This window comes from Sinobaca qinghaiensis, assembly GCF_003610495.1.
GTDB lineage: Bacteria > Bacillota > Bacilli > Bacillales > Marinococcaceae > Sinobaca > Sinobaca qinghaiensis.
Genome location: NZ_RAPK01000006.1, coordinates 681,122 through 765,852 on the forward strand (window position 1 = coordinate 681,122; position 84,731 = coordinate 765,852).

Sequence of the window (84,731 nt, forward strand, 5' to 3'; positions counted from 1 at the left end):
GCAGAAGGTAAAATGAATATTTATGCTACAGACGGAGAAGGCACCAGGCTCTTTACGCTCGTGGACGGCCAGGCCGATGCGTTTAAGCAGATGGCGGTAACGACGAATCCGGATCAGCAGCACGATCCAATTGACTCACTTTCCTTTACGTGGGCAAATGCCCAGGCCGGCACCGAGCCGGAAAACGCGGGGGATCCTGGAGCGGTAGCGGTGCTGAACAGCGACGGCAAGCTCAAGGCACTCGTAGAAACATACGGATATGTGGATCCAGCAACAAATGAAGCAAAAGGCACCTACCCGGACATGATGAATAACCTGGACATAATGGCAGAAACCTTTATGACCGCGTTTAACGACGTGCATGAGGCAGGCTGGAATCTGCAGGATATTGAAAACAAAACAAAAGGCGATGATGTCGCATTTTTTACGATTCAGCAGGATCGTGCCGAACTGGGAGCCGCACGCTCCATCAGTCTCAGCTCCGAGATTAAAGGCAATCTGGACCTTATTGCAGCGGCTTCTCCAGCAGCAAATGCGGATGGAGCGATCGCCTACAGCGGGGACGGCTCCAACGCCCGGGAACTGGCAGCGTTAAAGAACGTTAAGCTCGGTTTCGGCGAGGGGCCGAACACGACGATTCAAAGCTTTTATCAGGGAGTAATCGGGGAGATGGCGGTCAAAATTTCCGAAGCCGGCCAGAAAGCAAATACCTCCGACTCCCTGCGTTCGAGCGCAGACAACCGCCGCATGCAGGTGAGCAGCGTGTCGCTTGATGAAGAAATGGTCAGCATGATTCAGTTTCAGCACGCCTACAATGCGGCTGCGAGAAATATTACATCCGTGGATGAAATGCTCGACCGGATCATCAATAACATGGGACTTGTCGGCAGATAACCGCAGAAAAGAGGGACGCGTATGAGAGTTACACAAGGGATGCTGGCCCAGCAGTCGCTGCGCCACGTTACTCAGAACTATAAAAACTTAAGCGAAATGCAGAACCAGCTTTCAACCGGCAAAAAAATCTCGCGTCCGTCCCAGGATCCGGTCGTCGCCGTAAACGGCATGCGCTACCGGGCCCAGGTGGCAGAGGTGGAGCAGTTCCAGCGCAACGTCCAGGAAGCCCATACATGGATGGATGCTGGAGACACGGCCTTAGGTGAAGCCACGCAGGTGCTGCAGCGGCTGAAGGAACTAACGACTCAGGCAGCAAACGATACGTATGAAGCCAGTGAGCGTGGTAATATTGCTAAAGAAGTCAAGCAGCTGAAAGAACATATGGCTACGATGGCGAACACGTCCATCAACGGTAAATACATTTTTAACGGCACGGACACAAACAATGCTCCGGTCGATTCCGCCAGACTTGGTATAGCAGCGGATAATATGTTTGCAATGGAAGCAGAAGAACTGGAATCGCTCAGCGTTAATATAGACGGAGCCGTTTACAGTAATGCAGCCCGCCTGGATGACGATACGATTCAGTTTACGAATGACGCTGACGAAATCGTTACCTTCACCCGAAACGAAGATGAAATAGAACTGAACGTAAACGGTACCGCTGCAGAACCAGACGCAGCTTTTGTGTATGACGAGACAGCGATATCTGTGAATCAGGGTCGGGTGAATATTGAGCTGCTTCATGATACAATGATGCCAGTGAACATTTCACCGGACAGCGTTTTTAACCAGGAGTTGTTTGCCGATCTGGAACAGCTCGAGCGGACGCTGAGCAATCCGGATGCCGGATCTTCTGACATAGAGGGCTTTTTATCGAAAATAGATATTCATATGAATAACACAGTGAACGAGCGGGCGGAGCTTGGAGCGCGCACGAACCGGATTGAAATGATGGAGAACCGACTGGGAAACCAGGAGCTGATCGCCGAGAAAGTCATGAGCAAAAACGAAGACGTGGATCTGGAAAAGACGATTATTGAACTGATGCTGCTCGAGAACGTGCATCAGGCCTCCCTTTCCGCAGGTGCAAGAATTATTCAGCCATCGCTAATGGATTTTCTTCGTTAAAAAGAAAAGCGGGTTGGGAACAGGACCTGCTTTTCTTTTTTTATTTTATAAAGGGGGAATAAAAAAATGAACATACATACGAAATACAACGGCACAGTAACGATTTCACCCAAGGATAAATTTATTTTCGAGCACGGTCTCCCGGGCTTTGAGGAAGAAAAAGAATTTGCACTGCTTCCATTTGACGAATCAGGACTTTTATATGTGTTACAATCAATTACAAGAGCCCAGGTGGCACTGGTTATTACCGATCCATTTCCATTTTTTAAGGACTATGAGATTATGCTGAACGATTCGCAGACGTCGGAGCTGAAAGCGGAAAGCCAGAAAGATATAGCTGTATTTGCGGTATTGACCGTTCAGGAGCCGTTTCACGAAACGACCGCCAACCTGCAGGCGCCCGTTGTGCTGAACCCGGCTAAACAGAAAGGCAGGCAGATTATTCTGCCGGACGCGTTGTACCGTACGAAGCACAAGCTGTTTCCCAACGCCCCGCAGACGATTTCTGCCGAGAGTGGAGGACGGTAAATGCTTATATTGACGAGAAAAAAAGACCAGACAATCAAAATCGGCGACGACATTGAAATTACCATCACCGCTGTGGAAGGGGAACAGGTAAAGGTAGGTATAAGTGCCCCTAAACATGTCGAAATTCATCGAAAAGAAGTATACGAAATGATTCAAAAAGAAAACAATCAGGCATCTAATGTGGACGTATCAATGCTTTCACAAATTTCCGAATTAATGAAAAAAAACAAAAAATAAGCCAAACCTCCTTTTTTTGTAGCAAAAGTCTCATTAATTTATCAAATTACTAAAAATTTCTTGATGCCTAAAAGTATATTACGCTATAATATATGTCAAAAGAACCATGACAAATAATGCTTTTGACGTTCTACCTAAGCGAACACAAGGCCTTTTGGTTCGTTGTAAGAAAAGGTGTTACAAGATAAAATTTGAAAGAATGGTCATCAGCAGTACACATAGGGGATAAAGAAGAGAAAACCGCTTGCATAAACGGCTACATACAGTTATAGAGAGAATAGGGCAGCAAGGGGCAGCTTGGTGGAAGTGTAATCATTTACCTGCAAGAAAAAATCACACTTTCAGAGATAGTTCAGGAGGAATACATAATGCCAAAAATGCTTAGACGTAAAGGTCCAGTCCACCGCCGGCCGGTATTGTTTATTGATACCTCCGGTGAAGCCATGGTAAGACGTGCGGTGGCTTATATGGGGAAAACAGTCGAAGCGGAAACGCCGGAGTCTCTTTCTCTCTTAACACAGGAAGGAATCGCTAGAGACACGGTCTACTGTGCCGAATGCGAAAACACAGATCTGCTGGAGCTTATGGAAAAGGTGGCCGAAATGGGGCTGCCGGTCCGGCTCGGTGTCAACGTGTCATCCGTGGATTCGCACCTGCTTGAATATTTAATGAGTAGGGACGTATCCATTATGATGGCCGCAGACCGTCCGATGAAGGAATGGTGCGACCAGTTTGAAAAAGCGGAAGCCTTTCAGACGTATATGGATCCATACTTTCAGCCGTACTTTATGGAGCGCTACCGCAGTCTCCACCGCCAGCAGGAACAGCCGAAGGAGCAGCAGATGCAGCTCGAAAGCGATAAAGCCAGAGCGGTCCTCTCGGATGCGGAAATCCGCATTCTCGAGAAGATCATCGAAGGCAAAAGCAACCGCCGCATCGCGGAAGAATGCTACCTGGCAGTGGCGACTGTTAACAACCATGTGAGCCATTTAACGAAAAAAATGAAAGCGAACGACCGCACGCATACGATTAAGCGGGCGATCGAGGAAGGCTGGATCAGCATCACCCAGTCTCCTGATTCCAAACGTTACTAAAAACCACATAACGAAACCCCCGGAGCAACGCCATGCGTCCGGGGGTTTTTCGTTTCATCTAAGTACGGTTCGGTTTCAGCCGATATCGGTAAAATGAGACATGCAGTGGCTCGTACGAAGCAGCTGCTGCTGAATCGAATATGCGCTGACTTCCGTCGGCATCGTAGAATGGTCACGGAATTCAATCAAGCCTTCCGTTTTTGCGCTGCGAACGTGGAAATAGAACAGCCAGACGTTATCGGGAGAACGTTGGGAATGAATTGGAAAAGCAAAAATACGGCGTTTTTCGTCTATCGGAATAGGTTTGCGTCGAATAAAACCGGTAAGGTGCTTGACCGCGTCTCCCCGTCCTTTTAAAGAAGAGCCGTTCTCCAGGCAGGCATGGCTGATAATCGCAGCCGGCGTCTGCTTAACAAAATACACAGCGCCGCCCTCCTCCCGGACGACAGCCTTCGCTTCCCCCTCGAAGCAAGGCTCAATCGCCTGGGTGCTGGTCGTAATTTGATACATTTGTAGAATGTTCTCTAATGTTTTCTCCAAGTTTCTTTTATCCCCTTTTAAAGTATTGCGGCCGCAAAGCCCGCTACTCCGCGGTCACAAGACTAAATTACCACAATAAGGATAGGTCGTCCACCGATTTTAGGAGGATATACCTAATCGGCATAAAATTTCTTAAAAAAGTGTTAAACATATAAAAACCTCTGCCGATATAAACAGTGTAAGCAGGAAAGACAGACCGGTCAGCGATCGTAGCCGGTGTCTGAATGCCTTACATAAACGCTCCACAAGGACGTGGAGTAAAAAAACAATATGGAGGTTTTATATTATGATTATCAACACAAACGTAAGTGCAATGAACGCTCACCGTCAACTGGGAGCAAACCAGGCAAACATGCAGAACTCAATGGAAAAATTGTCTTCCGGTTCAAGAATTAACAAAGCCGGCGATGACGCAGCAGGTCTTGCAATTTCCGAAAAAATGCGTGCACAGGTTAAAGGCTTAGATCAGGCAAGCCGTAACGCTCAGGACGGTATCTCGATGATTCAAACAGCTGAAGGTGCTCTTAATGAAACGCATGATATTCTGCAGCGTATGAGAGAACTGGCAGTGCAGGCTTCTAACGATACAAACGTTGATCAGGATCGAGATGCTTTACAAAATGAGTTTAAGGAATTAGGAAATGAAATTGAAAGAATTAAGGATAACACTCAATTTAACAAGCAAAATCTCTTAGATGGTACTGCAGGAGCAAGTGGAACTGTTAGTATCCAAGTTGGAGCTAACGCTGCAGAAATCACTGAACTTGATTTTACTACATCTGGAGTTAACTTATCTGGAACGGTTGCTGCTATTCAATCAGGAGATATTTCTACATTTAGTGGAGCTCAAGCAGCAATTACAGAAGTTGAAGACCAAATCAAAACAGTTTCTGAGGGACGTTCTTATCTTGGGGCTATGCAGAATCGTTTAGATTACACTATTACAAACCTTGATAATGCTTCAGAAAATCTTTCGGCGGCAGAATCTCGTGTTAGAGACGTAGACATGGCAAAAGAAATGATGGAAATGACTAAAAATAACATTCTTTCCCAGGCTTCTCAATCGATGCTTGCTCAGGCAAATCAGCAGCCGCAATCAGTACTACAGTTGCTTGGATAATAGTTTTAAAAAAGAAGACTTCGATGAAGTCTTCTTTTTTATTTCATATTAATAATAGTTAATGTTCCTTTATAATTGCATAGGTTAAACCGATATTAATTATAAAGGTATGAATAAAGGGAGGTACATTATGAAATTTGTGATTCAAAGAAAAGTTTATGAGTTTAACAATAAAAGTGAAGCATTACAGTCTATGACAGATTTAGTTAATAACGAATTAAAAAATAAAGATTATTATTTTAGTCATTTTAATGTCGATAATACGTCTGTCTTTGATAGTTATGAACAGTACTTTGAAGAAAATTTTCAATCGGTTGAAAGAGTTGAAGCTGTTTTTAAAACTGCTTCTGAATTTGTCATTGAATCATTACATTCAATGGAAAGCTATTTAGAACGGTTATTACCAGAAATTAAAATTTTTGTGGGTGAACTTTACAGTAGTGAAGCAGATATTGGATCAAATAAGACTCTTCAGTTATTAGAAGGCATTCAATGGATACATAGGGTCATAAAAAATACAGATCAATTAGAAGTGCGTCCTAAAGATTGGAATAACTTACTGATTTCAGTTACAAGTTTAGAAATGGTTGTGAAAGACATGGAAGAAGTATTTGAGAATCAAGATACGATTGTTTTTGCCGATTTACTGCAATATGAAATCGAACCATTATTAATTGATATTAAAAAACAAGCAGCAACAATTATCAATGAAGCTGGAGCTAGAAATGGTACAAATTGAAAATATCAATTATCTTAGAAAGAATTTCCCGGAAGTCAGAAAAGTTACTAAAGAACACTATAAAAATAATGATGTAAATGTGATAAATTCTAAAAAAGATCTTCCGACTTTAACTATAAAGAACGATGGACGCATACTTTATTTGCACAGTAAATACGATCCTATTCAAGAAGCTGTAAAACTTGTTAAGCAGTATTCTGAAGAATTAAATGAAAAGAAAAATGTATTTTTTTACGGAATAGGGTTAGGATATCATATCGAGGCGATTAGAAAGCAATATCCACATATTTCTATAACATTGTATGAACCAAACGTTGATGTTTTCCAATGTCTTATGGAAACTAAATTAATTAAAAATTTAGCTGATGAAGCTATAAAAGATTTATTTGTGGAAACTTCTGAAGAAAATAGAAATCAATTCCTTCGTAATTTTGCAATGGAAGTAAATGACGATGTTCTTTTGATTACTCTACCAAGTTATGAGCGGATATTTAAGGATGAAAACAAGAAATTTATGGAAATATTTACTCATGAGCTCAAAAATAAAAGAATGAACCTACGAACAAGCTTTGCTTATGAACAGCGTTGGACTATAAATAGTTTGATGAATTTAAAAGAAACAATGCATACACCAAATATTTTACATATTGAAAACAAACATATATTTCAAGGAAAACCGGCTATTATTGTTGCAGCAGGTCCATCTTTGAATGAAGAGTTAGAGCATCTTAAGCACATTAAAATGAATGGACTTGCCTATATTTTTTCTGTAGGTTCTGCTATTAATACATTAGTGGATTATGGTATTTACCCTGATGCTGCATGTACGTATGATCCTCAATCCCACAATTATAAAGTTTTTGAGAAAACTGTCACCAAACAGGCGGATTGGGAAATCCCTATGATATACGGCACGAGCGTTGGTTTTGAAACAATTCAAAAATACAGGGGATCTAAAGCACATATGATCACCAGCCAGGATATGGTATCTTCTTATTTTTATCAGCAGGACAGGCAAAATGAATTAGTGAAAGTGTCAGACGCGCCTTCTATAGCTGTAGTAACCACAGAATTGTTAAATAGGCTGGAATGCGACCCAATTATCTTTGTTGGACAAAATTTTGCTTATTTAAATAATTCCCACTACGCACAGGGGATTGAATATGAAGGAATGTCAAATGCTGTCTCTGAAAAAATTCTGAATAAATCGATAACTGTAGAAAACGTTCAAGGAGAATTTATATTAACAAATGAAGGTTTTTTAAAAATGAAGATGCAAATGGAGCGGGTGATCGAGGCCTTTCAAAAGATAAATAATTGTACGTTTATTAATACAACTCAGGGCGGGGCAAGAATTGACGGAACAACATTTTTATCTTTGCAGCAAGTAATCAAACGTGAATTAACTGAAAAGCAGATTGTTGTAAACTGGTACGATTTTTTGGAAGCACCTTTAAAGCCATATGAATTTATGAGTAAAAAACGGGAAATGGATGAGAGTTTGAGGGAATTAATCGTTATCATTGACCATTTGCAGCAAATTACAAGACAAATAAAGAAATTAATTGATGCTCAGTCGATTCAATTGATACATGATCTATTTAGCAAATTTGATAAATTGCTTAAGAAGCTTAAAAATCTAGATTTTTACAAAGTGTTTATTCTGCCCATGATACGTGTTCAAAATGAAGTGACAGCTAAACAAGTAGAGGAATTTCGATTTGAACAGGATACATTTAAAAAGGGAGAAAAAATGGTAAAGGTATTCTCGAACTACTTTAACCATATTGAACAAGTTCTTGAGATGGTAGTACCTGTTTATAATAATGTGATGACAGAAATTGAAGAAGAATCCGAAAAAAATAATTGGAAATGAGTTGAGAATTTAGTGGATATTATAAATAAAACTATTTTAATAACAGGTGGTACTGGTTCATTTGGGAAAATGTTTGTTGCCCGGATTCTAAAGCTGGATGTAAAAAAAGTGATTGTTTTTAGTAGAGATGAACTAAAACAATATGAAATGGCCCAGGAATTTTCGGATACACGACTCCGTTTTTTTATAGGTGATGTTAGAGATAAAGAACGTCTTTATCGTGCCTTCGATGGTGTGGATATTGTAGTCCATGCTGCGGCTATGAAACATGTAGAGGCTTGTGAGTATAATCCATTTGAAGCTGTAAAGACGAATATAAATGGTGCTCAAAATATAATTGAAGCTGCAATCGATCGAGGTGTTAACCGAGTTATTGCATTAAGTACAGATAAAGCTTGCAGTCCGGTAAACTTATATGGCGCAACAAAACTGGCCTCAGATAAACTTTTTGTTGCCGCTAACTCCTATGTTGGCGAGAAAGATACTAAGTTCGCAGTGGTGCGGTACGGTAATGTTGTTGGAAGTCGAGGAAGTGTCGTTCCTTTCTTCAAAAAGATTAGGCATACCGGTACCGTGCCAATTACTGATGAGCGGATGACAAGATTCTGGATTACTCTGGAGCATGGTGTACAATTTGTGTTAGACAGCCTTAAGCGTATGCATGGAGGAGAGACCTTTGTACCGAAAATTCCTAGTATGAAAGTGATAGACCTTGCGCAGGCTGTTGCACCGGAATGTAAAATTGAAGTAGTAGGTATCAGACCTGGAGAAAAATTACACGAAGCTATGATTACTGAGGACGATGCAAGGCGTACGTTAGAATATGATACGTATTACGTTATCCAGCCTGAATTCCCTTGGTGGAGAAATGAAAATGGAATAGATGGAAAACCTGTTTCTGAAGGATTTGGTTACATTAGTAATATTAATGAGGAGTGGCTGTCTGTCGAAGACTTACAATTATTAATAGAAGATAAAGAGACTATTAAAAAATAAGGTGAGTAAAAATTTGGAGATGGTTTGATGAATTTTAATAGTGATGAGGAAATTAAGCCTATTCGCGAAGCTTATCTCCCTTACGGTAAGCAATGGATAGATGATAAAGATATACAAGCCGTTATCGACGTATTAAAGAGTGATTATTTAACAACAGGACCTGCTGTCAAAAAGTTTGAAGAGTTATTTGCACACTATGTAGGGGCAAAATATGCTGTTTCTTTTTCAAGTGGGACGGCTGCTTTACACGGTGCTTGTTTTGCAGCTGATATTGGTGTTGGTGATGAAGTTATTACGACACCAATGACTTTTGCAGCAAGCGCAAATTGTGTATTATATCAAAGTGCGAGGCCTGTTTTTGCCGATATTTGTGAAGATACTTATAATATAGACCCGGTTAAAGTAAAAGAACTTATTAATGATAAGACAAAAGCGATTATTCCTGTAGACTTCACTGGTCAACCAGTCAACTTAGACGAAATCAACAAAATAGCGAAGGATCATAACCTTATTGTCATTGAAGACGCAGCTCATGCTGTTGGAGCAGTCTACAAAGATCACAAAATTGGGGCCATCAGTGATATGACCATGTTCAGTCTTCATCCTGTCAAGCATATTACGACGGGTGAGGGTGGCATGATTACGACAGATAATAAAGAATACTATGAGAAACTGCTGCAATTCCGCTCTCATGGAATTACCCGTGATCCAGATAAACTAATCGAAAATGATGGTCCATGGTACTACGAAATGCAATTTTTAGGATATAACTATCGAATGACCGATATCCAGGCAGCTCTTGGAATGAGCCAGTTGGAAAAGCTGGATGAATTTGTGGAGTTAAGAAGAAAGTACGTTTCATTTTACAATGAAGCATTCTCTAAATTAGAACAAATAAAAATACCCTATCAATCACCTGAGGGCAATTCTAGTTGGCATCTGTATATTATTCGTTTGAAGCTGGAGACACTAACAGTGAGTCGAAAAGAAATTTTTGAAGCTCTCCAAAAGGAAAACATCGGCGTTAATGTACATTATATACCGGTATACTATCAACCGTACTATCAACAACTGGGATACAAAAAAGGTTTATGTTCTAAAGCAGAGCAATTATATGAAGAAATCATTTCATTACCATTATTTCCTTCCATGAATGACAAAGATGTAAATGATGTTATAAATGCAGTGAAAAAGATCATCTTATTATATTCAAGGTAGAAGGTGAAAAAATGAAGGTTGTCGCAATTATACAAGCCAGGATGGGATCGACTAGGTTACCAGGAAAAGTTTTAAAAGAAATAAATAATAAGCCTTTGTTAGAATATCAATTTGAGCGTTTAAAACAAACAAAAAAAATAGATCAACTAATCATTGCAACAACAACGAACAAAGCCGATGATCCTATTATCGAATTTTGCAAAAACAATAATCTGTCTTATTTCAGAGGATCAGAAAATGATGTACTTTCAAGATATTATGAGGCAGCAAAAAAATACAGTGCCGATACTGTTGTTCGTTTAACCGCAGACTGTCCGATTATTGATCCGAGTGTTGTAGATAATATTATTTTAACCTTCGAAAATAATGAACATGACTATGTGTCTAATACATTAAAAAGATCCTATCCAAGGGGAATGGATACCGAAGTATTTGCTTTTGAGGCATTAGAAAAAGCTCATAAAAATGCGGATAAGCCATTTGAAAGAGAGCATGTTACTCCATATATTTACTTGAATTCTAAAACATTTCACTTACATAACCTGGAGTATGTAACTGATCAAAGTTCCCACCGATGGACGGTAGATACAGAAGAGGACTTTTTACTAATTGAAAAGATTCTCGTACATTTTAATGCTGAAGCTAATAACTTCAGTATGGAAGATACACTATCTTATATAAATAAACACCCTGAGCTTAAAACAATAAATGCAGCCATCGAACAAAAAAAGTTAGGATTATAAACGATGAAAACGGCTGTCATAAGAGTTGATGCTTCTATTGAGATCGGGACAGGTCATGTAATGAGGTGCCTCACGCTGGCAGAAGAATTACATGATGATAGTTATGATGTAACATTTATAACAAGTGATCATGAAGGTCATTTGGCTGATTTCATCCAATCAAAAGGTTTTCAGGTTATTAAGCTGAAGAAGCCTTCTAAAGAAAATAGTATCAAAGAGGAGCTTCAACATAGTCACTGGCTGGGAACTTCACAAGAAGTGGATGCTAAAGGTGTACTTCACGCAATAGCAGAATTGCCCACAATTGATTTGATGGTTGTTGATCATTATGCTATTGACTATCGTTGGGAGCTAATAATTAAAGATAGAGCAAAGAAAATGTTTGTGATCGATGATTTAGCAGATCGATATCATCATTGCGATCTACTATTAGACCAAAATTTTTACTTAGACATGGAGAAAAGATATGAAGGTTTAGTAGATAAGCATTGTACATTACTGCTGGGGCCCAAGTATGCACTGCTCCGAAAAGAGTTCAAGGAAGCTGAAAAAAAGCTAAAAGTTCGAAGTGGAGACATTCAAAGAATACTGGTTTTTTTTGGAGGCAGCGATCCGACTAATGAAACAAAAAAAGCTATAAAGGCTATAGAAAAAATAGATAAAAAAAACATTTTTGTTGATGTGGTTGTAGGAGCCTCTAATCCTAATAAAGATCAAGTCGAGACCTTAGTGAATAAATTCCCAAATATGATTTATCACTGTCAGGTTTCAAATATGGCAGAGTTAATGTTAAATGCAGATTTAGCCATAGGTGCGGGTGGAAGTGCAACGTGGGAGAGATGCTATTTAGGATTACCGGCTATTACTATTGGAGTAGCTTACAATCAGATGGAGATACTACGAGCAGTTGAAAAGTCAGGAGCTATTATAAATTTAGGATATTCTTCGCATATTTCAATAGAGAATTTGGTAGAGCAAATTAAATCATTATTAAGCAATAACAATACTTTGAAGCAAATGTCAATTCAATCCAGCAAGCTAATTAGCCATTAATTTATTTGGAGGAGGCCAGGGTTATTAGAATAGCTGATTTTAAATTAGTGTCCATTGAAGAAAAACATCTAGAAATTGTTTTAAGATGGAGAAATTCGAATGAGATTCGAACAATGATGTATACGGATAAAATTATTTCATTGGAAGAACATTGGAATTGGTTTGAGTCTTTTAGGAATTCTAATAAAACTATAATTAAAATTTTATTATATTTAGGTGAACCAATAGGTTTAGTTAATTTTAATAAAATAAACGCCTTTGATAATAAGTGTTATTGGGGTTTTTATATTGGAGCCATGGACGCTCCTAAAGGAGCAGGCACTATCCTAGGTTACCTGGCTCTTAATTATATATTTGAAACTCAAAGCATTAGAAAAGTCTGTTCTGAAATCATTGGATACAACACACAAAGTATTGAATTTCATCAAAAGATGGGTTTTGCTGAAGAAGGACGTTTGGTAGAACACATTAATAAAGGGAACGAATTTATTGATGTTGTGTTAATGGCACAATTTGAGCATCAATGGAGACATAGTAAAAACAACTTGAAGAAAAAATTAGAAGGAGCAGTTAAATGATGAAAAATGGCCTTACAGTGGAAGGTATAAAGATTGGAGAAAATAATCCCCCTTTTATTATTGCTGAAATGTCAGGCAATCATAATCAATCTTTGGAACGTGCTCTTAAAATTGTAGAAGAAGCAGCAAAAACTGGTGCTCAAGCTTTAAAGTTACAAACTTATACAGCAGATACTTTAACGTTAAATATTGATAATGAAGATTTTCAAATTCAAGATGCAGAGAATTTATGGAAAGGGAATTCTCTTTACAAACTTTATGAGCAGGCTTATACACCTTGGGAATGGCACGAACCGATCTTTAAGAGATGTCGTGAACTTGGTATGGTTCCATTTAGTTCCCCATTTGATGAGACGGCAGTAGACTTTTTAGAAACATTAGATGTTCCAATGTACAAGATTGCTTCTTTTGAAAACAATCATCTTCCGTTAATTAAGAAAGTGGCAGCAACGGGTAAGCCGATGATTATATCAACTGGCATGGCCTCTATTGCTGAATTAGATGAAACAGTCAGAACAGCAAGGGAAGCAGGCTGCAATGATCTTATACTTTTAAAATGTACAAGCACATACCCGGCAGCTCCGGATAATACAAATATTATAACTATACCTCATATGAGAAAGTTGTTTAACTGTCAGGTTGGATTATCTGATCATACGTTGGGAATTGGTGCAGCGATAGCAAGTGTAGCGTTAGGTGCAACCGTTATTGAAAAGCATTTTACCTTATCCAGGGCTGATGGAGGCGTAGACTCCGCATTTTCTATGGAACCGGATGAAATGAGAAGTTTAGTGGAAGAATCAAAAAGCGCATGGCAGGCACTTGGCAAAGTGACGTATGGACCAACAGAGAAAGAAAAAGCATCGTTGAAGTTTAGAAGATCTATTTATGTATCAAAAGATATAACGGCAGGAGAAGCGTTTTCGAAAGAAAATTTGAAAATCGTTAGACCGGGATATGGATTGGAGCCGAAGTATTTTGAGATATTATTAGGGAAAACCGCAAAAACTGGATTTAAAAAAGGTACTCCAATAAATTGGGAAAGTATTTAGCAAGTTCGTGAATAATTTTTAACAATATTTTAAAACATGACCAATCCTTTAAGTGAAACTTCAAAAACAATATCAGATATTATTTAACCCAAAGTGATGAAAGAGTTGAAATTGCTACCCAAAGCAAATTCGGTACATAAACCCTATATTTTTACATAAGTTTCGTTCATCTTCCGTCCAGGCTTATTCCTAATTTAAAAGGGTTAAAGGTGAATGGAAATTTTGTTTGATTCGCATATCATTTTTTATTCTAATTGAAAGAAGGTGCTATGATGGATATTGCTGCATTATCTATGGCAATGAGTCAAGGAGAAGTGAAACAACAGGCGTCGGTCTCGATGATGAAGAAAGTGATGGGGCAGGCAGGTGAACAAAGTGAAGCTCTAAAAAAGCTGATTGAATCAGCTGATGTGCAAAAGATAAAGCAAGCAGCCCAGCCGCATTTAGGAGGAAGTATTGATTTTAAAAAATAATAGAGGATGTATAGAACAGCCTATGCGAAAAAGTATTAACAAGGTGCAGCAAAAGAAATAGGGTAAGTGACATATTTTCATTAACTAATAATTTTCGATTAGAAGATTGTCATTTTGGTAGAAAAAGAGGCATTTATTTCTGTCAAGATAAGATAAAAAGGAAGAAGGAATGATCTATGAGCGAGGGGATTTCAGGATTCAGCGATGCGGTACAGTTTTGGAAGAAGGCAGTCATTGAAGAACAGAAAGTGACGTCTATTGAGCAGACTGATAAAAAAGTCGTCCGTCCCGGTATTGAAAAGGGATATGACGCGATCCTATTATCCAATACTGTGAGCGAAGGAAATAAGCTGATGAGGCATACGAGCCTGGAGTTTTCCCTGCATGAAGATCTGCACCGACCGATTGTGAGAATAGTAGACCGTGATACAAAAGAATTGATCCGCGAGATACCGCCGGAAAAATTTATGGATATGGTGGCGGCTTTTATGAAGCAGGCAGGATTAATTGTGGATGAGAGTGTTTAAAATACAACGAAAACCTCAGCTGATCAGCTGAGGTTTTGTTATATGCGAAATACATAGCCGGCTGAATACTTTTTTACAACAAAAGGTTTAGTTTATCGCCTTGTAGACCGATAAAGAGAGTAGAGTTCGAGAACGAGAGGATGAAATGAGATGGCGATGAACCGGGTTACCGGCTTTGGCTCCGGAATGGATATTAATCAGATGGTAAAAGACCTTATGCGCGCTGAGCGGATGCCGATGGATAAGCTCACGCAGAAAAAAACAACGATTGCGTACCAGATGGAGGAATACCGCAGCGTGAACCGCATGTTTAACGATTTCCGCACGAGTACCTTCGATACCGTTATGCGTGCTTCCAATATGCAGGCACGTACGGCGGCTTCAACGAATGATGCCCGGGTAACGTCAACAGCTAACGCCGAGGCCGGAAATTCCAGCTACCAGCTCAGCGAAGTCCGTGAGCTGGCGAAGGCGGCTTCGTTAACGACCTCGGCGCGGGTCGGGGATGAAACGTTTAAAAGCACAGCCAGCCTTGGTTCGCAGAGCTATGCAGCCAATGCGCCGGAATGGAAAGCGGGCGTCACGCAGAAAGAAACACTGCGCGCCGATGGTACCCAAACCGCATTTACGGTATCAAAAGACAATCTGAAAACAGATGCAGCCGGCGATATGATTATTAAAGGAAGAAATCAAAATTATGAAGTCGTAACCGGCGATGCGGTGCTTACAGCTAATCAGGTTCGCGTCACTTTTGCCGGAGACGGCAGCAGCATGGAGCTGGAATTTGGTAAAGCTCCGACAAGCGGCGATGTAAGCGTTGATTATTTTACGACGAGCGCCACTCAGTCATTTAATCCAACGGCGGCCCAGTCGACTTTTTCGATTGGAAAAGGTTCAATAGATCCGTCGACCCTTGATATCCGTGTAGGAGGTGGGGGACCGTTAGTGATTGTTACCGATCCTGATCAAACGCTGCAGGCAGGCGAAGCTTACTTAAACAGTGCGACCGGACAGATCCGCCTGGCAGAAGCTACGACGGAAGCCTTAGAGGTGAACTATACCCAGCAGTATGAAACTGGGGCTATTTCCACCTTCAACGCGGAAGGCAAAGAAGTGAAGGAACAGTTTATTATCCAAAGCGGGCAGTCGCTTAATCAGGTCATGACGGCTGTCCGTAATTCTAAAGTAGGCGTACAGGGCTTTTATGATCAGTTCACTGGTAATATTTCCATGAACCGCTCTGAAACCGGGAAATTTAATCCAGACGGCCCGGAGATGACATTTGAGGGAAACTTCTTTCAAAATACGCTTGGACTGGGCAGTGCCAACTATACCGATGCCTCAAATGCAAAGTTCACGTTGAATGGAATGGATACAGAGCGCACGTCCAATACATTTACCGTTAACGGCATGACGATGACATTAAAGGATACGTTCACCGCTGCGGAAGGCGCGGTCACGCTTTCTTCCACTGTTAATACGGATGGAGTGTTTGATACGGTAAAAGGGTTTGTGGATGAATACAACAAAATGCTGGAGACCATTAACGGCAAATTAAAAGAAACGTTGAACCGTGATTATCCGCCGCTTACCGATGAGCAGCGTGCAGAGCTAAGTGAGTCTGAAATCGAAAAATGGGATAAATTGGCTCAAAGTGGCATGATCCGTAACGATCGCATTATCAGCAATGCGATGACAACGATTCGTAATGATCTCTATGGATCAGTCAGCGGCTCGTCTTTCGGAAACTTAACGTCGCTCGGTATTACAACAACGAGAAACTATATGGACGGCGGCAAGCTGGAGATTGATGAAACGAAGCTCCGTGCTGCGATTGAGTCTGATGCTGAAGGTGTGTTTAACGTGTTTGCCGCTAACGGAGAGACGAAGAACGAGCAGGGTGTTGCCCGGAGGATGCGTGACAGCCTTGATACCGCAATCACGCAGATTGCCGAGCGGGCCGGCGGGTTAAAAGGAAAAGTACAAAACAATCAGTTTACGCTCGGGCGTGAGCTTATGAATACGGATGACCGTATCAGCGATTTTGAGCGCAAGCTGACGATGATTGAAGACCGCTACTGGAGGCAGTTCAGCGCAATGGAAAAGGCGATGTCTGCGGCAAATAACCAGTCCAACATGATCTTTTCGATGTTTAACAGCAACCAATAATAAAACTGCACTACGTCTGGGAGGACAGTACACATGGCATTTAATCAAGCACAGGACCTTTATAAAAAAAATATGCAGGCTGCGGGCCCATCTAAGCCGCTTGCTTCCGTCAGTACGATGGCAAGAGAAACAAAAGCCCCGGCTCCGCCTCTGAATGCTCCATCACAGGCGTATAAAAATCAGTCGGTACAGACCGCATCCAAGGGAGATTTAACGCTGCTGCTGTATAACGGCTGCCTGAAATTTATCAGCCGGGCAGAGACCGCTATTGCGGCAAAAGATCCTGAAGAGCGGCACACGTATATTATGAAAGCCCAGGATATTATCCGCGAGCTCATGATTACGCTTAGAACGGACAGCGATGTGGGTAAAAATATGCTGCAGTTGTATGATTTTATTTTATCGCGCCTCAAAGACGCCAACATAAACAACGATCCGCAGGCACTGCAGGAGGCAGCGGGACTTGTGACTGACTTCCGCGATACATGGAAGGAAGTCATGAAACTCGACCGCCAGCAGCGTTTCGGGAGCGGAGGCCAGGCATGATTAACGCTTTATATGAAGAAACAAAGCAGCTTCATGATTTAGTCACCGGAAGCGACCCCGAAGGAGAAGCTGACCGCGAAGCTTACTTAGAGCGCGTAAATAAGCATCTCACCAGACGCGATTCGCTTCTTGCTGAGGTTCCTTCATCCGGTACTTTTACGGCAGAAGAACAGAAGCTCGGCGATGAAATGACAAAGATGAACCAGGTCATTGATGCCTGTATGGAAAACGTGCTGGAACGCTGGAAAAAGGACGTACAGCAGCTCAAAGCGAAAAAGCAGTCCAACAAGCTCTACCAGAATCCCTACGCAGAACCAGCGTCGGACGGCGTATTTTTTGACCAGAAGAATTAATAGAAGTTAAAAAAACATGGCCTGCCGAAAGCGTCCGCCTATAAAAATTTATATTTTTCCAAAACCTGAAAAACCTGCCCATTCCAGAGCAGGTTTTTTGCATTTTTTTCAGATGATAAGCGTGATAGGCTTAGGGGAAAGGGGGGGATCAGGCAATGGCGAAATCATTGGAAAAAGCGGAGCTGGACTTTCTGGCTACATACTCCGCGCTGCTTGATACGCTGGAGGATGGATTTAGCTCGGTAGCCTATTTCTACCGGGAAGGGTTTGAAGAAAGCGGGGACCGTCTGTTGCTGCAGATGCTGGAAAGCGTGCTGCCGTATTCGCCGGAGAATATGACGATGGCGCATATTGTATCCGAACGCGGGGAGCATCAGAAGGTGCTGAAACAGTTTTATCAAACGACAGCCGAAGCGGGGAAGATGCTGGAAACCAAAAACCGGCATGAAAAAATAACTTACCTGAGTACCGTGCTGCTGCCGGTGTTCCAGCGTTGGAAGCTGTTAGTGGACGGGCTTTTACACCAGAAGGAAAATTAATGTATGTATGCGGAGATATATAGGGGCGCTGTCTGGTTTTTATTGTAGCAGATGCTGGAGCGGCGGCCTTTTTCTCTATTTACCAAAACACTTTCACAGTGTGAAGCTGGCGTGTCCGTATGTCACGTACGGCACATCTCCGGTAAAATTAACGGTCTTTCCCGGAATAAACTTCCATCAATATGGGTATAGAGTACATGTGGTACGGAACGAAAAAACGTGATTTAAAAAGGAGTGTCCATATTGGATAGTAAACTTTATATCAACGGAGAATGGAAAGACGGATCCAAGGAACGCTTTGACGTGCTTGATCCCGGCACAGGGAAAAAAATCGGCACCGCAGCCAACGGCAGCAGCAAAGATACAGACGAAGCTATTGAAGCCGCGAACGAAGCATTTAAAACATGGTCAAAAACGACGGCGGCAGAACGCGCTAAATATATGAAGAAAATCCACCAGCTCATGCTTGAAAAGAAAGATGAGCTTGGAGAATTAATAACAAAAGAAATGGGAAAACCTCTCCATGAGGCAAAAGGGGAAATTGAATACGCGGCCTCTTTCATTGAATGGTTTGCCGAGGAAGCGAAACGCGTGTACGGCGAAACAATTCCGGCAAGCTCCACGGAAAAGCGGATCATGGTTATTCACCAGCCGGTCGGCGTTGTAGGGGCAATTACGCCGTGGAACTTCCCGCAGGCGATGGTTACCCGTAAAGTAGCGCCGGCACTTGCTGCTGGCTGCACGATTGTTCTAAAGCCGGCAGGAGACACACCGCTCTCCGCATTTAAATTCGCGGAGATCTGCGAAGAAGCCGGCCTTCCAAAAGGCGTCTTTAATTTGATCAGTGCGAACAGCGGCTCGGAAATCGGGGAAGCAATGATGAACAATAAAGCCGTTCGTAAGGTTACGTTCACCGGCTCCACCGAGGTCGGAAAAGTTCTGATGAAGCAGGGCGCCGATCATATGAAGAAACTTTCTCTTGAACTGGGCGGACACGCACCGATTATCGTGCTTGATGATGCTGATATTGATAAAGCCGTCACCGGCACGATTGCATCGAAATTCCGCAACGCCGGACAGACCTGCGTATGCGGTAACCGCGTTTATGTTCAGGAAGGCATTTACGATGAGTTTATCGAGAAATTCCAGAAAAAAGTCTCTGAACTGAAAGTCGGCAATGGTTTTGACAAAGTCGAAATCGGGCCGCTTATTAATAAAGAAGGCTACGAAAAAGTTGAGCGCCACGTAAAAGATGCAGTAGATCAAGGAGCTGTAGTCGTTGAAGGCGGCGACGGTTTTGAAAAGGACGGCGCGTATTTTTACAATCCGACCGTTCTTAAAGACATTACCCACGATATGTTGATTATGAATGAAGAAACGTTCGGACCTGTCGCGCCGATTCAGAAGATATCAAGCGATGAAGAAGGCGTGCGCCTTGCCAATGATTCCCCGTTCGGTCTCGCCTCCTACTTCTTTACCGAAAGTCTGAGCCGCGGCATGAAAGTAGCCGAAGGGCTGGAATTCGGTATTGTCGGCTGGAACGACGGCGCTCCGTCCGCTGCCCAGGCACCGTTCGGCGGCTGGAAAGAAAGCGGAATGGAACGCGAAGGCGGGCATCAGGGTATTGAAGCATTTCTTGAAACTAAATATATTTCCATGGGACTGTAAAAAAACCGGGCGCTTCGATTACGAAGCGCCTTTTTCTATGCAAAAGGTCCTGAGCCCTTGTTCTAATGCGGATTATTTTAAAAATAAATGTGCTTTTTTTTAAATTTCTTTTGTGTTTAAGAAGGTATATAAGAGTGGAATAGAGAAGTGTATTAACAACCGAGAGGAGGAGTTTACTAGTGAATTATAACATTCGTGGTGAAAACTTAGAGGTGACTCCCGCATTGAAAACATATGTGGAGAAAAAGGTAAGCAAACTTGAAAGGTATTTTGATACTACCCCGGTAGCAGATGTTCATGTAAAGCTTCAAAAGCAGAACAGCGACAGCATTATTGAGGTGACGATTCCGATGCCGCAGCTTTTACTGCGTGCCGAAGAGAATCATGCTGATATGTACGCTGCTGTGGATCTTGTAGTGGAGAAGCTGGAAAGGCAGATCCGTAAATACAAAACGAAAGTAAACAGAAAATTCAGACAAAATGGCAGCGTGAAGCAGCTGTTTAACAACAACATGGAAGCTCTGCAGGAGCAGGTATCCCAAAATGGCGACCCATCCAATGCAGAATTCCCCGAAGATCCGGTCGATGATTTAGAAGTCGTCCGCACGAAGCGCTTTAATTTGAAGCCGATGGATGCAGAAGAAGCTATTCTGCAGATGGACATGCTCGGCCACAATTTCTTCGTTTTCTCCAATGCGGTAAACGGAGACACAAGCGTCGTTTACAAACGTAAAGATGGAAGATACGGGCTGATTGAGCCTGAATAAATAAACAGCCGGACAGCAGAAATGCTTTCGGATAGAAAGGAGTCCCCGCAGAGGGGGCTCCTTTTTGCCTCCTGTTTTTAATTGTAAGGTCCCCAGTAAACTGATAGAATAATGTAAGGTATGAAGAAAAATAAATGAATGATACAAGTACTCGATTTTCCTCTGCCGAAACGGGCAGGAATATTATATGGACAATCGATTCTATTTCCCAAAAGGGGAAGAGAGGGCGATGATGAACGAATGATAGGTATGCTTAAAAAAGTGATAGGAGACACCGACCAGCGCCACGTAAAGAAAATGCAGAAAACCGTGGAGGCAGTGGAATCCTACGCTGACGATATGAAAAAGCTCAGTGACGATGGACTGCGCATGAAAACAGAGCAGTTCAAAAAAGAATATGCAGACGGGAAAAAGCTCGATGACCTGCTGCCGGAAGCATACGCGGTTGTCCGGGAAGCAGCGGCCCGCGTCCTGAAGATGACTCCGTTCCCTGTTCAGATTATGGGTGCGATTGTCATGCACCGCGGCAACATTGCGGAAATGAAAACCGGTGAAGGTAAAACCCTTGTGGCTACCATGCCGGTGTACCTTAATGCGATTGCAGGAAAAGGTGTACATGTCGTTACCGTGAACGACTACCTTGCCCGTCGGGACAGTGAAATGATGGCGCCGCTTTATGAATTTCTAGGTCTGGAAGTCGGCCTGAATCAAAAAGGCATGACCAAGGAAGAAAAGCGGGAAGCGTATCAATTCGACATTACGTACAGCACGAACAATGAGCTCGGCTTTGACTATCTGCGTGACAACATGGTTCTTTACAAAGAGCAGATGGTTCAGCGTCCGCTCCATTTTGCCGTGGTCGATGAAGTGGACTCAATTTTAATTGATGAAGCAAGAACGCCGCTGATTATTTCCGGAACTGCGGAACAGTCCACGAAAATGTATGCAACAGCCAATACGTTTGTGCGCCGCCTGACACTGGAAACTGACTATACGTACGATGAAAAAACAAAAAACGTCCAGCTGACAGAAGAGGGCGTCAATAAGGCAGAATCTGCCTTTCAAATTGAAAACCTGTTTGACCAGCGCCACGTGCAGCTGATCCACCATATTAACCAGGCGCTTAAGGCGCGTGTGGCAATGCACCGTGATTCCGACTATGTGGTCGAAGACGGCAACGTCGTCATTGTGGACCAGTTTACCGGCCGTTTAATGAAAGGCCGCCGCTACAGCGACGGACTTCATCAGGCCATCGAAGCAAAAGAGGGCATGGAAGTGCAGAAAGAAAGCATGACGCTCGCCTCGATTACGTTCCAGAACTACTTCCGGATGTATCAGAAGCTTGCCGGGATGACCGGTACGGCCAAAACGGAGGAAGAAGAGCTTAAAGATATTTACGGAATGAGCGTAACGTCCATTCCAACCAATAAACCGATCGACCGGACGGACAGCCCGGACCTGATTTTCAAGTCCAAAATGGGGAAATTCAAAGCGGTCGTGAACAAAATTGAAGAACTGTACAAATCCGGCCAGCCGGTGCTTGTCGGTACGGTAAGCGTGGAAACGTCCGAGCTTGTGGCAAGCCACCTGCAGAAGCGCCGCGTGCCGCATCACGTATTGAATGCAAAGAACCATGAAAACGAAGCGAAAATCATTGAAAATGCCGGTCAGCGTTCCGCAGTAACGATTGCGACAAACATGGCCGGACGCGGAACCGACATTAAGCTCGGCGACGGCGTAAAGGAACTGGGCGGACTGTTTGTGCTCGGTACCGAGCGTCATGAAAGCCGCCGGATCGATAATCAGCTGCGCGGGCGTGCCGGACGCCAGGGTGACCCGGGTGCCTCTCAGTTCTTCCTTTCCATGGATGATGAGCTGATGCGCCGCTTTGGGTCTGATAACATGAGAAGCATGATGGACCGCCTCGGCATGGAAGAAGACCAGCCGATTGAAAGCAAGCTTGTCAGCCGTGCGGTAGAGCAGGCCCAGAAGCGTGTGGAAGGCTCGAACTTCGATGCCCGGAAGCAGGTTCTGCAGTATGATGATGTTATGCGCGAACAGCGCGACGTGATCTACAAGCAGCGGATGGAAGTGCTCGAGTCCGATAACCTGAGCGCGATCGTGAAAACGATGATCGGCACGGTAATTGAGCGGACCGTTCACCTGTACACGCCGGAAAATGAAGTGCATGAGGACTGGGATCTGGAAGGTCTTACGCATTATCTGAGCGGTACGGTGCTTTCCATGGATGATCTGCACGTAAAAGACATCGAAGGACTGGATTCCGAAGAAATTATTGATAAAGTAAAAGGCATCGTCATGAAGAAATACGATGAAAAAGAAGAAGAGCTTACTGCACCAACGATGCGTGAATTTGAAAAAGTTATTATGCTTCGTGCCGTGGACCGTAAATGGATGAACCACATCGATCAGATGGACCAGCTCCGTCAGGGTATTCACCTGCGTGCTTACGGCCAGAACGATCCACTCCGCGAGTATAAGTTTGAAGGCTTTAACATGTTTGAAGACATGATCGCGTCCATTGAAGAAGAAACAGCCACCTACGTGATGAAAGCCCAGGTAAACAACAACCTTGAACGTAAAGAAGTAGTGTCGCAGAATCAGGCGGTTCACGGAGAAACAGACCGCTCGGACGCAGCCAAGAAGCGTCCGGCCCGCAATACGGAAGATGTAGGAAGAAACGATCCCTGCCCGTGCGGCAGCGGCAAAAAATATAAAAACTGCCACGGCCAGGAAGATACGAAAGCTCAATAAAAGATGCAGGGGGAGGAAAGGCGGACCAGTCTCCTCCTCTTTTTTCAGCCTTCACTAGAAATGATGAACAGGAAAAGGGGAATTACAATGGAAATCGCAGATATACGCAATGAATTATCAAAAATGAGCAAGGTACTCAACGACTTTAGGGGGTCTCTTTGACCTCGCTGCCAAAGAAGAACGTATAGCAGAACTGGAAGAAAAAATGACGTATCCGGACTTCTGGGACGACCAGAACAATTCAAAAAAAGTCATTGATGAGGTAAATATTTTAAAGGAAACGGTCCACGGCTTTCAAGAGCTTGAAGAAGAGCTCGAAAACCTGGAAGTCTCCTACGAACTGGTCAAAGAAGAGCCGGAGGAGGATCTGAAAAAAGACCTCGATGACGGCATGAGCGCGCTCCGCCGCGCAATTAACGACTATGAGCTGCAGATGCTTCTCAGCGAGCCGTACGATAAAAACAATGCGATCCTGGAGCTTCATCCAGGTGCTGGCGGCACCGAGTCGCAGGACTGGGCCTCGATGCTGCTTAGAATGTACAAGCGCTGGGCAGACCTGCGCAGCTTTTCCGTCGATATGCTCGACTACCAGCCGGGTGATGAAGCCGGTGTGAAAAGCGTCACGCTTCTTATTAAAGGACGCAATGCCTACGGCTACCTGAAAGCGGAAAAAGGGGTGCACCGCCTTGTGCGGATTTCACCGTTTGATTCATCCGGACGCCGCCACACGTCGTTTGTTTCCTGCGAAGTAATGCCGGAAATGGATGATGACGTGGAAATTGACATCAATACCGAGGATTTAAAAATTGATACGTACCGCGCGAGCGGTGCCGGCGGACAGCACGTCAACACGACCGATTCCGCCGTCCGTATTACCCACCTTCCGACAAACGCAGTCGTCACCTGCCAGAACGAACGCTCCCAGATCAAAAACCGTGAGCAGGCGATGAAAATGCTGCGGGCTAAGCTGTACCAGCTTAAGCTTGATGAACAGCAGGAAGAAATTGATGAAATCCGCGGCGAACAGATGGAAATCGGCTGGGGCAGCCAGATCCGTTCGTACGTCTTCCACCCGTACAACATGGTCAAAGACCACCGCACCAATTTTGAAGTCGGAAATACCGGCGGCGTAATGGACGGGAAGATTGATCCCTTTATTGATGAATACCTGCGTTACAGCATGAAAGCATAAAGGAGGCGTATCTTATGGATTTAGGGCTGAAAGGAAAAGCAGTCGTTGTTCTTGCTTCAAGTAAAGGTCTTGGATTTGCTGCTGCATCTTTGTACGCGCAGGAAGGAGCCAACGTGATGCTTGCCGGCCGCGAAGAAGAAAGCCTGGCGGAAGCGGCAGCTGCTGTAAAAGGCGGGGGTTCTGTATACTGGCATGTATGTGACGTCACCAAGCCGGAAGACATTAAACAGCTGATGAAAGAAGCTGAAAATAAACTGGGCGGCATCGATGTACTCGTGAACAATACCGGGGGCCCGCCCGCCGGGGATTTTGAAGATATGGAAGATGAAGACTGGCAGTATGCGTTTGAGCTGACGCTGTTCAGCTATATCCGCGCGATACGGGCGGCCCTTCCGCTGCTGAAAAAAAGCAGGGGCCGGATCGTGAATATCGCTTCGTCTTCGATTAAACAGCCGGTGGACCATCTGCTGCTCTCCAATACGTTCCGCTCCGGCATTGCCGGCTTTTCTAAAAGCCTGGCGATTGAATTTGCGCCGCACGGTATTTTAATTAATACCGTAGGTCCGGGAAGAATTGAAACCGGAAGGACGACAAGCCTGCTGGAAAAAACCGCAGCGCGTGAAGGCGTTACGTTTGAAAAGGCAAAACAACAAAGCGAAGCCTCCATTCCGCTCGGCCGCTACGGTCTCCCGGAAGAATTTGCGAGACAGGTCGTGTTTCTCGGCTCCCCGGCCAATTCCTATACGACCGGGCAGATTATTCTCGTCGAAGGCGGTGCCGTCAGCGCATATTAAAGATAGGACCTTACCGGCGTTTCAGAACGGCCAGGCAGGGTATTAAATAAACAATGACATAATGGAATAGAGAGGGGTATGTATAATGAAAAAAGCATTGCTGGCTGTTGCTGGAAGCTCGATGTTTATGCTGGCCGCCTGCGGCGGGGGAGGCGGCGGAGAAGAAGAGGACACCACGGCGGCTCCCGAACAGCTGTATCAGCAGAACTGTGCGACCTGTCACGGGGAGAACCTCGAAGGCAATAATGGTCCGGCACTTGATGGCGGAAACCTTGAAGAAGATCAGGTACTTACCATGATTGAAAACGGAGGCAACGGCATGCCGGCCGGCCTTTTAGAAGGCACTGAAGCAGAAAGTGTTGCAACCTGGGTTGCAGAGCAGTAGTATATAAGTAATGGTTAAAGATTGGAGAGTCCCCTCTCCTTTCTTTTTTTAATTAATTACCAGGTAATTAGTATTGGTTTTTTCCTCCTTGTTTTTCCTCCTCTGCTTAACGCATCTTTTTCCCTTATGAACTATTTATTCTGTATGTCCTTTAAAAGAGGTGAGGCTTTCTACAAAGAATAGGTTTTTTAAGTATGTCCACTAAAAAAGAAGGAAGTGACTACGTGACACCACGAATCCCCCGCTTTGAAAAGAATTTCCACCCTGATTATTCCGCTTTACATAAAAGAAAGCTCCCCTGGCTTCCCGCTGCGGCGGTCTGTCTGTGTTTGCTGATAAGTATGGAAGCAGACGCCGAGGCAGCAGAAGAAAAAATGGTAATTGTCCTTCCGCCGGTGCCGGCAGAACACGTGAAAAAAGACACTGCGGCGGTATTTTCTATTTCAGATACGCCGGTGCAGACATTTTCCGCTTTTGCGGCAGCAGAAGAAACAGTAACCGGATTTGTCCGCCCGGCGACCGGACGGATCACATCGGAATATGGGCCGCGCAACGGCCGCATGCATCACGGCATTGACATCGGCCGGGGCGGCCGGATGAATGTGCCGGTCACAGCCGCCGCAGCCGGTACCGTTGTGGAAGCCAAATATCGTAACGGCTACGGCAATACCGTGATGGTCTCCCACACAATGAACGGCAGGGAGATGATGACGCTTTACGCGCATCTGGCTTCGATCGGCGTCACCGCCGGCCGGAAGGTGGCACAGGGTGAGAAGCTCGGACTGATGGGGAATACAGGCGCTTCCCGGGGGCCCCATCTTCATTTTGAAGTGCATGAAGGCGTCTGGGACACCCGGAAGTCGCGTTCCGTGAATCCGCGCCGCTATGTTGATTTTTAAGAAAAAACTCCGGAAAGCCTGTTGGCCTCCGGAGTTTATAGGTGGTTAAAGGATTTGTTTTAACGCTTCAATAACAGCAAACACGTCCTCGTCCGTACTGTACGGACCGAGGCTGAAACGGACCGCGCCCGCGCCCTCCTGCTCGGTAAGGCCTAGAGCCCGGAGAGCAGCCGATAATTCCACTGAACCGCTGTGGCAGGCAGCCCCTGTTGAAGCTGCCAGAAAAGGCATCTGCTGCAGAAGGTCCTGACCGGTGATGCCTGTAAAACGGACGTGCAGCGTGTTGGGGAGCGTGTGAACCGGATGGCCGTTGCGGTGCACCCGGAGCGGGAAATTCTGCTGCAGCAGTTCCCAGAATAAATTACGCAGCCTCTGCACCTCGGTTATGTCAATAGAAGCAGCATCCGCGCACGCTTCCCCGAGGGCGGCAGTGAACAATACGTTTTCCGTTCCGGCCCGTCTGCCCGTTTCGTGAGAAGCTCCGTGAAGCAGGGGGGACAGGGCAGCCGTTTTTCTGATGTACAGCGCACCGATCCCTTTCGGCGCATAAATTTTATGTCCGGCAATGGTCAAAAAGTCAACGCCAAGGTCATTCACATTCACGGGAATTTTGCCGAGCGACTGTGAAGCGTCGGTATGAAACGGCACCTTGAACCGGCGTGCAATGGCGCTGATTTCTTCAATGGGCTGAACGGTTCCTGTTTCATTATTGGCATGCATAACGGAAATGAGCGCCGTGTCTTTCGTAATGGCTGCCTCAATATCAAACGGATTAACACGGCCGTAGGAATCCGTCCCAACATAGGTGACAACAGCTCCATGTTTTTCCAGATAGCGGCAGGGTTCCATTACTGCAGGATGCTCGACAGCGGTTGTAATGATATGGCAGGGCTTTGCTCCGCACAGCTCGTATATTCCTTTTAACACATGGTTGTTTCCTTCTGTTCCGCCGCTTGTAAACACTATTTCGCCTGGTTCGGCGCCGATGAAATCCGCCACGCGGGAACGTGCTTTCTCGACTGCCTTTTTGGCTTCTGTGCCGGCCCAGTGCCCGGCGGAAGGGTTGCCGTAGGACCGGTCCATCCAGTAGGAAAGAACGGTTTTTACGTTGGTGGAAAGCGGGGTGCTTGCATTGTAATCCATGTACACCTGTCTCATAGTAGGTGCCGCCTTTCTATAATATGTAGTATTTTTATTTTAGCATATGCGGTGCAGGCAGATATGTGAAAAACAGGGATATTTTCATTTGTTACATGCTTCTTTCATGCTAGAATAAAGGAAGTATGTTTATTGCAACGGAGAAGACACGATAAGTCCGGCGCGATTACTGAAACACAGCAGCCAGAGCACATAATGGAGTGGATTATATATGGGATGGAATAAAAAGACGGCAGCAGCGTTCACGGGTGCAGCGCTGGTCGCGGGAACAGGAGGCGTGTTTCTAGGCGCCAACCTCTCAGACACTGGTTCCGGTACCTCCGGAAGTTCGGGCCAGGCCTCTACAGGAAATACACATACGGAGGACATGGAGCGGTTCGAACAAGTATACAGCACGATCAGTGAAGACTACATGGACGAAGTGGATTCCGGCCAGCTGATGGAAGGAGCGATGGAGGGGATGATCGAAGAGCTTGGCGATCCCCACTCCTCCTACATGAATCAGGAAATGTCAGAAGAGTTTAATCAGTCGCTGGAGTCCTCTTTTGAAGGTATTGGAGCAGAGGTGAGCCTTATTGATGATACCGTCACGATCGTAGCCCCGTTTCAGGATTCTCCGGCCGAACAGGCCGGTCTGCAGCCAAATGATCAGGTGCTCGAAGTGGACGGGGAATCGACGGAAGGAGAAACGCTTAATGAAACCGTGCTCCGTATCCGCGGGGAGCAGGGAACCGACGTAACGCTTACCGTGCAGCGTGCCGGAAGCAGCGAACCGTTTGATGTCGTAGTTGAACGCGATGAGATTCCGGTGGAAACCGTGCAATCGGAAATAATCGAAGAAGACGGATCCAGAATCGGCCACCTCTCCTTAACTTCCTTTGGGGAAAGCACGGCTTCCGAGTTTGAAGAACAGCTTAATTCCCTTGAAGAAGAAGGGATGGATGCACTGGTTATTGATGTACGCGGAAATCCGGGCGGCTATTTAAATGCCGTGGAAGAAATCGGCGAACTGGTTATTTCCAGCGACAAGCCTCTCGTGCAGATTGAAGATCGAAACGAGCAGGTGGAGGAGTTTACGAGCGACCTTGCCGAGCCGAAAGATTATCCAATTGTCGGCGTCATTGACGAAGGCAGTGTATCTGCTTCCGAGATTCTAGCAGGTGCATTAAAAGAAGCCGGCAGCTATGACCTGGTAGGACAGACCACTTACGGAAAAGGAACAGTTCAGCAGTCGATGGAGCTTGGAGATGGCAGCCAGCTGAAGCTTTCCATGTTCAAGTGGCTGACGCCGGACGGCAATTGGATCGATGGAGAGGGCGTAGAGCCTACTATTGAAGTAGAGCAGCCTGATTACTTTACTTCCGCTGCCCTTGATCCGGAAGATCCACTCGAGCTTGACCAGGTTGGAGAAGATATCGGAACAGCCCAGAATATGCTGCAGGGACTTGGCTACGAGCCGGGTCGCTCCGACGGATACTTCAATGAAGAAACCGAAACAGCCGTGCAGAACTTCCAGGAAGAACAGGATCTGGAAGCAAACGGGACGATTGATGAGGATACGGCAGAGGCGCTGAACCAGGCCCTGCTCGAAAATATCCGTGATCCGGAAAACGACGCCCAGCTTGAACGTGCCCTGCAGGAAGCTGCCGAGCAGTCATCTGAATAAATAAACCGCAGGCAGGGCGTCTCCTGCCTGTGCTTTTCATTTAAATAAAACAAGTTACCGACTAAGTCAAAGGATAGGAAAGGAAGGTGCTTCATTGGACTGGATAACGTGGTTATGGGAAATAGCGAGGGCGGTCGGCTGGTTTTTTGCCAACCCTCTTACATATGTAATTATCGGTACAGCATTTTGGATAGGCTCTAAAAGAGTAAAACAGGAGCGGAAAGATTTTAAGACGAGGCTTTACCCGCCGCTTTACGATGTACTTGTATCAATCTGGCCGGGCATAGCCTACGGCCTGCTCGTATCGATACTGGTCGTGGTGTCAGGACTTTTCGTACCACTGGAAGTGCTGGCAGCCGCCGCTGTATTGTGGATTTTATTTATCGTCTGCGGACTGATGCGTTTTGCCACCCCGGCTCATGTGCTCGGACTGAGCGTAGTGGCCGCACACGTAGTTCCGCTAATCTGGAACCCGTCCGGCGGCTTCTGGGGCGGGATCATGTCGTCCCTGCAGGAGGCGGATCTGCGCCCTGCGTTCGTACTTACAGCACTGCTTGTTCTTACGGAAGGCCTGCTTCTTCTCCGCACGAAACGGCATCATACGTCTCCCTATCTTTTTAAAACACCGCGGGGCAAGTGGCAGGGAGCTCATCGTTTAAAGCGTGTATGGCTTCTGCCGGCATTTATTCTCGTACCGGGGGATGCGCTTCAGGCCATCGGCTGGTGGCCGCTGTTTCCTATAGAAGGAACCGGTCTTTCCCTGCTGCTGTTTCCATTTGCCGCAGCCCTCAGGCTCGACATTATCGGAAGCGTTCCGCAGCAGGCCGTGCGGCGTATCGGTGGAAAAATTGTGCTTTGGGGTCTTGTCCTCGGAGCCGCAGCTGGTGCTGCCTATTTGGTTGACTATCCGATCTACATCGCAGCCGCTGCAGCTCTTCTCGGAAGAGAATGGATTACGTGGTCACAGAAACGCCGGGAAGCATCAAGCCGGCCGATTTACACCGTGCCGGACCGGGGTCTGCGTGTAGCAGGCATTCTTCCATACTCTCCGGCGGAGAAAATGGATATTAAGCCGGGAGAAATAATTACCAGGGTCAACGGTCAGACGGTAACGAATGAAAATGACCTTTACCAGGCGATTCAGCTTAATTCCGCCTACAGCAAAATCGGCGTCATCGACTTGAATCAGGAGCTGCGCTATACGCAGATCGCGGTTTACGCAAACGAACATTACCTGCTCGGCTTATTGCTTGTAAAACAAGAGTAGGATGCTTATACTTTATAGAACCAGACGAAAAGACCATCTGCCGAGGATGGTCTTTTACGTCTCTCTAAAACGAACATGTATTCGTTTTTTGCGTTTGGAAACAGCGTAAATGTGGTATAATGAAGCAGAATAATAGACGAGAATTTTAAGAATATGGAGGCGGACACGCCATGAGCGAAGCATTTGAATTAGTATCCAAATACAAGCCGGAAGGCGATCAGCCCAATGCAATAAAAGCGCTGAACGAAGGGCTGCGTGAAGGCAGGAAGTATCAGACCCTGCTCGGCGCTACAGGAACAGGAAAGACGTTTACCGTCTCGAATGTCGTTCAGGAAATAAAAAAGCCGACGCTTGTTATTGCCCACAATAAAACGCTGGCCGGCCAGCTGTACAGTGAATTTAAAGAACTCTTCCCGAACAACGCGGTGGAGTATTTTGTCAGTTATTATGATTACTATCAGCCGGAAGCCTATATTCCGCAGACGGATATGTTTATTGAAAAAGACGCGAGCATCAACGACGAAATTGATAAGCTCCGCCACTCCGCGACAAGCTCGCTGTTTGAGCGTGATGATGTCATTGTTGTAGCCAGCGTGTCCTGCATCTACGGTCTTGGTTCCCCGGAAGATTACCGGGACCTTGTGCTGTCGCTCCGGAAAGATATGGAAATGGAGCGCAATGAACTGCTGCGCCGGCTTGTGGATATACAATATGACCGCAATGACATTAATTTTGTGCGCGGAACGTTCCGCGTGCGCGGCGACGTTGTGGAAATTTTTCCGGCTTCACGCGATGAGCAGTGTATCCGCGTGGAATTTTTCGGAGATGAAATTGACCGCATCACGGAAGTGAATGCCCTGACAGGAGAAATCAACGGCGAACGCAGCCACGTGGCGATTTTTCCGGCGTCCCACTTCGTAACCAGAGAAGAGAAACTGAACAAAGCGATCGTAAATATAGAAAAGGAACTGGAAGATCAGCTTGCCGTTTTCCGCTCCGAGGATAAACTGCTCGAAGCACAGCGCCTCGAACAGCGCACCCGGTATGACATCGAAATGATGCAGGAGATGGGCTTTTGTTCAGGAATCGAGAACTACTCCCGCCATCTGACGTTCCGGAACCCGGGCGATTCCCCCTACACGCTGCTTGATTTCTTTCCGGACGATTTTCTAATCGTGGTCGATGAGTCCCACGTTACCCTTCCTCAGGTACGGGGCATGTACAACGGGGACCGGGCGAGAAAAGAAGTGCTCGTCAATCACGGATTTCGTCTGCCTTCCGCGATGGATAATCGTCCGCTGAAGTTTGATGAATTCCAGGAACGCGTTCATCAGGCACTGTTTATTTCTGCAACGCCGGGAGCGTTCGAAGAAGAACATACGCCGGAAATGATTGAACAGATTATCCGCCCGACCGGCTTAATTGATCCGACGATCGACATCCGTCCGATTGAAGGGCAGATTGATGACCTGATCGGTGAAATTAACGAACGGGCAGCCCGAAACGAGCGCGTGCTCATTACGACCCTGACGAAGAAAATGTCAGAAGACCTGACCGACTATTTAAAAGAAGTAGGAATACGGGTGAAGTATCTTCACTCCGATATTAAGACGCTGGACCGAATAGATATTGTCCGCCAGCTGCGCATGGGCCATTTTGACGCACTTGTCGGAATTAACCTGTTAAGAGAAGGCCTTGATATTCCGGAAGTATCGCTCGTTACGATTCTCGATGCGGACAAGGAAGGATTTCTGCGCGCCGAGCGTTCCTTGATTCAAACGATGGGACGGGCGGCCAGAAACGCCAACGGCCACGTTATTATGTATGCGGACCGGATTACAAAATCGATGGATATCGCTATTTCCGAAACAAACCGGCGCCGCGAAATTCAGCTCGCCTACAACGAAGAGCACGGCATTACGCCGAAAACCATTCAGAAATCCATCCCGGAATTAATTAAGGCGACTATTGTGACCGAAGATGGGGAAGAAGTGGAACAGGTACCTATGCTTTCGAAAATGAACAAAACCGAACGCCGGAAATATGCAGATGAGCTTGAGGCGGAAATGAAGCAGGCAGCAAGAGACCTGCAGTTTGAACGGGCCGCTGAACTTCGTGACCTCGTTCTTGAATTAAAAGCGGAAGGATAGATAGAATGGCACTGGAAAACTTACAAATTAAAGGCGCACGCTCCCACAACTTAAAGAACGTAGATATTACGATACCAAGAGACAAACTGATTGTGTTTACAGGATTATCGGGCTCGGGGAAATCCTCCCTGGCCTTTGATACGATATATGCAGAAGGGCAGAGACGCTATGTTGAATCGCTTTCTGCCTATGCCCGCCAGTTTCTCGGGCAGATGGATAAGCCGGACGTGGACTCTATTGAAGGGCTCTCTCCGGCCATTTCCATTGACCAGAAAACAACGAGCAAAAACCCCCGTTCTACGGTAGGAACGGTTACGGAAATTTATGACTATCTGCGGCTTTTGTTTGCCCGCATCGGCCGGCCGGTCTGCCCGAACCACGGCATTGAAATTGCTTCACAGACCGTCCAGCAGATGGTGGACCGGATGATGGCCTATCCGGAGCGGACGAAAATGCAGATTTTATCGCCGCTTATTTCAGGGCGCAAAGGCGAGCACGTAAAAGTGCTCGAAGACCTGAAAAAAGAAGGCTATGTCCGTGTCCGTGTGGACGGGGAAATGCGCGAAGTAAGCGATGATATTACGCTTGAAAAAAATAAAAAGCACAGCATTGAAGCGGTAATTGACCGGATCGTCATTAAGCCGGATGTAGAAACAAGACTTGCCGACTCACTGGAAACAGCCCTGCGCCTAGGCGACGGCCAGGCAAAAATTGATGTTATCGGGGAAGAAGAGCTGTTATTCAGCCAGCATCATGCCTGCCCGCACTGTGGATTTTCTATTGGTGAGCTGGAGCCGCGCCTGTTTTCCTTTAACAGCCCGTTTGGTGCCTGCCCGTCGTGTGATGGTCTTGGCAGCAAGCTGGAAGTGGACAAAGAACTGGTTATCCCGGATCCGGACCTGACGCTCAAAGAGCATGCTATTGCCGCATGGAAGCCGACGAGCTCCCAGTACTATCCGCAGCTGCTTGAATCCGTATGCCGCCATTTTGATATTAAAATGGATGTACCGGTCAAGAAAATTTCTGAAAAGAAGATGGATATTCTTTTACATGGAAGCACGAAAGAAAAAATGACATTCCGGTATGAAAATGACCGCGGCGGTGTAAGAGAGCGCCGTATTTACTTTGAGGGCGTACTGGAAAATATCAACCGCCGCTATCATGAAACGAGCTCCGATTACATCAGGGAGCAGATGGAACAATATATGACGAGCAAGCCTTGTCCGACCTGCAAAGGCCACCGCCTTCGTAAAGAAAGCCTGTCGGTGAAGATTAATGATCATCACGTCGGCCAGGTAACCGATATGAGCATCAAGAACGCGATGGAGTTTTTCGGAGAGTCTATTCATTTGACGGACAAAGAAAAAGAAATTGCAAACATGATTCTAAGAGAAATCGAAGAACGTCTCGGCTTTTTAAACAATGTCGGCCTCGACTACCTGACGCTAAGCCGGGCAGCCGGTACGCTCTCCGGCGGGGAAGCCCAGCGGATCCGTCTTGCCACCCAGATTGGTTCTTCTCTGATGGGTGTTCTCTATATACTCGATGAGCCGTCGATCGGCCTCCATCAGCGCGATAACGACCGTCTGATTGCCACACTGCAGCGGATGAGGGACCTCGGCAATACGTTAATTGTAGTCGAGCACGATGAAGATACGATGCTTGCCGCCGACCACATTGTCGACATCGGCCCCGGAGCAGGGATGCACGGCGGTTACATTATTTCGGAAGGCACGCCGGAAGAAGTCATGGCCGATAAAGACTCTTTGACCGGCCAGTATTTGTCCGGTGAGCGCTTTATTCCGCTGCCGGCGGAACGCAGAAAACCGCAGGGACGCTGGCTGAAAATCAAAGGTGCTTCCGAAAATAACTTAAAGCGGGTAAATGCGGACTTCCCGCTCGGGCTGTTTACTGCCATCACCGGCGTATCCGGCTCCGGAAAAAGTACGTTGATTAATGATATCCTTTACAAATCCGTAGCACAGAAGCTGTATAAGAGCAAGCATAAGCCGGGCGCGCACAAATCCGTGGAAGGTCTTGACCAGCTGGAAAAGGTTATTGATATAGACCAGTCTCCGATCGGCCGCACCCCACGTTCGAATCCGGCTACGTATACCGGCGTGTTTGATGATATCCGCGACGTGTTTTCGCTGACGAATGAAGCGAAGCTGCGCGGCTATAAAAAAGGACGCTTCAGCTTTAATGTAAAAGGCGGACGCTGTGAAGCCTGCCGCGGTGACGGTATTATAAAAATTGAGATGCACTTTCTTCCCGATGTGTACGTTTCCTGCGAAGAATGCGAAGGCAGACGGTATAACCGGGAAACGCTGGATATTAAATACAAAGGGAAAAACATTGCCGACGTTCTGGAAATGACCGTGGAAGAGGCAGTGGACTTCTTTGAAAACATTCCAAAAATCAAACGCAAAATCCAGACGTTATATGATGTCGGATTAGGGTATATAAAACTAGGACAGCAGGCAACGACGCTTTCCGGCGGGGAAGCCCAGCGTGTGAAGCTTGCTTCCCAGCTTCATAAGCGTTCCACCGGTAAATCGCTCTATATTCTTGACGAGCCGACTACCGGCCTGCACGTAGACGATATTGACCGTCTGCTTAAAGTACTGCAGCGCCTTGTAGATAATGGCGATACGGTACTGGTTATTGAACACAATCTGGATGTAATTAAAACGGTGGATTATATCGTCGATCTCGGCCCGGAAGGCGGAGACAACGGCGGTACCATTGTTGCGAAAGGCACGCCGGAGAAAATAGCGGATGTGGAGGAATCCTACACCGGCTATTATTTGAAGCCGATTCTTGAACGGGAAGAAGAACGGATGAAAACCCGCCGCCTGCAGGCGGACCGGGTGGCAGAAGCTTCTTCCTGAACGCCGTCCCATTAAAATGAAACGTCCCTGCAGGTCTTTCGTAAATACAGAATACAAGAAGCCGCCAGGAGCGGTGAATGAAAAGATACCTGAAAGGAAGGGTACAGCATGGAAGAAGAACGCAGACAAATTTTACGCATGATTGAAGAGGGCAAAATTTCAGCAGAGGAAGGGGTCCGTCTTTTGGAAGCATTATCAGCTGACAAAAGCGGCTCATCCCGTTCAGGCAGAAAAAATGGCTCCACGCGGTCCAGCCAGCGTTCCTCCGGCGGTTTCGGTGCGGATCCATTTAATATCTTCCGCGATGCGGCAGGGCGTGCGTTTCAGCGCAGAGACCGCCAGCCGCCGTTTGACAAAGAGAAAAAAATGTTCCAGGAATGGTCGGATCAGGCAAGTTCATTTGTTGATACTGCTGTAAAAAAAGTAAAAGAAATGGACCTGGATTTCAACTTTGGTCCATATACAGAAGTGAGTCATACCTTTGAGCTGCAGCATCTGAGCGACAAAAATATTGAGTTTGCGCTTGAAAATGGCTCCTTCGAATGGAAAACATGGGACATGCCCGGCATCAAAATCGACTGTCGTGTGAAAGTCTACCGCGAAGAGTCAGAGGATCAGGCGTCCAGCCGTTTTCTAAATGACGCCGAATTCGGCTCGGAGGAAGGCCGTCTGCTGTTCCGGACCAAATCCAAAGCGATGAAAGTGGAAGCCGTAGTCTATGTGCCGTCCAAACGGTATGAGTCTATTAAATGGCACACGTTTAACGGCCATTTAAAAGGGGAATCTATCGATACAGACCGCTTCTCTGCCAAGGCATCAAACGGTTCCCTTTTCTTCCGGGACGTTCAGGCTTCCCGCATGTTCGCGGAAACAGGTAACGGCCCGATTACGCTTCAGGGCGGCAGCGCCGATCTTGCTACGCTGAAAACCTGGAATGGATCCGTTATGTGCCGGGCGGAAGTGAAAGATCTTGAAGTCGAAGTGTTTAATGGTTCTGTTACCGGCATCCTTTCCTATAAAGAAGATGCAAAAGCGGTTATTCAGGCCAAAACAGGCAATATTGACCTGGAGCTGGAACCTTCCGCGCGTACGGACGGCCATCTCGAAACGATGACCGGTACGTACCACAATGATTTAGCCGAAGTAGAAATACTGGAAGAACAAAAAGAATTCGTCCAAAAATCAGTGCGGTTTATGTCACGTCCAACCGCTTCTCCAACTTTGAGGCTGGAAGCGTTGACGAAGACGGGCTCTATTACGGTAAAGCCAAAGATATAAACCACAGACAAGGAGATGTATGATGAAGAAAAAATTGTATCGTTCCGAAACCGATAAGATGCTTGCAGGTATTTGTGGAGGACTGGCGGACTATTTAAACGTTAACACCACGCTTGTGCGTGTTAGTACCGTTATTCTTTCCCTGCTTACGTCAGGTGTTCCGATTATTATTCTTTATATCGTATTGGCATTCGTGCTGCCTAAAGAAGGAAGCGCGAGCTGATGGTAGGCTGCTTAACGCCTTTTCTCATTAATACGCTGACGCTTATGGCGGTGGCGGGTGTCTTTAATGGATTTTACCTGGAAGGTTTTGGTGCGGCCCTTATGGCAGGTATTATCCTGACCGTGGTTAACTTTTTCATCCGCCCGCTTCTCGTCCTGCTGACGCTGCCGTTTACCGTTGTTACGTTTGGGTTGTTTATATTCGTTATTAACGCGCTCATGCTTATGCTTACAGCAGCACTAATGGGAAGCTCTTTTGAAATTTCCGGATTTGGCATGGCTCTGCTTGCATCCGTTATTATTGCCCTGCTGAATATGGTACTTTCTAATTTTATTGCGGATCCTTTAAGCAAAGGAAGCCGCCGCTGATACCTATCGATCCCTGACAGGATGCCGTCTTTCGGCATCCTGTTTTTTATGGGCAGGCAACGTTATCCTTTGCCTGCAAATCATGCTACAATGAAAAAAGTGACAGCGCCCGGATGGGCAAGAACGAGTGGAGGGAAAAGCATGGCGAAGGTGACAGCAAAGGACCTGGTCGAGCATTTTGATTTTGAGGTGCTTGCCGGGCATGAAGGCGTATATCGCGCAATTACAACAAGTGATATTTCCCGGCCGGGAATTGAGATGGCCGGTTATTTTACGTATTACCCTGCCAAACGGCTGCAGCTTTTGGGTAGAACAGAGCTTTCTTTTTACCAGCAGCTCAATGATGAAGAAAAGCAGGAGCGGATGGAAAAGCTGTGTACATATGATACCCCGGGGATTATCATTTCCCGGGACCTGACCGCCCCGGATGAACTGATTAATAACGCAAATAAAGTCGGCGTTCCGCTTATGCGGGCAGACGTGACGACCACGAGGCTGAGCAGTCAGATTACGACATTTCTGGAAACGAAGCTCGCTAAATCAACAGCCATGCACGGCGTCCTGATGGACATTTACGGCATAGGCGTACTTCTTACCGGGGCAAGCGGCGTCGGTAAAAGCGAAACCGCGCTCGACCTGGTGCGCCGCGGCCACCGTCTCGTAGCGGACGACTCTGTGGAAATCCGCCAGGAACAGGGCAACACGCTCGTCGGACGAGCTCCTGATTTGATTCAGCATCTTCTGGAAATCCGCGGACTCGGCATTATTGATGTGATGACGCTGTTCGGCGCCGGTGCCGTCCGTCCATTCAAACGGATTGCGCTGACGATTAACCTGGAGCTTTGGGACGACAAAAAGGCCTACGACCGTCTGGGGATTGAAGAAGTTACCGTGAAAATTATTGATTCTGAAATACCAAGATTAACTATTCCGGTTCGCCCGGGAAGAAACCTTGCGGTTATCGTTGAGGTCGCAGCCATGAACTTCAGGCTGAAACGAATGGGTATTAATACCGCGCAGGAGTTTTCGGACCGCCTGACCGGTGTTATTGAAGAAGGCGACAAAGAAGATTTTTAAGAAGAGGTGACAGGCATTGTTATTTTCAATACAGCCCATCGACCGCACGGCCCTCGAGCTTGGGCCGCTGACGGTTTACTGGTATGGGATTATTATCGGCCTTGGAGCCGTTCTCGGGTATATTATTGCCAATCGGGAAGCTAAAAAAAGAGGCATGCCGGCTGATATTATTGCGGACCTGCTTATTTTCGCAGTGCCGATCGCGATTCTATCCGCCAGGTTATATTACGTGATATTCAGCTGGGACTACTATTCGCAGAATCCCGGCAGTATTTTAGCGATCTGGGAAGGCGGTCTTGCCATCCACGGTGCGTTAATTGGATCTGTGATCACGGCCGTTATTTTTGCCCGTGTCCGGAAGATTTCCTTCTGGAAGCTGGCCGATATTGTGGCACCAAGTATTATACTTGGGCAGGCCATAGGACGCTGGGGGAACTTTATGAACCAGGAGGCCCACGGCGGGCCGGTAACAAGAGAATTTTTGGAAGGGCTGTTTCTTCCGGATTTTATTATCAACCAGATGTTTATTGAAGGCATTTATTATCACCCTACTTTTTTATATGAGTCCTTATGGAACCTGGCCGGCTTTGCCGTTCTGATCTGGCTCCGCCGGTACAATCTCCGCCGCGGCGAGATGTTCCTTTCCTATGTGATCTGGTATTCTGCCGGACGTTTCTTTATAGAAGGAATGCGCACAGACAGCTTAATGATCGGCGATGTACTGCGTACGGCTCAGGTGATTTCTATTGTACTGATAGCTGCTGCCTTTATATTGATGTGGTACCGCCGTTCGAAAATGAACGTAACCGCGCACTATCTCGATGACGATGGCGGCGGACTGGAAACTGAAAAACCGTCCGCGAAAAGCACGCCTAAAAAACAAAAGAAAAACTAAGGAGGCTGCCCATGGCCGTAAATACCATGCTGTTCGATCTGGACGGCACGTTAATTAATACGAATCCGCTGATTATTTCCTCGTTTGAATACACGCTGAACCTCTATTATCCGGGAGTTTACAGTCGTGACGACATTATTGGAATGATCGGCACGCCGCTTCTGGAGAATTTCGAAAATATTGATGCGGAACGCGCACCGGAACTGGTGAAAACGTATCAAACGCATAATATGGAGCATCACGATGCATTAATTGAAGAATATGAAGGGGTAAAAGAAGCGATTCATTCCCTGCATGAAAGAGGATTCAAGCTCGGTATTGTGACGACGAAAAGACGGGAAGCAGCGCTTCGCGGCGCAGAAAAAATGGACCTGCTTCCGTATTTCTCCACGATGGTTGCTATAGAAGACGTAGAGCACGCCAAGCCGCATCCGCAGCCTGTTCAGCTTGCCATGAACATTTTAGGCTCTGTTCCGGAGGAAACGATCATGGTCGGCGACAGCCAGTATGATATTTTATCCGGTCAGAATGCCGGCGTAACAACGGCCGGCGTTTCCTGGACGATCAAGGGAGAAGAATGGCTGCAGACGTTTGAACCGGACCATATGCTTCAGGATATGCGCGAGCTGTTACGGCTTTATGATGGAGTGCATATCTAATGCGACGCACGGACCGTTACCCTGTCACGTCATCGAACGCCCTGTGGCAGGTGTACAAAACGGTGTCGTTCTGGAAAGTAATGAAAAATTTTATTGTTATTCAGCTGGCGCGGTATACCCCGTTTCTTTCGATGAAAAATTGGCTGTACCGGACGTTTCTCGGTATGAGAGTCGGGGAACAGACCGCATTCGCCCTGATGGTGATGGTCGATGTCATGTTTCCGGAAAAAATCACGATCGGTAAAAATTCCATTATCGGCTACAATACGACGATACTCACTCATGAATATTTAATTGATGAGTACCGGCTGGGTGAAGTGATCATCGGCAGCAATGTGATGATCGGAGCAAACACCACGGTGCTTCCGGGCGTGACGATCGGGGACGGCGCCGTGATTTCAGCGGCAACCCTCGTCTATAAAGACGTGCCGGCCGGCGCTTTTGTCGGAGGCAATCCGATGGTGGAGATAAAAAAACCGCAAAGCTGAAAGCCTGCCAGTTCCCTTTTCTTATAAACGATCCACGCCGGCTGTTTTTGACAGACTGAAGCTTCTTTTGCCAAAAAAGAAGCTTTTTTCTTTCCGGGTGGTTTTCTATTGACCCCTCCCTGAATTGTGTGTAAACTACAAAATATATTCTTTACCTTAGTAGTACATTAGCGAACTAAAGCAAATAGATGAGCAATTAAAGGAGAGTTACCATAAATGAGCCAGCCTTTTATGTTTGAAAAGCCCGTAGGAATGAGAGACAGGCTGCCTGGATATTTTCAGGCAAAAGACGCGATTCGGCGTTCGACCGCAGGGGAAATGGAAAAATGGGGATACTTAACCATCGAAACGCCCACTTTGGAGTACTACGAAACAGTCGGCAGTGCTTCGGCTATCCTCGACCAGCAGCTGTTTAAGCTCCTGGATCAGCAGGGAGATACGCTCGTCCTGCGTCCGGATATGACAGCGCCTATTGCAAGAGTGGCGGCTTCAAGCCTTCAGGATCAGGCATTTCCACTCCGCCTTTCCTACCACACCAATTTATTCCGGGCCCAGCAGAGAGAAGGCGGACGTCCGGCGGAATTTGAACAGGTGGGAGTCGAGCTGATCGGTGACGGCACAACGAGTGCCGACGGAGAAGTAATTGCCCTGATGGCAGCGGCCCTTGAAGGAACGGGACTGAAGGATTTCCGCATTGCAGCGGGACATATCGGATTTGTGAATGCACTGCTTGTGGATGTACTTGGAAACGATGAACGGGCAGATGAACTGCGCCGCTTTTTATATGAGAAAAATTATGTAGGCTACCGGTATCATGTAAAGCAGCTTCCTTTATCTACTATAGATAAAAACAGGCTGCTCGGCCTGCTTAAGCTCCGCGGGGGCGAATCGGTGCTCGAAGAGGCATCCGCTTTAAGCAGCCATCCGCAGGCGAAGAAGGCAGTAGAAGACCTTAAACAGCTGTTTGACGTCCTGCGTGCCTATGGCGTGAGCGAGCTGGTTACGCTTGATCTTAACCTCGTCATGCATATGAGCTACTATACGGGCATTGTATTTGAAGGGTATGGAAACAATCTCGGCGTGCCTTTGTCCAGCGGCGGACGCTACGATGAACTGCTCCAGAAGTTCGACCGGCCGGCACAGGCGACAGGGTTTGGCATCCGTCTTGATCTTCTCGCAGAAGCGCTGCAGCCTTCCGAGGAATTTCCGGAGCCGTCCTGTATTGTGTTCAGCAAAGAGCGCCGTGCGGAAGCGATCGCAGAAGCGGTGAAGCGCAGAAAAAACGGAGAGCGCGTTGTGCTTCAGGATCTTCAGGGCGTTGAGAGCATGGACCAGCTGAGCGAAGCCTACACCGACCTTTACTATTACATTGGAAAAAAGAAAGAGGCCGATACGCATGAGTGATTTTTTAACGATAGCAATGCCGAAAGGGCGTATCTTTGAAGAAGCAGCAGATCTGTTAAGGGAAGCAGGTTTTCCCCTGCCGCCCGAGTTTGACGACTCACGCAAATTAATTGTCGATGCACCGGAAGCAAATATGCGCTTTATCCTGGCAAAGCCGATGGATGTTCCCACCTATGTAGAGCACGGCGTGGCGGATCTTGGCGTGGCCGGCAAAGACACGATGATTGAGGAAGAGCGCGACGTGTACGAAGTGCTGGATCTTCATATCAGTGCCTGCTACATGGCCGTGGCGTCCCTTCCCGGCTATCAGAAAACGGATATTAATCCGAAAGTCGCCTCCAAGTACCCTCACCTGGCAGCCCAGTATTTTAAAGAGCAGGGTGAACAGGTGGAAATTATTAAACTCAACGGATCGATCGAGCTTGCGCCTATGGTAGGACTGGCCGATCGGATCGTTGATATTGTCTCCACCGGCCAGACGCTGAAGGAAAACGGCCTTGTGGAACTGGAGACTATTGTGCCGATTACATCAAGACTGATCGTTAATCCGGTCAGCTATAGAATCAAGGACAAACAAATTGATGAAGTAGTGGAACGGCTCGCGAAAGTGGTAGAGGAGGAGTAACATGGAGATTAAAGAAATATCCGGAAAGCCTCAGTTAAAAAGAGATGTAGAAACCGGTAATGAAAAACAGCGGGAAGCAGTTGACGCGATTATTACGCGTGTCCGCGAAGAAGGGGACAGCGCGCTCCGGGAACTGACGGAGATCTTTGATAATGTAGAAATTGATGAGCTTTTTGTTACAAAAGAAGAAATGGAAGAGGCGTACGAAGCGTTTGATCCGGATCATCTGGCATCGCTCCGCCGCGCTATCGTGAATATCCGCGACTTTCATCAGCGCCAGGTGCAGCAGTCCTGGTTTGTGACAAAAGACGACGGCACCGTTCTCGGCCAGAAAGTAACGCCGTTCGACTCAGCCGGCGTATACGTACCAGGCGGCAAGGCCGCGTATCCGTCCACCGTGATGATGAACGTTATTCCGGCCCAGACGGCAGGGGTGCAGCGCATTGTCATGGCGACACCGCCTAATGAAGAAGGCATGATTTCCCCAACGGTACTCGTCGTGGCAGCGGAACTGGGAATAGACACGATTCTGAAAGCAGGAGGCGCCCAGGCTATAGCGGCACTCGCCTTTGGAACGGAAAGCGTGGAAGCAGTCGATAAAATTGTCGGTCCCGGCAATGTATTCGTAGCGCTTGCCAAGCGGGCCGTTTACGGATGGGTCGATATTGATATGATTGCAGGACCGAGCGAAATTGTCGTGCTGGCTGATGAAACGGCAAGAGCTGAGCTCGTCGCAGCAGACATGCTCTCCCAGGCGGAGCATGACCAGATGGCGTCCTCCGTCCTTGTAACGACATCACGGGAACTTGCTGAACAAACAAAAGAGGAAATAGAAGCGCAGCTGGTCGATCTTCCTAAAAAAGACATCGCCGAGGCGTCAATTAAAGATCACGGCGTTATATATATCGCGGATTCGATGGAAGAAGCCGTCGAGGCGGTTAACGAAATCGCACCGGAACACCTGGAAATTATCACTGCCTACCCATATGAAATAATGGGAAGAATCCGCCATGCCGGCGCTATTTTTCTCGGGCCCTACAGCCCTGAGCCGCTCGGTGACTACTTCGCAGGGCCGAACCACGTCCTGCCGACAAACGGAACGGCACGCTTTTCCAGTCCGCTCAGCGTAGATGATTTTGTGAAAAAATCAAGCGTTATTTCCTACAGCGAACAGGCCTTTTTCAGGGATGCCGATGACGTGGCAGCCATTGCACGCATGGAAGGGCTCGAAGCACACGCCCGGGCGGTTGATGCACGTAAAAAGGGGGAGAAAGTCGAATGACAGAACGAAAAGCGTCTATTACAAGAAAAACAAATGAAACAAATATTACACTCGATTTCCAGGTGGACGGGACGGGAACGAGCCGGATTGAAACCGGCGTCCCTTTCATGACGCATATGCTTGATCTGTTTACCAAGCACGGCCAGTTTGACCTGACCGTGGATGCAAAAGGCGACACCGACGTAGATGACCACCACACGACGGAAGATATCGGCATCTGTCTTGGCCATGTCCTCAAAGAGGCACTCGGCGATAAAAAAGGGATCCGCCGCTATGGCAATGCCTTTGTTCCAATGGATGAAGCCATGGCGCAGGTGGTTGTTGATTTGAGCAACCGTCCGCATCTGGAATTCCGCGGTGAATTTCCAGCACAGAAAGTCGGCACCTTTGACGTAGAGCTCGTTCATGAATTTCTCTGGAAGCTTGCTCTGGAATCAAGAATGAACCTGCACGTCATTGTGCATTACGGGTTTAACACCCATCATATGATAGAAGCTATTTTCAAGGCGCTGGCACGTGCTTTGGATGAAGCCACCCAGTTGGACGAACGCGTCAAGGGAGTGCCTTCTACAAAAGGCATGCTGTAATAAATAATACAGATTCGGACTGTTAGAAATAGACAAGGAGTGGACGTGCATGATTGGTATTATCGATTATGGAATGGGTAATCTTCACAGCGTCAGCAAGGCGCTCGAACGCCTGGACCAGCCCTATTTTATTTCCGAAGATCCGGAAGAACTGAACAAAGCAGAAGGCTTGATCCTTCCGGGGGTCGGCTCATTTAAAGACGCGATGACGCTGCTCAAAGAGAAAAATCAGGAAGATTTTATTAAAAAGTGGGCGGCGGACGGCAACCCGCTTCTCGGCATCTGCCTTGGCATGCAGCTGTTGTTTGACGGCAGCGAAGAAAACGGCGATACAGACGGCCTTGCCTTTTTACCCGGGTATGCACGCCATTTTTCCAAGCGTAAAGATATGGATCCGGCCTTAAAGATTCCTCATATGGGATGGAATAAGCTCGAATACCGCCTGCCGGATCATGACGTGCTCCGTGACGTGGAAGAAGGGCACGTGTATTTCGTGCATTCCTACGTTATTGAAACAAAAGACGAAGACGTATTGATCGCCGTATGTGATTATGCCGGAGACGTACCTGCTATCGTAGGGCGCGGCCGTATTATCGGTACGCAGTTTCACCCGGAAAAGAGCAGTACGGTCGGCATGGGTATTCTTAAAAACTTCGTCACCGATGTAGCAAAGGGGCGGAACACCTATGAGTGATTTTATTCTGTATCCGGCCATCGATATGAGAGACGGCAAATGCGTCCGTCTCGTGCAGGGCGACTACGATCAGGAAACAATTTACGGCGACTCGCCGGCCGATATGGCCCGCACATTTGAGCAGGCCGGTGCTTTTTGGCTGCATATGGTCGATCTTGACGGCGCCAAAGCCAAAAAGCGGATTAATCATGAACATGTGCTCGAAGCAGCAAAGCTGAACATGCGCGTGCAGATCGGCGGCGGCATCCGCACGAAAGAAGATGTAGCCTACTACCTGGACCGCGGCGTGGACCGGGTCATTCTTGGAAGCGTGGCGATCAGCCATCCGGATTTCGCAAAAGAAATGCTTGCCGAGTATGGGGAGAAAATCGCTATCGGACTCGATGCAAGAGATGGCTATGTTGCCGTGAACGGCTGGCTGGAAACGTCTGAAATGACGGCGGTTAACGTTGGAAAAGAAATGGCCGCACACGGAGCGAAGACATTTATTTTTACGGATATTGCCAAAGACGGCATGCTCTCCGGCCCGAATGTGGACGCTATTGCTGAGCTTGCGCGTGAAACCGGGCAGGAAGTGATTGCGTCCGGCGGCGTAAGCAGCATTGATGATCTGCAGAAGCTCGCTTCCTATAAAGGGCAAGGTATCAGCGGTGCTATTATAGGCAAAGCGGTTTATACAGGCCGGTTTACGATGGAAGAGGCTTTAAGAAAGGTGGATGGCGCATGCTGACGAAACGCATTATTCCTTGTCTGGATGTAAAAGAGGGAAGAGTTGTAAAAGGCATTCAATTTGTAGACCTCCGCGATGCCGGTGATCCGGTGGAACTGGCGGAAATTTATGATGCCCAGGGAGCGGACGAGCTGGTTTTTCTCGATATTTCCGCTTCTCATGAAGGCCGCAAAACGATGGTCGAAGTGGTCGAAGAAGTGGCAGGAACGCTTGCTATTCCATTCACCGTCGGCGGAGGCATTCACTCCCTCGAGGACATGCGCGCAATTCTGCGGGCCGGAGCGGATAAAGTCTCGGTTAATACCGCCGCAGTAGACCGCCCGGAGCTGATTAACGAAGGCGCGGATCATTTTGGCTCACAGTGCATTGTGCTTGCTGTTGATGCCAAATATGAAGAAGCGCTCGGCTCCTGGCGTGTATACACCCACGGCGGCAGAACGCCGACAGACTGGGAAATTCAGGACTGGGTGAAAGAAGCCGTCCGTCGCGGCGCCGGGGAAATTCTGTTAACAAGCATGGATCAGGACGGGGCGAAAACCGGTTTTGACATTAAACTGCTTCAGGCAGTCAATGAAGTTGTAAACGTGCCGGTTATTGCTTCCGGAGGCGCCGGTTCCAGGGAACACTTCATTGGAGCCTTCGAAGAGGGAAATGCGGATGCCGCGCTTGCCGCTTCGATCTTCCATTATAAAGAAACATCTATTGAAGAAGTAAAAACCTACTTACGAGAGAAAGGGGTCCGGGTACGATGAACAGCAATAACCTGACCTTTGATGAAAAAGGCTATATACCAGCGATCGTTCAGGATGCCGTAAGCAAAGAAGTTCTGACGCTCGCCTACATGAATGAAGAATCCCTGCAGAAAACGATTGAAACGAAAGAAACCTGGTTTTTCAGCCGTTCCCGCCAGGAGCTGTGGCATAAGGGAGAAACATCGGGTAATATTCAGAAAGTCGAAGACATCCGTTACGACTGCGACGCGGATTCGCTTGTCGTTCTCGTTCATCCGGCAGGCCCCGCCTGCCATACCGGATCCTACAGCTGTTTTACGTCCTCTCTTCTCGGAGAAGAAGTACCGGAGAAGCAGCCGGACCGGTTTGCGATTATCAATGAGCTCGAGCAGATTATTGCCCAGCGTGAAGCAGAAATGCCGGAAGGCGCCTACACGACGTATTTGTTTACAGAAGGCGTGGATAAAATTTTGAAGAAAGTCGGAGAAGAAGCAAGTGAAGTAATCATTGCTTCCAAAAACCGCGATCCGGAGGAGCTGAAGTGGGAAACCGCCGATCTTCTTTATCACCTGCTTGTGCTTTTAAGAGAGCAGAAGCTGCCGCTTGACGATGTTCTGGACGTATTGGGACAGCGTCATAAAAAATAAGGATAAACACCCGCTGCCGAAAAGCAGCGGGCTTTTTTATGCACGTTTCCCGATATCAGTACTTTTCTTATCGTTTGAATAAATGATATACTACTCTTATTGCAATCGGGACCCCAACTGGAGGGAGAGAGTGAATGAAATCATCAACGGAAAAAACCGGCAGAGTACTGCCGTTTCTGCAGAACGAAGAACACTATTTTAAACGCGGCATCCACGCTTTCCAAAAAAGAGAGCTGGATCGTGCGGTCAAATATTTGAAAAAAGCAATCGATATGGATCCAACCCAGGGGGTATTTCAGTGCCAGCTTGCTGTCGTATATTCTGATACCGGCGAGTATGAAGAGTCCAACCGCCTGCTCTGGCATGTGCTCGAAGATCTGGACAGCAGCCTGAGTGAATGCTATTTCTTTTTAGCAAATAACTATGTATACCTCGGTCTATTCGATAAAGCCAAAGAGATGGCCGAGTCGTATCTTACGATGCAGCCGGAGGGGGACTTTTCCAAAGATGCCCGGGACCTGCTGGATCTGCTGCTTGAAGATGAGGAAGAAGAAAACAATCAGCAGGAAGAAGAGCTGATTATGAAATACGAAAAGTCCGAGCGCTTAATGAAAACAAAGCAGTTTGCGGAAGCAGACCAGATACTCGAAGAAATTATTGCAGATTATCCGGATTACCTGCCGGCAAAATGCCAGCTTGCCCGGCTTCTTCATGAGCAGGACCGGTCCGAAGAGGCACTGGCCCTTGTGAAAGATATTGCCCGGGAGCATATGTACCTTCCGGCGCTGTGCCAGCTTGCCGTGCTGTATGCAGAAATGGGAAGGGATACAGAAGCGCAGGAGACGGCGGAAATGCTGAAAAATATTATCCCGCTGGATAAATCGCACTTATTTTACGCGGCTTCCACCCTGTGCCGCCTCGGCTTTTATGAAGAATCCCGCCTTTTGTTTGAACGCTATGTTAAACGGCACGCGCCGACCCAGGAAGGCTTTCATTTATTTTTCGGGGCTTCGGCATATCAGTCCGGGCGCACTATCCAGGCTGAACAGCAGTGGAAGCAGAGCATGAACAAAGACAACCATACGGCAGGCGAACTGCTGAAGCACTGGAAAGAAGACGGCTTGTCCACGGAAGCTGTTCAGTCTGCGGTCAAAGAGCATTACAAGCTGTAAGCAGATTAGTGGACGAAGAGTACAAAATCTCATACGATATAACAGAACGAAACAACTCGAAAAAAACAATGAGTTTACTATATGAAAAACAGGAAACGATTAAAAGGAGGACTTACGCGTGAGTGAAGAAAGAATTTATGATGTAATTATTGCCGGGGCAGGCCCGGCGGGAATGACAGCAGCAGTGTATACTTCTCGTGCAGAGCTTGACACACTTATGCTCGAACGCGGGATCCCCGGCGGACAGATGGCTAATACGGAAGATGTTGAAAATTATCCCGGGTTTGAGCATATTCTTGGGCCCGACCTGTCCAACAAAATGTTTGAGCATGCTAAGAAGTTCGGCGCAGAATATGCGTACGGTGATGTAAAAGAAATTATCGAAGGAAAAGAATACAAAACAGTCATTGCCGGCAACAAAGAATATAAGGCAAGAGCGGTTATTGTAACAACGGGCGCGGAGTATAAAAATCTCGGCGTTCCCGGTGAAAAGGAACTCGGCGGACGCGGTGTCTCCTACTGTGCTGTCTGCGACGGAGCCTTTTTCCGTAAAAAAGAAATTGTCGTTGTCGGCGGCGGAGATTCGGCCGTAGAAGAAGCGGTTTATCTTACCCGCTTTGCTGATAAAGTAACGGTTATTCACCGCCGTGATGAGCTGCGTGCCCAGAAAATTCTGCAGCAGCGTGCATTTGTTAACGACAAGATTGACTTTAAGTGGAGTCATGTTGTAAAGGAAATTAATGGAGAAAACAACAAAGTATCCAGCGTCACGCTGACGGACCTGAAATCAGGCGAAGATTATGACTTCCCAACAGAAGGTGTCTTCGTGTATGTCGGCATGCTGCCGCTTAACAATGCCGTGAAAAATCTTGGCATTACGAATGAAGAGGGCTACATTGTGACGAATGAGGAAATGGAAACAAAGATTCCCGGCATTTTTGCAGCCGGAGATCTTCGTGAAAAAACTCTCCGCCAGATTGTTACTGCTACTGGAGACGGCTCCCTTGCCGCGCAGACGGCCCAGAAATATGTAGAAGAACTCAAAAACGCCGTACAGGCATAAGGCAGCAGAAAGATACTGTAAATGTATCTTAACCCTGCTGTAATCTATACGAAACGAAAAGGGGGTATGAGTATACTATTACCACCCCCCCTTTTTCATGCGCAGGCTGCGGAGCCTGCGCTTTTTTTTATAAAAAAGGACGGAAGGGAAGCCGCTGTAACTTTAGGAATGGTTATTTCTATTTGTGGGAAAAGAAAAGGAATAGTATACTTAAAACAGGCAATGTGAGGTGATGAGCATGCAGAGGATAACAAATTGCGTTATTCACAACAATGGAAAAATACTTATGCTTCAAAAACCCAGCCGTTTATGGTGGGTCGCTCCCGGCGGCAAAATGGAGCCGGAAGAATCCATCCAGGATTCTGCTGTAAGGGAAACAAAAGAAGAAACAAATATATTAGTGAAAAACCCAAACATAAGAGGGATTTATACAATGGTGATTAAAGACCAGGGGGAGACTATCTCGGAATGGATGCTCTTTTCTTTTGAAGCTTTTAAATGGGAAGGAACAGCCTGGGAATATTCACCGGAAGGACTGCTTGAATGGATTGATAAAGACAGCGTCAGCAGTCTTGATATGAATCCCGGCGATTATCATATTTTACAGCATACGCTCTTTGGAAAAGGAGTGATGTATGGAACATTCTACTTCACGCCGGAAAACGAACTGATTTCGTATGAACTAAGTGGAGGAGAGCTGAATGAATCTGGAAATGAGAGAGGATGAAGAAGCCGTGGGAAACCGTGAGAACGATTTAGACGTAGTGATTATTACGGGAATGTCAGGTGCGGGGAAGACGGTAGCTGTCCAAAGCTTTGAAGATTTAGGCTATTACTGCGTTGATAATCTTCCTCCTGCTATTATTCCAACCTTTATTGAGCTGGTGGAATCCTCAGAAGGAAAAGTGAAGAAAATAGCGCTGGTTATTGACCTGCGCGGACGCGAATTTTTTGAGCATTTGTTTGAAACGGTGGATCATTTATCCTCCAAGCAGAATTTAAATCTTCATATTCTCTATTTGGATGCAAAAGACAATGTGCTCGTCCAGCGCTATAAAGAAACGAGACGTTCTCACCCCCTTGCCGCGGAAGAAGCTCCGCTTGAAGGCATACAGCAGGAGCGCAATATGCTTGCAGAGCTGAAAGGCCGTGCGGCTCAGGTTATTGACACCAGTGACATGAAGCCTAAACAGCTGCGGGAACGAATTATTCAATATATTTCCGGCACAGCTAAAGACGTCTTTTCTGTAAATATGATGTCTTTTGGGTTTAAATATGGACTTCCGATAGACGCAGATCTCGTTTTTGATGTAAGATTTCTGCCAAATCCGCATTATGTAGAATTGCTGCAGCCTAAAACAGGCCTGCAGGAAGAAGTCTCATCTTATGTCCTTAAGTGGTCAGAGACACAGGAATTTTTAACAAAGCTGATAAATCTTCTTGAATACATGCTGCCTCAGTACAAAAAAGAAGGAAAGAGCCAGCTGATCATTGCCATTGGATGCACCGGCGGAAAACACCGGTCCGTAACGCTGGCTGAATATCTGGCTGAGCACTTTGCCTCCTCTTATTCCATGTCCACTACGCACCGGGATATAGAAAAAGCAAAAGGCATTCTTGTATGAAACGGTCCAATATAGTCGTTCTAGGCGGAGGGACGGGTCTGTCTGTATTACTGAGGGGCCTGAAAACCTTTCCGGTCGACATCACAGCAATCGTAACTGTTGCAGACGATGGAGGAAGTTCCGGGCGCCTCCGAAAGGAAATGAATATACCGCCGCCCGGTGATGTACGAAACGTGCTGGTTGCGCTGGCAGAGGTCGAGCCTATGATCGAGCAGCTGTTCCAGCACCGGTTTACTACCGGCGAAGGGCTGGTCGGCCATTCGCTCGGCAATCTGCTTCTTGCAGGCATGACATCAATAACAGGAGACTTTGCCAAAGGCATCAGTGAGCTCAGTACTGTCCTGAATGTACGCGGGAAAGTACTGCCTTCTTCGAATCAAAGCGTAGTGCTTCATGCAAAAATGATGGATGGCACGACGGTGGAGGGAGAATCACTCATTCCTCAGGCAGAAAAACAGATCCGGCATGTGTTTTTACGTCCGGAGGGAGTTAAAGCGCTTCCAGAGAGTTTAAAAGCAATTGAGGAAGCCGATTTGATTGTGCTGGGGCCGGGAAGCCTTTACACTAGTATACTGCCGAACCTTTTAGTGCCTGGTATTATTGAAGCTATTCAGGAATCCAAAGCACGGAAAGTATACATTTGCAACGTGATGACGCAAAAAGGGGAAACAGATAATTTTTCCGCTTCCGATCACGTGCAGGCTATTTTTAATCATACTCATGAGCAGTTTATCGAAACAGTACTGGTAAACAATGGAATAATTCCAGACGAGCTCATTAAAAAATATCAACAAGAGGACGCCCATCCGGTTCCATTTGATGAAGATAATATGAGAGCCTTCGGCTGCCGTGTCGTGCAGGACGAATTCATTCGATACGATGGAATGATGCTGCGCCACAATGCAGTCAAAGTCGCTCAGTCCCTTCTTATGGAGCTGTAGGCGAAGTAGAAAGAGGCGGTGAAGAGCCTATGTCGTCATTTGCAGCGATGACTAAAAAAGAATTAACACAGCTTGAATTAAAAGATTGCTGTGTGAAGGCGGAACTTGCTGCGCTTATTCGAATGAATGGAACTATGAAATTTGGAAGCGGCCTGTTAACGCTTGACGTCTCTACAGAAAATGCAGCGATTGCCAGGCGGATTTATACTTTAATCAAAAAAGGCTTCAGTGAAATGCAGCTGGAAGTCCTTGTCCGGAAAAAAATGCGCTTAAAGAAAAACAACGTTTATATTGTACGTATTAAAGAAAATACCCAGAAATTTTTGTCCGATCTTCATATAATGGAAGAAAATTACCGGTTTGTCCGCTCTATTTCCCCGGATATGATAAAAAAATCCTGCTGTAAACGGGCGTATCTGCGCGGGGCTTTTCTAGCCGGGGGATCGATCAATCATCCGGATACCTCGTCGTATCATCTGGAAATTTTCTCGAACTACGAAGAGCATAATTATTCCCTCCGCCAGCTTTTTAAGGAATTTCATATTCCTTCCAAAAGCCTGGAACGGAAAAAAGGCTATATTTTATACGTGAAGGAAAGTGAGAAAATCACTGAATTTCTCAGCGTGATCGGGGCCCATCAAGCCCTGCTGTATTTCGAGGATGTCCGGATTATGAAGGATATGCGCAACTCCGTGAACCGTCTCGTTAACTGTGAAACAGCGAACCTCAATAAAACAGTAGGGGCAGCCTTACGCCAGGTGGAGAATATCCGCTTGATCCAAAGGGAAATCGGCCTCGAAAATCTTCCCCATAAAATCAGGGAAATTGCTGAATTGAGGGTGGAGCATCAGGATATTACGCTGAAAGAACTGGGAGAAATGGCCTCAGGCGGGCCAGTGAGTAAGTCAGGCGTAAATCATAGGCTTCGAAAAATAGATGAATTAGCTGAAAAAATCCGAAACGGGGAAACGGTTTCATAGTATAATAAAAAGCATAACTGGCAGCTGGAGGAGGTAGACATGGTAGAAGAAAACGTTGAAGTTCAGTTAAAAACAGGTCTTCAGGCAAGGCCGGCCGCTTTATTTGTACAGGAAGCCAACAGGTTTCATTCGGATATTTCCATTGAAAAGGATGGAAAGGTTGTAAACGCGAAAAGTATTATGGGTATTATGAGCCTTGCTGTCCGAAACGGTGCCTCCATCAAAATAATGATCAACGGCAATGACGAAGCAGACGCAATGAAAGCACTTGTGGATTATGTAAAAAAAGAGTAAAAACCTCTCTCCTAAGCAGGAGAGAGGTTTTTCAGTCTGTTGAAAAAGACAAAAAATAGATATCTTTATACAAAAGTCTTTCTCCGAGGGAGCCGTCGCTGTTTATTTTTCATTGTTTGTTTTCAGCAACATATTTAAAGAACTCGGAGTCATGAATAGATAGACAAGATGAAATAGTTTATAGACAATCTAAAAAAACCCTCTCTTCTAAGCAGAAGAGAGGGTTTTCGTATTACTTTTCGTAAACAGTGTCAATCAGGCCGTAATCTCTTGCTTCATGAGCTGTCATGAAGTTATCACGATCTGTATCGCGCTGAATTACTTCGAGCGGCTGGCCGGAACGATCTGCTAGGATCTGGTTCAGCTTCTCGCGCATTTGAATAATGCGGCGGGCGTGAATTTCGATATCAGAAGCCTGACCCTGTGTGCCTCCGAGCGGCTGGTGAATCATTACTTCACTGTTTGGAAGAGCGAAACGCTTGCCCGGCTCACCGGCTGCAAGAAGAAATGCTCCCATGGAAGCTGCCATACCAACGCAGATAGTAGAAACTTTAGGCTGGATGTACTGCATCGTGTCATAAATAGCCATACCTGCAGTGATGGAACCACCTGGGCTGTTAATGTAAATGGAAATGTCTTTTTCCGGATCTTCAGCAGCCAGGAATAAAAGCTGGGCTACAATGGAGTTGGACACGTTATCGTCAATTCCGGAACCAAGCATGATAATGCGGTCTTTCAGAAGGCGGGAATAAATATCATATGCTCTTTCCCCGCGGCTTGTTTGTTCAATTACTGTTGGAATTAAGTTCATGTCTTATTTCCTCCTATTATATAAATTGTGTAAATACTGACTCCATAACGAAAAACACGTATGTTTTTCATATTGTTGAGAATAGTTATATCATACTCGAATGGTCAATGTTGGTCAAATAAAAAGCGTTTATTTTTTATCTTTTTATTGTCCAGACGCTATTCTGCTTCTCCTACTATAACAAGAGTAAAGAGAACCTTTCAATCTTCAGCATTAAAACAAAGGAAGCAATTGTCATATGCCTAATAGTGAGTATAACCTATTTTATGCTGATTAAAACTATGGAAGATTATATGACAAAAGAAAGAAGGAGGCAGACGCTGTTTGCTACACTTCATGTGAAGGCCTAATTACATATAGACGATAATGCTGCCTGTGATATAATAAATGATAGAAAGCGCTTACAAGAAGGAGAGGTCATTTTACATGAATCTAGAAATGGGATTATTTCAAAAACAGACGATGAGCCTTGTAATGACGCAGGAACTCCGCCAGGCCATTTCCCTGCTGCAGCTCTCGACCCAGGAGCTTTCTGATTACATATCGGAACAGGCTCTTGAAAATCCGCTTATAGAGACGGAAGAACCAGTCCCGGAAGAAAAGGAACTGCCTATATATGACAGCCCGGTAATGTGGACAGATGATTATGGAGATGGATATGAAGCGTATGAAGGCAGAAATGAATCCCAGCTGGATAGAATCCAGGCTTATGAAGAAGGACTGGCCGACCACTTATACAGTCAGATCCGTTTTCTTGATACAACTGATCACTACCGGGAGCTTATGCTGTATCTTGCCGACAACGTAGATACAAATGGCTACCTGGAGGGAAGCTGGGAAGAAGCAGGACGTTTTTATACCATTACAGAGGATGAATACGAGCAGGGCGTTACAATGCTTCAGAAACTTGAGCCTGCAGGTGTCGGTGCAAGGAATCTTCAGGAATGCCTGCTTCTGCAGTTAACGAGAAATTATCCGTCTGACCTGCTTGTCATCGAAGTAGTCAAACATCACCTGGAAGATCTGGCAGCGAGAAGGTGGAAGCAGATAGCGAAGACGCTTCATATTTCGGTGGAAGATGTGCAGGCGATCTATGATACGATTCAGCAGCTCACGCCTCACCCCTGCGCCTGCATTGGAAGAAGTGAATCAGCCGCAATTACGCCGGATGTGTATGTGGAAAAAAAGAACGGGGCGTTCACAGTTGTACTTAATAATGAAAGCCTGCCGAAAATAAGGCTGAATAAACAATACCGCCATCTGCTGGAGAGCGGGGAACAGGGAGAGGCGGGAGAATATGCCCGCAAAAAATACAAACAGCTCGTCTGGCTGCTGAAAAGCATTGATCAGCGGCAGACATCGCTCCGGAAAATTACGGAAGCTATCCTGCTTTTTCAGGAAGCATTCTTTGAAAACGGACCTGCTGCCATGAAACCGCTGACCCTGCGTGAGATAGCGGAAGAAGCAGAAGTGCATGAGTCCACGGTTTCACGGACGACTACGAACAAATATGTGCAGACCCCGCACGGATTATTTGAATTAAAGCATTTCTTTTCTGCTGGTATGAACAATGCAGAAGGAGAGCAGACGTCTACGAATGTTATAAAAGAAATAATGAACAAAATGGTCGAAGCGGAAAATAAAAAAAGGCCTCTATCCGACCAGAAAATAGCTGAGCTCATTAAGGAAGAACACGGTATTCCGATCTCCCGCAGAGCGATAGCCAAGTACCGCGGAGAACTGCAGATTGCCTCTTCCTCGAAAAGAAAAAGATACGCATGATGTTTTAAAAAAGGATGGCCGGGAAAAGGTACTGTATACCTCGAACCGGCTTTTAATTTTTATTGCTATGTTATTTTATTCTTGGTATAATGAAAGTATCAAAAGGCTGAACACCACTTAGGGATTTTCCCCTGGGTTTTATCTTTTGATAAAGTGGGACTTAAAATGTCTATATGGGACAAAAAGTGTCCCTGAGAGAAAACTGGTGATCCCTGAATGAGAGAATTACTCGAATGGCAGAAAAAACTGCAGCCTGATATTTTGGAAATCATGGGAAAACGCTACCGGATTCTCCAGTATCTCCGGTTGATGCAGCCGGTCGGCAGAAGAACGCTTGCCGTCAGCCTGGATCTTTCGGAGAGAGTACTTCGGACAGAGGTAACATTTTTAAAAAATCAGGGATTAATTATGATTCATCCTTCCGGTATGACTCTTTCTGATGAAGGAGAAGCCCTGCTGGAAGGCATGGAGCCGGCGATGAAAATCGCTTTCGGACTTGAAGATCTGGAAAAGCAGGTAGCTGAAGTGCTTAACGTCGAGAAAGTCATAGTGGTTTCCGGCGACAGCGACGAATACAGCTGGGTAAAAAAAGAACTGGGACGCGCCTGCGTACAGCAGATGAAAAAGCAGATAGCCCCCGGAGACATTATTGCTGTCGCCGGAGGAACGACGCTTGCAGCTGTTGCCGATATGGTCAGCCCGTCCGAAAAATGGAAAGACGCGGTTTTTGTACCAGCAAGAGGCGGCCTCGGGGAAAAGGTAGAAATCCAGTCGAACACAATCAGTTCGACAATGGCTACTAAAGCCCGGGCAGCATACAGGCTTCTGCATGTCCCGGATCAGCTCAGCAACGAAACCAGAACATCGCTTAGTCTTGAACCTGGTATTAAAGAATTACTTGCTCTTATCCGGAAGGCGAAAATTGTGATCCACGGCATCGGAGAAGCTGAAATTATGGCAGACCGGCGCGAAACGAGCGACGGTGCCGTGCAGCAGATTAAGGAAAAAGCAGCAGTTGGTGAAGCATTCGGGTATTATTTTGACCGGGAAGGGCATATCGTTCATAAAGAAAGAACGATCGGTCTGCAGCTTAATGATCTGAACGAAGCACAGACGGTCATTACTGTTGCCGGAGGAAGCTCGAAAGCAGAAGCCATTTCTGCCTACATGAAATACCGCCCCAGCAATCTGCTGATTACAGATGAAGGGGCAGCGAAGGCAATTTTAAATCGATGACAACTGATTTTACAATCAGTTTCTCATATAGTATTGAATAACGTGCACCATAATAAGAGGAGGAAATTAAACATGGCTACAAAGATTGGTATTAATGGATTTGGAAGAATTGGACGCGCAGTATTCCGTGCTTCTCTTGAAAATGACAACGTAGAAATCGTAAGCATTAACGACCTTACAGACGCTAATATGCTTGCTCACCTTTTAAAATATGACACAGTACACGGCAACTTAAAGCAGAGTGTATCTGTAAACGGCGACAACCTTGTTGTTGACGGTAAAGAAATCCGCATCACTGCTGAAAAAAATCCAGCACAGATTCCATGGGGCCAGGCTGAAGTGGAAATCGTTGTTGAAGCAACAGGTCGCTTCGTAGATGGCGAAAGCGCCGGCAAACACCTTGAAGGCGGAGCGAAGAAAGTTATTATCTCTGCACCTGGTAAAAACGTTGATGCAACATTCGTAATGGGCGTTAACGAAAACACGTATGACCCATCCAAGCACAACGTTATGTCCAACGCATCATGCACAACAAACTGCCTGGCACCGTTTGCTAAAGTGCTTAACGACAAGTTCGGCATTAAGCGCGGCCTAATGAACACTGTTCACTCCTACACGAATGATCAGCAGATTCTTGACCTTCCGCACAGTGACTACCGTCGTGCACGTGCAGCTGCTGAAAACATCATTCCAACATCAACTGGAGCTGCAAAAGCAGTAGCCCTCGTTCTTCCTGAACTTGACGGCAAGCTTAACGGCGCTGCAATGCGTGTTCCTACTCCAAACGTATCTCTTGTTGACCTTGTAGCAGAGCTTGATACAAACGTTACTGCTGAAGAAGTAAACAACGTACTAAAAGAAGCCGCTGAAGGAAACCTTAAAGGCATCCTTGGTTTCAGCGACGAGCCGCTTGTATCTAAAGACTATAACGGCAACTCCAACTCTTCTACTATTGATGGTCTATCCACTATGGTATTGGAAGACAACATGGTTAAAGTTATTTCCTGGTACGACAACGAGTTCGGCTATTCCAGCCGCGTTGTAGACCTTGTAGAATATGTTGCAAAACAGCAGGCTTAATAAAGCAGATAAAGGGCAGGGGAGAAGAAAAAGTATTTTCTTGCTCCCCTTTCCTGTGCAGTTTCCTGCTACAATAGATATCGAAACAGCATGAATGAACTGCAGAACATGTTTGCTTTTTATCAGCAGAAAACCCGGCTCTTTTTAGATGAACGCTTTATAGGAAGGCCGGGTTTATGCTTTTCTTTGTATTATAATTATACGTTCCTTTTTGTATTATTTAGGGAAAAGGATGAAGAACACAGAGGAAAAAGGAGGCAGCAATATGAATAAGAAATCTATTAAAGATATCGATGTAAAAGGAAAAAAGGTTTTCTGCCGCGTGGATTTCAACGTGCCGATGGAAGATGGGAAAGTAACGGATGACAGCCGTATTAAAGCCGCCATTCCTACAATTGAATACTTAGTGGACCAGGGAGCCCGGGTTATCCTGGCCAGCCACCTGGGCCGTCCAAAAGGAGAGGCTGTGGAAGAACTTCGTCTGGGTCCCGTAGGCGTCCGTCTCGGCGAACTGCTGAGAAGAGACGTTCGGAAAGTAGATGAAGTTTACGGCCCTGTAGTAAAGCAGGCAGCCGATTCTTTGATGGACGGAGAAATTCTTCTTGTTGAGAACGTTCGTTTTGAAGCAGGAGAAGAAAAGAACGACCCGGAACTAGCAAAAGAATTTGCAGCTATTGCTGACATATATGTAAATGATGCATTTGGAGCGGCGCACAGAGCCCACGCTTCTACAGAAGGAATCGCACAGCACCTTCCGGCTGCGGCTGGACTTCTTATGCAGAAAGAACTTGAGGTTCTTGGAAAAGCGTTATCTGACCCGGCACGCCCGTTTACTGCGATTGTCGGCGGAGCAAAAGTAAAAGACAAAATCGGTGTGATCGATAATCTGCTTGATAAAGTGGATAACCTTATTATCGGGGGCGGTCTTGCCTATACTTTCGTTAAGGCTCAAGGCCACGAAGTAGGTAAATCCCTGCTCGAAAAAGACAAGCTTGATCTTGCAAATGAGTTTATGCAGAAAGCCAAAGATAAAGGCGTGAACTTCTACATGCCGGTTGACGTTACAGTAGCCGATGATTTTTCCGGTGATGCAAATATTAAAGTCGTACCGATTGATGAGATTCCTTCTGACTGGGAAGCACTCGACATTGGCCCGGAAACAAGAAAGAAGTATCAGGAAGTTATTGAAAGCTCCAAGCTCGTTATTTGGAACGGTCCTATGGGCGTATTTGAAATCGAGGCATTTGCACATGGAACCAAAGCCGTGGCAGAGGCGCTCGCTGGAGCAGATGATACGTATTCTGTAATCGGCGGCGGCGATTCCGCTGCAGCTGTTGAAAAGTTCGGCCTTGCCGGTCAAATGGATCATATGTCCACAGGCGGAGGAGCTTCCCTTGAATTTATGGAGGGTAAAGAACTTCCAGGCGTAGCAGCACTGAACGACAAATAAACAAAAGAAGAGGTGGAGTAATTTGAGAAAACCAATTATTGCAGGTAACTGGAAAATGAATAAAACCCACGAGGAAGCAGTAAGTTTTATCGAAGATATTAAAGAAAAGGTGCCGGCCGGCAGCAAAGTAGACACGGTTGTCTGCGCCCCCGCCCTATTTCTTAAAAGCATGAATGATGCGTCAGAAGGAAGCGACGTAGCTGTCGGCGCCCAGACAATGCACTTTGAAGACAACGGAGCTTTTACCGGCGAAATCAGCCCGGAAGCACTGGCTGACCTTTCCATTCCCTACGTTATTATCGGACACTCCGAGCGCCGGGAAATGTTTAACGAAACAGACGACTCTGTAAATAAAAAGCTTCACGCGGCATTCAATCACAAGCTTGTACCGATCATGTGCTGCGGTGAAACGCTTGAAGAAAGAGAAAGCGACAAAACAGAATCTGTTGTACGCGGCCAGGTGGAAAAAGGCTTTGCAGGACTCAGCAAAGAGCAGGCAGCACAGGTTGTTGTTGCGTATGAGCCTATCTGGGCCATCGGTACCGGCAAATCTTCTACAGCGAAAGATGCCAACGAAACGTGCGGAACGATCCGCCGCATTTTATCTGAGCTGTATGACCAGGAAACAGCAGAAGCAGTCCGTATTCAGTACGGCGGCAGTGTGAAACCTGAAAATATCGGCGGCTATATGGCTATGGAACACATCGACGGCGCCCTTGTAGGAGGAGCCAGCCTCAAGCCGGACGCATTTTTACAACTAGTGGAGGCGGGATCCAATGAGCAGTAAAAACCCTGTCGCTTTGATTATCCTGGATGGCTTTGCCCTCCGGGATGAAACAAAGGGGAATGCAGTAAAAAAAGCAAATACGCCAAACTTCGACCGTTTCTGGAATAAATATCCGCATTCGCAGCTTACAGCAAGCGGAGAGGCTGTCGGCCTTCCGGAAGGGCAGATGGGAAACTCTGAAGTCGGCCATTTAAATATCGGTGCAGGAAGAGTAGTTTATCAAAGCCTTACCCGCATCAACAAAGATATTAAAGAAGGCACGTTCCAGGAAAACGAAGCTCTTTTAGGTGCTTCCGAGCATGTACTGAAAAATGACGGCAGTCTGCATATTTACGGTCTGCTTTCCGACGGAGGCGTACACAGCCACATTAATCATCTGTATGCTCTCCTGGAAATGGCAAAAAACAAAGACATCAAAAAAGTATACGTTCATGCCTTTATGGATGGACGGGATGTTGGCCAGCGTACGGCAGAACAGTACGTGGAGGCTCTTGAAGGAAAAATGAATGAGCTTGGCATCGGTGAAATAGCAACACTTCACGGCCGCTACTACTCGATGGACCGCGACAACCGCTGGGAAAGACTGGAGAAGTCCTACCGTGCGATTGTATATGGGGAAGGCCCGAGCTATTCTTCAGCTAAAGAGGCCATCAAAGCCAATTACGATAAAGACGTCTGGGATGAGTTTATTGTTCCGGCTGTTATGACAAAAGAAAACGGAGAACCGGTGGCGGACATGCAGGATAATGATGCTGTTATTTTCTTCAACTTCCGTCCCGACCGTGCGATACAGATGTCGCGTGTTTTCACTGACAACAATTTCGACAGCTTTGACCGCGGGGACCGTTTCCCGGAAAACCTTCACTATGTAACCATGACCGACTATAGTGAAAAAGTAGAAGCAAACGTAGCCTATCCTCCGCAGGAACTGAAAAACACGATGGGAGAAGCTGTTTCCAAAGCAGGGCTCAAGCAGCTCCGCATTGCCGAAACAGAGAAATTCCCTCACGTTACGTTCTTTTTCAGCGGCGGCCAGGAAGAGGAATTTGAAGGGGAAAAAAGAATTCTTATTGACTCCCCGAAAGTAGCAACGTATGACCTGCAGCCGGAAATGAGCGCATACGGAGTAACCGATGCACTTCTGCAGGAAATCAAAGAAGAAAACCATGATTTTATCGTTTTAAACTTTGCCAATCCTGATATGGTTGGACACTCCGGAGATATGGATGCTACGGTAAAGGCGATTGAAACAGTAGATGAATGCCTTGGGAAAATTGTAGATCTTCTCCATGAGAAAAATGGTACGGCTATTATTACCGCCGACCACGGAAACGCAGACGAAGTTACGACGCCGGATGATAAGCCAATGACGGCCCATACGACGAACCCGGTTCCGGTTATCGTCACCAAAGAATCCGGGGAACTGCGCAGCGGAGGCGTTCTCGCAGATTTAATTCCAACAGCAGTAGATCTTCTTGAAATGGAAAAGCCGGAAGAAATGACAGGCACATCCTTACTAAAAAAATAGACACGACAAAGGAGCGATTTTTACAATGGGTATGATTACTGATGTTTACGCACGCGAAGTACTGGATTCCCGCGGGAATCCAACAGTTGAGGTAGAAATCATTACAGAAACAGGCGCTTTTGGACGCGCACTTGTACCAAGTGGTGCATCCACCGGTGAATATGAAGCAGTAGAGCTTCGTGATGGCGGCGACCGTTACATGGGAAAAGGTGTTCTTAAAGCAGTAGACAACGTAAACGAAGAAATCGCACCTGAACTGCTTGGCATGGACGTAACAGACCAGACAGGCATCGATAAGCTTCTTATTGATCTGGATGGTACGGAAAACAAAGAAAAATTCGGAGCTAATGCGATTCTTGGTATTTCCATGGCCGCTGCCCACGCAGCAGCTGACGAGCTTGGCCTTCCGCTTTACCAGTACCTGGGCGGATTTAACGCGAAGACGCTCCCTGTACCAATGATGAACATCCTAAATGGCGGCGAGCACGCAGACAACAGCGTCGACATTCAGGAATTCATGGTTATGCCTGTAGGAGCAGAAAGCCTTGCCCACGCCGTACGTATTGGCGCAGAAATTTTCCATAACCTGAAAAAAGTACTAAAAGACCAGGGCCATAACACAGCTGTAGGGGACGAAGGCGGCTTTGCACCAAACCTTGGTTCAAACGAAGAAGCGCTTCAAACGATTATTACTGCAATCGAAAAAGCCGGCTACAAGCCAGGTGAAGAAGTTATGCTTGCGATGGATACAGCAGCATCCGAAATGTACGAAGACGGCAAATATCACCTTAAAGGTGAAGGCGTCGTAAAAACAACAGAAGAAATGATCGAATTCTATCAGGATCTCGTATCAAAGTATCCGATTGTTTCTATTGAAGACGGCCTGGACGAAAATGACTGGGATGGATGGAAGAAGCTTACAGAAGCTCTTGGAGACAAAGTACAGCTTGTTGGTGATGACCTGTTCGTTACAAACACAACAAAACTCTCTGAAGGCATCAAAAAAGGCATCGGTAACTCTATCCTAATCAAAGTAAACCAGATTGGTACGCTTACAGAAACATTTGACGCGATTGAAATGGCGAAGCGCGCCGGCTATACAGCGGTTATTTCCCACCGTTCCGGTGAAACAGAAGACGCTACTATTGCAGATATTGCTGTAGCTTCCAACGCCGGCCAGATCAAGACAGGTGCTCCGTCCCGTACGGACCGTGTCGCTAAGTACAACCAGCTTATCCGTATCGAAGATGAGCTTGATGATACGTCTGTATTTTTACAAAAAGGCGCATTCTACAACATTAATAAATAAAACAGCATTAGAAAGACAGCGGGCATCGGAATCCCGCTGTCTTTTGCTGTATAATAAAAAATGTTGTTCATTAAAGGAGAACATGCTCCTTCTATTGTAATTGAATACGTTATATGTTAATTTTATATATGTGTGATTTGAACGTGGAGGTGGCGGAGATGCAAACCATATTGTATGTCCTATTAATTATTGTATCGATTTCATTAATAGCCGTAGTATTATTACAATCGGGAAGAAGCGCAGGGCTCTCCGGGTCAATTTCCGGGGGAGCGGAACAATTAGTCGGAAAGCAGAAGGCACGTGGAGTAGAAGCCTTTTTAAGCAGAATGACAGTTATTCTAGCCGTGGTCTTTTTCGTATTAACGATTCTTCTTGCTTATTTTCTATAAGAAGAGACTGCGGACCTATAGCGAATATGAAATGAAATCATGCAGCAGGACATGTATTAGTGTCTTGCTGCTTTTTTTCATATATTCTTCCATGCAGAACAAATAAAAGAACAAGAATGAGAGGCGTTCCGCTTATGATTGGGTGTCTATGCCTGCACGGTTTTACAGGGGCACCGTGGGAGCTTGAACCGCTTTCCAGAGTGCTCGAGGAAGAAACAGACTGGCTCGTCTACACCCCTGTTCTCCCCGGCCATGATCTGATGACTGATTTAAGCGAACGCGAATTTCGCTCCCGGTTCAAAGAGTCGGACCACAAAACCTGGATTCATACAGCAGATCTGGCAGCAAAAGAATTGTTTGAGCGCTGTTCGAAAGTATATGTTATCGGTTTCTCGATGGGAGGAATTCTTGCGACGTACATTGCGGCGAGATATCCAGTCGAAAAGCTGGTATTGTTAAGTGCAGCGGCCCATTACGTTAATCCTTCCCAGCTTTCAAAGGATATGGCACTGATTATGAAGAATATGATTAAAGGCCAGTTAAAAAAACAGCCCTGGTACCCGATATTCTGGTCTAAAATTCATACCCCGGTCCGGTCCCTTTCTGAATTCCAGAAAGTGGTCCGCACGATTGAACCATTTATTAAAGAAGTAGAAGTGCCAACGTTTATTGCCCAGGGAATGAAAGACAGCCTGGTCCGTAAAAGCAGCGCCTTGTTTTTATATAAAGAAATTGCCGCCAAAGAAAAACAGCTTTATTTTTATGAGCAGTCTCATCATTTTATTGTACACAGCGAGAATCAGAAGCAGCTGATTGAAGATGTACTGCACTTTCTGCTGGCTGAAAAAATAGAGCCTGATGTCGTCTGGAAAAGCAGTGATCAGGTGTAAGATAGAATAGGAGTGGAAGATAATGAAAGTTGTACCCCCAAAACCATTTACCTTTGAAGGAGGAAACCGGGCGGTCCTGCTTCTACACGGTTTTACTGGAAGTTCAGCCGATGTTAGAATGCTGGGACGCTATCTGCAGAAGCAGGGCTACACGTCACATGCGCCTGTGTATAAAGGCCACGGAGTTCCGCCGGAAGAACTGATGGACTCCAACGCTTCCGACTGGTGGAAAGACGTCGAAGCCGGATGGAACCATTTAAAAGAACAGGGCTATGAAGAAATAGCCGTAGCCGGTCTTTCCCTTGGAGGACTAATGTCATTAAAAGCAGGGTATACGTTCGGAGCAAAGGGTATTGTACCTATGTGCGCCCCGTTGACAACCATTGAAAACAAAGAACGTTTGTATAAAGGCGTCCTTCAGTATGCAAAAGAATACAAGCAGCTCGAAGGCAAAGACGAGGAACAGGTGGACGAAGAAATGGAAGCTTTTAAACAACTTCCTCTTGATGCACTTGACTCTCTTAATGGCATGATTACAGAAGTAAAAGACTCTCTGGATATGATTTATGCGCCGGTGAAAGTAGTTCAGGCCAGACAAGACGAAATGGTAGAATTAAAAAGCGCAGATATTATATACGAGGAAGTAGCGTCTTCTGTTAAATCCCTGGACTGGTACGAAGAATCCCCGCACGTAATCACACTGGGCCCTGAAAAACAGGACCTGCATGAAAATATATATCAGTTTTTAGAAAGCCTGGATTGGAGCACAAAATGACACAAACCAACAAAGCAGCAAAAGTAGATAGAGAGGAGATGAAAACAATATGACAGAAGAACAAAAGCACCAGATGATGCAGTATCTGCAGGATATTGCCCAAAAGCCTATGTCTATTGAAGAACTACAGGAAGCGTACCAGATGACGGAACCTGAACAGACGAAAGAATTAATGAAAGCCCTGAATGAACTGGAGGAAAGCGGAAAACTTGTCCGCACAAGAAGCAACCGATACGGTGTCCCCGAAAAAATGGACATCATGCGCGGCAGAGTGCAGATGCACCAGCGCGGGTTTGCTTTCATCCTGCCGGAAGAAGAAGGAGAGGCGGACGTATTTATTCCCGCACCGGAAATGGGCGGTGCCATGCACAAAGACACCGTGCTCGTACGTGTGCAGCAGAAAGGACGCGACTCCAAGCCGGAGGGCTCTATTATCCGCATTATTGAAAGAGGCACGACAAAAGTGGTCGGTACGTATATCGACAATAAAAATTACGGATTTGTTGAAGTGGATGACAAGCATATCAATCAGGATATCTTTATTCCCCAGCACAAAGAACACGGCGCGGTAGACGGCCATAAAGTCGTCGTGGAAATAACAAAGTACCCGGAAAAGCGCTTCAGCGCAGAAGGAAAAGTAGTCAATATTCTCGGCCATAAAAATGACCCGGGTGTTGATATTCTTTCCATCATTCATAAGCATGAACTGCCCGGTGAATTTCCGGAAGCAGCGATTACGCATGCCAACGAAGCACCGGACCGTATTACAGAAAATGAGATCAGCAAGCGCCGGGATCTCCGTGACGAAACAATTGTTACCATTGACGGCGCAGATGCAAAAGACCTGGATGATGCCGTAGCCGTTAAAAAGCTCTCCAACGGAAATTATCAGCTCGGTGTACACATTGCCGATGTGAGTTACTATGTGCCGGAAGGTTCAGCAATTGACGAGGAAGCAGTAGAGCGCGGTACCAGCGTGTATTTGGTGGACCGGGTAATCCCTATGATTCCTCATCGCCTGTCCAACGGAATCTGCAGCTTGAATCCGCAGGTGGACCGCCTGACGCTTTCCTGCGAGATGGAAGTAACCGAAGATGGGGACATTGTAAATCACGACATTTTTGAAAGTGTGATCCGCACGAATGAAAGAATGACGTACAATGATGTTCGCCTGATTCTGGATGAAAAAGATGAAGATACACGTAAGAAATATGAAGAACTTGTGCCTTTCTTTGAACGTATGGAAGAGCTCGCAGCCATTCTGCGTAAAAAACGGTTTGACCGCGGCGCCATTGACTTTGATTTTAAAGAAGCCCAGGTGAAAGTAGACGAAAACGGGAAGCCGGAGGACATTCTAATCCGGGAACGCTCCGTTGCTGAAAAGCTGATAGAAGAATTTATGCTCGCAGCCAACGAAACGGTGGCCGAACACTTTTCCAAGATGAAAGTACCATTTATTTACCGGATCCACGAAGATCCAAATGAGGAAAAGCTGCAGAAGTTCATTGAATTTGTAGCGAATTTCGGCTATACGATTAAAGGCAAGGGCAGCTCTCTTCACCCAAGCGCCCTGCAGAAGATTCTGGCAGACGTGAAGGGAGAGCCGGAAGAAGCTGTGCTCAGCACCGTGATGCTCCGCTCGATGAACCAGGCAAAATATGATCCGGAAAATCTTGGACACTTCGGCCTGGCATCTGAATATTATACGCACTTTACGTCACCGATCCGCCGTTATCCGGACTTAATCGTGCACCGTTTGATCCGTACGTACTTGATTAACGGAAAAACAGATCAGAAGACAAAGTCCAACTGGCAGAATAAGCTTCCTGATATTGCCAAGCATACGTCAGAAATGGAACGCCGGGCAGTAGATGCCGAGCGCGAAGTCGATGATTTAAAGAAAGCGCAGTATATGGAAGACAAAGTAGGCGAAGAGTACACGGGCGTGATAAGCGGCGTGGCGAACTTCGGGCTGTTTGTGGAACTGGAAAATACGATAGAAGGTATGGTGCACATCAGTTACCTTACTGATGATTACTATCACTTTGATGAAAAGCAGTATGCGCTGATAGGAGAACGGACGGCTAATATATTCCGGATCGGCGATGAACTCGATATCCGCGTGCTTAAGGTTAATGTAGAAGAAGCTGACATTGACTTTGAAGTAGTCGGCATGAAAGCACCTGTTAAACGCAAAAGAAAAGAAACGCCGAAAGTAATCGATGGAAGAGGCGGATCAAAACGGCCGGGCAAAAGTGAAAACAAGCCGACGGCTAAAAAAGGACGCCAAAAAGGAAAAACCGGGGCAAAAAAGCCTGGAAAAGATAAGCCGTACTACGAAAATGTAGGGAAGAAAAAACCCAACAAAAGAAAATAACACAGGTCGTTTGAGAACAGGGGGGATGGACGCATGGCTCAGCAGACAGAGGGAAGAGTGCTTGCCCAGAATAAGAAAGCCCGCCATGACTTTTTTATTGAAGAAACGTACGAAGCCGGACTTGCTTTAAAAGGAACCGAAATAAAAGCCATTCGTGAAGGCCGTATGAACTTAAAGGACAGCTTTGGGAAAATTGATGGAGGAGAATTATTCCTCCACAATGCCCATATCGGCCTGTATGAACATGGCAACCAGTTTAACCATGATCCGCTCCGCACGAGAAAGCTGCTGCTTCACCGTCGGGAAATCAATAAGCTGATCGGCCAGAGCCAGCAGCCGGGTTATTCGATTGTTCCTTTGAAAGTGTATATTAAGCGGGGAAAGGCGAAAGTATTAATCGGCCTCGCCAAAGGGAAAAAGCAGTATGACAAACGGGAAACCTTAAAGCAAAAAGACGCGCAGCGCGAAATGGACAGAGCGATCCGTTCCCGCATGAAAGGCGAGTAATAAGGCTTTTCTATTGAAAACACGGGGAAAGAATGATAATATAATTACTCTAAGGAAAAGATTCATTTCTTTTCCTTATTCCCATGGGGATGACTTGGCTTCGACAGGGATAGGTTGAGCTTGAGTTGCGAGCCGAGAGGCAATCTCGTAAAATGGCCACGCCAATAATAACTGGCAAAACTAACGAAAACCTCGCAGTAGCAGCATAATAACTGACTAATGCGGATCCCGCACTCGATCGCCCATGTCGAGTGATTTGGGGTCTCACCTAATAGTGGGCTACGCAGCTCCGATCTCCGCCTGAGGTCGGCTGAAGAGACTAATCAGGCTAGCTGTGCTGAAGCCTGTTGCTAGGCTGAAGCATAGGCGAAATATAATATAGCGACTACGCTCGTAGAAGCTCAAGTGGCGATATCTCTGGACGTGGGTTCGAATCCCACCATCTCCACCATACATACTAAATAGAAAGGATGCCGGCTCCCGGCATCCTTTTTTGTTTTGCATAGCTGTTTTCAGGGAAAGGATGTGCAGATAAGAGAGGGGATGCAGAATGAAAAAAACGGGACTATTTTTGCTGACAGCCAGCCTGCCTTTTGCACTGGCAGCCTGCGGGTCTGATGAAAGCGGACCGAGCATAGAAAGCCAGCCTTTAAGTGATGATGATTCAGAGTTGGAAGAGGCGGCCTGGTATGATGAACTCGGCTATACTTCTTTTGAGATGGAAGTAGAATATGAATACGGGGAATATGATGTTTCCTATGATTATAACAATGGTGATCCGCAGGCGGAGATTTCAGACTCCCGTGGAGATGAAGAAAGAGAAGTCGAAGATGAAGAGGCTCTGCTCGAACTGGGACAGGTGCTTCCCGATCTGGACGTAACGCCGCAGTCCAACGAGCTGCAGCTGATGAACGAGAGCGTAAATAACTTCCAGCTGGACGATAATTATCAGGAAATGCAGATAGACGTGGAATTTGACGAAGCGGAAGCTATCCAGGCAGAGGATAGTACGCAGGGATAAGGAGGAAGCTGTGCTTAGAGCATAGCTTTTTTCTTTGTAAAATTTTACCTATTGATGAAAACATATTAATTATGCATAAAAAAGATTGAATATAGATTAGGAAGGGTATCGATTAGGACAGACGTTCTTAATCAAAGGTCATCCGAATAAATAAAAAGCACACGTTTTTATTTTCAAGAGCAGGAGGAGATTATTATCGCAGATCAAGCTAAAGCTTCCAACAAAAGCAGTGCTAAAAAGTTAAATGTGAAGCCGAAATCAAGTACGAAAAAAGAAGAAGCTTCCATGGGCCAGGTTCTGGATACCATCCAGTCCTTTTTTACGACGAATATTCTTCCCCCTTTTAAAATAACATCAGTAGCGGCCCACGAAGAAGGCTGGGATGTGGAAGTGGAAGTAATTGAAGAAGAAGAATACATGAAAAAATATGCAAAAGACATGCTTCTCGGAGTATACGAAACAAAAATTAATAAAGATTTAGAAGTTGTTTCCTATCAGCGCGTCAGCCTGCGTCCAAGAAGCAAAACCCTGAAAAAAGAAGAATAAATACAACTATCGCGAAAGAAGGAATAAAGAATGAGTCAAAAGAGAGAAAACGCCATCGTAGAAATTACAAACGAGGATGATGAAAACGAAGAAATCGACCTGGAAACGCTAAGTGTAAAAGAGTTAAAAGAACTGGCGGAAAACAGCGGCATGGAATTAAGTTCAAAAAAGAAATCAGACATTATCGATGATATTATAGAATTTGTAGAAGAACAGTCCTCTGAAAGCAGCGAAGAAGAAGACGAAGAGGAAACAGAAGAAGACGAAGAAGACGAAGAGGAAACAGAAGAAGACGAAGAAGACGAAGAGGAAACAGAAGAAGACGAAGAAGAAACAGAAGAAGAGGACGAAGAGGAAACAGAAGAAGACGAAGAAGAAACAGAAGAAGAGGACGAAGAGGAAACAGAAGAAGAGGACGAAGAGGAAACAGAAGAAGAGGACGAAGAGGAAACAGAGGAAGAGGACGAAGAAGAATCAGAGGAAGAGGACGAAGAAGAATCAGAGGAAGAGGACGAAGAAGAATCAGAGGAAGAAGACGAAGAAGAAACAGAGGAAGAGGACGAAGAAGAATCAGAGGAAGAGGACGAAGAGGAAACAGAAGATGATGAGAAAAAATCCTTCCTGCCTGACAGCTCGGTAAGTCAGCTCGTTGATGATATTAAAGAAGAATTGAAAAATGAACTTAAAAAAGATATTCTGGATCAGGTAAAACAGGATGTAATAGATCAAGTTCGTAAAGAGTTAACGGATGAGTATAAAGAGAAGCTGGTAAAAGATGTGCAGAAAGATCTAAAAAAGCAGATAAAAAAAGAAATAAAAAGCAGTAAAAAGAAATAAAAAAACAGCAGTAAGTAATTAAAACCCGCCGGGCTGCCCGGCGGGTTTTATGTGCTTTTAAATAAACAGGCCGAGCCAGATCGCTGCAGCCATTGCAAGAAGAAGCAGCCATTTTTCATGCTGAGTCACCTGCTGAACATCATGAACATTCATTTTCCAGACCAGCAGCAGGGAAAGGCCAATGAATATTAAAGATCCGGCAGCAGCCCATATCCGGTCACTTCCGATCCAGAGGGCGCAGCCGGCAGCCAATATTAAATAAAGCAGTGCAGGGGCTTTCGCCGCAGCCGGTCCAAACCGTGAAACTGCCCATACAACGGTTGTATTTTTTACAGGAGAGGCCTGGCGGTCTGCTTTCTGGTCCGGAATATGATGAACCATTACCCAGGCCAGGCATAAAAGAGCGTTCACCGCTGCGTTCTGGTAACCCCATTCCGGAACGGTTCCAAGAATAAGCCATGGACCGGCGAGTCCCAGAACAAAAATGGAAGGAAACAGGCTCAGCCATTCCCCGGCCAGAGGAGTGTAGCTGAACTGAAAAGGCGGAAGCGAATAAGAAGCAGCGGCCCATACACCAACAACCAAAAGAACAGCAACAGGAATAAATCCAAAAATAGCAGCAACCGCTGCGGCAATTAACAGAAGGCCGGCAAGTGCTTTTCCAAGCGTTAATAGAGCATCAGGGGAAATACGTCCTTCCTGAATCACCCGGCTTCCTCCAGAGAGCAGAGCAGGGCTCAACGTGTCTGTTCCGGAGAGGTGATCGCTGTAATCATTAAAAGCATGCGTTAATACGCCGTGCACCGCAAACGCTCCTGCCAATAAAAAAAGCATAGTAAAAAATAAAGTAGAAAAAGAAAAAGCATAATAAATAAATAACGGAAGCATGGTAGACAGAACAGCGACCGCACTGGAGGAAACAACGGCTACTGCCCTCATAAGCTGAAGAAGTAACTGGTAGATAGAAATCGAACGAAAGTTCAACAGCGGTCAGCCCTTTCCGGGAAAGTGGTAAAAACAGCTTTTTTCCAGTATGAAGGAGAATGGATGCAGTTTAAAGCAAAAAGAGAAACCAGTTTGATAGAAATAAAAGAAATAGTTGTATTATACTGGAAAGATAAATAAAAAATAAAGGAGCATATGATGTCCCGTTATTTCGTGATGATATATGCAGCAGTCTTTCTCGGGCTGGCAGGCTGTTCCTTTGAAGCAGAACCGCCTGCAGACTGGAGTCAGTCAGACCGGGAAAGCGTAATCGAAGCCGCAGCTGCACAAATTGGAAACACAGAATATGAATTTGGAGCCGGCAGAACTGAAGCAGAGCGGGAAGAAGGTATTTTTGACTGCTCAAGCTTTGTGCACTGGGCATTTGAACAAGAAGGAATGAAGCTGGGGTCCATGCGTGGAGTCACTACGGATACACTAAAACATAAGGGTGAGCGGATTTCTCCGGAAGAGATGCAGACCGGGGATCTTGTGTTTTTTGATACGTACAAAAAAGACGGTCATGTAGGCATTTATATAGGAAATGGAGAATATATCGGCGCTCAGGAAAGTACGGGAGCTGCAGTGGAAAGCCTGGAGGAAGGCTATTGGAGCAGCGTATTTAACGAGCATGTCAGACGCATTTAATATAAAGGTTTAGCAGAAAGGGAGAGGGGAACATAAACAAAAAGAAGGAAAAGGGTGAAGTGTTATGAAAACAGCAGAATGTGTAGTCGATGAAAAGGCAGAACTGGGGGAAGGGCCAAGCTGGAATGCAGAGCTTGAGGTGCTGTACTGGGTCGATATCGAAGGGAAAAAACTGATGATATATGATCCGGCAGAAAATAAAAACGAAACTATCCCGCTCGATCAGTACATAGGAGCCGCAGTGCCCAAACGGGACGGCGGTCTTATATTGGCCATGCAGCATGGGTTTTATGAATTTGATTTAAATACTAAGCAATTAGAAGCGATTCATGATCCGGAACAGCACAAGCCGAATAATCGTTTTAATGACGGCAAGTGCGATCCATTCGGCCGTTTCTGGGCAGGCACAATGTCTTTTGACCAGGAAGAAGGCGAAGCCTCTCTTTACCGTCTTCATTCCGATCATTCGGTGTATACTGTCGTAAACAATTTAACTATTTCCAACGGCATGGCCTGGTCGGAAGACGGCTCGTTAATGTACTTTATCGATACGCCAGCGAAGACAATCTATGCGATGAACATGGATCCGCTCACAGGAACAGCGGACGATCCGGAAGTTGCATTTGTCGTGCCGGATGAAGAAGGGCCGCCGGACGGGATGACCATTGATTCCGAAGGAAAGCTGTGGATTGCCCACTTTGGGGAAGGGCAGGTGATCCGCTGGGACCCTGAAAGCGGAAACGCTCTGGAAAAAATAAAAGTACCTGTCTCTGTTACGACCTCGTGTACTTTCGGGGGAAAAGACCTCAAAGATCTGTACATTACGACAGGAAGCTCTGCTTTGGATGACGAACAGAAAAAAGAACAGCCCCAGGCAGGCGGTCTTTTTAAAGTCCGTGTTGATGTAAAAGGAACACCTGCTCACTATTTTGGAGATTAAAGAAAGAAAAGCTGCCCCCCGGGCGGCTTTTTTTTAGGTGTTTTTTCAAAAAACACCTGACCGGTTATTGACAGGCTGTAAAAATGCGATAGAATGAAAAGTGTTCCTAATTGATAATGAATATCATTATTAATAAAAAAGAATACAGAATATGGTCTGTACGTAGAAAGTTTGATGGCATGAAAATATGGTACTTAGTTGTCGCATTGATTGTTTTATCTTTTGTTTCTTTATTTATTGGAGTGAGTGATCTAACTCCGCTTGATTTGTTCACCATGACCGAGGATCAGTGGCAGACACTGACGGTAAGCAGAATACCCAGGCTTGCGAGTATTATTATTGCCGGCATGAGCATGAGCATCTGCGGGCTGATCATGCAGCAGCTGACGAGAAATAAATTCGTTTCTCCAACGACAGCGGGAACGCTTGATTCCGCCAGCCTCGGTATTTTAGTATCACTGATGTTTTTCACGGCCGCAACCCCGCTTTTTAAAGCAGGCATCGCCTTTTTATTCGCTTTGGCCGGCACGTTTGTATTCATGAAGATTCTGGAGAAAGTCCAGTTTAAAGATCCTATTTTTATTCCGCTCGTCGGTTTGATGTTTGGGAATATTATTGGATCGGTAACGACCTTTTTCGCCTACCGGAATGATCTTATCCAAAATATGAATTCCTGGATGTTCGGCGATTTTTCCCTGATCATCGGCGGCCAGTATGAATTGATTTATCTGGCCCTGCCTGTACTGCTGCTGGCTTATTTTTTTGCCAATCGTTTCACGGTAGCGGGGATGGGGGAGGAGTTTGCGGTAAATCTTGGCTTGAATTACCGCCAGGTCATTAACATCGGGCTCATTATTGTAGCGATGGTCACATCCGTGATTGTACTTATTGTAGGGGCTATCCCTTTCCTGGGATTAATTATTCCAAACATCGTCACCATATACTTAGGAGACCATTTAAAGAAAAGCCTCCATCACACTGCTCTGCTCGGAGCCGTTTTCGTATTGTTCTGCGACATTCTGGGCAGGCTGATTATCTTCCCGTATGAGATATCTATAGGCCTTACCGTTGGTGTGATAGGAAGTGCTGTATTTATTTACCTGTTAGTGAGGAGAAGGCATTATGGGCTATAAACCAAAACTCGCCATCCTTGCTGCATTAGCTTTAGTTCTGATTGTCTTGTTTATGGTAGTGGGAGCCAATGGGAATTGGGACTATATTCTCCCCAGCCGCGGGAAAAAACTTTTCGCGATTGTATTAACAGGTGCGGCTATTGCTTTTGCCACGATGGTATTTCAGACAATCACCAACAACCGGATTCTGACACCAAGTATACTGGGGCTCGATTCTTTGTATATGCTGCTGCAGACTTCCTTTATCTTTTTTCTCGGCTCCACCAGCCAGGCATTATTAAACCGGGAGCTGAACTTCCTGCTTTCCGTAGCAATGATGGTGTTTTTTTCGTTTGTTCTTTATAAATTGCTGTTCAAGCGGGAAGGACCGAATGACATCTATTTTTTACTGCTTATCGGTATTATCTGCGGTACCTTTTTTTCCAGCCTGTCGTCGTTCATGCAGATGGTGATTGATCCAAACGAATTCATGACGATTCAGGACCGCATGTTTGCAAGCTTCAATAACGTAAACACAGACATTCTCTGGCTGTCTGCGCTGCTGCTTTTACTCTGCAGCCTGTATTTTCTCCGCTTTTCCAAATACCTTGATATTTTGTCCCTCGGCCGGGATCATGCGGTAAATCTTGGAGTACCGTATGACCGTGTAGTCAAAAGGCTTTTGATTATTATATTTGTCTTGATTGCGATTGCTACCGCGCTGGTCGGTCCGATGACGTTTCTCGGGCTTCTTGTAGCTAACGTAGCACACGAATTTTTGAAAACATATAAACACGGTGCCCTTATTATCGGTTCCGTATTAATCAGCATAATTGCTCTTGTCGGCGGACAGTTTATTGTCGAACGAATATTTACTTTCTCCACTACGGTCAGCGTTATTATTAATTTTATCGGCGGCGTCTATTTCATTTATTTATTACTGAGGAGGAATAAAGCATGGTAGAAGTACAGGGCATTACTAAGCAGTATGGTGGAAAAAACGTCATAGAAAACATTTCGCTGAAAATACCGAAAGGGAAAATCACCTCCTTTATCGGGCCGAACGGAGCCGGAAAAAGCACCCTGCTTTCCGTTATCAGCCGTTTGATCAAAGCGGATGAAGGAAACGTATGGATTGATGACAAAGAAGTGAGCACGTGCAACAGCAATGAACTGGCAAAAAAGGTATCCATTCTTAAACAGGCCAACTCCATTAATATCCGTCTGACCGTAAAAGAATTAGTCTGTTTTGGACGCTTTCCCTATTCGCAGGGTCGTTTGAAAAAAGAAGACTGGCTTCATATAGAAGAGGCGATTGAATACATGGAACTCAAGGATATGGAAGATATGTACCTTGATCAACTGAGCGGCGGTCAGAAACAGCGTGCGTTCATTGCAATGGTCATTGCCCAGAACACCGAGTATATCCTGCTCGACGAGCCTCTCAATAACCTGGATATGAAACATTCCGTCCAGATTATGAAAGTGCTGCAGCGCCTCGTAAAAGACCTGAATAAAACGGTGGTTATCGTCATTCACGACATTAACTTTGCCTCCTGCTACTCCGACTATATCGTAGCCCTGAAAGATGGCCTGGTGATCAGCGAAGGAACGAAGGAGGCTATGATGCAAAGTGACGTCCTTAAGAAAATTTACGAAATGGAAATGCCGATTCAGACGATCAACGACAACAAAATCTGTGTGTACTTTTCCTAAAATCTGCGAGTCAGGAAAAGCCGGAAAGGGGGAATACTGAGCGGGCTTGTAAAACATAGTTGAAAAGTTCATGCACACATACTATACAGGGGGATATAAAATGAATAAAAACATATTTTTAGTTATGATGCTTGCTTTTACAGCAGCGGTTACGGCAGCATGCGGAAGCGGATCGGCAGAAGAGAACAGCGGAGAAGATAGTGCAGAAGAAAGTGAAGCCTCAGGAAATTCATCGGAAGAGATAACCGTGACGCATGAGCTGGGAGAAACCACAGTAGAAGGCACACCGGAAACCGTCGTCGTATTTGATTATGGAGTACTTGATTCTTTGGACAAGCTCGATATTGAAGTAGCCGGTGTAGCAAAAGACAGTCTGCCTTCCTACCTGGAAAAGTATGAAGGAGACGATTATGAGAATGTGGGATCGCTGAAGGAGCCGGATTTTGAGAAAATTAATGAAATCGATCCGGATCTGATCATAATCTCCGGCAGACAGGCAGAGGCTTACGAAGAGCTTGAAGGGATTGCTCCTACGCTTTATTCAGCTGTAGATGCTGCCAATTACATGCCTTCATTCGAAGAGAGCATGAACAATCTTGGCCAGGTATTTAATAAAGAAGCAGAAATAGAAGAAGAAGTTACGGCCATCCAGGACCAGATTGAAGAAGTAAAAGCGCAGACGGAAGAAACCGATGGAGAAGCGCTGGTTGTACTTGCTAATGACGGCAGCCTGAGCGCGTTTGGACCGGGGTCCAGATACGGCCTGATCCATGACGAGTTCGGATTTACCCCGGCTGATGAGAATATTGAAGCGGACACCCGCCACGGCCAGAACGTATCATTTGAATACGTTGCAGAACAGGATCCGGAACATTTATTTGTAGTGGATAGAGGAGCCGTTGTTGGAGGAGAATCGTCTTCCGAACAGGTGCTTGATAACGAATTAATGCAGGGAACGCAGGCAGTAGAGAACGACAATGTAACGTATCTTGATCCGGAAGTCTGGTATTTAAGCGGCGGCGGATTGACCTCCGTTTCGATGATGGCAGATGAAATCCAGGAAAGCGTTTCTGAATAACAGCAAAACTGAGTTCTCTCTGAGAGCTCAGTTTTTTGATTTTTTCAGATAAGAAGTATGATAAACTGAAAAACAGCTGTTTCCAAATAAAAGGGAAATACATATAGGAAACGTAAAGCCGAAAAGGGGAGAAGAACTTTGGTACTGGAAGAATTTATTATTTATTTACTGGTTTCTTTAGTAATTTTATTCTTTATTTCTCTAGGTTTTAGAAATAGGAAAAAAGTAGATGAAGGGTATATGTTTAATTACTTTCGGCTCTCTTATCGCAGAAAAATGATAAGAACGATAATTATGCTTCCCATTCTGGCACTTATTTTGTTTATTGTTTATCTTGCAGCGGATTGGGATGTAATAGTGATTGTCATTCTTTTATCAGCGCATTTTCTATTGTCTATAATACAGCTGCTGTATAATTACTATCAATGGAAGACAAAAGAAAAAGGAACGGAATCTGTGGAATAGCGCGGCCCCAACAAATAAACGACATGAAAAAGGAACCCTCTGCAATAGAAGGTTCCTTTTTGTATTGCTTATTTTTTGGAAAGCAGCAGTGCTGCTGTGATGATAGAAAAAGCGGTAAATGCTAAAAGCGGGATCGTAATAAACCCAAGCATATTAATATATTCACCGGAGCATGGCACGCCATCCGAGCAGGAGGTGAGGCTCGCGAAATAGGGAATTTTCTGCTGGGCATAATGAAAGAGGGAAGCGGCGATTCCCAGTACAGCAAAGGGAAGCGCATAAATCTTTACGGCGCGGTCCTCCCGGAATAAACCAATACCGAGCAGGACGGGCAGGGGATACATTAAAATTCTCTGATACCAGCACCACTCGCACGGTACAAAGCCGCGGACTTCACTGAAATATAAGCTCCCGAGTACCGCCGAAATAGAAACAATCCAGGCAAGGAGAATTCCCTTACTCATTCGCTGCTTCCTCTACCATGTCGCGCAGTTCCTCAAACGAACCGCCCTCAAACTGTTCACCGTTTACAAACAGCGTAGGCGTGCTCTGTACACCGAGTTCAGAGACATAGTCAGTATCTGTTTCAAGGGCATCTTCATATTCTTCAGCCTGAAATGCCTCTGACACCTGTGAAGCTTCATCTGCTGATACGATTTCTTCCAGAATGCTGTTTAGGCGTTCTTCTGTGAAAAAGTCCTGGGACTCGGCTTCCGGATCCTGTTCAGTAAACAGGCGGTCATGAAATTCCCAGAACGTGTCATTTCCAAGCTCTCCGTAAACGGTTTCGGCATAAAGTGCCGCACGGCTGGAATCCACGTTTAAAAATGGGTAATTCATGTAGGTGAAAGAAGCATCACCGGTTTCTACGAGCTCCTGTTCAATCATAGGAACCATGGATTCATGAAAATTTTTGCAGGCCGGGCATTTATAATCGCCGAACTCTACAATAGAAACGGCATTTTCTTCTCCCTTGACCGGCTGCCCTTCCAGGTCAATGTCCCCGGAAGCGGAAGGTTCAAGGTTACCAACAAATAGAATGGCTGCCATTACTACAGCAAGCGCAGCAATAATAACGATAAGAAGCTTTGGCGAACGTTTTGATTTAGTAGAAGCGGATGTCTTTTTTTTAGCCACTGCATGTCTCTCCTTTTACAAAAGGAAAGGACCGCCAGAAAAACCATCCTCTGACGGACCCTGCCATTTAATATATTACAAATCCAAATCGGTGACGGCGCCTTTGGCACTGCTTGAAACGAGCTTAGCATACTTGGCCAGCGTACCGATTCTGGCCGGCAGCTCAGGTGTTGTCCAGGCTTTCTGGCGCTTTTCGAATTCTTCGTCTGTAATCTTAAAGTTAATCTCCTGTGTTTCGCTGTCTATCGTAACGATATCACCTTCCTGAAGAAGGCCGATTGGACCGCCGGTGTGTGCTTCAGGAGCCACATGGCCGATAACGAATCCGTGCGAGCCGCCGGAAAAACGGCCGTCTGTTAAAAGGGCGACTTTGCCGCCGAGTCCGCGTCCGACGATCATAGAAGTAATGGAAAGCATCTCAGGCATACCCGGTCCGCCTTTTGGTCCTACATGGCGGATAACGAGAACATCACCTTCTTTAATGTCATCATCCATGATTGCTTTTGTTGCATCATCTTCTGAATCATATACGCGTGCAGGGCCTTCAAAGCGGCTGATTTTCTGGCCGGACATTTTGGCTACAGCGCCTTCCGGAGCAAGATTCCCTTTTAATACGACAAGCGGGCCGTTTGGTTTCAACGGATTATCAAAGGCGCGGATGACGTCCTGTCCTTCAGTGAGGTCAGGCGCGTCTGCCAGATTTTCAGCAAGCGTTCTGCCTGTAACGGTCAGACAGTCGCCGTGAAGCAGCCCATTTTCCAAAAGAATTTTCATTACGCCGGGCACTCCGCCGACTGCATAAAGATCCTGCATAACATAGCGGCCGCTTGGTTTTAAATCAGCGAGGTGCGGAACGTGTTTACGTACTCTTTCAAAATCATCATAGGATAAATCAACTCCGGCAGAATGAGCGATGGCAAGCAGGTGAAGGAAGGCATTGGTAGATCCGCCGAGCGCCATAACGACCGTAATCGCATTTTCGAACGCTTCTTTCGTCATGATGTCTTTTGGATAGATATCCTTTTCCAGCAGCTGAATAACGAGCTCTCCAGCCTGCTGGCATTCTGTTTCCTTATATTTGTTGATAGCAGGAGTAGAAGAAGATCCAGGTATGCTCATACCAAGTGCTTCTACTGCGGCTGCCATTGTATTTGCTGTGTACATGCCTCCGCACGCGCCGGCGCCGGGACATGAGTTACATTCCACCTGATGAAGCTCTTCATCATTGATGATGCCCTGCTGGTGCTGTCCTACGGCTTCAAAGGAAGAAACAATGTCTACGTCTTTTCCGTTCAGTTTTCCCGGCTGAATGGTGCCGCCGTATACATACACACTTGGAAGGTTAAGACGGGCAAGTGCAATCAGGGAAGCCGGCGTCGTTTTGTCACAGCCGCCGATTGCTACAACCCCATCAAGGCGTTCAGCGCTGGTCACGGTTTCCATAGAATCTGCAATGATTTCACGGCTTGGAAGGGAATAGTGCATGCCTTCGTGGCCCATCGCAATACCGTCAGATACAGTAATAGTATTAAATATCATGGGAGCACCGCCGGCCTGGGCAGCGCCTTTTTTTGCTTCCCGGGCAAGGCCATCGATATGTATATTACACGGGGTGACCTCGCTCCATGTGCTTGCGATACCAATCATCGGTTTTTTAAAGTCTTCGTCTTTGAATCCTACAGCGCGGAGCATGGCACGGTTTGGCGTGCGGTTCGCACCTTCGCTGATTACTTTACTGCGGATACGGAGGTCTTTCTTATCTCCCATTTTTATACATCCTCTCTCATCTGTTGTCAGAAAACTATGGCAATACTACTTATCATACTAGGAAATGCCGGAACTCGCAATATAGAAAAAGAAGCAGCCGGCCGGCTGCTTCTGGTTATTCGTTATCTGGAGTCAGGCGCGCACGTAGTTCTTCTTCGAGGCTTCTGTATTCTTCACGCTTATCCGTTGTCTCAGATATACTGCGAAGACTTGCATAAAATCTTTTTTCGTTGTGTTCAAATACAAACGGACTTATATAACCGCGGGCAATCATTGCTGCGAAGTTCCAGCACATATCATGATTTTCTCCGGCTACCGATTCGGTAAGAAGCGCTAAAGCTTCCAGTACATCATTGGTAATGATTGGATCTGACTTTGCATAAATACTTATATGTGCTAAAGCAGCATATAGATAATAATCAAACGATTCATCTTCAATAATAACCCGCAGATCATTATTCGTGTCCGTCAAATAAGGAGTGAAGCGGGTGATTTTGGAAATGGAGAGCAGCAGGTCTGTAAGCTGGTAAATAGCGTTGGAAGCCGTGTTAGGATCATCGTTTCCAATTGACTTGATCGCTATTTCTTTTAGTTTGTTAATACCGAACTCAATATCCTGAACTTCCGTTTTCTTTGACCCGAGAAAAATAAACCGGCGCAGAGCGTTTTCATCAACCGGTGTGTTATCTTTTTTCCAGTAACTTACAACAGGAATGCCTTCGAGCACAAAATCACCGATTCGCTTTTCCAGTTTCACGACAAGGTTATGGTCTTCCGCGTAGGAAACCATCCGCCGGTAATCGATAATCTGTACAAAGCCGGCACCGTCCGCGGCGATGTACATTTTGTCCGTTTCCGGCAGTTCATCGACGGAGGTGTTCGGTTCCTTTGTGCGGTAGGGTTCAAGATCCTGCACTAAAGTAGCCAGAATTCGTTCCTGGGATTCATTTTTCATGTTAAGCGTCAGGTTAGGCACCTGCATCCAGTTTACTGCGTGGTTTAGAAAGTAAATAAAAGTAGCAAGCCCAAGAAACATAAAGATAATCGTTAAGGTAGGGAAAGCAACATATGTTTCTACATTGGCGTCGATCAGGAAAAACGCCATTAAAATAAATACAAATACTAAGTTAAACATTCCCAGAACATGCTGGGTCCGTTTATCTGCTACAAACGTAACGAGCATCCGCGGCGTAAACTGGCCGGAGAAGTTCGTAAGTACGACGAGAATAGAGTTCAGCGTAAACGCGTTCAATGTAATACTCCCTGCAATAAGGGAACTTACAATTGTACTTGTCTGAGAGTAGCCTGCTGAGAAAAAGGCAGGGGCTGACTCCCCGTACTGACTGGAAATATCGATCCAGTAGGCTATTCCAGCAATACCTATTCCTATAAGTGCATATATGACGCAGATAAACCAGAGGTTTGATCGTAATTCATATTTTAATTGATGTGACGATAAGCTTAAGAGCTTACGAATTGGTCTGGGCATAAAGCGTTGTATGTTCATATATCATCCCCGCATTCTATTTTTAGTGCAAAGTGTACTGTACCACTTTCTACAGAATTTTACACTCCAAATTGTAAAAGGAAATGCAAAAGATAAATTTATTGACGGAAAAAGCCGTATCTATTACGATAGCTCATTAGTGTTTAGAATAGAGAGAGAAAGCGGGAATAGAATGAATACAAAAAAATCTTCATCCATGAAGCAGAATGACTGGCCGGTTATTGGAGTGAGCGGCGGTCTGCTCGTGTTGTTTATTATTGCCTCGGTTTGGAATCCGGATGCGGTTGGAAGTTTCGTAAACGTTACTTTCGGATGGGCTGCAGCCTGGTTTGGCGGATTTTGGCAGCTTCTGCTGCTGGGTACGTTTATTACAGCGTTATACTTAGCATTTTCTACATATGGAAAAGTAAGGCTGGGAAATAAAAATGCTCCGGAATTTGCAACGGGAAAATGGCTATCTATTATTATGTGTACCCTGCTGGCAGGAGGCGGTGTCTTTTGGGCAGCGGCTGAACCTATTTATCATTTTATGGAACTTCCACCAGTATTTTCGGGAATAGAAGGGTCTTCTATGGAGGCTGCTGCTCCGGCACTTGCCCAGAGTTATCTGCACTGGGGCTTTCTTGCCTGGGCGGTACTAGGTACGCTGAGTACTATTGTTTTAATGCATGCCCACTATGAAAAAGGCATGCCTTTGAAGCCAAGATCGTTACTATATCCAATATTCGGCAGGGGAATTGCGGAAAAAAGCTGGATCGGATCAACTGTAGATATCTGCTCTATTATTGCTGTAGCAGCTGGAACAATTGGACCTATTGGATTTTTAGGAACGCAGGCAGGATATGGTATGGAAACGCTTATGGGTATTCCTAATGAGTATCCGGTCCAGCTGGCTATTATTGCCGGCCTGGTTATTGTTGCTTCCATTTCCGCGGTAACAGGAGTCCATAAAGGCATTCAGTGGCTCAGCAGCTTCAACGTCTGGTTTACAGTCGTTCTTATCGCAGCGATTCTGCTGGCCGGGCCGGGCGGCTTTATTATTGATATGTTTATATCTTCGTTTGGAGTGTATGTTCAGGAGTTCCCACGCATGGCGACATTTCGGGGCGACGATGACTGGCTTGGGCTTTGGACTATTTTTTTCTGGGGATGGTTCCTCGGATACGGACCGATGATGGCTATCTTTATTACCAAAATATCAAGAGGAAGAACGATACGTCAGCTCGTGTTATCAGTGGCGGTTATTGCCCCGGTAGTAACTAATTTTTGGTTTACGATTGTAGGAGGAACGGGGGTTTTTTACGAACTGAACAGGCCCGGCTCTGTATCGGATCCATTATATGAAGGAGGGATGCCGGCTTCAATGATGGCGATTGTTCAGCAGCTTCCATTAGCAGGTGTCCTGACATTTGGTTTTCTTCTCGTTACTATTTTGTTTGTTATTACTACGACTGACTCGATGGCCTATACGATTTCCATGGTAGTTAGCGGTAGAGATGAGCCTCATTCAGTTGTCCGCGTTTTCTGGGTAGCGGCAATGGGCGGGGCAGCAGCCTGTCTTCTATTTATTGGAGAAGGCAGCGTAGATGCCCTGCAGTCTTTTATTGTCGTAACGGCTGTTCCGGTTTCTATTATTCTGCTGCCGACACTGTGGCTTGCGCCTCGTGCAGCAAAACAAATGGCGGAAAGCCAGGGTATTTATAAAAAATAATAAAAAAAGACTGCTGCGGGGAGGTCAACCGCAGCAGTTTATTTATGATTTTGTTTTTGTTTTAGAGGTAGTAGTGGATGGGATATCTGTTAGTTTCTCTGGTTTTGGTGTGATGGGCTGAATGTTCTCGCGGTTCGCCAGGAATTCCGGACGCGGCGACTGGCCGGAGAACGGGTGGGTGAGCTTGTTTTCGATGGAGTTGAATACAAAGAACACGTTGCTGCGCGCATACGGGGAAATGTTCCCGGATGAGCCGTGCATGGTGTTGCAGTCAAAGAACAGCACGGAGCCGGCCGGGCCGGTGGCGCGGTCGATGCGGCCGCCGGCCTTGTCCACGAGCCAGCTCATGCTGTCGTTGTCCGGCACGCCGCTTTCCTGCTTCTGCAGGGACGACTTGTAGTTGTCCTTCGGCGTCTCGCCGGGGCAGGAAATGTACCATTTCTGTGAGCCCGGTACAAGCATCAGCGGGCCGTTGAACTCGTAGTTGTCGGTCAGCACAATCGAGCAGCTGACCGCGCGCATGTCGGGCATGCCGTCTTCGACGTGCCACGTTTCAAAGT

General features: G+C 46.1%; 85 protein-coding genes and 1 other RNA gene (1 of these 86 cut by a window edge). 77 read left to right on the plus strand and 9 right to left on the minus strand.

Features of this window, described 5'->3' with window-relative positions; translation table 11 throughout:
• The 5 genes from flgK to ATL39_RS03645 form a co-directional block, all read left to right on the plus strand.
• A protein-coding gene (flgK, locus tag ATL39_RS03625) for a flagellar hook-associated protein FlgK (RefSeq protein ID WP_120191910.1) crosses the window boundary here: on the plus strand, positions 1-894 show its 3' portion. Its footprint begins 714 nt before the window's first position; the window shows 894 of its 1,608 coding nt (coding positions 715-1,608); the start codon falls outside the window, past its left edge; the stop codon is at positions 892-894.
• A gap of 21 nt (positions 895-915) precedes the next feature.
• Positions 916-2,025 carry a flagellar hook-associated protein FlgL gene (gene flgL / locus ATL39_RS03630; protein WP_120191911.1) on the plus strand — a complete coding sequence of 370 codons (1,110 nt, stop codon included), beginning with the start codon at positions 916-918 and terminating at the stop codon, positions 2,023-2,025.
• Between the two features lie 66 nt (positions 2,026-2,091).
• Positions 2,092-2,553 (plus strand): flagellar assembly protein FliW, encoded by a 462-nt coding sequence (gene fliW, locus ATL39_RS03635; protein WP_120191912.1) that lies wholly within the window; start codon positions 2,092-2,094, stop codon positions 2,551-2,553.
• Positions 2,554-2,790 (plus strand): carbon storage regulator CsrA, encoded by a 237-nt coding sequence (gene csrA, locus ATL39_RS03640; protein WP_120191913.1) that lies wholly within the window; start codon positions 2,554-2,556, stop codon positions 2,788-2,790.
• Between the two features lie 368 nt (positions 2,791-3,158).
• On the plus strand, positions 3,159-3,884 hold the full coding sequence (locus ATL39_RS03645; protein ID WP_120191914.1) for a response regulator transcription factor: 726 nt from the start codon (positions 3,159-3,161) through the stop codon (positions 3,882-3,884).
• Positions 3,885-3,959: 75 nt separating this feature from the next.
• Here the strand turns inward: ATL39_RS03645 and ATL39_RS03650 are convergent, their stop codons facing one another.
• On the minus strand, positions 3,960-4,424 hold the full coding sequence (locus ATL39_RS03650) for a competence protein ComK (RefSeq protein ID WP_147419328.1): 465 nt from the start codon (positions 4,422-4,424) through the stop codon (positions 3,960-3,962).
• Between the two features lie 286 nt (positions 4,425-4,710).
• Here ATL39_RS03650 and ATL39_RS03655 point away from each other — a divergent pair, with 286 nt between their 5' ends.
• From ATL39_RS03655 to ATL39_RS03760, 22 genes are all read left to right on the plus strand, one after another.
• A complete protein-coding gene (locus ATL39_RS03655) occupies positions 4,711-5,544 on the plus strand; it encodes a flagellin N-terminal helical domain-containing protein (RefSeq protein ID WP_120191916.1) in 834 nt (277 codons plus the stop codon).
• 130 nt (positions 5,545-5,674) lie between these two features.
• The gene (locus tag ATL39_RS03660; RefSeq protein WP_120191917.1) at positions 5,675-6,283 is read left to right on the plus strand and encodes a hypothetical protein; all 609 of its coding nucleotides are present in this window, start codon (positions 5,675-5,677) and stop codon (positions 6,281-6,283) included.
• On the plus strand, positions 6,270-8,159 hold the full coding sequence (locus ATL39_RS03665) for a motility associated factor glycosyltransferase family protein (protein WP_170146826.1): 1,890 nt from the start codon (positions 6,270-6,272) through the stop codon (positions 8,157-8,159). The genes ATL39_RS03660 and ATL39_RS03665 overlap by 14 nt, the downstream gene beginning before the upstream one ends.
• Positions 8,160-8,171: 12 nt before the next feature.
• Complete coding sequence (pseB, locus tag ATL39_RS03670; protein ID WP_120191919.1) at positions 8,172-9,155, plus strand: UDP-N-acetylglucosamine 4,6-dehydratase (inverting); 984 nt, start codon at positions 8,172-8,174, stop codon at positions 9,153-9,155.
• A 27-nt stretch (positions 9,156-9,182) separates the two neighbouring features.
• A complete protein-coding gene (gene pseC / locus ATL39_RS03675) occupies positions 9,183-10,373 on the plus strand; it encodes a UDP-4-amino-4,6-dideoxy-N-acetyl-beta-L-altrosamine transaminase (protein WP_120191920.1) in 1,191 nt (396 codons plus the stop codon).
• A gap of 11 nt (positions 10,374-10,384) precedes the next feature.
• Positions 10,385-11,116 (plus strand): cytidylyltransferase domain-containing protein, encoded by a 732-nt coding sequence (locus ATL39_RS03680; RefSeq protein WP_120191921.1) that lies wholly within the window; start codon positions 10,385-10,387, stop codon positions 11,114-11,116.
• A 3-nt stretch (positions 11,117-11,119) separates the two neighbouring features.
• The gene (pseG, locus tag ATL39_RS03685; RefSeq protein WP_120191922.1) at positions 11,120-12,169 is read left to right on the plus strand and encodes a UDP-2,4-diacetamido-2,4,6-trideoxy-beta-L-altropyranose hydrolase; all 1,050 of its coding nucleotides are present in this window, start codon (positions 11,120-11,122) and stop codon (positions 12,167-12,169) included.
• 47 nt (positions 12,170-12,216) lie between these two features.
• Positions 12,217-12,747: a UDP-4-amino-4,6-dideoxy-N-acetyl-beta-L-altrosamine N-acetyltransferase gene (gene pseH / locus ATL39_RS03690; RefSeq protein ID WP_245960905.1), complete on the plus strand. Its 531-nt coding sequence runs from the start codon at positions 12,217-12,219 to the stop codon at positions 12,745-12,747.
• Positions 12,747-13,799, plus strand: coding sequence for a pseudaminic acid synthase (gene pseI / locus ATL39_RS03695; protein WP_120192020.1), 1,053 nt, complete (start codon positions 12,747-12,749; stop codon positions 13,797-13,799). The genes pseH and pseI overlap by 1 nt, the downstream gene beginning before the upstream one ends.
• Positions 13,800-14,068: 269 nt before the next feature.
• The gene (locus ATL39_RS03700; RefSeq protein WP_342768749.1) at positions 14,069-14,272 is read left to right on the plus strand and encodes a YjfB family protein; all 204 of its coding nucleotides are present in this window, start codon (positions 14,069-14,071) and stop codon (positions 14,270-14,272) included.
• 176 nt (positions 14,273-14,448) lie between these two features.
• Positions 14,449-14,799 carry a flagellar protein FlaG gene (locus tag ATL39_RS03705; RefSeq protein WP_120191924.1) on the plus strand — a complete coding sequence of 117 codons (351 nt, stop codon included), beginning with the start codon at positions 14,449-14,451 and terminating at the stop codon, positions 14,797-14,799.
• Positions 14,800-14,949: 150 nt separating this feature from the next.
• Entirely contained in the window at positions 14,950-16,968 is a 2,019-nt protein-coding gene (gene fliD, locus ATL39_RS03710; protein ID WP_120191925.1) for a flagellar filament capping protein FliD, read from the plus strand.
• A gap of 33 nt (positions 16,969-17,001) precedes the next feature.
• Entirely contained in the window at positions 17,002-17,514 is a 513-nt protein-coding gene (gene fliS / locus ATL39_RS03715; RefSeq protein WP_342768751.1) for a flagellar export chaperone FliS, read from the plus strand.
• Positions 17,511-17,867, plus strand: coding sequence for a flagellar protein FliT (gene fliT, locus ATL39_RS03720; protein ID WP_120191926.1), 357 nt, complete (start codon positions 17,511-17,513; stop codon positions 17,865-17,867). The genes fliS and fliT overlap by 4 nt, the downstream gene beginning before the upstream one ends.
• A gap of 155 nt (positions 17,868-18,022) precedes the next feature.
• Positions 18,023-18,406 carry a DUF8042 domain-containing protein gene (locus ATL39_RS03725; RefSeq protein WP_120191927.1) on the plus strand — a complete coding sequence of 128 codons (384 nt, stop codon included), beginning with the start codon at positions 18,023-18,025 and terminating at the stop codon, positions 18,404-18,406.
• Between the two features lie 243 nt (positions 18,407-18,649).
• Positions 18,650-20,074, plus strand: coding sequence for an NAD-dependent succinate-semialdehyde dehydrogenase (locus tag ATL39_RS03730; RefSeq protein ID WP_120191928.1), 1,425 nt, complete (start codon positions 18,650-18,652; stop codon positions 20,072-20,074).
• Positions 20,075-20,253: 179 nt separating this feature from the next.
• Positions 20,254-20,841 carry a ribosome hibernation-promoting factor, HPF/YfiA family gene (gene hpf / locus ATL39_RS03735; RefSeq protein WP_120191929.1) on the plus strand — a complete coding sequence of 196 codons (588 nt, stop codon included), beginning with the start codon at positions 20,254-20,256 and terminating at the stop codon, positions 20,839-20,841.
• Between the two features lie 240 nt (positions 20,842-21,081).
• Positions 21,082-23,616 carry a preprotein translocase subunit SecA gene (gene secA, locus ATL39_RS03740; protein ID WP_120191930.1) on the plus strand — a complete coding sequence of 845 codons (2,535 nt, stop codon included), beginning with the start codon at positions 21,082-21,084 and terminating at the stop codon, positions 23,614-23,616.
• 87 nt (positions 23,617-23,703) lie between these two features.
• A protein-coding gene (gene prfB, locus ATL39_RS03745) for a peptide chain release factor 2 (protein WP_120191931.1) occupies positions 23,704-24,808 on the plus strand; the annotation gives its coding sequence in 2 pieces (ribosomal slippage) (positions 23,704-23,775 and positions 23,777-24,808; 1,104 coding nt in all).
• Positions 24,809-24,822: 14 nt separating this feature from the next.
• Positions 24,823-25,602 (plus strand): SDR family oxidoreductase, encoded by a 780-nt coding sequence (locus tag ATL39_RS03750; protein ID WP_120191932.1) that lies wholly within the window; start codon positions 24,823-24,825, stop codon positions 25,600-25,602.
• A gap of 85 nt (positions 25,603-25,687) precedes the next feature.
• Positions 25,688-25,987, plus strand: a complete 300-nt coding sequence (locus ATL39_RS03755) for a c-type cytochrome (RefSeq protein ID WP_120191933.1) — start codon at positions 25,688-25,690, stop codon at positions 25,985-25,987.
• A gap of 224 nt (positions 25,988-26,211) precedes the next feature.
• Positions 26,212-26,886, plus strand: coding sequence for a M23 family metallopeptidase (locus ATL39_RS03760; RefSeq protein ID WP_245960906.1), 675 nt, complete (start codon positions 26,212-26,214; stop codon positions 26,884-26,886).
• Between the two features lie 45 nt (positions 26,887-26,931).
• Here the strand turns inward: ATL39_RS03760 and ATL39_RS03765 are convergent, their stop codons facing one another.
• Positions 26,932-28,044 carry a cysteine desulfurase family protein gene (locus ATL39_RS03765; protein ID WP_120191935.1) on the minus strand — a complete coding sequence of 371 codons (1,113 nt, stop codon included), beginning with the start codon at positions 28,042-28,044 and terminating at the stop codon, positions 26,932-26,934.
• A 211-nt stretch (positions 28,045-28,255) separates the two neighbouring features.
• Between ATL39_RS03765 and ATL39_RS03770 the strand changes: the two genes are divergently transcribed.
• The 26 genes from ATL39_RS03770 (at position 28,256) to ATL39_RS03900 (ending at position 53,781) form a co-directional block, all read left to right on the plus strand.
• On the plus strand, positions 28,256-29,710 hold the full coding sequence (locus ATL39_RS03770; protein WP_120191936.1) for a S41 family peptidase: 1,455 nt from the start codon (positions 28,256-28,258) through the stop codon (positions 29,708-29,710).
• A 94-nt stretch (positions 29,711-29,804) separates the two neighbouring features.
• Complete coding sequence (locus tag ATL39_RS03775; RefSeq protein WP_120191937.1) at positions 29,805-30,977, plus strand: PDZ domain-containing protein; 1,173 nt, start codon at positions 29,805-29,807, stop codon at positions 30,975-30,977.
• A 170-nt stretch (positions 30,978-31,147) separates the two neighbouring features.
• A complete protein-coding gene (gene uvrB / locus ATL39_RS03780) occupies positions 31,148-33,127 on the plus strand; it encodes an excinuclease ABC subunit UvrB (protein ID WP_120191938.1) in 1,980 nt (659 codons plus the stop codon).
• A gap of 5 nt (positions 33,128-33,132) precedes the next feature.
• Complete coding sequence (gene uvrA, locus ATL39_RS03785; RefSeq protein ID WP_120191939.1) at positions 33,133-36,018, plus strand: excinuclease ABC subunit UvrA; 2,886 nt, start codon at positions 33,133-33,135, stop codon at positions 36,016-36,018.
• Positions 36,019-36,126: 108 nt separating this feature from the next.
• Positions 36,127-37,296, plus strand: a complete 1,170-nt coding sequence (locus ATL39_RS03790; RefSeq protein ID WP_120191940.1) for a DUF4097 family beta strand repeat-containing protein — start codon at positions 36,127-36,129, stop codon at positions 37,294-37,296.
• A gap of 22 nt (positions 37,297-37,318) precedes the next feature.
• On the plus strand, positions 37,319-37,519 hold the full coding sequence (locus ATL39_RS03795; RefSeq protein WP_120191941.1) for a PspC domain-containing protein: 201 nt from the start codon (positions 37,319-37,321) through the stop codon (positions 37,517-37,519).
• The gene (locus tag ATL39_RS03800; protein ID WP_120191942.1) at positions 37,519-37,887 is read left to right on the plus strand and encodes a phage holin family protein; all 369 of its coding nucleotides are present in this window, start codon (positions 37,519-37,521) and stop codon (positions 37,885-37,887) included. Before ATL39_RS03795 ends, ATL39_RS03800 begins: the two co-directional genes overlap by 1 nt.
• A gap of 141 nt (positions 37,888-38,028) precedes the next feature.
• A complete protein-coding gene (hprK, locus tag ATL39_RS03805; RefSeq protein WP_120192022.1) occupies positions 38,029-38,964 on the plus strand; it encodes an HPr(Ser) kinase/phosphatase in 936 nt (311 codons plus the stop codon).
• Positions 38,965-38,980: 16 nt separating this feature from the next.
• The gene (gene lgt, locus ATL39_RS03810; protein ID WP_120191943.1) at positions 38,981-39,859 is read left to right on the plus strand and encodes a prolipoprotein diacylglyceryl transferase; all 879 of its coding nucleotides are present in this window, start codon (positions 38,981-38,983) and stop codon (positions 39,857-39,859) included.
• Between the two features lie 11 nt (positions 39,860-39,870).
• The gene (gene ppaX / locus ATL39_RS03815; protein ID WP_120191944.1) at positions 39,871-40,518 is read left to right on the plus strand and encodes a pyrophosphatase PpaX; all 648 of its coding nucleotides are present in this window, start codon (positions 39,871-39,873) and stop codon (positions 40,516-40,518) included.
• Entirely contained in the window at positions 40,518-41,006 is a 489-nt protein-coding gene (locus ATL39_RS03820; RefSeq protein ID WP_120191945.1) for an acyltransferase, read from the plus strand. The genes ppaX and ATL39_RS03820 overlap by 1 nt, the downstream gene beginning before the upstream one ends.
• A gap of 216 nt (positions 41,007-41,222) precedes the next feature.
• Positions 41,223-42,410 (plus strand): ATP phosphoribosyltransferase regulatory subunit, encoded by a 1,188-nt coding sequence (locus ATL39_RS03825; RefSeq protein ID WP_120191946.1) that lies wholly within the window; start codon positions 41,223-41,225, stop codon positions 42,408-42,410.
• The gene (hisG, locus tag ATL39_RS03830) at positions 42,403-43,035 is read left to right on the plus strand and encodes an ATP phosphoribosyltransferase (protein ID WP_120191947.1); all 633 of its coding nucleotides are present in this window, start codon (positions 42,403-42,405) and stop codon (positions 43,033-43,035) included. Before ATL39_RS03825 ends, hisG begins: the two co-directional genes overlap by 8 nt.
• 1 nt (position 43,036) lies before the next feature.
• Complete coding sequence (hisD, locus tag ATL39_RS03835) at positions 43,037-44,317, plus strand: histidinol dehydrogenase (RefSeq protein ID WP_120191948.1); 1,281 nt, start codon at positions 43,037-43,039, stop codon at positions 44,315-44,317.
• The gene (gene hisB, locus ATL39_RS03840; RefSeq protein ID WP_120191949.1) at positions 44,314-44,904 is read left to right on the plus strand and encodes an imidazoleglycerol-phosphate dehydratase HisB; all 591 of its coding nucleotides are present in this window, start codon (positions 44,314-44,316) and stop codon (positions 44,902-44,904) included. The genes hisD and hisB overlap by 4 nt, the downstream gene beginning before the upstream one ends.
• 49 nt (positions 44,905-44,953) lie before the next feature.
• Positions 44,954-45,598, plus strand: a complete 645-nt coding sequence (gene hisH / locus ATL39_RS03845; RefSeq protein ID WP_120191950.1) for an imidazole glycerol phosphate synthase subunit HisH — start codon at positions 44,954-44,956, stop codon at positions 45,596-45,598.
• Positions 45,591-46,328: a 1-(5-phosphoribosyl)-5-[(5-phosphoribosylamino)methylideneamino]imidazole-4-carboxamide isomerase gene (gene hisA / locus ATL39_RS03850; protein WP_120191951.1), complete on the plus strand. Its 738-nt coding sequence runs from the start codon at positions 45,591-45,593 to the stop codon at positions 46,326-46,328. The genes hisH and hisA overlap by 8 nt, the downstream gene beginning before the upstream one ends.
• Positions 46,322-47,080 carry an imidazole glycerol phosphate synthase subunit HisF gene (hisF, locus tag ATL39_RS03855; protein ID WP_120191952.1) on the plus strand — a complete coding sequence of 253 codons (759 nt, stop codon included), beginning with the start codon at positions 46,322-46,324 and terminating at the stop codon, positions 47,078-47,080. Before hisA ends, hisF begins: the two co-directional genes overlap by 7 nt.
• A complete protein-coding gene (hisIE, locus tag ATL39_RS03860; protein WP_120191953.1) occupies positions 47,077-47,706 on the plus strand; it encodes a bifunctional phosphoribosyl-AMP cyclohydrolase/phosphoribosyl-ATP diphosphatase HisIE in 630 nt (209 codons plus the stop codon). The genes hisF and hisIE overlap by 4 nt, the downstream gene beginning before the upstream one ends.
• Positions 47,707-47,840: 134 nt before the next feature.
• The gene (locus ATL39_RS03865) at positions 47,841-48,878 is read left to right on the plus strand and encodes a tetratricopeptide repeat protein (RefSeq protein WP_120191954.1); all 1,038 of its coding nucleotides are present in this window, start codon (positions 47,841-47,843) and stop codon (positions 48,876-48,878) included.
• Positions 48,879-48,996: 118 nt separating this feature from the next.
• Positions 48,997-49,941, plus strand: a complete 945-nt coding sequence (gene trxB, locus ATL39_RS03870; RefSeq protein WP_120191955.1) for a thioredoxin-disulfide reductase — start codon at positions 48,997-48,999, stop codon at positions 49,939-49,941.
• Between the two features lie 238 nt (positions 49,942-50,179).
• Positions 50,180-50,668, plus strand: a complete 489-nt coding sequence (locus ATL39_RS03880; protein ID WP_120191957.1) for an NUDIX hydrolase — start codon at positions 50,180-50,182, stop codon at positions 50,666-50,668.
• Positions 50,643-51,566 carry an RNase adapter RapZ gene (gene rapZ / locus ATL39_RS03885; RefSeq protein ID WP_245960907.1) on the plus strand — a complete coding sequence of 308 codons (924 nt, stop codon included), beginning with the start codon at positions 50,643-50,645 and terminating at the stop codon, positions 51,564-51,566. The genes ATL39_RS03880 and rapZ overlap by 26 nt, the downstream gene beginning before the upstream one ends.
• The gene (locus ATL39_RS03890) at positions 51,563-52,507 is read left to right on the plus strand and encodes a gluconeogenesis factor YvcK family protein (protein ID WP_120191958.1); all 945 of its coding nucleotides are present in this window, start codon (positions 51,563-51,565) and stop codon (positions 52,505-52,507) included. The genes rapZ and ATL39_RS03890 overlap by 4 nt, the downstream gene beginning before the upstream one ends.
• A 29-nt stretch (positions 52,508-52,536) precedes the next feature.
• A complete protein-coding gene (whiA, locus tag ATL39_RS03895) occupies positions 52,537-53,487 on the plus strand; it encodes a DNA-binding protein WhiA (protein ID WP_120191959.1) in 951 nt (316 codons plus the stop codon).
• 39 nt (positions 53,488-53,526) lie between these two features.
• Positions 53,527-53,781 carry an HPr family phosphocarrier protein gene (locus ATL39_RS03900; protein WP_120191960.1) on the plus strand — a complete coding sequence of 85 codons (255 nt, stop codon included), beginning with the start codon at positions 53,527-53,529 and terminating at the stop codon, positions 53,779-53,781.
• Positions 53,782-54,013: 232 nt separating this feature from the next.
• Here the strand turns inward: ATL39_RS03900 and clpP are convergent, their stop codons facing one another.
• A complete protein-coding gene (gene clpP, locus ATL39_RS03905; protein ID WP_120191961.1) occupies positions 54,014-54,592 on the minus strand; it encodes an ATP-dependent Clp endopeptidase proteolytic subunit ClpP in 579 nt (192 codons plus the stop codon).
• Positions 54,593-55,018: 426 nt separating this feature from the next.
• On the opposite strand from clpP, the gene rpoN reads away from it, so the two are divergent.
• The 16 genes from rpoN to ATL39_RS17340 all read left to right on the plus strand — a co-directional run bounded on the left by rpoN (position 55,019) and on the right by ATL39_RS17340 (position 71,106).
• Entirely contained in the window at positions 55,019-56,374 is a 1,356-nt protein-coding gene (gene rpoN, locus ATL39_RS03910; RefSeq protein WP_170146827.1) for an RNA polymerase factor sigma-54, read from the plus strand.
• A gap of 216 nt (positions 56,375-56,590) precedes the next feature.
• Positions 56,591-57,610 (plus strand): sugar-binding transcriptional regulator, encoded by a 1,020-nt coding sequence (locus ATL39_RS03915; RefSeq protein ID WP_120191963.1) that lies wholly within the window; start codon positions 56,591-56,593, stop codon positions 57,608-57,610.
• Between the two features lie 72 nt (positions 57,611-57,682).
• Positions 57,683-58,690 (plus strand): type I glyceraldehyde-3-phosphate dehydrogenase, encoded by a 1,008-nt coding sequence (gap, locus tag ATL39_RS03920; RefSeq protein ID WP_120191964.1) that lies wholly within the window; start codon positions 57,683-57,685, stop codon positions 58,688-58,690.
• Between the two features lie 265 nt (positions 58,691-58,955).
• Positions 58,956-60,140 (plus strand): phosphoglycerate kinase, encoded by a 1,185-nt coding sequence (locus ATL39_RS03930; protein WP_120191966.1) that lies wholly within the window; start codon positions 58,956-58,958, stop codon positions 60,138-60,140.
• Positions 60,141-60,162: 22 nt separating this feature from the next.
• Complete coding sequence (tpiA, locus tag ATL39_RS03935) at positions 60,163-60,927, plus strand: triose-phosphate isomerase (protein ID WP_120191967.1); 765 nt, start codon at positions 60,163-60,165, stop codon at positions 60,925-60,927.
• On the plus strand, positions 60,917-62,455 hold the full coding sequence (gene gpmI, locus ATL39_RS03940) for a 2,3-bisphosphoglycerate-independent phosphoglycerate mutase (protein WP_120191968.1): 1,539 nt from the start codon (positions 60,917-60,919) through the stop codon (positions 62,453-62,455). The genes tpiA and gpmI overlap by 11 nt, the downstream gene beginning before the upstream one ends.
• A 25-nt stretch (positions 62,456-62,480) precedes the next feature.
• A complete protein-coding gene (gene eno / locus ATL39_RS03945) occupies positions 62,481-63,764 on the plus strand; it encodes a phosphopyruvate hydratase (RefSeq protein ID WP_120191969.1) in 1,284 nt (427 codons plus the stop codon).
• Positions 63,765-63,922: 158 nt separating this feature from the next.
• The gene (gene secG / locus ATL39_RS03950) at positions 63,923-64,153 is read left to right on the plus strand and encodes a preprotein translocase subunit SecG (protein WP_120192024.1); all 231 of its coding nucleotides are present in this window, start codon (positions 63,923-63,925) and stop codon (positions 64,151-64,153) included.
• 134 nt (positions 64,154-64,287) lie between these two features.
• On the plus strand, positions 64,288-65,043 hold the full coding sequence (locus ATL39_RS03955; RefSeq protein WP_120192025.1) for an alpha/beta hydrolase: 756 nt from the start codon (positions 64,288-64,290) through the stop codon (positions 65,041-65,043).
• A gap of 22 nt (positions 65,044-65,065) precedes the next feature.
• The gene (locus ATL39_RS03960) at positions 65,066-65,818 is read left to right on the plus strand and encodes an alpha/beta hydrolase (protein ID WP_120191970.1); all 753 of its coding nucleotides are present in this window, start codon (positions 65,066-65,068) and stop codon (positions 65,816-65,818) included.
• 49 nt (positions 65,819-65,867) lie between these two features.
• Entirely contained in the window at positions 65,868-68,195 is a 2,328-nt protein-coding gene (gene rnr, locus ATL39_RS03965; protein ID WP_120191971.1) for a ribonuclease R, read from the plus strand.
• 33 nt (positions 68,196-68,228) lie between these two features.
• The gene (gene smpB, locus ATL39_RS03970; protein WP_120191972.1) at positions 68,229-68,702 is read left to right on the plus strand and encodes an SsrA-binding protein SmpB; all 474 of its coding nucleotides are present in this window, start codon (positions 68,229-68,231) and stop codon (positions 68,700-68,702) included.
• An 85-nt stretch (positions 68,703-68,787) separates the two neighbouring features.
• Positions 68,788-69,153: a transfer-messenger RNA gene (gene ssrA / locus ATL39_RS03975) on the plus strand.
• A gap of 99 nt (positions 69,154-69,252) precedes the next feature.
• Positions 69,253-69,723, plus strand: a complete 471-nt coding sequence (locus ATL39_RS03980) for a YusW family protein (protein WP_120191973.1) — start codon at positions 69,253-69,255, stop codon at positions 69,721-69,723.
• A 246-nt stretch (positions 69,724-69,969) separates the two neighbouring features.
• Positions 69,970-70,269, plus strand: coding sequence for a gas vesicle protein GvpO (gene gvpO / locus ATL39_RS03985; protein ID WP_245960908.1), 300 nt, complete (start codon positions 69,970-69,972; stop codon positions 70,267-70,269).
• A 30-nt stretch (positions 70,270-70,299) separates the two neighbouring features.
• On the plus strand, positions 70,300-71,106 hold the full coding sequence (locus tag ATL39_RS17340; protein WP_170146828.1) for an AAA family ATPase: 807 nt from the start codon (positions 70,300-70,302) through the stop codon (positions 71,104-71,106).
• A 57-nt stretch (positions 71,107-71,163) separates the two neighbouring features.
• Here the strand turns inward: ATL39_RS17340 and ATL39_RS03995 are convergent, their stop codons facing one another.
• Positions 71,164-72,090: a prenyltransferase gene (locus ATL39_RS03995; RefSeq protein ID WP_245960909.1), complete on the minus strand. Its 927-nt coding sequence runs from the start codon at positions 72,088-72,090 to the stop codon at positions 71,164-71,166.
• Positions 72,091-72,246: 156 nt separating this feature from the next.
• Here ATL39_RS03995 and ATL39_RS04000 point away from each other — a divergent pair, with 156 nt between their 5' ends.
• The 7 genes from ATL39_RS04000 (at position 72,247) to ATL39_RS04030 (ending at position 78,049) form a co-directional block, all read left to right on the plus strand.
• Positions 72,247-72,738 (plus strand): C40 family peptidase, encoded by a 492-nt coding sequence (locus ATL39_RS04000; RefSeq protein WP_120191974.1) that lies wholly within the window; start codon positions 72,247-72,249, stop codon positions 72,736-72,738.
• Between the two features lie 64 nt (positions 72,739-72,802).
• Positions 72,803-73,678: an SMP-30/gluconolactonase/LRE family protein gene (locus ATL39_RS04005; RefSeq protein WP_120191975.1), complete on the plus strand. Its 876-nt coding sequence runs from the start codon at positions 72,803-72,805 to the stop codon at positions 73,676-73,678.
• 179 nt (positions 73,679-73,857) lie between these two features.
• Positions 73,858-74,811: an ABC transporter permease gene (locus tag ATL39_RS04010; RefSeq protein ID WP_120191976.1), complete on the plus strand. Its 954-nt coding sequence runs from the start codon at positions 73,858-73,860 to the stop codon at positions 74,809-74,811.
• Complete coding sequence (locus ATL39_RS04015; RefSeq protein ID WP_120191977.1) at positions 74,801-75,754, plus strand: iron chelate uptake ABC transporter family permease subunit; 954 nt, start codon at positions 74,801-74,803, stop codon at positions 75,752-75,754. The genes ATL39_RS04010 and ATL39_RS04015 overlap by 11 nt, the downstream gene beginning before the upstream one ends.
• A complete protein-coding gene (locus ATL39_RS04020) occupies positions 75,748-76,506 on the plus strand; it encodes an iron ABC transporter ATP-binding protein (protein ID WP_120191978.1) in 759 nt (252 codons plus the stop codon). Before ATL39_RS04015 ends, ATL39_RS04020 begins: the two co-directional genes overlap by 7 nt.
• Positions 76,507-76,606: 100 nt before the next feature.
• Positions 76,607-77,584 (plus strand): siderophore ABC transporter substrate-binding protein, encoded by a 978-nt coding sequence (locus ATL39_RS04025; protein ID WP_120191979.1) that lies wholly within the window; start codon positions 76,607-76,609, stop codon positions 77,582-77,584.
• A 138-nt stretch (positions 77,585-77,722) separates the two neighbouring features.
• Positions 77,723-78,049 carry a hypothetical protein gene (locus tag ATL39_RS04030; protein WP_120191980.1) on the plus strand — a complete coding sequence of 109 codons (327 nt, stop codon included), beginning with the start codon at positions 77,723-77,725 and terminating at the stop codon, positions 78,047-78,049.
• 68 nt (positions 78,050-78,117) lie between these two features.
• Here ATL39_RS04030 and ATL39_RS04035 read toward each other — a convergent pair whose 3' ends face one another.
• The 4 genes from ATL39_RS04035 to ATL39_RS04050 form a co-directional block, all read right to left on the minus strand.
• The gene (locus ATL39_RS04035) at positions 78,118-78,513 is read right to left on the minus strand and encodes a disulfide oxidoreductase (protein ID WP_120191981.1); all 396 of its coding nucleotides are present in this window, start codon (positions 78,511-78,513) and stop codon (positions 78,118-78,120) included.
• Positions 78,506-79,186, minus strand: coding sequence for a DsbA family protein (locus ATL39_RS04040; protein WP_245960910.1), 681 nt, complete (start codon positions 79,184-79,186; stop codon positions 78,506-78,508). Before ATL39_RS04040 ends, ATL39_RS04035 begins: the two co-directional genes overlap by 8 nt.
• 75 nt (positions 79,187-79,261) lie before the next feature.
• Complete coding sequence (gene ilvD / locus ATL39_RS04045; protein ID WP_120191982.1) at positions 79,262-80,953, minus strand: dihydroxy-acid dehydratase; 1,692 nt, start codon at positions 80,951-80,953, stop codon at positions 79,262-79,264.
• 115 nt (positions 80,954-81,068) lie between these two features.
• Entirely contained in the window at positions 81,069-82,460 is a 1,392-nt protein-coding gene (locus tag ATL39_RS04050) for a DUF2254 domain-containing protein (RefSeq protein WP_120191983.1), read from the minus strand.
• A 172-nt stretch (positions 82,461-82,632) separates the two neighbouring features.
• On the opposite strand from ATL39_RS04050, the gene ATL39_RS04055 reads away from it, so the two are divergent.
• On the plus strand, positions 82,633-84,171 hold the full coding sequence (locus ATL39_RS04055) for a BCCT family transporter (protein ID WP_120191984.1): 1,539 nt from the start codon (positions 82,633-82,635) through the stop codon (positions 84,169-84,171).
• Positions 84,172-84,213: 42 nt separating this feature from the next.
• Here ATL39_RS04055 and ATL39_RS04060 read toward each other — a convergent pair.
• Positions 84,214-84,731: phytanoyl-CoA dioxygenase family protein (locus ATL39_RS04060; protein WP_211326964.1), on the minus strand; the 518-nt coding region annotated here is incomplete at its 5' end.

Bases quoted from the DNA above. Each gene is read 5' to 3' on its own strand.
- flgL (WP_120191911.1), top strand. From the start codon at position 916: ATGAGAGTTACACAAGGGATGCTGGCCCAGCAGTCGCTGCGCCACGTT.
- fliW (WP_120191912.1), top strand. From the start codon at position 2,092: ATGAACATACATACGAAATACAACGGCACAGTAACGATTTCACCCAAG.
- csrA (WP_120191913.1), top strand. From the start codon at position 2,554: ATGCTTATATTGACGAGAAAAAAAGACCAGACAATCAAAATCGGCGAC.
- ATL39_RS03645 (WP_120191914.1), top strand. From the start codon at position 3,159: ATGCCAAAAATGCTTAGACGTAAAGGTCCAGTCCACCGCCGGCCGGTA.
- ATL39_RS03655 (WP_120191916.1), top strand. From the start codon at position 4,711: ATGATTATCAACACAAACGTAAGTGCAATGAACGCTCACCGTCAACTG.
- ATL39_RS03660 (WP_120191917.1), top strand. From the start codon at position 5,675: ATGAAATTTGTGATTCAAAGAAAAGTTTATGAGTTTAACAATAAAAGT.
- ATL39_RS03665 (WP_170146826.1), top strand. From the start codon at position 6,270: ATGGTACAAATTGAAAATATCAATTATCTTAGAAAGAATTTCCCGGAA.
- pseC (WP_120191920.1), top strand. From the start codon at position 9,183: ATGAATTTTAATAGTGATGAGGAAATTAAGCCTATTCGCGAAGCTTAT.
- ATL39_RS03680 (WP_120191921.1), top strand. From the start codon at position 10,385: ATGAAGGTTGTCGCAATTATACAAGCCAGGATGGGATCGACTAGGTTA.
- pseG (WP_120191922.1), top strand. From the start codon at position 11,120: ATGAAAACGGCTGTCATAAGAGTTGATGCTTCTATTGAGATCGGGACA.
- pseI (WP_120192020.1), top strand. From the start codon at position 12,747: ATGAAAAATGGCCTTACAGTGGAAGGTATAAAGATTGGAGAAAATAAT.
- ATL39_RS03700 (WP_342768749.1), top strand. From the start codon at position 14,069: ATGATGGATATTGCTGCATTATCTATGGCAATGAGTCAAGGAGAAGTG.
- ATL39_RS03705 (WP_120191924.1), top strand. From the start codon at position 14,449: ATGAGCGAGGGGATTTCAGGATTCAGCGATGCGGTACAGTTTTGGAAG.
- fliD (WP_120191925.1), top strand. From the start codon at position 14,950: ATGGCGATGAACCGGGTTACCGGCTTTGGCTCCGGAATGGATATTAAT.
- fliS (WP_342768751.1), top strand. From the start codon at position 17,002: ATGGCATTTAATCAAGCACAGGACCTTTATAAAAAAAATATGCAGGCT.
- fliT (WP_120191926.1), top strand. From the start codon at position 17,511: ATGATTAACGCTTTATATGAAGAAACAAAGCAGCTTCATGATTTAGTC.
- ATL39_RS03725 (WP_120191927.1), top strand. From the start codon at position 18,023: ATGGCGAAATCATTGGAAAAAGCGGAGCTGGACTTTCTGGCTACATAC.
- secA (WP_120191930.1), top strand. From the start codon at position 21,082: ATGATAGGTATGCTTAAAAAAGTGATAGGAGACACCGACCAGCGCCAC.
- ATL39_RS03750 (WP_120191932.1), top strand. From the start codon at position 24,823: ATGGATTTAGGGCTGAAAGGAAAAGCAGTCGTTGTTCTTGCTTCAAGT.
- ATL39_RS03755 (WP_120191933.1), top strand. From the start codon at position 25,688: ATGAAAAAAGCATTGCTGGCTGTTGCTGGAAGCTCGATGTTTATGCTG.
- ATL39_RS03765 (WP_120191935.1), bottom strand. From the start codon at position 28,044: ATGAGACAGGTGTACATGGATTACAATGCAAGCACCCCGCTTTCCACC.
- ATL39_RS03770 (WP_120191936.1), top strand. From the start codon at position 28,256: ATGGGATGGAATAAAAAGACGGCAGCAGCGTTCACGGGTGCAGCGCTG.
- uvrB (WP_120191938.1), top strand. From the start codon at position 31,148: ATGAGCGAAGCATTTGAATTAGTATCCAAATACAAGCCGGAAGGCGAT.
- uvrA (WP_120191939.1), top strand. From the start codon at position 33,133: ATGGCACTGGAAAACTTACAAATTAAAGGCGCACGCTCCCACAACTTA.
- ATL39_RS03790 (WP_120191940.1), top strand. From the start codon at position 36,127: ATGGAAGAAGAACGCAGACAAATTTTACGCATGATTGAAGAGGGCAAA.
- ATL39_RS03795 (WP_120191941.1), top strand. From the start codon at position 37,319: ATGAAGAAAAAATTGTATCGTTCCGAAACCGATAAGATGCTTGCAGGT.
- ATL39_RS03800 (WP_120191942.1), top strand. From the start codon at position 37,519: ATGGTAGGCTGCTTAACGCCTTTTCTCATTAATACGCTGACGCTTATG.
- hprK (WP_120192022.1), top strand. From the start codon at position 38,029: ATGGCGAAGGTGACAGCAAAGGACCTGGTCGAGCATTTTGATTTTGAG.
- ppaX (WP_120191944.1), top strand. From the start codon at position 39,871: ATGGCCGTAAATACCATGCTGTTCGATCTGGACGGCACGTTAATTAAT.
- ATL39_RS03820 (WP_120191945.1), top strand. From the start codon at position 40,518: ATGCGACGCACGGACCGTTACCCTGTCACGTCATCGAACGCCCTGTGG.
- ATL39_RS03825 (WP_120191946.1), top strand. From the start codon at position 41,223: ATGAGCCAGCCTTTTATGTTTGAAAAGCCCGTAGGAATGAGAGACAGG.
- hisG (WP_120191947.1), top strand. From the start codon at position 42,403: ATGAGTGATTTTTTAACGATAGCAATGCCGAAAGGGCGTATCTTTGAA.
- hisD (WP_120191948.1), top strand. From the start codon at position 43,037: ATGGAGATTAAAGAAATATCCGGAAAGCCTCAGTTAAAAAGAGATGTA.
- hisB (WP_120191949.1), top strand. From the start codon at position 44,314: ATGACAGAACGAAAAGCGTCTATTACAAGAAAAACAAATGAAACAAAT.
- hisH (WP_120191950.1), top strand. From the start codon at position 44,954: ATGATTGGTATTATCGATTATGGAATGGGTAATCTTCACAGCGTCAGC.
- hisA (WP_120191951.1), top strand. From the start codon at position 45,591: ATGAGTGATTTTATTCTGTATCCGGCCATCGATATGAGAGACGGCAAA.
- hisF (WP_120191952.1), top strand. From the start codon at position 46,322: ATGCTGACGAAACGCATTATTCCTTGTCTGGATGTAAAAGAGGGAAGA.
- hisIE (WP_120191953.1), top strand. From the start codon at position 47,077: ATGAACAGCAATAACCTGACCTTTGATGAAAAAGGCTATATACCAGCG.
- ATL39_RS03865 (WP_120191954.1), top strand. From the start codon at position 47,841: ATGAAATCATCAACGGAAAAAACCGGCAGAGTACTGCCGTTTCTGCAG.
- ATL39_RS03880 (WP_120191957.1), top strand. From the start codon at position 50,180: ATGCAGAGGATAACAAATTGCGTTATTCACAACAATGGAAAAATACTT.
- rapZ (WP_245960907.1), top strand. From the start codon at position 50,643: ATGAATCTGGAAATGAGAGAGGATGAAGAAGCCGTGGGAAACCGTGAG.
- ATL39_RS03890 (WP_120191958.1), top strand. From the start codon at position 51,563: ATGAAACGGTCCAATATAGTCGTTCTAGGCGGAGGGACGGGTCTGTCT.
- whiA (WP_120191959.1), top strand. From the start codon at position 52,537: ATGTCGTCATTTGCAGCGATGACTAAAAAAGAATTAACACAGCTTGAA.
- ATL39_RS03900 (WP_120191960.1), top strand. From the start codon at position 53,527: ATGGTAGAAGAAAACGTTGAAGTTCAGTTAAAAACAGGTCTTCAGGCA.
- clpP (WP_120191961.1), bottom strand. From the start codon at position 54,592: ATGAACTTAATTCCAACAGTAATTGAACAAACAAGCCGCGGGGAAAGA.
- rpoN (WP_170146827.1), top strand. From the start codon at position 55,019: ATGAATCTAGAAATGGGATTATTTCAAAAACAGACGATGAGCCTTGTA.
- ATL39_RS03915 (WP_120191963.1), top strand. From the start codon at position 56,591: ATGAGAGAATTACTCGAATGGCAGAAAAAACTGCAGCCTGATATTTTG.
- gap (WP_120191964.1), top strand. From the start codon at position 57,683: ATGGCTACAAAGATTGGTATTAATGGATTTGGAAGAATTGGACGCGCA.
- ATL39_RS03930 (WP_120191966.1), top strand. From the start codon at position 58,956: ATGAATAAGAAATCTATTAAAGATATCGATGTAAAAGGAAAAAAGGTT.
- gpmI (WP_120191968.1), top strand. From the start codon at position 60,917: ATGAGCAGTAAAAACCCTGTCGCTTTGATTATCCTGGATGGCTTTGCC.
- eno (WP_120191969.1), top strand. From the start codon at position 62,481: ATGGGTATGATTACTGATGTTTACGCACGCGAAGTACTGGATTCCCGC.
- secG (WP_120192024.1), top strand. From the start codon at position 63,923: ATGCAAACCATATTGTATGTCCTATTAATTATTGTATCGATTTCATTA.
- ATL39_RS03955 (WP_120192025.1), top strand. From the start codon at position 64,288: ATGATTGGGTGTCTATGCCTGCACGGTTTTACAGGGGCACCGTGGGAG.
- ATL39_RS03960 (WP_120191970.1), top strand. From the start codon at position 65,066: ATGAAAGTTGTACCCCCAAAACCATTTACCTTTGAAGGAGGAAACCGG.
- rnr (WP_120191971.1), top strand. From the start codon at position 65,868: ATGACAGAAGAACAAAAGCACCAGATGATGCAGTATCTGCAGGATATT.
- smpB (WP_120191972.1), top strand. From the start codon at position 68,229: ATGGCTCAGCAGACAGAGGGAAGAGTGCTTGCCCAGAATAAGAAAGCC.
- ATL39_RS03980 (WP_120191973.1), top strand. From the start codon at position 69,253: ATGAAAAAAACGGGACTATTTTTGCTGACAGCCAGCCTGCCTTTTGCA.
- ATL39_RS17340 (WP_170146828.1), top strand. From the start codon at position 70,300: ATGAGTCAAAAGAGAGAAAACGCCATCGTAGAAATTACAAACGAGGAT.
- ATL39_RS04000 (WP_120191974.1), top strand. From the start codon at position 72,247: ATGATGTCCCGTTATTTCGTGATGATATATGCAGCAGTCTTTCTCGGG.
- ATL39_RS04005 (WP_120191975.1), top strand. From the start codon at position 72,803: ATGAAAACAGCAGAATGTGTAGTCGATGAAAAGGCAGAACTGGGGGAA.
- ATL39_RS04010 (WP_120191976.1), top strand. From the start codon at position 73,858: ATGAAAATATGGTACTTAGTTGTCGCATTGATTGTTTTATCTTTTGTT.
- ATL39_RS04015 (WP_120191977.1), top strand. From the start codon at position 74,801: ATGGGCTATAAACCAAAACTCGCCATCCTTGCTGCATTAGCTTTAGTT.
- ATL39_RS04020 (WP_120191978.1), top strand. From the start codon at position 75,748: ATGGTAGAAGTACAGGGCATTACTAAGCAGTATGGTGGAAAAAACGTC.
- ATL39_RS04025 (WP_120191979.1), top strand. From the start codon at position 76,607: ATGAATAAAAACATATTTTTAGTTATGATGCTTGCTTTTACAGCAGCG.
- ATL39_RS04035 (WP_120191981.1), bottom strand. From the start codon at position 78,513: ATGAGTAAGGGAATTCTCCTTGCCTGGATTGTTTCTATTTCGGCGGTA.
- ilvD (WP_120191982.1), bottom strand. From the start codon at position 80,953: ATGGGAGATAAGAAAGACCTCCGTATCCGCAGTAAAGTAATCAGCGAA.
- ATL39_RS04050 (WP_120191983.1), bottom strand. From the start codon at position 82,460: ATGAACATACAACGCTTTATGCCCAGACCAATTCGTAAGCTCTTAAGC.
- ATL39_RS04055 (WP_120191984.1), top strand. From the start codon at position 82,633: ATGAATACAAAAAAATCTTCATCCATGAAGCAGAATGACTGGCCGGTT.